The organism is Gillisella terrae, assembly GCF_004801395.1.
Classification (GTDB): Bacteria; Pseudomonadota; Alphaproteobacteria; order Rhizobiales; family Rhizobiaceae; genus Allorhizobium; species Allorhizobium terrae.
Map to the genome: position 1 here is coordinate 1 of NZ_SSOA01000007.1, position 113,416 is coordinate 113,416.

At 55.7% G+C, this 113,416-nt stretch carries 109 protein-coding genes and 2 tRNA genes (1 of these 111 cut by a window edge); 60 read left to right on the forward strand and 51 right to left on the reverse strand.

Going from position 1 to position 113,416, the window contains the following annotated elements; genetic code table 11:
* Window positions 1-206 (forward strand): transposase (locus E6C51_RS20085; RefSeq protein ID WP_407920778.1); only part of this gene is annotated, 206 nt, incomplete at its 5' end.
* Window positions 207-308: 102 nt separating this feature from the next.
* Here E6C51_RS20085 and E6C51_RS13415 read toward each other — a convergent pair.
* From E6C51_RS13415 to E6C51_RS13425, 3 genes are all read right to left on the reverse strand, one after another.
* Window positions 309-653 carry a hypothetical protein gene (locus E6C51_RS13415; RefSeq protein WP_190236349.1) on the reverse strand — a complete coding sequence of 115 codons (345 nt, stop codon included), beginning with the start codon at window positions 651-653 and terminating at the stop codon, window positions 309-311.
* 152 nt (window positions 654-805) lie between these two features.
* Window positions 806-1,372, reverse strand: coding sequence for a DUF992 domain-containing protein (locus E6C51_RS13420; RefSeq protein WP_146932636.1), 567 nt, complete (start codon window positions 1,370-1,372; stop codon window positions 806-808).
* A gap of 158 nt (window positions 1,373-1,530) precedes the next feature.
* Window positions 1,531-2,142: an MOSC domain-containing protein gene (locus E6C51_RS13425; RefSeq protein ID WP_190236350.1), complete on the reverse strand. Its 612-nt coding sequence runs from the start codon at window positions 2,140-2,142 to the stop codon at window positions 1,531-1,533.
* A gap of 57 nt (window positions 2,143-2,199) precedes the next feature.
* Between E6C51_RS13425 and recR the strand changes: the two genes are divergently transcribed.
* On the forward strand, window positions 2,200-2,805 hold the full coding sequence (recR, locus tag E6C51_RS13430) for a recombination mediator RecR (RefSeq protein WP_146932634.1): 606 nt from the start codon (window positions 2,200-2,202) through the stop codon (window positions 2,803-2,805).
* A 104-nt stretch (window positions 2,806-2,909) separates the two neighbouring features.
* Window positions 2,910-4,133: a lytic murein transglycosylase gene (locus E6C51_RS13435; RefSeq protein ID WP_190236448.1), complete on the forward strand. Its 1,224-nt coding sequence runs from the start codon at window positions 2,910-2,912 to the stop codon at window positions 4,131-4,133.
* Here E6C51_RS13435 and E6C51_RS13440 read toward each other — a convergent pair.
* Both E6C51_RS13440 and E6C51_RS13445 read right to left on the reverse strand, forming a co-directional pair.
* Entirely contained in the window at window positions 4,130-5,758 is a 1,629-nt protein-coding gene (locus tag E6C51_RS13440; RefSeq protein ID WP_190236351.1) for an MFS transporter, read from the reverse strand. The two genes, E6C51_RS13435 and E6C51_RS13440, sit on opposite strands and share 4 nt — an antisense overlap.
* A 204-nt stretch (window positions 5,759-5,962) precedes the next feature.
* Window positions 5,963-7,363, reverse strand: a complete 1,401-nt coding sequence (locus E6C51_RS13445) for a CoA transferase (protein WP_190236352.1) — start codon at window positions 7,361-7,363, stop codon at window positions 5,963-5,965.
* Between the two features lie 93 nt (window positions 7,364-7,456).
* Between E6C51_RS13445 and E6C51_RS13450 the strand changes: the two genes are divergently transcribed.
* The 11 genes from E6C51_RS13450 to E6C51_RS13500 all read left to right on the forward strand — a co-directional run bounded on the left by E6C51_RS13450 (window position 7,457) and on the right by E6C51_RS13500 (window position 21,046).
* Window positions 7,457-8,641, forward strand: a complete 1,185-nt coding sequence (locus E6C51_RS13450; protein ID WP_190236353.1) for a citrate synthase family protein — start codon at window positions 7,457-7,459, stop codon at window positions 8,639-8,641.
* Window positions 8,642-8,860: 219 nt separating this feature from the next.
* Window positions 8,861-9,466, forward strand: a complete 606-nt coding sequence (gene rimP / locus E6C51_RS13455; protein WP_190236354.1) for a ribosome maturation factor RimP — start codon at window positions 8,861-8,863, stop codon at window positions 9,464-9,466.
* Between the two features lie 58 nt (window positions 9,467-9,524).
* Entirely contained in the window at window positions 9,525-11,150 is a 1,626-nt protein-coding gene (gene nusA / locus E6C51_RS13460) for a transcription termination factor NusA (RefSeq protein ID WP_146932624.1), read from the forward strand.
* Entirely contained in the window at window positions 11,150-11,851 is a 702-nt protein-coding gene (locus E6C51_RS13465; protein WP_146932622.1) for an RNA-binding protein, read from the forward strand. The genes nusA and E6C51_RS13465 overlap by 1 nt, the downstream gene beginning before the upstream one ends.
* Window positions 11,852-11,952: 101 nt before the next feature.
* Entirely contained in the window at window positions 11,953-14,910 is a 2,958-nt protein-coding gene (infB, locus tag E6C51_RS13470; protein ID WP_190236355.1) for a translation initiation factor IF-2, read from the forward strand.
* 150 nt (window positions 14,911-15,060) lie between these two features.
* Entirely contained in the window at window positions 15,061-15,474 is a 414-nt protein-coding gene (gene rbfA / locus E6C51_RS13475; protein ID WP_146932618.1) for a 30S ribosome-binding factor RbfA, read from the forward strand.
* Window positions 15,475-15,480: 6 nt separating this feature from the next.
* Window positions 15,481-16,410, forward strand: coding sequence for a tRNA pseudouridine(55) synthase TruB (gene truB / locus E6C51_RS13480; RefSeq protein WP_190236356.1), 930 nt, complete (start codon window positions 15,481-15,483; stop codon window positions 16,408-16,410).
* An 88-nt stretch (window positions 16,411-16,498) separates the two neighbouring features.
* On the forward strand, window positions 16,499-16,987 hold the full coding sequence (locus tag E6C51_RS13485; RefSeq protein ID WP_190236449.1) for an AAA family ATPase: 489 nt from the start codon (window positions 16,499-16,501) through the stop codon (window positions 16,985-16,987).
* Between the two features lie 181 nt (window positions 16,988-17,168).
* Window positions 17,169-17,438, forward strand: a complete 270-nt coding sequence (gene rpsO, locus E6C51_RS13490) for a 30S ribosomal protein S15 (RefSeq protein WP_146932612.1) — start codon at window positions 17,169-17,171, stop codon at window positions 17,436-17,438.
* Between the two features lie 321 nt (window positions 17,439-17,759).
* Window positions 17,760-19,904, forward strand: a complete 2,145-nt coding sequence (pnp, locus tag E6C51_RS13495; RefSeq protein ID WP_146932610.1) for a polyribonucleotide nucleotidyltransferase — start codon at window positions 17,760-17,762, stop codon at window positions 19,902-19,904.
* A gap of 125 nt (window positions 19,905-20,029) precedes the next feature.
* Entirely contained in the window at window positions 20,030-21,046 is a 1,017-nt protein-coding gene (locus E6C51_RS13500; protein WP_190236357.1) for a class I SAM-dependent methyltransferase, read from the forward strand.
* 57 nt (window positions 21,047-21,103) lie between these two features.
* On the opposite strand, the gene fabI is transcribed toward E6C51_RS13500, so the two are convergent.
* The 3 genes from fabI to fabA are packed head-to-tail and all read right to left on the reverse strand — an operon-like array spanning window position 21,104 to window position 23,681.
* Window positions 21,104-21,910 carry an enoyl-ACP reductase FabI gene (gene fabI / locus E6C51_RS13505; protein WP_190236358.1) on the reverse strand — a complete coding sequence of 269 codons (807 nt, stop codon included), beginning with the start codon at window positions 21,908-21,910 and terminating at the stop codon, window positions 21,104-21,106.
* A 5-nt stretch (window positions 21,911-21,915) separates the two neighbouring features.
* Window positions 21,916-23,139, reverse strand: a complete 1,224-nt coding sequence (fabB, locus tag E6C51_RS13510) for a beta-ketoacyl-ACP synthase I (protein WP_190236359.1) — start codon at window positions 23,137-23,139, stop codon at window positions 21,916-21,918.
* Between the two features lie 32 nt (window positions 23,140-23,171).
* On the reverse strand, window positions 23,172-23,681 hold the full coding sequence (gene fabA / locus E6C51_RS13515) for a 3-hydroxyacyl-[acyl-carrier-protein] dehydratase FabA (protein ID WP_146932602.1): 510 nt from the start codon (window positions 23,679-23,681) through the stop codon (window positions 23,172-23,174).
* Window positions 23,682-23,988: 307 nt separating this feature from the next.
* On the opposite strand from fabA, the gene irrA reads away from it, so the two are divergent.
* Window positions 23,989-24,408, forward strand: coding sequence for an iron response transcriptional regulator IrrA (irrA, locus tag E6C51_RS13520; RefSeq protein WP_146932600.1), 420 nt, complete (start codon window positions 23,989-23,991; stop codon window positions 24,406-24,408).
* A 24-nt stretch (window positions 24,409-24,432) separates the two neighbouring features.
* Here irrA and E6C51_RS13525 read toward each other — a convergent pair whose 3' ends face one another.
* Window positions 24,433-25,068 (reverse strand): trimeric intracellular cation channel family protein, encoded by a 636-nt coding sequence (locus tag E6C51_RS13525; protein WP_146932598.1) that lies wholly within the window; start codon window positions 25,066-25,068, stop codon window positions 24,433-24,435.
* 122 nt (window positions 25,069-25,190) lie between these two features.
* On the opposite strand from E6C51_RS13525, the gene E6C51_RS13530 reads away from it, so the two are divergent.
* Complete coding sequence (locus E6C51_RS13530; RefSeq protein WP_146932596.1) at window positions 25,191-25,661, forward strand: hypothetical protein; 471 nt, start codon at window positions 25,191-25,193, stop codon at window positions 25,659-25,661.
* Window positions 25,662-25,701: 40 nt separating this feature from the next.
* Here E6C51_RS13530 and E6C51_RS13535 read toward each other — a convergent pair whose 3' ends face one another.
* From E6C51_RS13535 to E6C51_RS13555, 5 genes are all read right to left on the reverse strand, one after another.
* Window positions 25,702-26,493, reverse strand: coding sequence for a YdcF family protein (locus E6C51_RS13535; RefSeq protein ID WP_190236360.1), 792 nt, complete (start codon window positions 26,491-26,493; stop codon window positions 25,702-25,704).
* Between the two features lie 153 nt (window positions 26,494-26,646).
* Window positions 26,647-27,069, reverse strand: a complete 423-nt coding sequence (locus E6C51_RS13540; RefSeq protein WP_190236361.1) for a hypothetical protein — start codon at window positions 27,067-27,069, stop codon at window positions 26,647-26,649.
* A 176-nt stretch (window positions 27,070-27,245) separates the two neighbouring features.
* Window positions 27,246-27,680 (reverse strand): Panacea domain-containing protein, encoded by a 435-nt coding sequence (locus E6C51_RS13545; protein ID WP_190236362.1) that lies wholly within the window; start codon window positions 27,678-27,680, stop codon window positions 27,246-27,248.
* A gap of 200 nt (window positions 27,681-27,880) precedes the next feature.
* Window positions 27,881-27,956, reverse strand: a tRNA-Ala gene (locus E6C51_RS13550).
* 148 nt (window positions 27,957-28,104) lie between these two features.
* A complete protein-coding gene (locus E6C51_RS13555; RefSeq protein WP_146932592.1) occupies window positions 28,105-28,494 on the reverse strand; it encodes a TIGR02300 family protein in 390 nt (129 codons plus the stop codon).
* Between the two features lie 348 nt (window positions 28,495-28,842).
* Between E6C51_RS13555 and cmk the strand changes: the two genes are divergently transcribed.
* Both cmk and rpsA read left to right on the forward strand, forming a co-directional pair.
* Complete coding sequence (gene cmk, locus E6C51_RS13560; protein ID WP_230987302.1) at window positions 28,843-29,496, forward strand: (d)CMP kinase; 654 nt, start codon at window positions 28,843-28,845, stop codon at window positions 29,494-29,496.
* 154 nt (window positions 29,497-29,650) lie between these two features.
* Window positions 29,651-31,351 (forward strand): 30S ribosomal protein S1, encoded by a 1,701-nt coding sequence (gene rpsA, locus E6C51_RS13565; RefSeq protein WP_146932588.1) that lies wholly within the window; start codon window positions 29,651-29,653, stop codon window positions 31,349-31,351.
* A 132-nt stretch (window positions 31,352-31,483) separates the two neighbouring features.
* Here rpsA and E6C51_RS13570 read toward each other — a convergent pair whose 3' ends face one another.
* Window positions 31,484-32,584: a TRAP transporter substrate-binding protein gene (locus E6C51_RS13570; RefSeq protein WP_146932586.1), complete on the reverse strand. Its 1,101-nt coding sequence runs from the start codon at window positions 32,582-32,584 to the stop codon at window positions 31,484-31,486.
* Between the two features lie 145 nt (window positions 32,585-32,729).
* Entirely contained in the window at window positions 32,730-33,197 is a 468-nt protein-coding gene (locus tag E6C51_RS13575) for a group III truncated hemoglobin (RefSeq protein WP_190236364.1), read from the reverse strand.
* Between the two features lie 165 nt (window positions 33,198-33,362).
* Here E6C51_RS13575 and mbfA point away from each other — a divergent pair, with 165 nt between their 5' ends.
* Window positions 33,363-34,346: an iron exporter MbfA gene (mbfA, locus tag E6C51_RS13580; protein ID WP_146932582.1), complete on the forward strand. Its 984-nt coding sequence runs from the start codon at window positions 33,363-33,365 to the stop codon at window positions 34,344-34,346.
* A gap of 59 nt (window positions 34,347-34,405) precedes the next feature.
* On the opposite strand, the gene E6C51_RS13585 is transcribed toward mbfA, so the two are convergent.
* Together E6C51_RS13585 and E6C51_RS13590 are read right to left on the reverse strand one after the other, a co-directional pair.
* On the reverse strand, window positions 34,406-35,023 hold the full coding sequence (locus E6C51_RS13585) for a transglutaminase-like cysteine peptidase (protein WP_407920811.1): 618 nt from the start codon (window positions 35,021-35,023) through the stop codon (window positions 34,406-34,408).
* A gap of 126 nt (window positions 35,024-35,149) precedes the next feature.
* Window positions 35,150-35,956: an alpha/beta hydrolase gene (locus E6C51_RS13590; protein ID WP_190236365.1), complete on the reverse strand. Its 807-nt coding sequence runs from the start codon at window positions 35,954-35,956 to the stop codon at window positions 35,150-35,152.
* A gap of 180 nt (window positions 35,957-36,136) precedes the next feature.
* Between E6C51_RS13590 and infC the strand changes: the two genes are divergently transcribed.
* From infC to pheT, 9 genes are all read left to right on the forward strand, one after another.
* Window positions 36,137-36,673, forward strand: a complete 537-nt coding sequence (gene infC, locus E6C51_RS13595) for a translation initiation factor IF-3 (RefSeq protein WP_139317449.1) — start codon at window positions 36,137-36,139, stop codon at window positions 36,671-36,673.
* Between the two features lie 951 nt (window positions 36,674-37,624).
* On the forward strand, window positions 37,625-38,230 hold the full coding sequence (locus E6C51_RS13600) for a collagen-like domain-containing protein (protein WP_190236366.1): 606 nt from the start codon (window positions 37,625-37,627) through the stop codon (window positions 38,228-38,230).
* A 207-nt stretch (window positions 38,231-38,437) separates the two neighbouring features.
* Window positions 38,438-39,100, forward strand: a complete 663-nt coding sequence (locus tag E6C51_RS13605; protein ID WP_190236367.1) for a response regulator transcription factor — start codon at window positions 38,438-38,440, stop codon at window positions 39,098-39,100.
* Window positions 39,100-40,455, forward strand: coding sequence for an ATP-binding protein (locus E6C51_RS13610; protein WP_190236368.1), 1,356 nt, complete (start codon window positions 39,100-39,102; stop codon window positions 40,453-40,455). Before E6C51_RS13605 ends, E6C51_RS13610 begins: the two co-directional genes overlap by 1 nt.
* A 169-nt stretch (window positions 40,456-40,624) precedes the next feature.
* On the forward strand, window positions 40,625-40,828 hold the full coding sequence (gene rpmI, locus E6C51_RS13615; protein ID WP_146932570.1) for a 50S ribosomal protein L35: 204 nt from the start codon (window positions 40,625-40,627) through the stop codon (window positions 40,826-40,828).
* A gap of 39 nt (window positions 40,829-40,867) precedes the next feature.
* Entirely contained in the window at window positions 40,868-41,272 is a 405-nt protein-coding gene (rplT, locus tag E6C51_RS13620) for a 50S ribosomal protein L20 (protein WP_146932568.1), read from the forward strand.
* Window positions 41,273-41,399: 127 nt separating this feature from the next.
* Window positions 41,400-42,485, forward strand: coding sequence for a phenylalanine--tRNA ligase subunit alpha (pheS, locus tag E6C51_RS13625; RefSeq protein ID WP_190236369.1), 1,086 nt, complete (start codon window positions 41,400-41,402; stop codon window positions 42,483-42,485).
* On the forward strand, window positions 42,482-42,901 hold the full coding sequence (locus E6C51_RS13630; RefSeq protein WP_190236370.1) for an ASCH domain-containing protein: 420 nt from the start codon (window positions 42,482-42,484) through the stop codon (window positions 42,899-42,901). Before pheS ends, E6C51_RS13630 begins: the two co-directional genes overlap by 4 nt.
* A gap of 29 nt (window positions 42,902-42,930) precedes the next feature.
* Window positions 42,931-45,354, forward strand: coding sequence for a phenylalanine--tRNA ligase subunit beta (gene pheT / locus E6C51_RS13635; protein WP_190236371.1), 2,424 nt, complete (start codon window positions 42,931-42,933; stop codon window positions 45,352-45,354).
* Between the two features lie 143 nt (window positions 45,355-45,497).
* Here the strand turns inward: pheT and E6C51_RS13640 are convergent, their stop codons facing one another.
* Complete coding sequence (locus E6C51_RS13640; RefSeq protein WP_190236372.1) at window positions 45,498-46,412, reverse strand: DMT family transporter; 915 nt, start codon at window positions 46,410-46,412, stop codon at window positions 45,498-45,500.
* Between the two features lie 484 nt (window positions 46,413-46,896).
* On the opposite strand from E6C51_RS13640, the gene E6C51_RS13645 reads away from it, so the two are divergent.
* Window positions 46,897-47,646 (forward strand): helix-turn-helix domain-containing protein, encoded by a 750-nt coding sequence (locus tag E6C51_RS13645; RefSeq protein WP_190236450.1) that lies wholly within the window; start codon window positions 46,897-46,899, stop codon window positions 47,644-47,646.
* Between the two features lie 63 nt (window positions 47,647-47,709).
* On the opposite strand, the gene E6C51_RS13650 is transcribed toward E6C51_RS13645, so the two are convergent.
* The gene (locus E6C51_RS13650; protein WP_190236373.1) at window positions 47,710-48,468 is read right to left on the reverse strand and encodes a hypothetical protein; all 759 of its coding nucleotides are present in this window, start codon (window positions 48,466-48,468) and stop codon (window positions 47,710-47,712) included.
* Window positions 48,469-48,711: 243 nt separating this feature from the next.
* Window positions 48,712-49,713 (reverse strand): aldo/keto reductase, encoded by a 1,002-nt coding sequence (locus E6C51_RS13655; protein WP_190236374.1) that lies wholly within the window; start codon window positions 49,711-49,713, stop codon window positions 48,712-48,714.
* A gap of 97 nt (window positions 49,714-49,810) precedes the next feature.
* On the opposite strand from E6C51_RS13655, the gene E6C51_RS13660 reads away from it, so the two are divergent.
* Entirely contained in the window at window positions 49,811-50,701 is an 891-nt protein-coding gene (locus E6C51_RS13660; protein WP_190236375.1) for a LysR family transcriptional regulator, read from the forward strand.
* 21 nt (window positions 50,702-50,722) lie between these two features.
* Here the strand turns inward: E6C51_RS13660 and E6C51_RS13665 are convergent, their stop codons facing one another.
* Window positions 50,723-51,682, reverse strand: coding sequence for an aldo/keto reductase (locus tag E6C51_RS13665; protein ID WP_190236376.1), 960 nt, complete (start codon window positions 51,680-51,682; stop codon window positions 50,723-50,725).
* A 152-nt stretch (window positions 51,683-51,834) separates the two neighbouring features.
* Between E6C51_RS13665 and E6C51_RS13670 the strand changes: the two genes are divergently transcribed.
* Window positions 51,835-52,821, forward strand: coding sequence for a Gfo/Idh/MocA family protein (locus tag E6C51_RS13670; RefSeq protein ID WP_190236377.1), 987 nt, complete (start codon window positions 51,835-51,837; stop codon window positions 52,819-52,821).
* On the opposite strand, the gene E6C51_RS13675 is transcribed toward E6C51_RS13670, so the two are convergent.
* Window positions 52,818-53,198, reverse strand: a complete 381-nt coding sequence (locus E6C51_RS13675; RefSeq protein WP_146932546.1) for a GtrA family protein — start codon at window positions 53,196-53,198, stop codon at window positions 52,818-52,820. The genes E6C51_RS13670 and E6C51_RS13675 overlap by 4 nt on opposite strands.
* Complete coding sequence (locus tag E6C51_RS13680) at window positions 53,195-54,199, reverse strand: glycosyltransferase (RefSeq protein WP_190236378.1); 1,005 nt, start codon at window positions 54,197-54,199, stop codon at window positions 53,195-53,197. The genes E6C51_RS13675 and E6C51_RS13680 overlap by 4 nt, the downstream gene beginning before the upstream one ends.
* A 268-nt stretch (window positions 54,200-54,467) precedes the next feature.
* On the opposite strand from E6C51_RS13680, the gene E6C51_RS13685 reads away from it, so the two are divergent.
* Complete coding sequence (locus E6C51_RS13685; protein WP_230987303.1) at window positions 54,468-56,264, forward strand: hypothetical protein; 1,797 nt, start codon at window positions 54,468-54,470, stop codon at window positions 56,262-56,264.
* Between the two features lie 53 nt (window positions 56,265-56,317).
* Here the strand turns inward: E6C51_RS13685 and E6C51_RS13690 are convergent, their stop codons facing one another.
* Complete coding sequence (locus E6C51_RS13690; protein WP_146932542.1) at window positions 56,318-56,545, reverse strand: hypothetical protein; 228 nt, start codon at window positions 56,543-56,545, stop codon at window positions 56,318-56,320.
* A 193-nt stretch (window positions 56,546-56,738) separates the two neighbouring features.
* On the opposite strand from E6C51_RS13690, the gene xseA reads away from it, so the two are divergent.
* Window positions 56,739-58,346 carry an exodeoxyribonuclease VII large subunit gene (gene xseA / locus E6C51_RS13695; RefSeq protein WP_190236379.1) on the forward strand — a complete coding sequence of 536 codons (1,608 nt, stop codon included), beginning with the start codon at window positions 56,739-56,741 and terminating at the stop codon, window positions 58,344-58,346.
* Between the two features lie 71 nt (window positions 58,347-58,417).
* On the opposite strand, the gene E6C51_RS13700 is transcribed toward xseA, so the two are convergent.
* Window positions 58,418-58,921, reverse strand: coding sequence for a MarR family winged helix-turn-helix transcriptional regulator (locus E6C51_RS13700; protein ID WP_190236380.1), 504 nt, complete (start codon window positions 58,919-58,921; stop codon window positions 58,418-58,420).
* Between the two features lie 80 nt (window positions 58,922-59,001).
* Between E6C51_RS13700 and E6C51_RS13705 the strand changes: the two genes are divergently transcribed.
* Window positions 59,002-59,871, forward strand: coding sequence for an EamA family transporter (locus tag E6C51_RS13705; RefSeq protein WP_190236381.1), 870 nt, complete (start codon window positions 59,002-59,004; stop codon window positions 59,869-59,871).
* Between the two features lie 37 nt (window positions 59,872-59,908).
* Here the strand turns inward: E6C51_RS13705 and E6C51_RS13710 are convergent, their stop codons facing one another.
* Window positions 59,909-61,834 carry a hypothetical protein gene (locus E6C51_RS13710; protein WP_190236382.1) on the reverse strand — a complete coding sequence of 642 codons (1,926 nt, stop codon included), beginning with the start codon at window positions 61,832-61,834 and terminating at the stop codon, window positions 59,909-59,911.
* A 628-nt stretch (window positions 61,835-62,462) separates the two neighbouring features.
* Between E6C51_RS13710 and E6C51_RS13715 the strand changes: the two genes are divergently transcribed.
* Window positions 62,463-63,866 carry a nicotinate phosphoribosyltransferase gene (locus E6C51_RS13715; protein WP_190236383.1) on the forward strand — a complete coding sequence of 468 codons (1,404 nt, stop codon included), beginning with the start codon at window positions 62,463-62,465 and terminating at the stop codon, window positions 63,864-63,866.
* A 49-nt stretch (window positions 63,867-63,915) separates the two neighbouring features.
* Here the strand turns inward: E6C51_RS13715 and E6C51_RS13720 are convergent, their stop codons facing one another.
* Both E6C51_RS13720 and E6C51_RS13725 read right to left on the reverse strand, forming a co-directional pair.
* Complete coding sequence (locus tag E6C51_RS13720) at window positions 63,916-64,569, reverse strand: hypothetical protein (protein WP_190236384.1); 654 nt, start codon at window positions 64,567-64,569, stop codon at window positions 63,916-63,918.
* Window positions 64,570-64,627: 58 nt separating this feature from the next.
* Entirely contained in the window at window positions 64,628-65,575 is a 948-nt protein-coding gene (locus E6C51_RS13725; protein WP_190236385.1) for an AEC family transporter, read from the reverse strand.
* Between the two features lie 148 nt (window positions 65,576-65,723).
* Here E6C51_RS13725 and E6C51_RS13730 point away from each other — a divergent pair, with 148 nt between their 5' ends.
* From E6C51_RS13730 to E6C51_RS13740, 3 genes are all read left to right on the forward strand, one after another.
* Window positions 65,724-66,074 (forward strand): ArsC family reductase, encoded by a 351-nt coding sequence (locus tag E6C51_RS13730; RefSeq protein WP_190236386.1) that lies wholly within the window; start codon window positions 65,724-65,726, stop codon window positions 66,072-66,074.
* A 12-nt stretch (window positions 66,075-66,086) separates the two neighbouring features.
* A complete protein-coding gene (ybaK, locus tag E6C51_RS13735) occupies window positions 66,087-66,560 on the forward strand; it encodes a Cys-tRNA(Pro) deacylase (protein WP_146932520.1) in 474 nt (157 codons plus the stop codon).
* Between the two features lie 100 nt (window positions 66,561-66,660).
* Window positions 66,661-67,911 carry an aminopeptidase gene (locus E6C51_RS13740; protein ID WP_190236387.1) on the forward strand — a complete coding sequence of 417 codons (1,251 nt, stop codon included), beginning with the start codon at window positions 66,661-66,663 and terminating at the stop codon, window positions 67,909-67,911.
* A 251-nt stretch (window positions 67,912-68,162) separates the two neighbouring features.
* Here E6C51_RS13740 and E6C51_RS13745 read toward each other — a convergent pair whose 3' ends face one another.
* Window positions 68,163-68,789 (reverse strand): ribonuclease D, encoded by a 627-nt coding sequence (locus E6C51_RS13745; RefSeq protein WP_190236388.1) that lies wholly within the window; start codon window positions 68,787-68,789, stop codon window positions 68,163-68,165.
* Window positions 68,790-68,858: 69 nt separating this feature from the next.
* Window positions 68,859-70,400: an alkaline phosphatase family protein gene (locus tag E6C51_RS13750; protein ID WP_190236389.1), complete on the reverse strand. Its 1,542-nt coding sequence runs from the start codon at window positions 70,398-70,400 to the stop codon at window positions 68,859-68,861.
* 808 nt (window positions 70,401-71,208) lie between these two features.
* Here E6C51_RS13750 and E6C51_RS13755 point away from each other — a divergent pair.
* The 3 genes from E6C51_RS13755 to E6C51_RS13765 all read left to right on the forward strand — a co-directional run bounded on the left by E6C51_RS13755 (window position 71,209) and on the right by E6C51_RS13765 (window position 74,648).
* Complete coding sequence (locus E6C51_RS13755) at window positions 71,209-72,633, forward strand: phosphomannomutase (RefSeq protein WP_190236390.1); 1,425 nt, start codon at window positions 71,209-71,211, stop codon at window positions 72,631-72,633.
* 124 nt (window positions 72,634-72,757) lie between these two features.
* Window positions 72,758-73,252: an acyl-CoA thioesterase gene (locus E6C51_RS13760; RefSeq protein ID WP_146932510.1), complete on the forward strand. Its 495-nt coding sequence runs from the start codon at window positions 72,758-72,760 to the stop codon at window positions 73,250-73,252.
* 109 nt (window positions 73,253-73,361) lie between these two features.
* A complete protein-coding gene (locus tag E6C51_RS13765; RefSeq protein WP_190236391.1) occupies window positions 73,362-74,648 on the forward strand; it encodes a UDP-N-acetylglucosamine 1-carboxyvinyltransferase in 1,287 nt (428 codons plus the stop codon).
* A gap of 122 nt (window positions 74,649-74,770) precedes the next feature.
* Here E6C51_RS13765 and E6C51_RS13770 read toward each other — a convergent pair whose 3' ends face one another.
* Entirely contained in the window at window positions 74,771-75,886 is a 1,116-nt protein-coding gene (locus E6C51_RS13770; protein WP_230987305.1) for a GGDEF domain-containing protein, read from the reverse strand.
* A 658-nt stretch (window positions 75,887-76,544) separates the two neighbouring features.
* On the opposite strand from E6C51_RS13770, the gene E6C51_RS13775 reads away from it, so the two are divergent.
* Window positions 76,545-78,509: a methyl-accepting chemotaxis protein gene (locus E6C51_RS13775; RefSeq protein WP_190236393.1), complete on the forward strand. Its 1,965-nt coding sequence runs from the start codon at window positions 76,545-76,547 to the stop codon at window positions 78,507-78,509.
* Between the two features lie 80 nt (window positions 78,510-78,589).
* On the opposite strand, the gene lepA is transcribed toward E6C51_RS13775, so the two are convergent.
* Together lepA and ftsZ are read right to left on the reverse strand one after the other, a co-directional pair.
* Entirely contained in the window at window positions 78,590-80,413 is a 1,824-nt protein-coding gene (lepA, locus tag E6C51_RS13780) for a translation elongation factor 4 (protein WP_190236394.1), read from the reverse strand.
* 147 nt (window positions 80,414-80,560) lie between these two features.
* A complete protein-coding gene (ftsZ, locus tag E6C51_RS13785) occupies window positions 80,561-81,547 on the reverse strand; it encodes a cell division protein FtsZ (RefSeq protein ID WP_075639372.1) in 987 nt (328 codons plus the stop codon).
* Between the two features lie 188 nt (window positions 81,548-81,735).
* On the opposite strand from ftsZ, the gene E6C51_RS13790 reads away from it, so the two are divergent.
* Together E6C51_RS13790 and E6C51_RS13795 are read left to right on the forward strand one after the other, a co-directional pair.
* Window positions 81,736-82,317 carry a helix-turn-helix domain-containing protein gene (locus tag E6C51_RS13790; protein WP_190236452.1) on the forward strand — a complete coding sequence of 194 codons (582 nt, stop codon included), beginning with the start codon at window positions 81,736-81,738 and terminating at the stop codon, window positions 82,315-82,317.
* A gap of 9 nt (window positions 82,318-82,326) precedes the next feature.
* Entirely contained in the window at window positions 82,327-82,866 is a 540-nt protein-coding gene (locus tag E6C51_RS13795; protein WP_190236395.1) for a GNAT family N-acetyltransferase, read from the forward strand.
* Between the two features lie 8 nt (window positions 82,867-82,874).
* Here the strand turns inward: E6C51_RS13795 and E6C51_RS13800 are convergent, their stop codons facing one another.
* On the reverse strand, window positions 82,875-83,063 hold the full coding sequence (locus tag E6C51_RS13800) for a YegP family protein (protein ID WP_146932500.1): 189 nt from the start codon (window positions 83,061-83,063) through the stop codon (window positions 82,875-82,877).
* A gap of 108 nt (window positions 83,064-83,171) precedes the next feature.
* Between E6C51_RS13800 and E6C51_RS13805 the strand changes: the two genes are divergently transcribed.
* Window positions 83,172-83,480 (forward strand): SelT/SelW/SelH family protein, encoded by a 309-nt coding sequence (locus E6C51_RS13805; protein ID WP_146932498.1) that lies wholly within the window; start codon window positions 83,172-83,174, stop codon window positions 83,478-83,480.
* A gap of 25 nt (window positions 83,481-83,505) precedes the next feature.
* On the opposite strand, the gene E6C51_RS13810 is transcribed toward E6C51_RS13805, so the two are convergent.
* Entirely contained in the window at window positions 83,506-84,009 is a 504-nt protein-coding gene (locus E6C51_RS13810) for a BA14K family protein (RefSeq protein WP_146932496.1), read from the reverse strand.
* A 370-nt stretch (window positions 84,010-84,379) separates the two neighbouring features.
* Here E6C51_RS13810 and E6C51_RS13815 point away from each other — a divergent pair.
* The 5 genes from E6C51_RS13815 (at window position 84,380) to E6C51_RS13835 (ending at window position 90,277) form a co-directional block, all read left to right on the forward strand.
* Window positions 84,380-84,466: transfer RNA gene (locus E6C51_RS13815), tRNA-Leu, on the forward strand.
* Between the two features lie 33 nt (window positions 84,467-84,499).
* Complete coding sequence (locus E6C51_RS13820; protein WP_190236396.1) at window positions 84,500-84,790, forward strand: hypothetical protein; 291 nt, start codon at window positions 84,500-84,502, stop codon at window positions 84,788-84,790.
* Between the two features lie 153 nt (window positions 84,791-84,943).
* Complete coding sequence (locus tag E6C51_RS20230) at window positions 84,944-88,195, forward strand: autotransporter domain-containing protein (RefSeq protein ID WP_407920810.1); 3,252 nt, start codon at window positions 84,944-84,946, stop codon at window positions 88,193-88,195.
* A 326-nt stretch (window positions 88,196-88,521) separates the two neighbouring features.
* Window positions 88,522-89,709 (forward strand): DNA cytosine methyltransferase, encoded by a 1,188-nt coding sequence (locus E6C51_RS13830; protein WP_190236397.1) that lies wholly within the window; start codon window positions 88,522-88,524, stop codon window positions 89,707-89,709.
* Entirely contained in the window at window positions 89,699-90,277 is a 579-nt protein-coding gene (locus E6C51_RS13835; RefSeq protein ID WP_146932490.1) for a GIY-YIG nuclease family protein, read from the forward strand. Before E6C51_RS13830 ends, E6C51_RS13835 begins: the two co-directional genes overlap by 11 nt.
* Window positions 90,278-90,432: 155 nt before the next feature.
* On the opposite strand, the gene E6C51_RS13840 is transcribed toward E6C51_RS13835, so the two are convergent.
* The 10 genes from E6C51_RS13840 to E6C51_RS13885 form a co-directional block, all read right to left on the reverse strand.
* A complete protein-coding gene (locus E6C51_RS13840; protein ID WP_190236398.1) occupies window positions 90,433-90,843 on the reverse strand; it encodes a hypothetical protein in 411 nt (136 codons plus the stop codon).
* A 135-nt stretch (window positions 90,844-90,978) separates the two neighbouring features.
* Window positions 90,979-91,959, reverse strand: coding sequence for a type II secretion system F family protein (locus E6C51_RS13845; RefSeq protein ID WP_146932486.1), 981 nt, complete (start codon window positions 91,957-91,959; stop codon window positions 90,979-90,981).
* A 9-nt stretch (window positions 91,960-91,968) separates the two neighbouring features.
* Window positions 91,969-92,973 carry a type II secretion system F family protein gene (locus E6C51_RS13850; RefSeq protein WP_190236399.1) on the reverse strand — a complete coding sequence of 335 codons (1,005 nt, stop codon included), beginning with the start codon at window positions 92,971-92,973 and terminating at the stop codon, window positions 91,969-91,971.
* A gap of 11 nt (window positions 92,974-92,984) precedes the next feature.
* Window positions 92,985-94,463, reverse strand: a complete 1,479-nt coding sequence (locus tag E6C51_RS13855; protein ID WP_190236400.1) for a CpaF family protein — start codon at window positions 94,461-94,463, stop codon at window positions 92,985-92,987.
* Window positions 94,464-94,527: 64 nt separating this feature from the next.
* Window positions 94,528-95,820: a CtpF protein gene (locus tag E6C51_RS13860; protein WP_146932480.1), complete on the reverse strand. Its 1,293-nt coding sequence runs from the start codon at window positions 95,818-95,820 to the stop codon at window positions 94,528-94,530.
* Between the two features lie 20 nt (window positions 95,821-95,840).
* Window positions 95,841-96,518, reverse strand: coding sequence for a CpaD family pilus assembly protein (locus tag E6C51_RS13865; protein ID WP_190236401.1), 678 nt, complete (start codon window positions 96,516-96,518; stop codon window positions 95,841-95,843).
* A gap of 7 nt (window positions 96,519-96,525) precedes the next feature.
* A complete protein-coding gene (locus tag E6C51_RS13870) occupies window positions 96,526-98,028 on the reverse strand; it encodes a type II and III secretion system protein family protein (RefSeq protein WP_146932476.1) in 1,503 nt (500 codons plus the stop codon).
* Window positions 98,028-98,831, reverse strand: a complete 804-nt coding sequence (gene cpaB, locus E6C51_RS13875) for a Flp pilus assembly protein CpaB (protein ID WP_190236402.1) — start codon at window positions 98,829-98,831, stop codon at window positions 98,028-98,030. The genes E6C51_RS13870 and cpaB overlap by 1 nt, the downstream gene beginning before the upstream one ends.
* 98 nt (window positions 98,832-98,929) lie before the next feature.
* A complete protein-coding gene (locus tag E6C51_RS13880) occupies window positions 98,930-99,442 on the reverse strand; it encodes an A24 family peptidase (protein ID WP_190236403.1) in 513 nt (170 codons plus the stop codon).
* 135 nt (window positions 99,443-99,577) lie between these two features.
* The gene (locus E6C51_RS13885) at window positions 99,578-99,790 is read right to left on the reverse strand and encodes a Flp family type IVb pilin (protein ID WP_190236404.1); all 213 of its coding nucleotides are present in this window, start codon (window positions 99,788-99,790) and stop codon (window positions 99,578-99,580) included.
* A gap of 427 nt (window positions 99,791-100,217) precedes the next feature.
* Between E6C51_RS13885 and E6C51_RS13890 the strand changes: the two genes are divergently transcribed.
* From E6C51_RS13890 to E6C51_RS13920, 7 genes are all read left to right on the forward strand, one after another.
* On the forward strand, window positions 100,218-100,592 hold the full coding sequence (locus E6C51_RS13890) for a pilus assembly protein N-terminal domain-containing protein (RefSeq protein WP_190236454.1): 375 nt from the start codon (window positions 100,218-100,220) through the stop codon (window positions 100,590-100,592).
* Between the two features lie 169 nt (window positions 100,593-100,761).
* Window positions 100,762-101,385: a TadE/TadG family type IV pilus assembly protein gene (locus E6C51_RS13895; RefSeq protein WP_190236405.1), complete on the forward strand. Its 624-nt coding sequence runs from the start codon at window positions 100,762-100,764 to the stop codon at window positions 101,383-101,385.
* Window positions 101,385-101,966, forward strand: a complete 582-nt coding sequence (locus E6C51_RS13900; RefSeq protein ID WP_230987307.1) for a TadE/TadG family type IV pilus assembly protein — start codon at window positions 101,385-101,387, stop codon at window positions 101,964-101,966. Before E6C51_RS13895 ends, E6C51_RS13900 begins: the two co-directional genes overlap by 1 nt.
* Before the next feature lie 78 nt (window positions 101,967-102,044).
* Entirely contained in the window at window positions 102,045-103,265 is a 1,221-nt protein-coding gene (locus E6C51_RS13905) for a phosphopentomutase (protein WP_190236406.1), read from the forward strand.
* Window positions 103,262-104,272 (forward strand): adenosine deaminase, encoded by a 1,011-nt coding sequence (locus E6C51_RS13910; protein ID WP_190236407.1) that lies wholly within the window; start codon window positions 103,262-103,264, stop codon window positions 104,270-104,272. Before E6C51_RS13905 ends, E6C51_RS13910 begins: the two co-directional genes overlap by 4 nt.
* A gap of 83 nt (window positions 104,273-104,355) precedes the next feature.
* Window positions 104,356-104,985 carry a uracil phosphoribosyltransferase gene (gene upp, locus E6C51_RS13915; protein ID WP_146932459.1) on the forward strand — a complete coding sequence of 210 codons (630 nt, stop codon included), beginning with the start codon at window positions 104,356-104,358 and terminating at the stop codon, window positions 104,983-104,985.
* Between the two features lie 156 nt (window positions 104,986-105,141).
* Window positions 105,142-105,771, forward strand: coding sequence for a LysE family translocator (locus E6C51_RS13920; RefSeq protein ID WP_190236408.1), 630 nt, complete (start codon window positions 105,142-105,144; stop codon window positions 105,769-105,771).
* Between the two features lie 55 nt (window positions 105,772-105,826).
* On the opposite strand, the gene E6C51_RS13925 is transcribed toward E6C51_RS13920, so the two are convergent.
* From E6C51_RS13925 to mepA, 5 genes are all read right to left on the reverse strand, one after another.
* Window positions 105,827-106,462, reverse strand: a complete 636-nt coding sequence (locus E6C51_RS13925; protein ID WP_146932455.1) for a 2,3-bisphosphoglycerate-dependent phosphoglycerate mutase — start codon at window positions 106,460-106,462, stop codon at window positions 105,827-105,829.
* A 21-nt stretch (window positions 106,463-106,483) separates the two neighbouring features.
* Window positions 106,484-107,296 carry a 4-hydroxy-tetrahydrodipicolinate reductase gene (gene dapB, locus E6C51_RS13930; protein WP_190236456.1) on the reverse strand — a complete coding sequence of 271 codons (813 nt, stop codon included), beginning with the start codon at window positions 107,294-107,296 and terminating at the stop codon, window positions 106,484-106,486.
* Between the two features lie 56 nt (window positions 107,297-107,352).
* Entirely contained in the window at window positions 107,353-108,375 is a 1,023-nt protein-coding gene (locus E6C51_RS13935; RefSeq protein WP_146932452.1) for a glucokinase, read from the reverse strand.
* A 36-nt stretch (window positions 108,376-108,411) separates the two neighbouring features.
* Window positions 108,412-108,792, reverse strand: coding sequence for a methylglyoxal synthase (locus E6C51_RS13940; protein ID WP_146932450.1), 381 nt, complete (start codon window positions 108,790-108,792; stop codon window positions 108,412-108,414).
* A 75-nt stretch (window positions 108,793-108,867) separates the two neighbouring features.
* Window positions 108,868-109,854, reverse strand: a complete 987-nt coding sequence (gene mepA, locus E6C51_RS13945) for a penicillin-insensitive murein endopeptidase (RefSeq protein ID WP_407920812.1) — start codon at window positions 109,852-109,854, stop codon at window positions 108,868-108,870.
* A 253-nt stretch (window positions 109,855-110,107) separates the two neighbouring features.
* On the opposite strand from mepA, the gene E6C51_RS13950 reads away from it, so the two are divergent.
* The 3 genes from E6C51_RS13950 to E6C51_RS13960 all read left to right on the forward strand — a co-directional run.
* Window positions 110,108-111,961, forward strand: coding sequence for an extracellular solute-binding protein (locus E6C51_RS13950; RefSeq protein ID WP_407920813.1), 1,854 nt, complete (start codon window positions 110,108-110,110; stop codon window positions 111,959-111,961).
* A gap of 122 nt (window positions 111,962-112,083) precedes the next feature.
* Entirely contained in the window at window positions 112,084-113,172 is a 1,089-nt protein-coding gene (locus E6C51_RS13955; protein WP_146932446.1) for a microcin C ABC transporter permease YejB, read from the forward strand.
* Window positions 113,173-113,177: 5 nt separating this feature from the next.
* Window positions 113,178-113,416 carry the 5' end (the start) of an ABC transporter permease gene (locus tag E6C51_RS13960; protein WP_407920814.1) on the forward strand. Its footprint extends 892 nt past the window's final position, so the window shows 239 of its 1,131 coding nt (coding positions 1-239); the start codon lies at window positions 113,178-113,180; its stop codon lies beyond the right edge, outside the window.

Here is a 113,416-nt window from a genome sequence, read left to right on the forward strand (position 1 = left end):
ACCTGCACTGGGTTCTTGATACCGTCTTTGCCGAAGATGCGGGGCGCTCACGAAAGAACAATGCGCCCCAAAACCTTGCCATCATGCGACGGCTCGCACTCAACATTGCCACCATGCATCCAGAAAGGGTTCCCATGCGACGAAAACTCAAAAAGGCCGCATGGAACGAGAAATACCTACTCGAGCTCATTCACCATATGCGATAGGCCTGCCCTTGTGGGGAGGGCTGGGGAGGGGTTCTTGAAACTCAGGAATCTTTCCGCCTTGGACTGTGATGATCAGAAATAATTGCTACCGACCGCATGTGATCACTGCTTCTTGCCCACGGTCGTTGCCTTCGTGTCCCACAACACCCTTACCTCATCCCAATCCGGCACCGTATCGCTCTCAAAGCTCATGGTCTTGCCGGTGGCGATTGCTCCAAAGGCTTTCATCGCTTGCAAATGGGCACCCGCCACAAGATAGCGACGCATGGCGGCCTGATCTTTCCAGACACTTCGTGTGTGGTGAACCCCATTGATGGTGCGGGCATCAACGGCAATGATACCCTCAGCTTTCTTTGCCTGCGCCATGGAGCGGATGGCGTGCCACCAAAAACGCAAGGTGTGGCGTTTGGCTTTGAGCTGTAAGCCGGTGATGGAAATGTAGGGCATCGGGTTTCCTGACAATCAGTTTTAAACTGCGCTTCAACCTCTTATCGATCCAGCGTGATGATCAGATCATAACTATAGCCAGAAAAACTCTTCGAAAATGAAAAAAGCCGAGCTGTTGCCAGCCCGGCTTTTTTCTCACACGCGCTAAAATCTTAGCCCTTGTGGTGCTTTTTGTAATGATGGTGGGTTGGGTGATATTGCACGGCTGGGCCATTATCCAGCGCCTTTGGTGTTGCTGGTGGCACGTAGGCGAGTTTCATCGAGGCGATGGTTGCGCCGAGGTTGATACCCAGTGTGCTTTCCAGCGCAATGGGTTGAAGTGCAACAGAGCCTTCAAAGCCACCGCCGAGCACGTTCACGGCACCGCCAAAGCCAAGGGCTGCGTTTGCGCTGGTGCCGCCGTAACTGCCTTGCAAGGCACCTTCCATCAGGCGGCTTGGGGCGTAGACGGCCCATGCCAGATTGCCAGCCTGCACATAGCCAAGGTCGATACCGAATTTGTTGAGTGTGCCCTCATAATGTTCTGGCGGGGCGTTGCTCGTTGGCTTGAAAATGCAATCCAGATCACGGCTGGAGCCAACAACGGCGCTGATGCCGGGGCTCATTTTGCACTCCAACATGCCAACCTTGACCGGCCCTGCGTTCGCGGCGCTCACGCCAAGCGGAAGGGCGACAGCAGCGGCAACAGCCACAGCAGAGATTTTTGCGAACGATGACATGAAACACTCCTTCATGGATATAATTCTATCAGATGAGTCTATGCCGACGAATCGGGCAAGATCATGCTGCGGGAATAACGTAACTCTTAATATTTTGTTCCTTCCTTGATTTTTATTGGGTCTTTCACAAGAAGGTGATTGGTCTGTTGCAAGCTCGCTCAAGTGTTGACCTGCGCCCGAATGCGCTCTGCAATTGGTAATGCCAGATAACGCGCTTTTTGCTCTTGGCTGAGAGACTTGAAAGCCACACCCATCATGTCTTTGAGCATCAGCCGGTCTTGGGCAAAGGGTGCGTGAAACACGTCCATTTCTGTCTGGACCCAGCCGCCTTGCAGCACGCGGCAATAGGCACCGGGCCTTTCTGCCTGTGTGTAGCGTTTGGCAAAACGGGCATCCTGCATGCGAGCGGAAAAGGTGGCGCAGGGGATGCGCGGTGCACTGATCTCCAGCAGAATATCGCCGATCTGCAATCGGTCCCCCACTGCGAGATCACGATTATCAAGACCATCAATCACCAGATTTTCTCCAAACGTGCCGGGCTCCAGCGCGGTGCCCAGTTGCTCCTGCCACCAGTTAAGTGTGAGGGAGCCTTCGAGGTAAATTGCCTGATCCAGCCCGCCGTGGTGCTTGCGATTGAGAATCGAATCACCCACCAGTCCGTGCGCATCCACCATCACCGGGCCTGTGACCGGTGCTTTGAAAATACCGGTCTTATAGCTCTTACCCTCCAGCTTTTGCGGCTGACCAAGGCAGACTGCGGTGATTTTCATGGGATGATCCGATCTTCTGTGATTCCGTTTGGATGCGATATGGGATAGATAAGCGCCATGGCAAAGCGAGTCACTGGTCCCGAAATTGAAAAACTCATCCAGCTTTTGGCAAAAGTGCCGGGCCTTGGTCCGCGCTCGGCCCGGCGGGCTGCACTGCATCTGATCAAAAAGCGCGAACAATTGATGGGGCCTTTGGCGCAGGCCATGGGCGATGCCCATGCCAAGGTGAAAATCTGCTCGTGCTGCGGCAATGTGGATACCGTTGACCCCTGCACGGTCTGCACCGATGAGCGCCGCGACCAATCGGTGATCATTGTGGTCGAAGACGTGTCTGACCTTTGGGCGCTGGAGCGCTCCGGCGCGATGAATGTGGCCTATCATGTGCTGGGCGGTACGCTCTCGCCGCTGGATGGCGTGGGGCCGGATGACCTCAACATCAAGGGCCTGATTGATCGGGTGGCCAAGGGCGGCGTGCGCGAAATCATCATTGCCGTGAATGCCACGGTGGAAGGGCAAACCACAGCCCATTATATCACCGATCATCTGGCCGATCTGGATGTGAAAATCACCCGTCTGGCCCATGGCGTGCCGGTGGGTGGCGAGCTGGATTATCTGGATGAAGGCACATTGTCGGCAGCGCTGCGCGCCCGCACACTCATTTAACGCGCGCTGATTTGATTGGCGCTAATCTGATTCTCTGAATTTTACGCACCTGTTGGGAGGAAAACATGGCTCGAATTTTAGCTGCGGCCGTTGTCTCACTGTCCATGGTCGCCCTGTCCATGACCGTATCGGCTGTACCCGCCAAAGCCGCTCCCTCCAAAGCGCAGGTGGAAAGCCAGTTTCGCAGCTGGATCAGCCGCGATTTGTGGCCGCAAGCACAAAAGGCCGGTATCTCGAAAGCGGTGTTTGACAAGGCCATGGCGGGCGTCAAGCTCAACTGGTCCTTGCCCGATCTGATGCCGCCGGGCTTTCCCAAGCCAAAGCAGCGGGCGCAAAGTCAGGCCGAGTTTTCGTCGCCGGGGCCGTATTTTAACGAATCGCGGATGCAGGCCCTGGCCGCCAGCGGGCGGGCTCTAGCGGAACAATATTCCGGTGCCTTGAAAAAAATCGAAGCGCAATATGGTGTGCCGGGGCCTATTCTTCTGGCGCTTTGGGGACGCGAGACCGGCTATGGTCGCGCCAAACTGCCCTATGAGGCGGTGGATGTGCTGGCCACCAGCGCCTTTATGTCGACCCGCAAGGAGCTGTTCACCCGCGAATTGATTGATGCCCTGCACATCATCGAGAGCCGCGACGTCAATGAAAGCGCCATGATGGGCTCAAGTGCTGGCGCACTCGGTCAGCCACAATTCATGCCATCCAGCTTTTTGAAATATGCCGTCGATGCTGATGGCGATGGCCATCGTAACATCTGGACCTCGGTGCCCGATAGTCTTGCTTCCATGGCCAATTTCATGGCGCAAAAGGGCTGGCAGCGCGGGCGTGACTGGGGTTTTGAGGTGAAAATTCCAGAGGGCGTCAGCTGTGCGCAGGAAGGCCCCGATCTGGCAAAGCCCCTATCGGCCTGGGCAGCCACCGGCATTCAGCGCGTGTCGGGCAAAGCCTTTCCCGACCATGAAATGAAGGCATCGGGCATGATGCTGGTGCCGGCTGGCACCCATGGGCCGGAATTTCTGGTGACGCCAAACTTCTACGTGATCAAGGAATATAACAATTCCGATCTCTACGCCCTGTTTATCGGCAATCTGGCGGATCGGATTGCCTATGGTTCGGGTGCGTTCACTGCCCCATGGGGCAATGTTGGCCACATGCTGCGCTCAGATGTGCTGGCGATGCAAAAGACGCTGGTGGCCAAGGGCTATGATGTCGGCAAGGCCGATGGTCTGGCAGGCTATAAAACCCGCAGATCGCTGGGACAATGGCAGCAAAAGGCTGGCCTGACGCCAACCTGTTTCCCGGATGAAAGCCTGAAGGCAAAGCTGCGTTAATGATGGTCGATATGCGGTTTGTGAAACACGTCATCGGCGGGTGGAATGGCCTGACGCTCGATCATCCGGTGCACAAAGGGTGGTTTTGAACCTTTGTGCAGCTCTCGCAGCCGGTCGGTAATCAAGGCGTCAGCGTTGGTGCGGCGGTGGTTGTGGCGCACGTAATCCACCCACGTCGGTGTGTGATAGGTCTCGGTCCAGATGTCGGGGTTTTCCAGATCGCGCATCAAGGCCCAGTTTTGTGCCCCATCGCGAATGCGAATGCGTCGCCGCTCGACCATGACTTTCAGAAACTCGGTGACGTCCTTGTCGTCGATTTCAAAATCGATCTGAATGACAATCGGGCCACTGCGCGGGCGAATATCCAGCCTCAGCGGTGGCTCATTAAAGCGGTTGAGCGGGTTGAGATCCAGCGTGGCAAAGGCGGGCATGGGCAAAAGAAAGCCAATGCCAACCCCCGCCAGCATCACCACGGCCGAGATCAGCAGTGCATGGCCAGAGCCGAGATTTTCGGCAAACATGCCCCAGACCCATGAACCGCCCGCCATGCCGCCAAAGGTGGCGGTTTGATAGAGCGACAGCGCCCGTCCCACCACCCAGCGCGGGGTGGAGAGCTGCACGACGGTGTTGAACAAGGACAGCGACAGCACCCAGCAGGCCCCGGCAACAATCAGCGCCGGTGCCGTGAGCCAAAACGTGTGGCTGACGCCGGTAATGGCTGCGGCCACCGCAAAGCCTGCAAACGAACAGCGCACGATCTGTTCACTGCTCAGCGCCTCGCGGATGCGGGCATTGGACATAGCCCCGGCAATGGCTCCAAGGCCAAAGGCACCGAGCAGGCCGCCATAGGTCAAGGGTCCGCCGCCAATGCTGTCTTTGGTCACAAGCGGCAAGAGCGACAGAATGGCTGTTGCCGAAAAGCCAAACAGAAAGCCGCGAAACAGCACTTTCATCAGATTGGGCGACATCGACACATAGCGAAGGCCTGCGGCTATGGCATGGCCAAGGCTTTCGCGCGGCAATGTGGTTTTCGGATAAACCGGCTTCCAGCGCGCCAGCGCGTAAATCATCGAGAGATAGCTGACGGCATTGACGGCAAAGGCCGTTGCCGCCCCGGCCAGCGCCACAATCAAACCGCCAATCGCGGGGCCAACGCTGCGGGTCATGTTAAACCCCATGCTGTTGAGCGATACCGCCGATGGCAGATCCTCACGCCCGACAATATCCCCCACCGAGGCCTGCCAGGACGGGCTGTTGAGCGCCGTGCCGCAGCCGATCAAAAAGGTAAAGGCCAGTAGCGACCATGGCGTCAAAAGGCCAAACCATGTGAAAATCGACAAAAGCGCCGACACCGTGAGCAGAAAAATCTGCGCGGTCAGCATCACTTTGCGCCGGTCAAAGCCATCGGCAATGGCTCCTGCTATCAGCGAAAACAGCATGATTGGTGCTGTATTGGAGGCCTGCACCAAGGCCACCATGCTCTCGGATTTCGAGATGGATGTCATCATCCATGCCGCGCCAACATCCTGAATGAGGCCGCCAAAATTGGAGGTGATGCTGGCCAGCCAGATGGTCAGAAACACTTTGTTCTTGAACGGTGCGAGGGGAGATCGTCTGTCCGGCACGGGCTTTTCCGCTTTATAACGGGATTTCGGGAATGGAAAACGTTAAAGAGAGAATTTAACGATCGTCGTGTGAGCTGGTGTGAGTCGCTTGGTGCGATTGATGGTCTATATTGGCCATATTGATTTTTTCTTCAACTGATTCCGGCGCTTGTAGCGTATTACGTGCAGGTCAAACTGGCCCATATTGCGGCAGACTTGACTGTTTTAGCTCTTCTCTTGCCAGCGCGCCGCATGACGGCCGATGGGGCCCGCTGCAATATCCCAAAACATCGGTGTGCCATCGATGCGCAAAGCCGGTTTGAGCCGCTTGGCTTCGCCCCAGGCAGTTTGCTCAGTCTTTGCCTCGAAATCCTCTTCGGTTTTGGGGGCTAACGGGCTTTGCCCCTCCACAGCTTTTGGATGGTTCAGCAAAACACCTGCCATGCGCGCCAGCGATGTGCGAAAGCGTGCGCCGTGGCCGGTTCTTTGCCGTTCGGACAGGCCCCGTAAAGCGGCTGCCGCCAGCAGATAACCCACCGCGTAGTCGAGCGCCTGTACGGGCAAAGGTTTGGGTTGATCTGTGCCAAACGCCACAATGCCCTGGGCCGCAATGCCGCTGCTCATTTGCACAAGGCTGTCAAATCCGCGCCGATCAGCCCAGGGGCCGGTCCAGCCATAGGCATTGAGGCTGACATCAATCAGGCCGGGGCGAATGCGTTGACGCGCCTGTGCACCAAAGCCGAGGCGCTCCAGCGCATCAGACCGGTAGCCGGATACACATATATCGGCCCCCTCCAGCAAGGTGCAAAATTGCGCGCGCCCGCCATCGGTGGTGAGGTCCATGCGGGCGCAGTGTTTGCCCACCGTCATCTCGGCTTCCAGACTTGGCTCTTCCCAGAAGAGCGGATCCAGCCGCAGCACATCTGCCCCATAGCCTGCCAGAAAGCGGGTGGCGGTTGGACCGGCCAGAACCCGTGTCAGGTCCAGCACGCGAATGCCTTGCAGCGGACGGGCGGCGTTGATGGTGTGGGATCGGACATTGCCGCGCGCCGTCGGCTCAAACCACACGAGGGGTTCGCTCATAACCGCTTGCCCTTGCGGATGGAGGAGCCATTCGGCTTGGGTGCGCATGTGGGCGGCGCAGCCGCCAGCGTCGACCACAGCCGTTTCCAATGCGTCCGCCCGCCAGGTTTTCACCGCATCGGCTACTTTTTGCCGATCGGAAGATGTGCCCAGAACGGCAAGTGCCGCATCACGATGGTGCCGGGCGTTGGTATGAAGCCTGATCCAGCCGTCGGCTGTTGGGTAATCTCCTGCAATGGCATCCCAGGCTGGTGGCAATTGCCATCCGATGGGGGACACGCTGCCCGCAAACCATAGGCTTGCAAGACGACGATTCACCTCGATCTGGGCGGTGGAGACGTCATTGATGGCAAGCCATTCGCGAAGCGCCAATCCGGCAGTCCCAATCGAGGCTGAGGCCAGATCGCTGACCGAAAAGCAGGACGGCCACGCACCGTCACCGGTTTCTGTAAAACAGTCGAGATCATCGGCATTGCCCCTTAGCGCCGCCCAAAGGGTTGAAAGCATCATCTGTGTTTCTGGCTGTGTTTCAGGCTTTGTCATGGAAGGCCTCCTTCAGCTTTCGATCATGCCTTCACTTCAAGCCGGATTGGATTTATCGTCAATATTGATAATATCAATCAATATGAGGTTTTCATGCCCGGTTATCTGGCAGCCAAGGATGCGGCCCAGCGTCTCGGTATCTCAAAAGCAACCCTCTATGCCTATGTCAGCCGTGGTCTGTTGACGGCTTACCCCTCGGACGATGGCCGCAGCAGCCGCTATCTGAAAGATGCCGTGGAGGTGCTGGCTAAGGAGCGCAGGCGGGGTCGAAAGCCAAAGGAGGTTGCCCGCTCGACCATTGATTGGGGTGCGCCGGTGCTGGAATCGCAATTGACCCTGATTGAAGGCGGGCGACTGTTTTATCGGGGCCGGGATGCGGTGAAGCTGGCCGAGCACGCAACATTGGAAGATGTGGCGGCTTTGCTTTGGCATGTCGATAAAGATCAGGCTTTTCCGCAAGAGCAGCCTGCCTGCGGCCCGGGCTATGGGGCCGTGTTGCAAGCGGTTGCCGGCATGCCCACGCAGGAAACGCTGATGGCGCTGTTTGCAGCCATCAGCCAAAATGAGCCAACGGCCTTGTGGCAACAGGACACGCCGCGCTTTTGGCCCGCCTGCGGTGCCTTGATCCGCCAGCTCACGGCGGCCTCCCTGCAAGCTGAGGTCAGTGCTGAGGCCATTCATCTCCGTCTGGGGCAGGCCTGGGGTCTGGATGCCGCTGGCTGTGATCTGTTGCGCCGGGCATTGGTGCTCTGCGCCGATCATGAATTGAACGCCTCCGGCTTCACCGCGCGCTGCATCGCCTCCACCGATGCCTCGCTTCGGGCTGCCGTCATCGGTGGTTTGGCAGCCCTGAGTGGGCCGCGCCATGGGGCCACCACGGTTCGGGTTGAGCGCCTGTGGGACCGCTTGCACTTTGACGCCTTAACGGCAGATCTGCGTGATCAGCTGGAGGCAGGTTATAGCCTGCCGGGCTTTGGTCATATCCTCTATCCGCAAGGTGATGTCCGCGCCGATGCGCTTCTCAAGCTGATTGTACCAAAAAGTCATGAAACGCGGGCAATTGTGGAGGCGGTGGAAGCGCTGACCGGTGAAAAACCCTCGATTGATTTTGCGCTGGTGGCGCTGCGCCGGTTTCTCAATCTGCCGCCCGGTGCGGCGTTTTTGCTGTTTGCCATTGGCCGCAGCGCGGGCTGGATTGCCCATGCATTGGAGCAACGCGCCAATGGTCAGCTCATTCGCCCACGCGCCGTTTATGTTGGCCCCCGGGCAGAGCGGTGAGCGGCACAAAGCCTTTTCGCGTCCCGCTGGTGTCGCAGGGGTGGCGTCGTCGGGGTGGTATCATAGGAATGACTTGCATTTATGCGATTGAGGGCGTATAGAGCCTGTAAATTCTTGATCGTCAGATGAAGGGTGGGCCCGCAAGGACCCGCTCTTTTTTATTGGCGATGACATTCTAAGCGCCAATTTCCCCGGTGCCAATTTTCTAGGAGGACAGGTTTGTCCGAACAAGTGCCCGCATCCGATTTGCTGGAACCACGCCTGATTACCGAAACCGGTCTGGACCGGCGCATTGCCGAGATTGTCGAGCCGGTGGCTCTCGATCTGGGCTTCAAGCTTGTGCGCGTCCGCATGATGAATCAGAACGGCCTGACCTTGCAGATCATGGCCGAGCGCGCCGATGGCACCATGACCGTCACCGATTGTGAAGCGCTGTCGCAGGCGATTTCGCCGGTTTTAGATGTGGAAGATCCGGTCGATAAAGAGTATCATCTGGAAGTGTCGTCACCGGGCATTGATCGCCCCATGGTGCGTGTTTCCGATTTTACGCGCTGGCAGGGCAATCTGCTGAAATGCGAAACCTCGATTTTGGTCGATAATCGCAAGCGTTTCCGGGGCAAGATTACCAACGTTACCCCGGATGGCTTTGTTCTTGAGCGTGATCAGGCAGCCTATGGCGAAGAGCCACGGGTGACCATTCCGTTCACGGCGCTGGCCGAAGCAAAACTCATTCTGACGGATGACCTCATCCGCGATGCCCTTCGTGCTGATAAACTGGCAAAGGCTGAAGCCGCCAACCAGAATGAAGAAGCAGACGAAGAGTAATAACCGATAACACGCCTCGCGGGTCAATTCCGGGGCAGGAAGACGGAGACTTTAGACAATGGCAGTCAGTGCTAATCGGCTTGAGCTGTTGCAGATCGCAGATGCGGTTGCGCGCGAGAAGGTCATCGATCGTGAAATCGTGCTTGCTGCGATGGCTGACGCCATCCAGAAGGCAGCGCGCTCGCGTTACGGCTCCGAGACCAATATCCGTGCCGACATCAACTCCAAGACCGGCGAAATTCGTCTTCAGCGTCTTCTGGAAGTGGTTGAAACGGTCGAAGATTACGGCACCCAGATCGCGCTGCCTTTGGCGCGCGACCGCAATGTTGATGCCAAGCTCGGCGATTTCATTGCCGATCCGCTGCCGCCCATGGATTTTGGCCGTATCGCTGCCCAATCCGCCAAGCAGGTGATTGTGCAGAAGGTGCGTGAAGCCGAGCGTGATCGTCAGTATGACGAATTCAAGGATCGCGTTGGTGAAATCATCAACGGCACGGTCAAGCGTGTTGAATATGGCAATGTGATTGTCGATCTTGGTCGTGGTGAAGGCATCATCCGTCGTGACGAGATGATTCCACGCGAAGCCATGCGTTACGGTGATCGTGTTCGCGCTTTTGTCTATGACGTGCGCCGCGAACAGCGTGGTCCGCAGATTTTCCTCTCACGCACCCATCCGCAGTTCATGGTCAAGCTTTTCACCATGGAAGTGCCGGAAATCTATGATGGCATCATCCAGATCAAGTCGGTTGCCCGTGATCCGGGTTCGCGCGCCAAGATCGCGGTGATTTCCAACGACAGCTCGATCGATCCGGTCGGCGCTTGCGTCGGTATGCGCGGTTCGCGCGTTCAGGCCGTGGTTGGTGAATTGCAGGGCGAAAAGATCGACATCATTCCATGGTCGGCTGATCCTGCCTCGTTCATCGTCAATGCGTTGCAGCCTGCCGAAGTTGCCAAGGTTGTTCTGGATGAAGATGCAGAGCGTATCGAAGTGGTTGTGCCGGATGAGCAGCTGTCGCTGGCCATTGGTCGCCGTGGTCAGAACGTGCGTCTTGCCTCGCAGCTGACCGGCTGGGACATTGACATCATGACGGAAGCGGAAGAATCCGAGCGCCGTCAGAAGGAATTCAACGAGCGCACCAACCTGTTTATGGAAGCTCTCGACGTGGACGAAATGGTCGGTCAGGTTCTGGCCTCCGAAGGCTTTGCGCAAGTTGAAGAGCTGGCCTACGCCAATATCGATGAAATTTCCTCGATTGACGGCTTTGACGGCGATACCGCTGAAGAAATTCAGACCCGTGCCCGCGAGTATATCGAAAAGATCGAAGCCGAGTTCGATGCCAAGCGCAAGGAATTGGGTGTTGCCGACGAGCTGCGTCAGATTTCGGGCATGACCAGCCAGATGATGGTGGCTCTGGGCGAAGACGGCATCAAGACCATTGAAGATTTCGCGGGCTGCGCCTCGGATGATCTGGTGGGCTGGACCGAGCGCAAGGACGGCGAGACCAAGAAGTTTGAAGGCCTGTTCTCCAAGCTGGACGTATCGCGTCAAGAGGCTGAGCGCATGGTCATTCAGGCGCGTTTGCTGGCTGGCTGGATCACCGAAGATGAAGCCCAGGCCCAGGCCGAGGCTGTTGAAGCTGACGGTGAAGAAGAAGGTGCAGACGAGGCTGAGCGGAGCGCGTGATGGCCTCCGATCAACCATTGGAGAAGGAGCGTCCGCCCAAGCCACAAAAGGGTGTGTCAGGCAAGGATGGTCAAAATGACCGCACTTGTATTGTGACCCGCAAGGCTGGGACGCCAGACAGTTTGATCCGGTTCGTCGCCACCCCAGACGGGGTGGTTGTGCCGGATCTGAAACGGGAACTGCCCGGCCGTGGGTGCTGGGTGTCGGTTTCCCGCGAGGCCGTTGACAAGGCGGTGGCGAAAAAGCAATTCGCCCGCGCTTTGAAGGCGGATGTCACCGTTGCGCCCGATCTGGGCGCGCAGGTTGACAGGCTGCTTGTGCAACAGGTGGCGGGAATGATGAATCTGGCGCGCAAGGCGGGCCAGTTTGTAACAGGATCAGCGAAAGTTGATCTCGCCATTCGCAGTGGCTCGGCTTTGTGTGTGTTTCACGCCACCGATGCCGCAGCTGATGGTGTTCGGAAATTGGACCAGGCCCGCAAGGCCTGGCACCTTGGAATGGAAACGGACGAGGAGATTCCTGCGTTCCGGCTCTTTTCCGAGGCGGAAATGCAAGAACTGATAGGCCAGAATGCGTTTATCCATGCTTGCGCGCTTGCAGGGCAGGCCGGTGAGGGTGTAGTGAAACGCGCAACTCTGCTTGAGACCTATCGTGGCAACTGGCCACGGGGATTGAGCGAAACTGGCCGGAAGCCACAATGACCCGGTCACCGGCGCAAGCCGGCCTCCGTGGTTTAGGACAGTATGTGAACGGCGTGGTCTGATGGATGTCATCCGGCCTCGCTCGAAGGAACGGGAACGGAATGACCGACAACAAAGACGACAAGACACTCAGCGTAGCGGGCAAGAAGACACTCACGCTCAAGCCGACGGGAGTGAACCAGGGTACCGTGCGCCAGGATATGGGTCGCGGTCGCACCAAGGCCGTTGTGGTCGAGACGCGCAAGCGCCGCCCAACCCGTCCTGAAGACGACCGTGCACAACAGGCCCAAACCCCGACGCCAGCAGCGCCTGTGCAGGCCGCAACACCCGTTGCGCCAGCTCCCACGCCTGCACCTGCTGCACCAACGCCAGCCCCCGCACCTGTGCAGGCGGCGGCACCCGTGCAGGCCGCAACCCCGGCACCAGAGGCTGTTGCAACGCCTCCAGCCCCTGTTGCTGCGGCCCCTTCGGCTCCTCGCGCGCCAGCCCCAGCCCCTTCGGCTCCGCGCGCGCAGCCTTCCAATCAATACGGGCAGAACCGCGCACCCGGCCAGCAGAACCGGCCACAGGGTCAGAATCAGGGCCGTCCGCAGGGACAGGGTCAAGGTCGTCCCCAGGGTCAGCAGGGCCGTCCGCAAGGCAATGGTGCAAACCAGCAGAACCGTCAGCCCGACCGCTCGTCGCGTGGCCCTGATCGCCCGCGCGGTGCCGTTTTGCATGATCTGTCTGCCAGCGAGATGGACGCGCGTCGCCGCGCCCTGATCGAGGCACAGGCCCGCGAAGTGGAAGACGCCAAGCGCCGCGCTGAAGAAGAAAAGCGCCGCGAAGCCGAAGCAGCTGCCCGCAAGATCGAGATGGAAGCCGAAGCCAAGCGCAAGGCCGAGGAAGAACAGGCCCGTGCGCTTGAGGCTGCCAAAGCCCCGGCTCCAGAGCCTGCTGCCGAGCCTGCGGCCCCGGCTGCACGCGCGTCCGAACCGTCTAATCGCGCACCGTCGGTCACACGCACAGCACCACAGACACCGGCTCCCGGTTTTGTCCGTGGTCGCAAGCCTGCGGTTGATGATGACGAGCGTCCGGCACCTCGCGGTGGTGCACCGGCGCGCGGCAAGGTTGCTCGTCCTGAGCCCGCCAAGGTGCCAGCCCGTCCAAAGACCGAGGATGAGCGTCGTCGTGGCAAGCTGACCGTGACAACGGCGGCTGTGGATGATGATGGTTCGAGCCGCGGCCGCTCGCTTTCGGCCATGCGTCGCCGTCAGGAGAAATTCCGCCGCAGCCAGATGCAGGAAACCCGCGAAAAGATCAGCCGCGAAGTCATCCTGCCGGAAACCATCACCATTCAGGAACTGTCGCAGCGTATGTCTGAACGCGCTGTTGACGTAATCAAGTACCTGATGAAGGAAGGCCAGATGATGAAGGCTGGCGACGTCATTGACGCCGATCTGGCTGAACTGATCGCTGGCGAATTCGGCCATACCGTCAAGCGCGTCTCCGAGTCTGACGTTGAAGAAGGTATCTTCAACGTGGCTGACGACGCTGGTGAAATGGTAGCGCGTCCGCCGGTTGTCACCATCATGGGTCACGTTGACCATGGTAAGACCTCGCTGCTCGACGCCATCCGCCAGACCAGCGTTGTGACGGGCGAAGCCGGTGGCATCACCCAGCATATTGGTGCCTATCAGGTTGAGCATAACGGCCAGAAGATCACCTTCATCGACACCCCCGGCCACGCCGCCTTTACGGCCATGCGTGCTCGTGGTGCGCAGGTCACCGACATCGCCATTCTGGTGGTTGCGGCCGATGACGCCGTAATGCCGCAGACGATTGAATCGATCAGCCACGCCAAGGCTGCCAATGTGCCGATCATTGTTGCCATCAACAAGATCGACAAGCACGAAGCCAATCCGGACAAGGTGCGTCAGCAGCTTCTCCAGCATGAAGTCTTCGTGGAATCCATGGGCGGTGAAGTGCTCGACGTTGAGGTTTCGGCGAAAGCCAAGCTTCACCTCGACAAGCTTCTGGAAGCTGTGCTGTTGCAGGCCGAAATTCTCGACCTCAAGGCCGATCCAACCCGCACGGCAGAAGGCACCGTTGTGGAAGCGCAGCTTGACCGCGGCCGTGGTGCCGTTGCTACCGTTCTCGTTCAGAAGGGCACGTTGAAGCCTGGCCAGATTATCGTTGCTGGTGATCAGTGGGGCCGTGTGCGCGCTCTGGTCAACGACAAGGGCAATCACGTCAAGGAAGCTGGCCCTGCCATGCCGGTCGAAATTCTCGGCCTGTCGGGCACACCTGCAGCCGGTGATCGGTTCGCAGTGGTTGAAAACGAAGCCCGTGCGCGTGAAATCTCCGAGTACCGTCAGCGTCTGGCTCGTGATAAGGCAGCCGCCCGTCAGTCTGGCCAGCGCGGTTCGCTGGAGCAGATGATGAGCCAGCTACAGAACACTGGTTTCAAGGAATTCCCGCTGGTCATCAAGGCCGACGTGCAGGGTTCTGTCGAAGCCATTATCGGCGCTCTCGACAAGCTGGGCACCGACGAAGTGCGCGCTCGTATCGTTCACTCCGGCGCAGGTGGTATCACCGAGTCGGATCTGGCACTGGCAGAAGCATCGAATGCCGCCATCATTGGCTTTAACGTTCGTGCCAATGCTCAGGCCAAGCTGGCCGCTGAACGTGCTGGCACGGAAATCCGCTATTACAACATCATCTACGATCTGGTGGATGACGTAAAAGCGGCCATGTCCGGTCTTCTGTCGCCAGAGCGTCGCGAAACCTTCCTCGGCAATGCCGAGATCCTCGAAGTGTTCAACATCACCAAGACCGGTAAGGTTGCGGGTTGCCGTGTTATCGAGGGCAAGGTCGAGCGTGGCGCAGGTGTGCGTCTGGTGCGCGACAACGTGGTTATCCACGAAGGCAAGCTCAAGACACTCAAGCGCTTCAAGGACGAAGTGGCCGACGTGCCGATGGGTCAGGAATGCGGTATGGCCTTCGAGAACTACGAAGACATTCGCGCAGGCGACACCATCGAGTGCTTCCGCGTGGAACACATTACCCGTACGCTCTAATCGGCGTAATCGATACGGAGGCCGCTCTTGGGCGGCCTCCTTTTCAGGTGCAGTTGAACTGGTGAATATCCACTCTTCCGAGAGAAGATCAGGAGCATCAGTGACAGGGTTCGATCCCCCACGCCCGATGCGGGCAAATGAGAAAAGAACATGAGCAAAGCAACAAGTTCCGCGCCTTCGCAGCGTATGCTGCGCGTTGGCGAACAGGTCCGCGCCGCCATTACCCAGGTTTTGCAACGGGGTGAAGTGCGCGATGACCTAATTGAAAAAACCGTGATTTCCATTTCTGAAGTGCGTATGTCGCCGGATTTGAAAATCGCCACCGCCTATGTCTCGCCGCTGGGGGTGAGCGATCATGATGTGGTGATTGCCGCCCTGAACCGTCATGCGAAATACATTCGCGGTCGTCTTGGCGGGCAGCTTCGGCAGATGAAATACATGCCGGAAGTGCGCTTTCGCGATGACACCAGCTTCGACAATTACAAGAAAATCGATGAACTTCTGCGCTCGCCCGAAGTGGCGCGTGACCTTGGTTCCGATGACGACACGCAAGAAGACAATTGAGATTCTATGTCCAAACCCAGAAAACCCAAAGGCCGCCCGGTTTCCGGCTGGCTGATTCTTGATAAGCCGGTGGATTTTGGCTCGACTGAAGCAGTTGGCAAGATCAAGTGGCTGTTCAACGCCCAAAAAGCCGGTCACGCTGGCACGCTCGATCCCTTGGCGTCTGGCATGTTGCCGATTGCGCTGGGCGACGCCACCAAGACCGTGCCTTACGTGATGGATGGTCGCAAAATCTATGAATTCACCGTCACCTGGGGTGAAGAGCGCTCAACGGATGATCTGGAAGGCGAAGCCACACAGACGTCTGAATTGCGCCCAAACGAAGCGGACATCAAGGCACTTCTGCCGAATTATACGGGCGTGATCAATCAGATCCCGCCGCAGTTTTCGGCCATCAAAATTGCAGGCGAACGTGCCTATGATCTGGCCCGTGAAGGCGAGGTTGTCGAAATCCCTTCGCGAGAAGTGGAAATTCACCGGCTCACGCTCTTGAAGGCCGATCAGGATCGCGCCTGGTTTGAGGTTGAGTGCGGCAAGGGCACTTATGTGCGCTCTCTGGCCCGCGATTTTGGCCGCGATCTTGGCTGCTATGGCCATATTTCCGAGCTGCGTCGCTCGTTTGTGGCACCCTTTGCCGAAGACATGATGGTGCCTTTGGAAGAGCTGATCGAGCTTGAGAAGATCGAAGACCGCGAAGAGCGTCTGGCTGCGCTGGATGCCTTTTTGGTCGATACCGGCGAGGCCCTGATGGCGCTGCCGCAGATTCGCATCAGCGACGATCAGGCCCATCGTTTGCGGATGGGCAATCCGATCATCCTGCGCGGTCGCGACGCACCCGTGGCAGAGCCGGAAGTGGTGGCCTTTGCGGGTGGCAAACTGGTGGCGATTGGCGAAATCGGCGAAGGCGAATTCCGCCCCAAGCGCGTTTTCAACTGAAGCACCTGTCTGAGAAAGACGCTACCATTTAAACCACTGTCGCAATGGGCGCATAGATAAGCGCCCATTGCTGTCGCGGGGTCAAATGATGGGCGTTCGAAATTATCTGATTGAAGGTGTTTCTTGTTCAGGCAAGACCACAGTCTGCGATGAACTGCTGCGGCGTGGTCATCATGCCATTCATGGCGACCGGGTCTTGGCCTATCAGGGTGATCCAGAGACGGGTGAGCCGCTTGATGGCTCCTGTCATGAACATCACATCTGGGATGTCGGCAAAGTCAACGCCTTGATGGATGACCAAACTGTTGCGATGACCTTTTTTTGCGGTGGCTCGCGCAATTTTGACCACTTCATTGCCCGGTTCGATGCCATTTTTGTTCTCGATGTTGATCTCAACACCCTGAGCAGGCGATTGTCTGAGCGGCCAAAGGATGAATTTGGCGCAAAACCAAGTGAGCGGGCGCTGATTTTGCGTTTGCACGCGACCAAGGAAGATACCCCGGCAGGAATAAGAATTGATGCGACTGCCTCTGTTGGGCATGTCGTTGACCAAATCCTCTCAAGGTGTTCCGGTTAAACTGGGTTCTTCTTATGGCACGCAGGTCTAAAGAGCGCACGCAATATCAGCTCTTCCCTTGCAGGTGTGGATAATGTATAGCGACGCCAGCATTCAACCTGTTTGCATGCATTCACGGCCTTAGCTGGACGACATCTTGGCTAAAGGCGTCTTATTTCTCATTCTCCGAAAGGAATAAACGATGTCGATTACTGCAGAGCGTAAAGCCGCCCTTATCAAGGAATATGCAACCGCTGAAGGCGACACCGGTTCGCCAGAAGTACAGGTTGCCATCCTGACCGAGCGGATCACCAATCTGACCGAACACTTCAAGGGCCACAAGAAGGATAACCATTCCCGTCGTGGTCTTTTGACACTGGTTTCCACCCGCCGTTCGCTTCTTGACTATCTCAAGAAGAAGGACGAAGGCCGCTACAGCAAGCTGATTGCGAGCCTGGGCATTCGCCGCTAAGTGTTCTTCGGCGGGCTTCCCCAAAGGAAGACCCGCCGATTGTTTTTCTGGAGCGTGAGATTGCTCCACCCGACCAGCTTTTGCGGCAGGATTTGCCGAAAAGCGAAAAGGCAGCCCGGATGGGCCGGTGCTGCCGATTGTAACCGATGACCTGTCATGGGGCAGGATTGTTGGAGGCTTCGTCAAAGTGCTTTTTCCAAGCGTTTTGCGCCTTTGAAGCCTCCCACTGTCTTGCCCGTGATGTGTCAGCACAATGTGGTTTGTGCGTGCCTCTTTGTTTCAGACAAAGGTGAGCGTGCCGCCGCATACGAAGGACAAGATATGTTTGATACGCATAGCGTTGAGATTGAGTGGGCAGGCCGCCCGCTGAAGCTGGAAACCGGCAAGATCGCCCGTCAGGCTGACGGCGCTGTTATGGCCACCTATGGCGAAACCGTTGTTCTGGCCACCGTCGTGTCGGCCAAGGCACCAAAGCCAGGCCAGGACTTTTTCCCGCTCACCGTCAATTATCAGGAAAAGACCTATGCTGCCGGTAAGATCCCCGGCGGCTACTTCAAGCGCGAAGGCCGTCCAAGCGAAAACGAAACCCTCGTTTCGCGCCTGATCGACCGCCCGATCCGTCCGCTGTTCCCGGAAGGCTACAAGAACGACACGCAGGTTGTTGTGACCGTTATCCAGCACGATCTGGAAAACAACCCTGACATCCTGTCGATGGTTGCTGCTTCTGCGGCGCTCACCCTGTCTGGTGTTCCTTTCATGGGCCCGGTTGGCGGCGCACGTGTGGGCTACATCAACGGCGAATACGTTCTGAACCCGCATCTGGACGAGATGGACGAGTCCATCCTTGATCTGGTTGTTGCTGGCACGACTGATGCCGTGTTGATGGTGGAATCGGAAGCCAAGGAACTGAACGAAGACGTCATGCTCGGTGCTGTGATGTTTGGTCATCGCGGCTTCCAGCCGGTGATCGATGCAATCATCAAGCTGGCCGAAGTGGCTGCCAAGGAACCACGCGAGTTTGAACCGGAAGATCATTCCGAGCTGGAAGCAGAAATGCTGAAGCTGGCTGAAGCTGAATTGCGTGACGCCTACAAGATTACCCAGAAGGCTGACCGTTACAACGCGGTTGACGCTGTGAAGGCCAAGGTGAAGGCACACTTCTTCCCAGAAGGTGTTGAGCCAAAGTATACGGCTGAAGTTGTTGGCGCCGTGTTCAAGCACTTGCAGGCGAAAATTGTTCGTTGGAACATTCTCGACACCAAGAGCCGTATCGATGGCCGCGATCTGGAAACCGTTCGCCCAATCGTCTCGGAAGTTGGTCTTCTGCCACGCACCCACGGTTCTGCCCTGTTTACCCGCGGCGAAACCCAGGCCATCGTTGTTGCCACACTGGGCACCGGCGAAGACGAGCAGTATGTGGACAGCTTGACTGGCATGTACAAGGAACGCTTCCTGCTGCATTACAACTTCCCTCCCTATTCGGTTGGTGAAACAGGCCGCATGGGCTCTCCGGGCCGCCGCGAAATTGGTCACGGCAAGCTGGCTTGGCGCGCTATTCGCCCCATGCTGCCGTCTCCTGAGCAGTTCCCTTACACGCTGCGGGTTGTGTCTGAGATCACTGAATCCAACGGTTCGTCTTCCATGGCAACCGTATGCGGCACATCGCTGGCGCTGATGGATGCCGGTGTGCCTTTGGCCAAGCCAGTTGCTGGTATTGCCATGGGTCTGATTCTCGAAGGTGATCGTTTTGCTGTTCTGTCCGACATTCTCGGCGACGAAGACCACCTCGGCGACATGGACTTCAAGGTGGCTGGTACGGCTGACGGCATCACCTCGCTGCAGATGGACATCAAGATCGCCGGTATCACTGAAGAGATCATGAAGGTTGCTCTGGCGCAGGCTCAGGGCGGTCGCAAGCACATTCTCGGCGAAATGGCCAATGCCATCACCGAGGGTCGCTCGCAGCTCGGCGAATTTGCGCCACGCATCGAAGTGATGAACATTCCGGTCGACAAGATCCGTGAAGTTATCGGTTCCGGCGGTAAGGTTATCCGCGAAATCGTTGAAAAGACCGGCGCGAAGATCAACATCGAAGACGATGGCACGATCAAGATCGCGTCTTCTTCCGGCAAGGAAATCGAAGCAGCCCGCAAGTGGATTCACTCCATCGTGGCTGAGCCTGAAGTGGGCGTGATCTACGAAGGCACGGTTGTGAAGACCGCTGATTTCGGCGCATTCGTCAACTTCTTCGGTTCGCGTGATGGCCTCGTGCATATCTCGCAGCTGGCCTCTGAGCGCGTTGCCAAGACTGCTGATGTGGTCAAGGAAGGCGACAAGGTTTGGGTCAAGCTGATGGGCTTTGATGAGCGCGGCAAGGTGCGTCTGTCCATGAAGGTTGTCGATCAGGCCACCGGCAAGGAAATCGTTGCTGAAAAGAAGGCTGAAGGCGACGCTGCCGCTGAATAAGCGCTGCCAATCCTGATTTGAAGGCGCGGGAGACTTTCCGCGCCTTTTTTGTTACCCTGTTTGTTTCACGCAATTGCGCCAAGGAAAGCCCTGCGCAGTCCGCGCATTGCTTTAGAGAGCCACCCATGAGCCGCGAAACGTTGAAAACTCTGTTCTATCCCTTTGTCACCGAAGCCGTTGCCCTGCCGGGTGAGGGCGAGCGATACCTGTTTCTCGGTGCAGAAGCAGGCTTTGTGAAGCCCGAAGGCTTTGCAGCCGAGCTGACCATTGTACAAGGCTTCCGCCCCGAATTTCGCCGCCTTGAGGCTGCCCGTCAATCCCCCGTTCCGGTGATTGAGGGTGATGAATTTGATGGCGCGCTGGTGCTGGCAGGCAAGCACAAGGGCCTGAATGAAAACCGCGTCGCCGAGGCGCTGTCGCGTGTGCGCGCCGGTGGTGTGGTCATTCTGGCGGGCTCCAAGGAAGATGGCATCCAGCCGCTGCGCAAGCAGGTGGAACGCCTTGGCCTAGAGCCACAATCCATGCCGAAATATCACGGTATTGCCGTATGGTTCTATGTGCCTTCGGATGTGACCGCTGCCGTGGCTGCACTGGCCTCCAAGCCGGTGATGGTTGATGGAAAATTCGAGACCTATCCGGGCCTCTTCTCCCACATGCATGCCGATCCCGGCTCTGAGCTGCTGGCCAGCCGCTTCCCGGAGAATTTCGATGGCAATGCCGCTGATTTCGGTGCTGGCTGGGGCTATCTCTCGGTGATGCTGGCACAGAAATCGCCACGCACCAACCGCATTGACCTGTTTGAAGCCAATTACGACGCACTGGAGCAGGCCAAGAAGAATCTGGCCAGCAATTGCCCAAGCCTCACCACCCGCTTCTTCTGGCAGGATCTGGGGGCAGAGCCGACAAAAGAAAAATACGATCTGGTGATCATGAACCCGCCCTTCCACGAAGGCCATGCCACAGAGCCAGCGATTGGCGAAGCAATGATCAAGACGGCAGCGGATGCCGTGCGCAGTGGTGGCGAGCTGTTGATGGTGGCCAACCGTGGCCTGGCTTATGAGCCGCTGTTGGCATCAAGCTTCCGCCAGACCGGCGAAACCTGCCGCAATGCCCGCTACAAGGTGTTGTGGGCCAAGAAGTAAGAAAAAAAGGCGCTGAAATTGCTTTCAGCGCCTTTTTTTGACAGGAGTGAAAACCTCTCACTCAGCGTCCGATTTGCGCAATTCCTCCAGCACGGGCAGGGCGATGATGTTGTAACCACCATCGACGTAATGCACTTCGCCGGTGACGCTGGCGGACAGATCCGACAGCAGATAGAGCGCCGAGCCGCCGATGTCGTCAATGGTGGCCGTGCGGCGCAAAGGTGCGTTCTTGACATTCCAGTTCAGCATGGCGCGGGCATCGGAAATGCCAGCACCAGCCAATGTGCGCACCGGGCCTGCCGAGATGGCGTTGACGCGAATGCCGCGGGGGCCAAAATCGGCTGCCAGATAGCGCATGGACGCTTCGAGTGCGGCCTTGGCCACGCCCATCACGTTGTAATTTGGAATGACGCGCATGGAGCCGCCATAGGTCAGCGTCAGGATAGAGCCGCCCTCTGTCATCAGATCGGCGGCGCGGCGGGCAATTTCGGTGAAGGAAAAGCAGGAGATCACCATGGTACGGGTGAAATTCTCACGGCTTGTATCCGCGTAGAGGCCCTTCAGCTCGTTCTTGTCGGAAAAGCCGATGGCATGAACCACAAAATCCAGCTTGCCCCAACGCTCCTTGATGGCGGCAATGACAGCGTCCACGGATGCGAGGTCTTCAACATCGCAAGGCAGCAGAAAGTCCGAGCCCAGCTCGGCTGCCAGGGGCTTGACGCGCTTTGCCAGCGCGTCGCCCTGATAGGTGAAGGCAAGCTCTGCGCCCGCAGTGGACAATGCTTTTGCAATGCCCCAGGCGATAGAGTGATTGTTCGCGACACCCATGATGAGGCCGCGTTTGCCTTGCATCGAAGCAATCATCGATATTATCCGTTGTAGCGCTGGTAGACCAGCGTTGCATTCGTTCCGCCAAACCCGAAGGAGTTGGAAAGCACCGTATCAATCTTGGCGTTATCAATGCGCTTTCTGACAATCGGCACGCCGTCAAATTCAGGATCAAGCTCCGTGATATGGGCGCTTTCGCCAATGAAGCCTTCCTGCATCATCAAAAGACCATAGATCGACTCTTGCGCACCCGCAGCACCGAGCGAGTGGCCCGTCAGCGACTTGGTGGACTGGATATGTGGCATCTTGTCACCAAACACGGTGCGGATTGCGCCAATTTCCTTGCTGTCGCCCACCGGTGTCGATGTGCCATGGGTGTTGATGTAATCCACATCACCCTTCACGGTCGAGAGCGCCTGACGCATGCAGCGGATGGCACCTTCGCCAGATGGGGCAACCATGTCGTAGCCGTCGGACGTTGCGCCATAGCCGGTGATTTCAGCATAAATCTTGGCACCGCGCGCCTTGGCATGTTCCAGCTCTTCCAGAATGAGAACAGCGGCACCACCGGCAATAACAAAGCCGTCGCGGCTCACGTCATAGGCGCGTGAGGCGGAAGCGGGCGTGTCGTTATACTTTGACGACATGGCACCCATGGCGTCAAACAGGTTGGACATCGACCAGTCGAGGTCTTCATGGCCACCGGCAAACATGATGTCCTGCTTGCCCCACTGGATCATTTCCGCCGCATTGCCAATGCAATGGGCCGAGGTGGAGCAGGCCGACGAGATGGAATAGTTGACGCCGTGGATCTTGAACCAGGTGGCAAGCGTTGCTGATGCCGTGGATGACATGGCCTTTGGCACCGCAAACGGGCCAATGCGCTTGGGGCTCTTGTTCTGACGGGTGATATCGGCAGCGTCCACGATCTGGCGGGTTGAGGAGCCACCAGAGCCCATGATGATGCCGGCGCGCTCGTTTTCAGAATAGTCTTTTTCGTCCAGACCTGAATCGGCAATCGCCTGCTTCATGGCTACGTGGTTCCACGCGCCGCCTTGCGACAGGAAGCGCATGGCGCGCCGATCAACAAGCTCGGACGGGTCCAGCGTTGGCTTGCCCCAAACCTGACATTTGAAGCCATGCTCGGCAAAATCGGGGGAAAAGGAAATGCCGGATTTTGCATCGCGCAAAGAGGCTGTGACCTCGGCAGCGTTATCGCCGATAGAGGACACAATGCCCAAACCCGTAACTACAACCCGTCTCATGTAATCGACCTTTTTTTGGTGGTAGGGTGCGCTCAAGGAGCCTTCTGGAGGCCAACACGAAGGTCGGTTGCCTGATAGATGGTTTCACCATCTGCCTTCAACCAGCCATCGGCCGTGCCCAGAACCAGACGGCCACGCATGACGCGTTTGAAATCAATCCCGTATTCCAGAAGCTTTGTCTCTGGCCGGATCATACCCTTGAATTTCACTTCGCCGGTGGAAAGTGCCATGCCGCGTCCCGGCTCGCCGAGCCAGCCCAGAAAGAATCCGGTCAGCTGCCACATGCCGTCCAGCCCAAGGCAGCCTGGCATGATGGGATTGCCCTGAAAGTGGCAGGGAAAATACCAGTCGTCCGGGCGCACATCGTATTCGGCACGAATATAGCCCTTATCGAAGTTGCCGCCCGTTTCGGAAATGTCCGTAATGCGATGAACCATCAGCATTGGAGGCAAAGGCAATTGTGCATTGCCGGGGCCAAACAATTCGCCACGGCCACAGGCCAGGATTTCTTCGTAGGTAAAGCTGCTTTGTTTTTCGGTCATCGGTCTTTCATTTCCCCCGTCAGTCTCTCCCATATAGGAGACTTAGAGCAAGATGGCGACGAATTGAAGCCAATGCCATGTTAATTCAACGCATGGCAATGCGTAAAATGGCCCTGGTCCGGTCGCTTTCCGCCGTTCGCATACAGGAAGCCTTGAGCCTCCACCAGAGGTAAAATCGGTCAATCGCCCCATTGTTCGGGCTTTTATCGAATTTTACCCGCGCTGGAACTATTGAAAGCACTCCCGGCAAAGGGTATATCGTGTTACACACACATGAATTGCAAGGGACCTGATGGAGACCAATGGCATGATGGCGCAAGCCCCGGGTGAAGTTGAAGCAAAGCTGCGCCGCTCAGGGTTAAGACCCACGCGGCAGCGTGTTGCCTTGGCTGCGCTGCTGTTTGCCAAGGGTGACCGGCATCTGACCGTGGAAGAATTGCACGAAGAGGCGGTTGCCGCTGACGTGCCGGTGTCGCTGGCCACCGTCTACAACACCCTTCATCAGTTTACGGAAGCTGGAATGATTCGCGTTCTGGCTGTGGAAAGCAACAAAACCTATTTCGACACCAATGTGTCCGATCACCATCATTTTTTTGTGGAAGGTCGCAACGAGGTTTTGGATATTCCCGTCAGCAATATCGAAATCGGCAATTTGCCAGCCCCGCCAGAGGGCATGGAAATTTCCCACGTTGACGTGGTGATTCGTCTTCGTCCAAAGGGCGAGTGACAGACTTTCCTTTTTATCGTGTGCTCACAGCACCTCATCAGGATGTCGCCCGGCCTTGTGGTTGGGCGTTGGCAGTGTCCAGCCGAAATAGAGCGCACCACCGCGCACCAGAAAGGCGGCCACAACACCGCTTGCTGATGCCCAATAGAGCGGCGCGCTGAGCGAATAGACCCCGGTAAAAACGCAGGAGCCGATGACGGCTGCGGTGATGTAGATTTCCGGGCGCAATAGCACCGAGGGCTCAGACGCCAGAAGGTCACGCAGCACCCCGCCGAAGGTTGCTGTCAAAACGCCGGTCACAATGGCAATGGTGGCCGAGCCTGTGGCGGCCATGCCCTTGGCGGCCCCCATGACGCAATAGGCCGACAGGCCGATCGCATCCAGCCAGATCAACAGTTTATAGCGCGATTCCAGCAGGTGGGCCGTGAAGAACAGCACAAGGCCAATGGCGCAGCAGATCAGGATATAGCTGGGGTTTACCACCCAGAATACCGGCAATCGACCCAGAACGATATCACGCACTGTGCCGCCGCCTGTGCCGGTGACGATGGCGAAGAAAAGAAAGCCGATAATGTCGAGTTGCTTGCGCGATGCGGCCAGCGCACCCGTTGCCGCAAAAAGCGCAACACCTGCGTAATCAAGATAAAGCAGAAGCGACATGGCAGCTCCGGGAGGGGGCAAAAGGTTGTTCTAATCTTTTTGATAAACCACGGGGACAAGGGCGGCGCAAGCTGGCGGGTGTATTTGCGCCGTATTGCCCATAATCATTCAAGGGTTGCGTCGTGAGATTTTTTATTCGTTTGCTCGCCTGTCTGCTGTTTGTCCTGCCCGCTTCTGTCGCGTTGACGCAGCAGCAATTGGTGACGGACCCGGAGATTTACGAGAAAGATCACTTTCGCAAGGTTTGCGCCGAAGCCAAGTTTGATCCGGATTACGTCACCCGCCTTGATATCAACAACGATGGCCTGATTGATGCGATTGTCAACGAGGGTGGATTGACCTGTGATGGCAAGCACGCGCCGGACTGCAATGAAGAGGGCTGCCCTTATAATTTCTATGTTCAGGTCAAGGAAGGTGGCTATCTGCTAATCGCCACGGCCCGCATCTTTGGCTATGACTTTATCAAGCGCTACGGCAACATGGTGTTTGTGCTGAAAATGCCACCGCACTATTGCGACCGCACCGACGGCCCGCAGTGCGAAATGACCGTGCGGGTGCGCGGTGTGCAGTTTGTGACGATTTTCAAGAAATAACGGATTCCGCCGACAGGATGTTTCCTCGCGAGAGAGAGGCTTACGGCGCTGGAAACAGCGCCGATGTTTTGCCGGACAGATAATAGACGCTCAAGCCGATCCATTCGCGCAGTGCTGTGGCCGTCTGCTGGGCATTCAGTGTCGGCTGGGTAAAGTCCAGCCCAAGGCTCGTGATGCCGTCCGTGCGATAATCCGTGGGCCATGGCGTGGCCGCCAGCCCGTCCTTTCGCATCAGACCCATAGCGCGCGGCATGTGAAAGGCCGATGTGATCAGCAGGCAATTTTGCAGGCCTGCTTTTTCCAAAAGCGATTTTGTGTTGGTGACGTTTTCAGAGGTGTTACGCGAGGTGGTTTCGCGAATCAGCCGATCAGGATGGATGCCGAAGGCCTCAAAAAAGCGCTCTGCTGTCAGTGCATCACCCTCATAGGCACCGCTGAGCGAACCATCACCGCCAGAGACGAGAATTTTTGCCGTCGGATAATTGCGCGCCAGCCGCAGCGCTTCCACGAATCGGTCGGCTGCCTCACCCATTTCATAGCCGCCGCGCCGGGTGTTCACATTGTTGGAAAAGGCTCCGCCCAGCACAATCAAGCAGGAGACCTGCGCCGGGTCGTGTTCCGCCTTGGGAAACCGTGCCTCCAGCGCTTGTAGGGCAACGGTGCCTGCGGAGGTGTAAAGCGTGACAAACAGAATAAACAGGCCAAGGCCCGTGCTGAAAAAGCCAAGACGCGGAAAGCGCGAGAGGCTTGCGACCAGGCCGCCCAGGCCAAGCACAAAGGCCAGCGACAAAGGCTGCGCGATGATCCAGAACAGCTTGGACAGAATGAACATGGTTTTCGGTCCCCGAATCTCACGGCAGATTAAAACGGATGTTTAGCCATACCAATTTCTAAAACATCTAAGCGGGCGGCACGGCTGTCGAGCGGTGGCTATCCTCGTGGGTGCGTCGAAATCGAAACTGCTGGAGTATCTAGCTGCCGAAGATCAATCGACGGGATAAATTCGGTGCACTCTGTCCCACCACACAAAGTAGAAATGGCTTTGAACTATATATCCCCATACTCTTTTCGTGCCGCCAAGTCGAAAGCGAAACAGTACGTCGAATTCTTCTAAATTTATTTCTTTCCATCGCGCTTGCGCCTCCCCCACAAGGTCCTTGATCTCGTGGGTATGGTGCATCTTATGGCCTGATTCTGAGGAAAATGTATCAACCTCACCCCACGTTAACTTCTCAAATTCGGTGAAAAAGGGATGAATTTCGCCCGCCCACTCTGCACTTGACCACTGCCTCGCCTCTCCCCAATACCATGAGTCTGCCACGTCAGACTTGGTTATGCACCAAGTGACTTTATGCGGAAAACGGCTTCCTGTCGCCCTAGGGACTTTTTTCTCTTCAGACGCAGCCATTTCTCTTTCGAGATGGGGCGCAACGCGCGGCTGTTCCCGAGATCGTAATTTAGCAGAAATTATTGGCTCGTTGGTTTTTGTACGCTCTAAGAGGCGAGCCTTCTCTGCTTCGAACCTTATAAGTTTCTCTGCCCTCTTGGCAGCTCTAGCGTCGGCCTTTAACCCCATGGCTTGGATTACAGCGAAGAGTAATATTCATGCATCGCTGCTTTGGAAATGGCTGCATTTGAAGGAGCCCCAATTGCGGTGTCACCTCGTGCAGCAAGCCACGGGGTTTCATTGTGAGTCAAATCGCTTAACCACTGCGCAGTCTGTTTTCCGTAAAATTCCAGAACACGCAGCACATTCTCACGTTGCGTATTGCTGAACGCATCCGGATTGCCATCAGCAAAAAGGTTGGCATCAACCGAAAATCGGCCGCGATGGCGCTCATAGAGGGCCCTGATAACTGGCCCATTCGCCCATGCTTCAAAGTCCTCTTCAATGAGAGGCTGCTCTTCCCAAACCAAACTCCAAGCTTGTGAGTAATAAACGAGCTTTTGAAGTTTCATTGCGGAAATTTCACCCATCTGCTCAGTTATGAGGCGGGCAACATCAACTGCAGACGGCATAAATCATCTCCCGGCGGTTCGCTTCGTAACCAAATTATGATTCCGAATGATCATTTCTGCCTTTAGAATCGGTTTATTCGCAATACGCAAGCAATCTTGAATGAATATTATGAAAAACTCGTGGCTGCCTAGTGAATAACACATTAGCATAGCATTAATTTTTTTTAAGGAAAAATCAAAATCGCTATAGAAAAAAAATTTGGTGGAGCTAAGCGGGATCGAACCGCTGACCTCTTGCATGCCATGCAAGCGCTCTCCCAGCTGAGCTATAGCCCCATAAGGGTCCGGCATTTGCCGGTTCCGGGAACCTCGTGAAGCAGTGCTTCGTTCGGTGTGGGCGCTTCATACGTCGTTGATTTTCGTATGGCAAGCGAAAAAAGTAAGGCCCCGAATTTTTTTTTAAACCGGGGCCTCAAGCTGTGAATTAAACTTCGTCGTCGTCGCCAGAAACGCCGATAATGCCCGACATATCGTCGTCTTCATCATCTTCATCGGCTTCAAGGAAGGTGTCGTCGTCATCGTCGCCGATTTCAACGTCGTCATCGCCGATATCAGGAATGTCATCGCCGCCTGCTGCGTCGTCGGCATCTTCCAGCGACACCAGTTCTACGTCGGTGTTCTCTGCATCGACTTCTGCCACTTCTTCCTCTTCTGAAGCCTTCTCCATGATGGCTGCAACCGAGGACTCTACAAAGTAAGAGAGTGGCCAGGATTTCTGCGTATAGGGTGATACGACCGGATCTTTATTCAGATCGTAAAATTTCTTGCCGGTGTCGGGGCAAGTGCGTTTTGTTCCAAGTTCTGCCTTCGCCACTGTCAAAGCCTCATGAAGTCCGTGGAAAATAAGGGCATGCGCCAAGGGCCCGAACCCTTTTTTGAGTTTGTCTTTTCGGGAAAACCGGTGACCACTTTTCCCTGACAAACTCTAAGGCCGGTCCAACTGTAGTCGGTCCCCTTAATCAAAGCTTATGCGTCTGTCAAAGGCAATCTGATATTTGGCCTTTATTGATGCGGCCGGACACGGATTATGCCTTCGACATCCATGGCGCAAACGCAGTTCAAGGATTTTCCCGCCAGGCGGTTCCGGTCGCGCCAATTATGCAGTACATGCCAAAGCAGCGCAGCCCACCGAGCGCAGACCAGGTAGATGAAGGATAGTGTCGTGAGCGATGATGTGAGACCAAGCTTTACCATTGCTATTGATGGACCGGCTGCTGCCGGCAAAGGCACTTTGTCTCGCCGCATTGCCGAAGCTTACGGCTTTCATCATCTCGATACCGGCCTGACATATCGCGCAACCGCAAAAGCGCTGCTGGACGCGGGCCTGCCGCTGGATGATGAAGCGGTGGCCGAGCGGGTGGCGCTCGCGCTCGATTTGTCCGGACTTGATCGCAATGTGCTTTCAAAACACGAGATCGGTGAGGCGGCTTCAAAAATCGCGGTCATGCCCGCTGTGCGTCGCGCTTTGGTGGAGGCGCAAAGGCGTTTTGCCTTGAAATCGCCGGGCACGGTGCTGGACGGGCGCGACATTGGTACCGTTGTTTGCCCCGATGCGCCCGTAAAGCTTTATGTGACGGCCTCAAGCGAAGTGCGCGCCCGCCGCCGCTTTGATGAGATTGTCGCGCGTGGAGAAGAGGCCGATTACGAATCGATTTTTGAGGATGTGAAGCGCCGTGACGCGCGCGATATGGGCCGCGCCGACAGTCCTTTGAAGCCTGCTGAAGACGCGCACTTGCTAGATACGTCTGAAATGAGTATAGAGGCGGCGTTTCAAGCTGCGAAAACCTATATTGACGCGGGTTTGAAAGCCAATTGACTTGCATTGAATGGCCGGTTTTTCCGGTTTTATCGCCTGATCTCTCGTCCTTGCGCCGGATTGTCCTTTTTAGAGGACGGATGCTGGATCGGCTTTTATCAACACCAACCCACCGGCGCGACACATATCTTTCGAGATATGACTAGGAGATTTCATGTCTGTTTCTAACCCGACACGGGACGATTTTGCAGCCCTGCTGGAAGAGTCGTTTGCCAAGACCGATCTGGCTGAAGGCTATGTTGCCAAGGGCATCATCACAGCCATCGAGAAGGACGTCGCAATCGTTGACGTTGGTCTCAAGGTTGAAGGCCGCGTTCCGCTGAAGGAATTTGGCGCACGCGCCAAGGACGGCTCGCTGAAAGTTGGCGACGAAGTTGAAGTTTACGTTGAGCGCATCGAAAACGCGCTGGGCGAAGCTGTTCTGTCGCGCGAAAAGGCTCGCCGCGAAGAAAGCTGGATCAAGCTCGAAGCCAAGTTCGAAGCTGGTGAGCGCGTTGAAGGCGTTATCTTCAATCAGGTCAAGGGTGGCTTCACCGTTGATCTCGATGGTGCCGTTGCCTTCTTGCCACGTAGCCAGGTGGACATCCGTCCAATCCGCGACGTATCGCCTCTGATGCACAACCCACAGCCCTTTGAAATCCTCAAGATGGACAAGCGCCGTGGCAACATCGTTGTATCGCGTCGTACCGTTCTGGAAGAATCCCGCGCTGAACAGCGTTCGGAAATCGTTCAGAACCTTGAAGAAGGTCAGGTTGTTGAAGGCGTTGTCAAGAACATCACCGATTACGGTGCGTTCGTTGACCTCGGCGGCATCGACGGCCTGCTGCACGTTACCGACATGGCATGGCGCCGTGTGAACCATCCTTCGGAAATCCTGTCCATTGGCCAGTCGGTCAAGGTTCAGATCATCCGTATCAACCAGGAAACCCACCGCATCTCGCTCGGCATGAAGCAGCTCGAGTCGGATCCATGGGATGGCATTGCTGCCAAGTACCCAGTTGGTAAGAAGATCTCCGGTACCGTTACCAACATCACCGACTACGGTGCATTTGTTGAGCTGGAGCCAGGCATCGAAGGCCTCATCCACATCTCTGAAATGTCGTGGACCAAGAAGAACGTACACCCCGGCAAGATCCTGTCCACAACGCAGGAAGTTGACGTGGTTGTTCTCGAAGTTGATCCGTCCAAGCGTCGTATCTCGCTCGGCCTGAAGCAGACTCTCGAAAACCCATGGCAGGCATTCGCATTCAGCCACCCAGCCGGTGCTGAAGTTGAAGGCGAAGTGAAGAACAAGACTGAATTCGGTCTGTTCATCGGCCTCGAAGGCGATGTTGACGGCATGGTTCACCTGTCGGATCTCGACTGGAACCGTCCAGGCGAGCAGGTCATCGAAGAATACAACAAGGGCGACGTTGTTCGCGCTGTTGTTCTCGACGTTGACGTTGAGAAGGAGCGTATCTCGCTCGGCATCAAGCAGCTCGGCAAGGATTCGGTTGGCGAAGCAGCAGCTTCCGGCGATCTGCGCAAGAACGCTGTTGTTTCTTGCGAAATCATCGCAAGCAACGAAGGCGGCATCGAAGTGAAGCTCGTGAACCACGAAGACATCACCTCGTTCATCCGTCGCGCCGATCTGGCCCGTGACCGTGATGACCAGCGTCCAGAGCGTTTCGCTGTTGGTCAGGTTGTTGACGCCCGCGTCACCAACTTCTCCAAGAAGGACCGCAAGGTTATGCTGTCGATCAAGGCTCTGGAAATCGCAGAAGAGAAGGAAGCCGTTGCTCAGTTCGGTTCGTCCGACTCTGGCGCTTCGCTCGGCGACATCCTCGGTGCCGCTCTGAAGAACCGCAGCGAATAATCGCCTTCAGGTTTGAAGACTTTAAAACCCGCCGGACAGCAATGTCCGGCGGGTTTTTTGTTTTGTTGGGAAGGCAATAAAAAAGCCGCCCCGGAAAACCGGAGCGGCGCATTAATCAACAATGTGCGTAACTTAGAGAGTGCCTTGGCGCTGCTGGATCATCTGATAGGTGTCGAAGCTGTATTCGGCAATCTGCATCCAGAGATAGGCGTCATTCTTGAACGCCTGCTGGCTGTCGTAGATTTTCTTGAAGTTCGGGTTCTTGGCATTGATGTCCGCAAACACTTCTTTTGCGGCTGTGTGGCAAGCGTCCAGAATTTCCTTTGAGAATGGACGAAGCAGTGCGCCTTCTGCCACCAGCTTGCGCAACGCCGCGGCATTGGCCGCGTCATAGCGGGCCAGCATATTGGCGTTGGCATTGGCGCAGGCATCTGCCAAAATGCGCTGATAGCTTTTGGGCAGGCCTTTGAACTTTTCAAGATTGAAGAAGGCGTGAACTGCCGGGCCGCCTTCCCACCAGGCTGGATAGTAGTAGTATTTGGCAACCTTGTAGAAGCCGAGCTTCATGTCGTCGTAAGGGCCAACAAATTCTGTGGCGTCGATCGTGCCTTTTTCCAGCGCGGGATAGACGTCGGCCCCGGCGATCTGCTGTGGTGTGACGCCAACCTTCTGCATAACCGCACCGGCAAGACCAGCAATGCGCATCTTCAGGCCTTTGAGATCTTCGAGCGTGTTGATCTCTTTGCGGAACCAGCCGCCCATTTGCGCACCGGTGTTGCCAGCAGGCAGCGCATAGAGATTGTAGCCGGTCAGAAACTCGTTAAACAGCTCATTGCCGCCGCCCATAGAGAACCAGGCATTGGTCATGCGGGCGTTGAGGCCAAAGGGCACGGCTGTGCCAAGCGCAAAGGTCTGATCCTTGCCGATATAGTAATAGGCGCAGGTGTGGGCCATCTCGACGGTGCCGGAGGATACAGCATCAGCAGCCTGAAGAGCCGGTACAATTTCACCAGCGGCAAAAGTTTCGATCTTGAAATTGCCGTCGGTGGCTTCTTCAACGCTCTTGGCAATATCAGTGCTGGCGGCCCAGAGAACATCGAGGCTCTTGGGGAAGGATGACGTCAGGCGCCATGTAATTTTTGGGTTTTCCTGCGCAATCGCAGGTGTGGCCAGCGCGGCTGTTGCCCCTAAACCTGCGGCTCCTGCTTTGGTGAAAAATCTGCGGCGATCCATGGTTCTCCTGCCCCCGGTTGTTTTCGTATCTTTTGGCTCTAACCATGCAGGAAGAACTGCGCAACAAGAAAACGCGCAAAATTGCGCGCCCTCAGGAAGAAATAGGGCATTTCATTGCGAGTGCATTGCAGCAAACGAAATAATATTACGTTTTGCGCAAGGCCGGGTCATCCATGGCCGGATTGTAAAACAAAGCGAGGGTCAGGCTGCGGGCAATACGCTCGGCGCTGGCCATAAACCACGCATGGGCTTCTGGCGTGGGGGCAATGCTATCAAGGGTCTTTGAGAACAGTGCCAGCCATTGCACAAATAAATCCGGCGTCATGCCACTTACGCTCATATGGGCTTGAACCGGTTTTCCACCGTAAGCGCCGGTCTTAAACGCGATTGCCGCCCAAAAGTTCTTCATCTTAACGAGATGAGCATCCCACGCGCCAGCAAGCTTTTGCTCAAACACCGGGCCAAGGGCCGGGTGCTTCTGGATATTGCCGTAAAAGCGATCAACCAGTTGATCGATAAAGGCTGCGTCGACACCCATGGCTGCCATGTCCTGGATTGCACGCGCCTGTATATCGGCACGGTTTGCGGCGCGACCTTTGAGATTGTCTTGCATGGTTGGATCCCGTCTCATTCATCCGGTCATGATGGTGTCCTATAGGTCATTTGTCGCTTCTCGCAAAGAGATGGCTGCTATGCGGCAATGGTTGAGCGGTTGGGATTGATCTCTTTTTCCTTCTGCGCTAAATTTAGAATAATTCTAAAATTGAGGATCCTCGTCATGTTTCGCTCCCTGTTTTCCACGCCCAAGCGCCGTTTGGACAGTCTTTCTGAGCAGGAAGTGCTTGCACTGGCGATATCGTCTGAAGAGGACGACGCCCGGATTTACCTTGCCTATGCTGATCGCCTCAAAGCTCAATATCCCGCATCGGCCAAGGTGTTTGAGGATATGGCCGAGGTCGAGCACAGCCACCGCAATATGCTGATTGATATGCATAAGCGCCGCTTTGGAGATCGTATCCCTTTGATCCGCCGCGAGCATGTGAAGGGCTTTATGGAGCGCAAACCTGACTGGTTGCAGGCGCAGCTCAGCGTCGATCAGGTTCGTGAAGAGGCCGAAAGCATGGAGCGCTCGGCCTATAACTTCTATGTCGCCGCCCAAAAGCAGGTATCTGACACCGACACCCGCAAATTGCTGGGTGATCTGGCCATGGCAGAGCAGGGCCATGAAGATGTTGCCCAAATGCTGGGCGAAAAGCATCGCCCAGAGGATGTTCAGGCCCATGAGAAGGAAACGGCCCGGCGTCAATTTGTTCTCACCTATGTGCAGCCGGGCCTTGCAGGCTTGATGGATGGCTCGGTCTCAACCCTTGCGCCGATCTTTGCCGCCGCTTTTGCCACCGGCGATACCTGGCAGACATTTCTGGTCGGCCTGTCTGCATCGGTTGGTGCAGGTATTTCCATGGGCTTTACCGAGGCGTCGCACGATGATGGCAAGATTTCCGGCCGCGGCTCGCCCATCAAACGCGGTCTGGCCTGTGGCATCATGACCGCTTTGGGTGGTCTGGGCCATGCGCTTCCCTATCTCATTCCACATTTCTGGACGGCCACGATTACGGCGGGCGTGATTGTATTTTTCGAGCTGTGGGCTATTGCCTTCATCCAGAACAAATACATGGAAACCCCCTTCTTCCGGGCAGCCTTGCAGGTGGTTGTGGGCGGTGCGCTGGTGCTGGCCGCTGGCATCCTGATCGGAAATGGTTGATTGACGCACAAAAAAGCCCGGATGGTGTGTCCGGGCTTTTACTTTGCTATTGGACTTTATTACTTCAAGGCGGCTACCGGGATGTCCTTGCCGCTCTCAATCGTCACCCAGCGTCCCGTGTCAAAGCTCGCCTGACGTTTCAGGTAGGTGTAGGGTGTGGCATTCCAAGGCTTTACCTCGTCCACCAGATTGTCGAGAATGTAATCGCCAACCGATGTGCGCACGGTCAGCACAGCGTGGCCTTCGCCATCGGGCTTGCGCACAACCGTGATCAAAAGATCCGATTCAGAAAAACCGGCCTGCAAGAGCTTGCGACGCTTGAGCAAGACGAAGTCTTCGCAATCGCCAGCGTCAACCGGATATTCCCACCATTCTTCGCGACCATAGACTTCCATGTCGGTCATCGGGGTAATGGTCTTGTTAACCTCAAGATTCACCTCGCGAATAACATCCCAGCCATGATCGGTGACCTGACGGGCCGGGCCGGGCTTGCTGCGCACCTGACATTCAGCTTTGTAGCGAAGGCAGAACTCATAATGACCAATCGGCTGCGAGGTGATGCTGCCGGTAACCATGGATGTCGCAGAAAATGCCCCCGCATAAGCGGGCGCATTTGCCAACAACAACAGGGGCAATGCCATAATGGCAGCCAATCTGGTGATCCTGATAGTCATTATCCGATCCTTGAATTCTTAACAAAGAGTTAAGATTACTCACGGCTCGGAGTCAATCGTTGCAGGATGGCCGGGCGAATCAATCGAGTGTTATGGTTAAAATCTGTTAATGAGTGTGGAAATTATGTCTCATTCTCCGCCGTTGATCAGGTTCTGAAGAGCCTGGCGCATACGCAGAATATCCTCGGGCCGCGACAGGCGGTGGTCGCCATCGCGCACCAGCGTGAGAACAACATCATCGCTCGGCAGATGCTCCATCAGCTTCAGCGCGTGCTGGTAGGGTACATCCGGATCTGCCATGCCTTGCAAAATGTGAACCGGGCAGCCGGTTTGAACAATACCATTCATGACCCGGTTCAGACGCCCGTCTTCAAGCAAGGCGCGGGTGTAGATGTTGGGGTCTGGGCTATATTCCGATTTTTCTTCGAAATAGCCTTTTTCTGTCAACTGGCTGCGCTGATCGTCGGTCAAATGCGGCTCAATCAATTCACTGGTAAAATCGGGAGCAGGGGCAATGAGGACCATGCCAGCCACCTCAGGGCCGCTTTGGCTTTTGGCCACTTCCTGCGCCAGTCTAAGCGCAATCCAGCCGCCCATGGATGAGCCGACCAGAAGGACGCGCCGGGGCGCAAGATGGGCAAGGACGGCCTGCGCTTCTTCCAGCCAGCGCGAGATGGTGCCGTCGCGAAATTCGCCGCCGGAGGCACCATGACCGGAATAATCAAAGCGGATGGCACCTGCGCCAAGGGTGGCCGCCAGCGCGTCCATTTCTATCGCCTTGGTGCCTGTCATGTCGGAGCGGTAGCCACCGAGCCAGACAAGCGTCGGAAGCTGTTCTTGGGTTGCGCGCCTGTTTAAAATTGCAATAGACCGTGCCGCTTGCCCTTGGCCAACGGTGATGGTTTCAGCGTCAACTGCCTGTGTCTTATCTGTCATATTGCTCTCCAAATGGTCTTTCCAGGCTATAAAACAGATTCTTCCTCTCATGACAGCAGGTGATTTTTTTTAAAATATCTGTTATTGAGGCTCGAAAGGCGCTTAAAGCACAGCTCAGCCTTGCCAGCCGGGCTTTTCAGGCCTATCTGAACATCCGAAACCATTTGGGAGAATACGACCATTCGCAGACCGTTCAAAGCCGATGCCCCCGTTAAGGACGGGCCGCGCTCAAACCGTGAAATCCGGGTTCCACGGGTACAGTTGATTAATGAAGAAGGCCAGAACCTTGGTTCTATTCCGACCGATGAGGCGCTCCGCATGGCGGAAGAGGCCGGTCTGGATCTGGTGGAAATTTCGCCGAACGCTGAGCCACCGGTTTGCAAGATCCTTGATCTGGGCAAGCTGAAATACGCCAACCAGAAGAAGGCGGCGGAAGCGCGCAAGAAGCAGAAGATCGTTGAAGTTAAAGAAATCAAGATGCGTCCGAACATCGACACCCATGACTATGAGGTGAAGATGAAGGCCATGAGCCGCTTCTTTGAAGAAGGCGACAAGGTCAAGGTAACGCTGAAGTTCCGCGGGCGCGAAATGGCCCACCAGGAACTCGGTATGAAGCTTCTGATGCAGGTCAAGGAAGATACCGGCACCATTGCAAAGGTGGAAGCCGAGCCTAAGCTTGAAGGCCGCCAGATGATGATGGTTCTGGCTCCGCGCTAAGCATCACCGATGGAAAGCTGATACATAGGGCGCAGTCATTGCGCCCTTTTTGCCGTTTGTCTGCCGCATCAGTCTTTGAAGCATCGGCGCTACGGCATAATTCCTTAAATCGGAATCGATTTAAGGTGAAAATTATGCAGCAGATTTACAGCGTCATTCGTGCGCCATATATGGCCACAGTACACGACGCATAGGTTTTACCGTATAGCTCACCCCCCTCTGCCCTGCCGGGCATCTCCCCCACAAGGAGGGAGATCGACAAAAAGCAACCCTATTGCTCAACAGCATACGTCCTATGTGTCGGAAATCACAGGTTCATTGTTAAAAACCAGCGCGAGCGCCTATCCGATCTCCCTCCTTGTGGGGGAGATGGCTGGCAAGCCAGAGGGGGGTAAACGGCACATAAAGGCCTTTGTGTCGGGTACTATGGCGTTTTATAAAACGCACGGCGCTGTATTGCTGACAAAATGCTGACACGGGCGTCAGTGCGATATCAGTACGGTTGTTGTAATTTCATCTTCGACAGGACGGAGCACCCCTACGTCCCCACAACGTACCGTCCTGTTCTCTACTCTTACTGCCATAACAATCGGGCTGCCATAACGTTTGGGCTCATGATTAGGCCTGATACCTTGCAAGATAGCTTGATAGCCCAATGAAACATCGAAACATCGTGTGTCTGATAGGATGCGCGATGTTTCATGTTTTCAACTCTGCGGCTTCTGGCGTGAAGTCTTTGGTGATTTCTGTCGAAACAGGGGAGTCGATTTTGTTTCCAGCTCTTGCGAATGGGGTGCTACATTCGCCTCTCGTTACAGCGCCTCTCACCATAGATAGTGCACGAAGGACGCTGTAACAGTTTTAACGTACTGCATCGTTTTCTCCTTAAATCCACTCCGATTTAAGGAGAAAACGATGCAGTAACCAATCAAATGCCGACTGGTATCCTGCATGATGCAATTTCATCGCAAAGAACAGCCATTGAAAAGCGTAAGGTCGCCATCGGCCTATACGCCTCTGATGGCTGTGCGTTCTGCCGGGTTGATCTTGGCCCAAGCGATGATGTTTTCCGTTCTTTTGTTCTGCCCTGCCCACGCCGAAAGACCGGATGGACATGGCGGCGGGCGGCATGGCGAAGCGGGTGGCCCCAGAGGTGCAGATGGACCCAGAGGTTTCGATGGACCTCGAGGTTCAGATGGGCCGAAGGGTTCTGAGGGCAGGAACTTTTCGCACGGGCCGGATGAGCGCGGCGCACATGATCAGCATCAGGGTCGTGGCAAAAGAGGCTTCCGCAGCCACTGGAATGAAGAGGGCTTTTTCGACAATGACAGGTCCGACCTTGATCACCAGCGCGCTCTTGCAGGCGTCAAAAGTGGGCGCTATCGATCCTTGAAGCAGATTATCCGCATGGTCGGTATTGCGCCATCATCGCGCATTGTCGGCATGGATTTGCGCAGTCGCGACGGCATCGATGTCTACTCCATTGTGGTGCGCGATGCGGCGGGACATGTGGAGCGAATGACCGTTAAAGCCGAAACCGGCGAAAGAATTGACTAGAGTCTGTCAGGTTCAAATTGAACCAGACAGACTCTCGATTCCCTTGTTTTCGTTTGTCTATTCGGGAAAACCGGATTCCACTTTTCCCTAAGAAACTCTAAAACCTTCGAGTGCATTGATTGAAAAAAGAAATGGCTTTTGCTCTGATCTTGTAAAAACACTGTGCCGACCTGACAAAACTTGATTCTCTTTCGACTGAGGTGACCGTTGCGAATTCTGCTGGCTGAGGATGACCGGAGCATTGGGGCGCATGTGGCAGAGGTTCTGCGCTCTGAGGGCTATGATCTGTCGATCTTGACGGACGGCCCGGATGTGCTGGAGGCTGGCGAGTATGGTGATTTTTCTGCGATTATTCTGGATCTGGGGCTGCCCGGTCTGGATGGTCTGTCGATTTTACGCCGTTGGCGCAAGAAAAACATCAATACGCCTGTGCTGGTGCTGACGGCCCGCAGTTCATGGATGGAGCGGGTGGATGGATTTGACGCAGGCGCGGATGATTATCTGCCCAAGCCGTTTCGCACAGAAGAGCTTTTGGCGCGCCTGCGCGCCCTGTTGCGGCGCGCAGGTGTGCAAACACAGGCTGTTCGCTCTGGTGGGCGCTTTCAGGTGGATGATGCGGCACGCTCTGTCACCTTTGACGGTGCCGCGCTGGATGTCAGCCCGCTTGAGTTCCGCTTGATCCATCTTCTCGTGCAAAACAAGGGGCGGGTGTTTTCGGCTTACGAGATTGCCTCGCAAATTCAGGGGCGGGATGATGACGCATCCAAGAACGCCGTTGAAGCCATGGTGGCACGGATTCGCAAAAAAACGGATACGAGCGCCATCGAGACCCGCCGTGGCTTTGGCTATTTTGTGCCGGATGAGGGTTGATGTTTAAATCCCTGCGGCTGCGGCTGGCCATTGCGTCTGTGGTGGCAATTGGCGTTTCTCTGTTCCTTCTTTGGTTTGCGGTTGGTTTTCTCTTCATCGATTATGTCGGCCAGCAATATCATTCCGAGATGAGCGCCATCACCGATACGGTCACGGCGCGGTTGAGTGTTAAAAACGGTCGGTTGGAAATGCGCTCGCCGCCTTCTGATCCGCGTTTTGCATCGCCCAGCGGTGGGCGCTATTGGCAGGTGCAGACGCCGGATGGTCGGGTGATGCGATCGCGCTCGCTGTGGGATGTTGAACTTCCCAAGGGTGATATGGCGCTCAAGCCCCCCTTTGGTTTTGGCCGTGTCGAAGGTCCGGGCGGTGTGATCCTTTTGGTGCAGCGGAGCGCGCTGGAGATCACCGATCAGGGTGTGAATTATCCCTTTGTCGTCGCTGTTGCCTTTCCGGCAGAGGAATTGATTGGCCCGCTTGATGAGCACCGCGCCCGCTCGCAGCTGGTGATGTTGATGGGGGCTGGCCTGCTGCTGCTGGCAGCGTTCTTGCAGGCTCTGGTGGTTTTACGGCCATTCAAGCGCTTGCGTTTGCAGGTGGCCGATGTGCGCACCGGCAAGCTGCGCCAGCTTGATACTGCCGTGCCGGGCGAGGTCATGCCGCTGGTGGAAGAGATCAATCTGCTGTTGGGCGAGCGTGAAACCGCCATCGAGAAAGCCCGCGCCCGCGCCAGCGATCTGGCACATGGGCTCAAAACACCGCTCACGGTGCTCTCGCAACTGGTCAACTATCTGCCTGTGGAGCACCGCGACGAGGCCTTTGCCCAGATTGATCTTGTGCGCCAGCGAGCAGACCGGCAATTGCAGGCGGCGCGCCTCGGCGTCGAGCAGATGCTGGCAACCGATCTTGAGAGTCTGATTGGCAAGCTGGTTAAGGTGCTTGATCCTGTGGCGCGCACTAAAAATATCGGCTGGCAGGTTGAGGTTGAGCCGGGATTGTCTGTGGAGGCCGATGCTGCGGATTTGGCAGAAGCTTTGGGCAATATTCTCGACAACGCGGTCAAATGGGCCTCTGCTGTCATCCATATCAAGGCAGGCCGTCACGATGACCGTGTGGTGATAGTGGTGAGCGATGACGGGCCGGGTGTGCCTGTTGCTGATCGCGAGAAGGTTCTGCGTCGGGGTGAATTTCTTGACACCGAACAGGGTGGTTCGGGTCTGGGGCTGGCAATCTGCTCTGATATCATGGCAGCCTATGACGGCAGCGTTGCGCTGGAGACCAGCGATCTGGGCGGGTTGTGCGTGCGGCTTGAGCTTCCGCAAACAGGCGGACGCCGCGTGCCGCCACACCCGGTTTGAGCGCAGACGACTCTTTTGTGCCGTTTCAAACGAATCCCGTTGCACTTTTATGGATGTCCGGTTATAAGCCGCCGTCCGAACGGTCCGGCAGGGCATGCCGTGGCCGTTCTTTATGCTTGAAAACAGGCCTCGTCTGCCTGTTTCGATACAAGAAAAATGGAGTAGCAAAATGCCCAAGATGAAGACGAAGTCTGCCGCGAAAAAGCGGTTCAAGGTTACGGGCTCTGGCAAGGTATTGGCAGCAGCAGCTGGCAAGCGCCACGGCATGATCAAGCGGTCCAACAAGTTCATCCGCAATGCACGCGGAACGATGGTACTTGCCGAAGCAGACGGCAAGAAGGTCATCAAGAACTACCTGCCAAACGGTCTCTGAGACCCTTTCGCTTTTTGGATCATTTAAGGAGATCATGACATGGCACGCGTAAAACGCGGCGTTACCGCCCACGCAAAGCATAAAAAAGTTCTGAAGGCCGCCAAGGGTTTCTACGGCCGTCGCAAGAACACCATCCGCGCTGCTAAGGCTGCGGTGGATCGTTCCAAGCAGTACGCTTACCGCGACCGTAAGGTCAACAAGCGCAACTTCCGCGCTCTGTGGATTCAGCGTATCAACGCTGCTGTTCGCGAATCTGGCCTGACATACGGCCGCTTCATCGACGGCCTCAACAAGGCTGGCATCGAAGTTGACCGTAAGGTTCTGTCCGACATGGCAATCCATGAGCCAGCAGCGTTCGGCGCTCTGGTTGAAGCCTCCAAGAAGGCTCTGGCTTACCTCAAGGACGCCGGCACAAAGAACGAGTTTGAAAGCGCGGTTAAGTAACCAGCGCGTCCCAAACTGAATTTGGTTATTGGGAAACCCGCGCTGGGTACACTGGCGCGGGTTTTTCATTTTTATTTCAAGTATTGGCGCTAGAGCCGATGGCGGAACATGGGCAGGAAAGACGACAATGTCCGATCTCGAGAGTTTGAAAACATCCCTTCTGGCTGATATCGCGGCGGCCTCCGACGAAGCGGGCATTGAAGCCGTGCGCCTTGCTGCCATGGGCAAGAAAGGCTCGGTCTCCGAGCTTTTGAAAACGCTGGGTTCGATGACGCCGGAAGAGCGCCAGAGCCGCGGCGCTGCCATCAATGCGCTGAAAAACGAGATCACCGAACAGCTCAACACCAAGAAGGCCGAGCTGAAGGACGCCGCCATCAATGCGCGCCTGAAAGCGGAAACGCTGGATGTGTCGCTGCCGGTGCGCTCCTCGCCGGCTGAGCGCGGCCGCATCCACCCGATCAGCCAGATCATTGATGAAATCACCGCCATTTTCGCCGACATGGGCTTTTCCATTGCCGAAGGCCCGGATATTGAAACTGACCACTACAACTTCACGGCGCTGAACTTCCCCGAAGGCCATCCAGCCCGCGAAATGCACGACACGTTCTTCCTGCAACCCGATGCCAATGGCGAGCGCAAAGTGCTGCGCACCCATACATCGCCGGTGCAGGTGCGCACCATGGAAGCGCAAAAGCCACCGATCCGTATTGTTATTCCGGGCAAGACCTACCGGCAGGATTCGGATGCCACCCATTCGCCGATGTTCCACCAGGTCGAAGGTCTGGTGATCGACAAGACCGCCAACGTTGGCCACCTGCGCTGGGTTCTGGAAGAATTCTGCAAGACCTTCTTCGAAGTCGATAGCGTCACCATGCGCTTTCGCCCATCCTTCTTCCCGTTCACGGAACCATCGTTCGAGGTGGACATTCAGTGCGACCGCTCCTCGGGCCCAATCGTCAAATTCGGCGAAGGCAAGGACTGGATGGAAATCCTCGGTTGCGGCATGGTCCACCCCAATGTGCTGCGCGCCGGTGGCCTCGACCCCGATGAATACCAGGGCTTTGCCTGGGGTATGGGCCTCGACCGCATCGCCATGCTGAAATACGGCATGCCCGACCTGCGTGACTTCTTCAATGCCGACGTCCGCTGGATGAGCCACTACGGTTTTCGTCCGCTGGATGTACCGACATTGTTTGGTGGTCTTTCGGTATGATGGGATTACCAGAGCCATACCAGAACGCTGTCACCTTTGCATTTGGCGATTCGCCTGCATTGGCAGACGGTCTTTTGGCTTTGGTGCTTGCCGGAAAGAAGACAGCAACCTGCGCAGCCGTAACGGCTTTTAGCCCGGATGGTGAGCCTTTCCCGGTGGTTGGTCGCCGGGATGTTGTTTTGGATGGCAAGGGCCGCCCGGCAGCCGTGATTGAGACTGTCGAAGTCACAATCCGGCGTTTTGATGAGGTGGATGCTGCATTCGCCCACGATGAAGGCGAGGATGATCAATCATTAGAATCCTGGCGGGTTCAACATGAGATCTATTTCCGTCGCAATGGCGGGTTTACGCCAGAAATGGAACTGGTTTGCGAGCGGTTTCGCCTCGTGGACGTGTTAGAGCGAGATCAGGGCTGAGGCCCAGTGCGGAAGAAGAGATTGCTAAGATGAAATTCACACTCTCCTGGTTGAAAGACCATCTGGACACCGATGCCACGCTGGATCAGGTCTGCGAGCGCTTGACCGCAATTGGCCTTGAAGTTGAGGATGTTGATGACAAGGCGGCCTATAAGCCGTTTGTGATTGCCAAGATTCTGAGCGCCGAAAAGCATCCGTCTGCCGATCGTCTGAAAGTTCTCTCGGTTGATGCTGGCGACGGTAAGCCGGTTCAGGTCGTTTGCGGCGCGCCGAATGCGCGGGCGGGCCTGATTGGCGCGTTTGGCCGTCCGGGCATGTATGTGCCGGGTCTGGATGTGACGCTGGCGGTGGGCAATATTCGTGGCATCGAGAGCCATGGCATGATGTGTTCTGAAAAAGAACTCAACATGTCTGACAATCACGATGGCATTATCGATCTGCCCGAAGATGCGCCGATTGGCACCTCTTTCGCGGCTTACGCCGGCATTGATGATCCGGTGATCGAGATCAATCTCACCCCCAACCGTCCCGATTGCACCAGCATCTTCGGCATTGCCCGTGATCTGGCCGCTTCTGGCCTTGGCACGTTGAAGCAGCCAAAAGCGCCAAGCTTTGCGGTGGAAGGCGAGACGACGCTTGAGGTCAAGCTGGAGCTGGATGATGCCAAGCTGTGCCCCGGCTTTGCCTATCGCCTTGTGCGTGGTGTTAAAAATGGCCCAAGCCCGGTCTGGATGCAAAAGCGCCTGATTGCCATTGGCCTTCGTCCGATCTCGGCATTGGTGGATGTGACCAATTACATGACCTTCGATCAGGGCCGCCCGATGCATGTCTTCGATGCGGACAAGGTGAAGGGTGCGCTCACCGTGCGCCGTGCCAAGGATGGCGAGGAAATTCTTGCCCTTGATACCCGCACCTATAAGCTGACACCCAACACCGTGGTGATTGCCGATGACAATGGCGTTGAATCCATCGGCGGGATCATGGGCGGCGAGCATTCCGGCTGCGATGAAAACACCACCAATGTGCTGATCGAATCGGCTCTTTGGGATCCGATCAACATTGCCAAATCGGGCCGTTCGCTCGGTATCATCACTGACGCCCGCTATCGGTTTGAGCGCGGCATTGACCCGGAATATATGGTTCCCGGCCTTGAGCGCACCACGGAACTGGTGCTGGAGATGTGCGGTGGGAAAGCTGCCGCCTCCAAGGTGGTTGGCTATCAGGGCCACACCAAGAAGGTGGTTGATTTCCCGCTCGCAGAAGTCAAGCGCCTCACTGGCCTCAATGTCTCCACTGACGAATCCCGCTCCATCCTCACCGGCCTTGGCTTTGATGTGTCGGGCGAGGGTGACGTGGTCAAGGTGGCTGTGCCATCATGGCGGCCAGATGTGGACGGCAAGGCCGATCTGGTGGAAGAGGTCATGCGTATGCATGGCGTGGATAAGATCACGCCAGAGCCGCTGCCATCCATGGGTTCGGTGAACGGCAAAATCCTCACCACCTTGCAGATCCGCACCCGCACAGCCAGACGCGCGCTGGCCAGCCGTGGTATGCTGGAAGCGGTGACATGGTCGTTCATCTCGGCAGAACAGGCCGCCCTGTTTGGCGGTGGCAAGTCCGCGCTGAAGCTGGTCAACCCAATTGCCGCTGATATGTCCGATATGCGCCCATCGCTGCTGCCGGGCCTGCTCACCGCTGCCCAGCGCAATGCCGACCGTGGCTTTGGTGATGTGGCGATTTTCGAAGTCTCCGGCACTTATGAAGGTGACACGCCGGAAGGCCAGCGCCGCGTGGCTGGCGGCGTGCGCCGTGGTACGGCATCGCTTGCCGGTGCTGGTCGCATGTGGTCCAACGCCACCAAGGGCGGCGGCAAGCCGGTGGATGTCTATGACGCCAAGGCCGATGCGCTGGCCGTGCTGGAAGCCTGCGGCCTGCCGATGGGCAATGTGCAGATCGAACAGGGTGGGCCGGAATGGTACCATCCGGGTCGCTCCGGCACCATCAAGATGGGGCCAAAGGTTGTGCTTGGCTATTTTGGTGAGTTCCACCCCAAGACGCTGGCAGCATTAGATGTTTCCGGGGCGCTCTGCGGCTTTGAAATCTATCTCGATGCCATGCAGGAGCCGAAGAAGAAGGCCACTCGCACCAAGCCTGCTTTGGATCTCTCGCCCTTGCAGATGGTGAAGCGTGATTTTGCCTTTGTGGTTGAAAAGCAGGTCGAGGCGGGCGCGATCATCAAGGCCGCCACCAGCGCCGACCGCAAGCTGATCACCGGCGTTAACGTGTTTGACGTGTTTGAAGGTGCCAGCGTTGGCGAAGGCAAGAAATCGGTTGCCATTGAAGTGCTGATCCAGCCATCGGACAAGACCCTGACCGATGAGGATTTTGACGCATTGACCAAGAAGATCGTCGGCAATGTGGAAAAAACCACCGGCGGTGCCTTGCGGGCGTAAATGATCAACGTTTCGTCACCCTCGGGCTTGTCCCGAGGGTCTGCTGCCGGTTATTGTCTGATTTTGTTGAATTTTTATCCGACGTGGGTAGATGCTCGGCACAGGGCCGAGCATGACGACGCAGGTAACTGTGGCCGACTATTTCAGGCCTGTTTGGTTTGGGCTGGCAACACCGCCGGTGTGCCCCGCCGCAACGAGGGCGCAAACATCACAAGATTGCCCAGCAGTGTCAGCGTCAGCCCAATCATGGCCATTGGTGTCCACTGATAGCCCTCATACAGGGTGGACAGTGTCAGCGCCACCACGGGAAACAGCACGGTCATATAAGCGGCTTTGGCCGAGCCGATGCGCGACACCGCCATCAGATAGGTGGTAAAACCCACCACCGAGCCAAACACAGCCAAATACAGCATGGCAGAAATATAGCGCGCATCCGGCGGTGTCACGATGGGTGTGCCCGTAATACCAATCAGCACCAGCAGAAACAGTGCGCCATAGCCCATGCCCCAGGCATTGGCGGTAACAGGCGAAATACCAGCCGCACTGTTGCGCCGCGACACCATATTGCCGAGTGAGAAAAACAGCGTGCCAAGGGCAGCCAATCCCAAACCTTTCCAGCTATGGGCATCGAATTTGCCCAGAATATCCGGCCCAAACAGCAGCAAAAGCCCGGTTACGCCAATGGCCCCGGCCACAAAGGTGCGTGGCTTGACGCGCTCACCAAAGAAAATCCGCGCATTGATGGCATTATAAATGGTCGCCAGCGAAAAAATCACCGAGATCAGACCGGAATGCACATAGCTGGAGGCCGTGTAAAAGCAGATGAAATTGCAGCTGAACAAACACAGCGCCTGCGCCACAATGAAAGGCTGATGTTTCAGGGCCGGGCGCTTGAGCTTGCCCATCAGTGAGAGCGCCACCAGCATGATAATCCCCGCCGTGGCAAAGCGATAAAACACCGACACCAGCACCGGCACAGGGCCAACCTGCATGGTGATGGCAATCCAGGTGGTGCCCCAGATCAAAACGGTAGACGCAAAAAGCAGAATATTGATCATAGAATCCTCGCATGTCTGCCCGCGAGTTAGGCCTGAATGACGCAAGGCTTCTTGCAGATTCTTGCGGTGAAATGCATTGCCGAATTGGCACCGCAAAGGAGGTCATCCAACAACAAAGGCCCCTCCCCAACCCTCCCCACAAGGGGGAGGGGGTCTGTCACGTTCGCTGTAAGTAATTGTTTTAAAATTATAAATAGTTAATCCTCGCAAGGCTGACGCTGTTCTCGACCTGCTCCCTCCCCCTTGTGGGGAGGGTTGGGGAGGGGTTTTCACACGCGATAAATCCTCTCAAGTTTTGGTAAGCGCCGATACAATTTTCTAAAATGGCGCTAAGATGAACGCCTGTTTTCAGGATACACCCATGTCGATTGCGCAGTTTTCCGTCTTCAGCTCTCTTAAAGAATCGCCCTGCGCGCAAAATCTGGCGTCGCTAAACCTCGGCTTTGGCCAATCCGCCGCCATCTGGAGCAATGCCAATGATAGGGTGCGCTATGCGCGACCCGACGGCCACACCATCAGCCTCTATCTTGAGGGCGGCACGGGCACGCGCCGCGTGGATGGCGCGGCCAAAAACGGCTGGCCGGGCGCACTGTGCGTGATGCCACAGGGAGCCTCATCGGAATGGGAAATCACCGAATCCTTCCGGTTTGTGCATCTTTATGTGCAAGATCAGGAATTGCGCCGGGCCTATACCGAAACCTTTGATCAGGATTGCCGCCTGATGGTCATGCCCGAAGTGACCTTTGACAATGCCCCGGCCTTGGAACGCTCCTTGCGAGGGCTGGCATGTGCCGTGCAAAACGGCGATAGCCTGGCCGCCGAACAGGCCACCGCCACCGCTCTCACCCACCTGTTTGTCCACCCCCGCTATGGCGGTGCTTCAAACATCACCATCAAGGGCGGGCTTTCCCCTTTGCTGCGCAACAGGCTGATTGATTATATCGAAAATCACCTACACCTGCCCATCACCCTGCAAACTCTGGCCGATATCGCAGGCCTCAGCCCCTTTCACCTGCAACGCATGTTCCTCCTTAGCTGCGGCCTCTCCCCCGCCGACTGGCTCCTGCGCCGCCGCCTCGCAAAAGCCAAAACGCTGCTGGCCAGCCAAGACCCCATCGCCCAAATCGCCTCAGCCTGCGGCTTTAGCAGCCAAAGCCATATGACGCGGGTGTTTAAGGAAGCAACGGGGTGTACGCCCTCGGTTTATCGGGGGCAGGTGAGGAGTGACACTTAATAGTATGAAGTGATATAAGAAAAATTGGAATACTACTTCATTTAAATCAATAGGTTAATCGCATTATAATGCGTCATAATTAAATTTTGAAAATCGGTCATTTTCTAATTTGAGTTGCTGCCAGTCAAAGTCATAAAGGTCATCATCGGCCCAATCATCTGGAAATTTTATTCTAAAGAAAGAACCTATTGCAGGTTCCATATCGTAGTAGTCATAGCCTGAAACAGCCACCATATCACTGCCCGCAGAAAAATCCTCGGTTCTGAATTGCGAAGAAATGAGCACTAGAAGGCCGCTCACTGACATGATCAGCGTCTCTAAGTTTGCTCTTTTAAAATTTTCATGACGATCATGTTTGCTTGCATTGTAATTTTGATACCAATCTAAGGGGTCATTTGCTTTCCAAGCTTCAAATGGTTTCCAAATTCTTGTTTCACCGTTCCATATTGGAAGCATTACACCATAAGATGAAAGATGGTGTGTCGTATCAATTTTTTTGTAAATATCAATATTAAGTTTTTTTGGATTGGTATTGAAATTATTTTCGTATAATATTGCTTTAAAATTCGCTTCTATTTCGATGCATGTTCGCATCAATAGTTCATGTATTCTGTATGAGTAAGCGTGGATGCTCTCGTTGCTCGGCTCTATATATTCAAATATTTTTTGCAAATCTTTTTGTATAAGAAGGAATGCGCGGACATAATGCGACGATGCTCGGGCATATTCTTTATCTCGTATATAGGCCCAGCTACTATATGAAGCGTTGTTGCCGGGTTTAAAGCCTCTTATCATCCGATGGTATGGCTTGGTAATACTCATGCTCCTGATACCCCATAACGGAAAATTGGCAGATAAAAAATCGACATCTTATTCACCACAGCATAGCGCTTATCTGATTGTATCTTCAATCATTTTCAATGCCGTTACGCATAAAAGAGGTCTTTAAATCCGGCAGGATTTTATCATCCGAGTACTCTTGTTTGATGGGCTTTCTAATTCTTACCGCTTGGCAGAGTGTATGGCGAGAGCTTCCGTCCTCGCCATACGGACTTATGCCCAATTTCACCGCCCCGCCATCTTCGCCATAGCCTCAGGATAACGCCCACCCGCCACCTTGGCCGGTGACAGCAAATCCCCAAGCGCGGTCGCCTCCTCTGGCGTCAGCACAATCTCGGCGGCTGCAACATTCTTTTCCAGATTGGCAATTTTGGTGGTGCCGGGAATGGGGACGATGAAATCGCCTTGGGCCAGCACCCAGGCCAGTGCCAGTTGGGCGGCGGTGGTGTTTTTGGTTTTGGCCATCTCTTCCAGTGCGGTGATCAGGGCCAGATTGGCCTCGAAATTCTCGGCTTGAAAGCGCGGCAGGGCGCGGCGGAAGTCGGTGTCGGACAGGCCATCGAGGTTTTTCAAGGCTCCGGTCAAAGCGCCGCGTCCCAAGGGGCTGAAGGGCACAAAGCCGATACCCAGTTGGCGGCAGGTGGCCAGCACGCCGTTTTCTTCCACGTCGCGGGTCCAGAGCGAATATTCGCTTTGGATTGCGGCAATGGGATGCACCGCATGGGCGCGGCGTAAAGTCTCGGCGCTGGCTTCCGAGAGGCCAAGGGCGCGCACTTTGCCTTGCTTGACCAGATCGGCCATGGCCCCAACCGTGTCTTCAATCGGCACGTTCGGGTCCACCCGGTGCTGGTAAAACAGATCAATCACCTCCACACCCAGCCGCTTCAGCGAGGCTTCGGCCACTTCTTTCACATGTTCCGGGCGGCTGTCGGTGCCGTTCATGGCATTGCGGTCGGTTTTGCTCGTGTCAATCTTGAAGCCGAATTTGGTGGCAATCACCACCTTGTCGCGGTGGGGTTTGAGCGCTTTGCCCACCAGAACCTCGTTGGTAAACGGGCCATAGACTTCGGCAGTGTCAAACAGGGTCACGCCCAGTTCTACCGCGCGATGGATGGTGGCAATCGAGCTTTGCTCGTCGCTTGATGGGCTATAGGCGTGGCTCATGCCCATGCAGCCAAGGCCAAGGGCGGATACGGTGAGGTCGGAGCCGAGTGTGCGGGTTTTCATGGCGGTCCCTTTCTGTGATATTGCGGTCAGACTAATCCGCCGCATTGATCTTGAAAATCGCTGTTATTTTCACAAGCTTGTTCTATAATTTCGATCAATGAACAGAGCGCAGCTTTCACAATTATCGGTTCTGGCCACTGTGGCCGAAACATGCAGCTTTCGTAAGGCAGCGGCAGAATTGGGCATTGCCCCGTCTGCGGTCAGCCATGCGATTTCGGCGCTGGAGGAAAGCCTCGGTGTGCGCCTTCTGGCCCGCACCACCCGCAGCGTTGCTCCCACCGAGGAGGGCCGCCAATTGCTGGCAACGCTTGCACCTGCGCTGGCCGAGATTGATGCGGCGTTAGAGACATTGGCCGAGAGCCGGACGCGTCCGGCGGGGCCGCTTCGCATCACGCTGCCGAGATTAGCGGCCGAACATCTGATCGCGCCGCGTTTAGGGGCTTTTACCCGGCAATTCCCCGAGATCGAGCTGGATCTGATCGCCAACGATAGTTTTGAGGATATTGTCGCGCACGGTTTTGATGCAGGTCTTCGCCTGGGTGAAAATCTGGAAGCCGATATGGTGGCGGTGAAGGCCAGCGGCCCATGGCGGGGCGCGGTGGTGGCCACGCCCGAATACTTCGAGCATTTTTCGGTGCCGCATCATCCGGCTGATCTGATGGCGCATCGCTGCATTCGCAGGCGGTTTGCCAGTGGCAGGATTTATCGCTGGGAGTTTGAAAAGGATGGCAAGCCGCTGGTCGTGGATGTGCGCGGCCCGCTGATCTTGCCCGATGACCGCGCCATTCTGGCTGCCTGTCTGGATGGCGCGGGGCTGGCTTTCGCCTTTGAAAACCGCATTCAGCCGGAATTGTCGGATGGCCGCCTGCTGCGTGTGCTGGAAGATTGGTGCGAGCCGTTCGACGGGTTTTATATTTACTATCCAACCCGTCGTCAGATGCGCCCGGCACTTCGGGCTTTTGTCGACTTCTTTCGTTATCGATCCTGATACTTAGCCGGGCCGTAAGCCTTACGTATTGTCGGCCCCGGCTTCGTTCAAAAGCGTCATTTGCTCTTTCGTCAATGTAAGGTTTCCAGCCTTGATCATGGCCTCCAACTGAGTCAAGCTGGTAGCCGAGGCAATGGGTGCGGTGATGCCCGGCCGGGCCGCAACCCAGGCAATGGCAACGGTTGCCGGTGTGGTTTTTGTCTCTGCTGCGACTGTGTCGAGCGCTTTGAGAATGCGATGGCCTTTGTCATTGAGATAATCACCCACCCGATAGCTGCGGGCCTTGCCTTGCGTGTCTTCGGCCTTGCGGTATTTGCCGCTCAGAAAGCCTGCCGCCAGCGCATAATAGCTGATTACACCAATATCGTTCTTGATGCAAAGATCGGCCAAAGGCCCTTCAAACCGGTCGCGCGTATAGAGATTATACTCCGGCTGAATCACGTCATAGGCTGGCAAACCCGCCTTTGCCGCGGCATCGAACGAGGCCTGAAGCTGGCTTGCGTCAAAATTGGAGCAGCCAATGGCGCGGATTTTGCCCTGTTCTTTCAGCTTGGCATAGGCACCTAATGTTTCCTCATGCGACGTGTCAGGGTCAAAGGTGTGTGACAGATAGAGGTCGATATAATCGGTCTGAAGCCGTTTGAGCGAGTTTTCGACCTCTTCGATAATCCATTTGGCCGAGAGATCAGGCTTGCCTTGCCCCATATCCATGCCGACTTTGGTGACAATAACCACTCTATCGCGTGCTATATTTCTGGCTTTCAACCATTTACCAATCACGGTTTCAGACTCGCCGCCCGAATGGCCATCAATCCAGCGCGAGTAGACATCGGCGGTATCGATTGCGTTGTAACCAGCATCCAAAAAGGCATCGAGCAGTGTGAAGGATGTCTGCTCATCGGCGGTCCAGCCAAAAACATTGCCGCCGAAAACAACGGGGGCGATGGAAAGGCCTGAGCGGCCAAGCTTTCGTTTTTGCATGAGAATTTCTCCCAAAATGCGTGTGAACTGATTGACAAACTAGCGTTCGTATACGGATTGGCAACGGGCCAGCGCTCACATTCGCGCTATACATACAATTGCAGAGGAGCCAGCCTTGCCCTATGTTTGCAACAGCATTTCAGGAGGAAAACATGCTGCGTTTTGGGATTTTATCGACGGCAAAAATTGGCCGTGAATTGGTGATTCCGGCTATTCAGGATGCGGAAAATGCCGTGGTCACCGCCATTGCCAGCCGCGATGCGGATAAAGCCCGCGCCTTGGCTGATCGCTTTTCTGTGCCGCATGCTTTTGGCTCTTATGATGAGATGCTGGCGTCAGACACAATTGATGCGGTTTATATTCCGCTGCCCACCTCGCAGCATGTGGAGTGGACCATCAAGGCGGCCGATGCTGGCAAGCATGTTTTGTGCGAAAAGCCGATTTCCCTGAAGGCCGATGAAATCGACAGCCTGATTGCGGCGCGCGATCGCAACAAGGTGGTGATCTCGGAAGCCTTTATGGTCACCTATGCGCCGGTGTGGCAAAAGGTGCGCGCCTTGCTGCATGAAGGTGCCATTGGCCGCTTGCGCCATGTGCAGGGTGCATTCACCTATTTTAACCGCGATCCCGGCAATATGCGCAACATCGCCAGCCTCGGCGGTGGTGCTTTGCCCGATATTGGCGTCTATCCCACCATCACCACGCGCTTTACCACCGGTGAGGAGCCGTTGCGGGTGCAGGCCGTGACCGAGCGTGACCCGGATTTTGGCACCGACATTTATTCCAGCGTCAAAGCCGATTTCGGCAGCTTTGAAATGAGCTTTTACATCGCCACCCAGATGGCCAATCGCCAAAACATGGTGTTTCACGGCACGGAAGGCTTTATCGAGGTGAAATCGCCGTTCAATGCCGATCTCTGGGGGGCAGAAGAGCTGGAACTGACCAACCAGTCTCACAACCAGTCGCAGATTTTCCGCTTTCCCGGAAGCCGCCAGTATCGCCGCGAAATAGAGACTTTTGCCAAATGCGTGGCAGGCGAGGCGGTTGAGGTGGTGACGCTGGAAAACTCAAAGGCCAATCAGCGCTTTATTGATGCCATTTATCGCGCCAGCGAAAAGGATGGCTGGGAGAAGGTTTAGCCCTTGTTCCCAAACACAAAGCGCGAATAGCCCAGAAAACTGAACACCATTGCGGCCAGTGAGGCCGCAATGAGTGCGATAAACGGGCTTAAGGCCGGAATAGTAAGCAGCAGGCCGGCATAGATGGCATAATTGACCAAAGCCGAGACAATGCCGACCGAGCCATAGCGAAAGCCCTCGGCGATGATCGTGCGGGTTGACGCTCCAAAGGTGAAGGCGCGGTTGAGCATCCATGTGGTGAACATGGCGGTGGCAATGGCAAAAATACGCGCCGTGAAGGCCCCAAGCGGCGTCAGATGCATCAAAAGCCAGAGAACACCGGCATCGACAGCAAAGCCAGCGGTGCCCACCAAAGCAAAGCGGATCAGTTTTTTCATGCGGCGTCGGCTATCCGGTCTGGTTTTGTCTCAACAGGTCCGTCTTTCTGCTCTGGCAGATCGGCGGGGTAGGTTGCCACGGGTTGGCTGATATAATGCAATCTCAGATGCTCAATACGGGCACGGGCGAGAGAGTCAAGGATCAGGCCCGCCGTAAACACCAGCAGGCTTGTCATCAGCAATGTCATGGCCAGAACCCAGGTAGGCAGGCGCGCGACAAGGCCCGTTTCAAAATAACTGAGCAAAACCGGGGTCATGAAACAGGTGCTGGCCAGCAAAAACACAGCGGCAATGCCGCTGAAAAAGGCAAAGGGTCTGGTTTCCTTGGCCAGCATGGCAAACATCCAGAGGATTTTTGCGCCATCTTTCAAGGTGGAGAGTTTGGAGTGCGAGCCTTCTGGCCTGCGGCCATAGTCCAACTCGCGCTCAACCACGGTGAGTTTCAGCCGGGATGCATGCACTGACATTTCCGTTTCAATTTCAAAACCGGCAGACACGGCTGGAAAACTTTTGACAAAACGGCGCGAGAAGGCCCGATAGCCAGAGAAAATATCGGTGAAACCGGGGCCAAACACAAATCGGTAGAGCACGTTGAACACGCGATTGCCCAAGGCATGACCCTGACGGCCAGCGTCTTGCTGCACTCCTCGCCGGGTGCCCACCACCATATCGGCCCGCTCAAGCTGCAACGTATGGATCAGCTCAATCGCATCGTGAGGAGAATAGGTGCCATCGCCATCGGCCATGATGTAGATCTCGGCGTCAATATCAGCAAACATGCGACGCACCACATGGCCCTTGCCTTGTCTGCGCTCGTGCCACACCTCGGCCCCGGCCAGTCTGGCCGCAAGGGCCGTGCCATCGGTGGAGTTGTTGTCAAACACATAGATACGCGCCTGCGGCAGCGCCTGGCGAAAACCGCGCACAACGCTGGCAATGGTGCTTGCCTCATTATAGCAGGGAAGCAGCACGGCCACGTCCCGATAATCTTTGATGCCCATCAACGTTACTCAATACAAACTTGTTCTCGGAACTGGCAGGCGGTCAGTGATAAAGCAACCTATAGGGGTTGAAGCCTTATTTTATGCGCACGATAACACAATGTGCTGTCATGACTTTGGTTTACTCTTTCTTGATAAGGTTAAGGTTAGGTTTCGATTGCGTATAATTCTTCATACTGTGTCTGGCGTGAAGAAAAATTATGCAAATAATATAATATCTTAATGCAGAGCTGTTTCTTGCTCGCCAAAATAGGTCCTGGAGCTGGCTATGGCTGTCGCACCCCCCATACCGGCAATGTCCAAAGCCCGGCCTGCTGCATGGATCATTGCCGCCTATTGCGCCTTGGTGATCGCCATCATTCTGGTGGTGAGATTAAGCTTTGCCCAGGACTATGTCGGTGCCGATAATGATGATGCCATGCGGCTGGTTGAGGTGCGGGATTTTCTGGCCGGGCAAGGCTGGTTTGACATGATGCAATATCGGCTGGGGCTTTTGCCCGGCACGCTGATGCATTGGTCGCGTCTGATCGATTTTCCCATTGCCGTCCTTATTCGCCTTTCCAGTCTGATGTTTCCCACCCAAAAAGCCGAGGCCATCGCGCTGGCCATCTGGCCCTTGTTGTGGGTTGCGCCCGTCATGGCATCGCTGGGGTGTGCAGCACTTAAGCTGGGCGGGCGGGTGGCCCTGCATGTGGCGCTGGGGCTGACCGGGCTTTATCTTTTGACATCCAATCGGTTTTTGCCGGGCTCAATTGACCATCACAATGTGCAGATCGCGCTTATGGCGTTTTTGGCCATGGTCTTGAGTGTTTCCACAGCCTGGCAGGCCTATGCGGCAGCGGGCGTGGCCTGCGCGCTGGCTTTGGCGATTGGCGCAGAAACCACGCCGATTGTTGCCGTTGCCTGTCTGATTGTTGCGGTGAAATGGGGCGTGGTGGGCAAGGCAATGCAGGTGCAGGCCGCCTCTTTTTCACTGGCGCTGGCGCTGTTTGTCAGTCTGTTTTTTGTCGGCACGGTGCCTCCGGCGCACTATGGTGTGGTCACATGCGATAATCTTTCCTTTGGCTATTATGCTTTGACGGCCATGGGCGGAGGTTTGCTGTGTCTGGCATCCGTTGTGGCAAGTCGCTTGAGCTTGTCCTATCGGCTGGCCAGTCTCGCGCTGATTGGTGCGGTTGTTGGCGTGTCCGCTCTCAAGATTGCGCCGCAATGCCTTGGCAATCCGCTGGCCAATCTCGATCCCCTGTTGGTCACGCTCTGGCTGAACAATGTGGGAGAGGCCATGTCCTTTTCCGCCATTGCGCAGCGGGAGCCATCCGAACTTGGGGCTTTTTATGCCGTTGGCTTTTTGGCACTGCTGGTTTGCTGTTGGCGCATCTGGCGAAAAGACAGGGCTGCTGCCCATGCGGTTCTGGCTTTGCTTTTGGCTACAAGCTGGGCCGTTTCGCTCATTCAGGTGCGGGGCAATATGTTTGCCAATATGCTGGCTATTGTGCCGCTTGCCCTGCTGATTGCCGACCTGCGCGAGACGACGCAGCAAAAGCCTTGGAAAATAACTGCGCAACTGGTTTATATAGCCAGCATTCTTTGTTCGGTTCCAGTGCTCTGGGCTGTTGTGGGAGTGTTTGTATCACAGGGGCCGCAGGCCCTTCGGGTAGGAGCAAATACTGCGCTCACCACAACGAAGCAGTGTAAATCGGCACAAGCCTTGGCCCAATTGGCCAGCATGCCCGCCACCACGGTTGCGGCTTCTTCAGAAATTGGTACGGCCATATTGCGGTTTACCCACCACCGGGTTCTCACTGCCCCCTATCATCGCGATCAGGGTGGGATGTTGACCGAATTGCATATCGGCCTTTCAACGCCCAAGGATGCGCAGTCGTTTTTGCATGGTGCAGGGGTGGGAATTGTGGCGTTTTGCCCGTCGGATGCGCAAACAAAGCAATTGATAGAGCTGAAATCCGATGGGCTTTATGCAGCCCTCGCCAAGGGCGCGGTGCCAGACTACCTCGCCCCCTTGCCACCAGATACGCAGTCGGGTTTGCAGTTGTTTTCTGTTCGGTAATCGAAAAAACGTGGTCAATGAGAAGTGGCATCAAGCAGTAGGACCGCTGATGATCAGGCCGGGCGTCGGCTCGTCACCACCATCGCCAGAATAAGGCAATTGATCAGCCCGACTTGATAGCCGATCAAGGCCATCAGCAGATCCATTACGCCAAACGACGTGCCGAGCGCGATCATGACAACGCCGCCCAAAAGCAGCATGGCCGATACCATCACAATGGAAAAGATGCTGCGTATTGCGCCTGTGGCAATGCCAATTGTCATGGCAATCAGGAAAGTCATGTGTTTGATCCCGTAACAGAAACGTATCGTGATTTCCGAAAGTATAACCCTCGAGAGTTAACGATTGTTCCATCGCCCCTTACTTTGTTGCTATGACGTCTGCGTGATCCGGCTTTAAGCCGCCAGCGGAAAAGCCTGCGTGTTGATTTGAGAAGGGGGTGCGTTTTAAACCGTACTCGGATAAATAATCGCCATGGCCAGTTTTTTCAGCGATGATTCGCCCACCAATCTCAGCGAGTTTACCGTTTCGGAGCTTTCCGGATCGATCAAGCGCACCATTGAGACCGCCTTTGATCAGGTGCGGGTGCGCGGGGAAATTTCGGGTTTTCGTGGACAGCATTCCTCCGGCCACGCCTATTTTTCGCTGAAAGATGACAAGTCGCGCATTGATGCGGTGATCTGGAAAGGCTCGTTTTCCAAGCTGAAATATCGGCCGGAAGAGGGCATGGAAGTGATTGCCACCGGGCGCATCACCACCTTTCCCGGCTCCAGCAAATATCAGATCGTCATTGAGCAAATGGAACCGGCCGGTGCCGGTGCCCTGATGGCGCTGATTGAAGAGCGCAAACGCCGCTTTACCGCCGAAGGCCTGTTTGATCCGGCCCGTAAACAGCTTTTGCCCTTCATGCCCAAGGTGATCGGGGTGGTGACCTCACCAACCGGGGCGGTTATCCGCGATATTTTGCACCGGATTTCTGATCGCTTTCCCGTGCATGTGCTGGTCTGGCCGGTCAAGGTGCAAGGCGAAGGCTCTGGTGATGAGGTGGCCAATGCCATCCATGGCTTTAACGCGATGGAGCCGGGTGGCGCTCTTCCAAGGCCCGATGTGCTGATTGTGGCCCGCGGTGGCGGCAGCCTCGAAGACCTGTGGAGTTTCAATGATGAAGCCGTGGTGCGGGCGGCAGCCGCCAGCACCATTCCGCTGATTTCTGCGGTTGGCCATGAAACCGACTGGACCCTGATTGATTATGCTGCCGACGTGCGCGCCCCCACGCCTACGGGTGCAGCCGAAATGGCGGTGCCGGTCAAGGCCGATCTTCAGGCTCAGATTGCCGGATTGTCGGCGCGCCTGTCGAGCGCCATGACCCGCCAGATGGACCATCACCGCCAAAGTGTGCGTGCCCTTGCAAGGGCTCTGCCATCACTGGATCAACTGCTGGCGCTGCCGCGCCGCCGGTTTGATGAGGCGGCAAGCGGCCTGGGGCGGGGGCTGGAGCTGAACACCATGAGCAAGCGGCGGCTGTTTGAGCGCGCCAGCGCCAAGCTGTCACCCGATATGCTGGCCCGTCGATTGATTGAGCGCCGCCAAAAAGTGAGCGAGCGTGCGGCCCTTGCTGATCGAATTGTCGAGCGGCTGATTGAGCGGCACAAAGCCCGCCTTGGTCGGTTTGATGCCACCTTGACCACACTTCCGGCGCGCCTGAAAGCGCAGACAGAGCGCGGGAAGGATCGGCTGGAAAGCCTGAGCCGCCGGGCTGATAGTGCCATTGTTCACGATTTGAAACGGGCGCGTTCAATGGTTTCGGCCCATGATCGCATGTTGCAATCCTTGTCCTACAAGAATGTGCTGATGCGCGGCTATGCCGTGATTCGTGATGAGGACAATCGCCCCCTTTCGCGCGCCAATGCTTTGTCCAATGGTCAGGCCATTGCCATTGAGTTTGCCGATGGACGGGTTTCTGCCGCCGTTGGCACGACAGCCAGTCCGCCACCTCCGCTGGTGCCTGCGCAAAAGCCAGCACCGGCTGCAAAAGCGTCGAAAAAGTCAGAGCCACCAGCAGGGCAGGGCAGTTTGTTCTAGAGTTTGTCCGGGAAAAGCGGACCACGGTTTTTCTGATCAGACAAACGAAATCAAAAGCCTGCCTTGCCGTTTCAGGGTTCAAACCCAGCTAAAAACTGCCGCAGCAGATCGTCCAGTGCAGCCTGCTGCTCCGGCGGTAGTATCGCGACCAATCTTTGCTGGTTTGCCACATGCTCGGTGACGGCTTTGTCAACCAGCGCAAAGCCCTTGTCCGTCAGTGCAATCAACAGACTGCGCCGGTCTTGTGGATTGGGCAAGCGCTGCACCAACCCCTGTTTTTCCAGTTGATCAATGCGGTTGGTCATGGTGCCTGAGGTGACCATCATTGTCGCCAGCAAATCCGAGGGCGGAAGCTGGTAAGGGCTGCCCGCCCGTCGCAACGTGGCCAGCACATCAAAACTCGAGCTGTTGAGACCATGGGATTGCAGAACGGCCTCGACATTGCGTGCTAAATGCTCGCGCAATCGGCCAAGCCTGCCCAAAAGGCCCATAGGGGTCACATCAAGGTCTGGCCGCTCATTCTGCCACTGGGCCAAAATTTGATCCACGGCATCCGGTGTCTGTTTTTTTTCCATAGGCCAGCGATAGCAGAAACTATCTTGATTTCAAGATAAATAGTGGTAGGGATAATTATCTTGAAATCGAGATAATGAACATGAAGATAAATATCACCTCTGTTTGGCCCATCGCCGTCACCGCCCTGGCTCCCGCCATTTGGGGCAGTACCTATATTGTCACCACCAACCTGTTGCCGCAGGGATATCCGCTGCATGCGGCCATGCTGCGCGCCCTGCCGGCGGGCATTCTTCTTTTGCTGCTGGTGCGTCAGTTTCCCAAGGGCCTATGGGCTTTGCGGGTTTTCGTGCTCGGTGGGCTGAATTTCACACTGTTTTGGGCCATGCTGTTTGTGTCGGCCTATCGGCTGCCGGGTGGGGTGGCTGCAACGGTCGGCGCGGTTCAGCCGCTCATTGTCATTGCTCTTGCCAGGCTGGTGCTCGGCACGCCGATCCGTCTGGCCGTGATCCTTGCGGCCTGCATCGGGCTTGCGGGTGTGGCACTGCTGGTGCTGACGCCAAAGGCAGCCCTTGACCCGGTGGGAATTGCGGCCGGGTTGGCGGGGGCTGTGTCCATGGCCGCAGGCACGGTTTTAACGCGCCATTGGCGTCCGCCAGTGTCCAACCTGACCTTTACGGCCTGGCAATTAACCGCAGGTGGCTTGCTTCTGGTGCCATTGGCCTTGATGCTCGAGCCTGCTTTGCCAACATTGACGCCGCTGAATTATCTCGGCTTTGCCTATCTCGGCGTGATCGGTGCGGCCTTTACCTATCTTCTTTGGTTCTGGGGCATTGCGCGGATTGAGCCAGCGGCTGTTGCCGCCCTGGGCTTTCTCAGTCCTTTGGTTGCCACCCTGCTGGGCTGGGCCTTGTTGGGGCAAAGCCTGTCTCTGTTGCAAGGCATTGGCTTCATTGCGGTGTTGGTCAGCGTCTTTATCGCCCAGCGGCGGGCAAGTGCTGCTGTAAAATAAATCGGCAATGGGATGCCGCTCGCTGCGTTGAGGCATCCTATTCCAGATCAGCAATCTTCCAGTAGAGCGAATCGGCGAGAACCGGCTCGTCCTGCGGGGCGGGCAGCATGGGCAGGTCGGGTCGCATCGTCGGATGGTGCTCTTCATCGGTTTGCGTGCGGGGCAGAGCCTTCTCGTCTATTGCCTCCGGGGCCTCATCGGCGCTGGCCTCATCCTCTTCGGATTGATCCTGATAGGGCTGTTGGTGGGCATCCTGTTGGGTTTCTTCGTCGCCAAGAGCATCAATCGCGTTAATGCTGATGTCACGCTCATCGGCAGGCGTTTGCTGGTTGGCAAGGTAATTGACCACCGGCACCGGCACCGCCAGCGGAAACATAATCTGTGCGGGTGCGGGAACAGGCACGGCTTGTGCGCCCGCCAGGGTCAACACAGCTTGCGCACGCATGGATGCATGCTCTCCCACCTGCTTTTCCGTCTCCGTGTCGCGGCTATCCGCCGTTTTGGGCTTCGCACTCTCAGCGTTTTGCGTAGCTTCTGGCCGGTTGACAAGCGCGCGCAATGCCGCAGCCTCAGCACTTTCATTGAGGTCAGTCGCTTGAAAAAACATCTGGCGAAACAGCGCAGCACCGCTCGACGCGCTATCTTTTTGCACGCTCTGGGGTGCCGGGAGTGGTGCTTCACTCCAGCCTTTCATTGAAAGGGCGGTGGCAATGGCCGCTTCCTTCTGGACCACGCGCTCATCCATCGCCGCGGCTGTTGTCTGGAGGCTGGCGTGTGGTGCGGATTTTTCCGTGTCTTTAGCAGTCTGCGCCAGATGGCCCGTCTCCGTTGCCGGATTTGCCGTCGATCGCGGCGCGGCTTCTGTGTTCGGCTGCGGCAATGCAGATCTGGACATGTCAGAGGGCAGTGGCACATCAGCACGTTTGGCCGTCAACAGAGATGGCTCTGGTGCGGCGGCGGGCGAGGATGAAAACGCCTGCGCCATCAATTGTCTGGCTTGTGGCGCATCCATGGGCTGGGTTGCTGCTGCTTTGAGAGGTGTTGCAGGTACTGAGGTCTCAGTCTGCTTATCATGCTGTGGGCCAGCGCTGGCTGGGGGACTGCCAAGATCCGGCATTTTTGCACCCAGCCCTTCTGCACCAGGCGCTTTTGCGCCCAATGCTTTTGGGCTTGTCCCGCTATTGGTATCTGGGGTGGCGCGAAGCGCCTCTGTCTCAGTGCTGTCGTTTGGCAAAGCTGACACTGAGATAAGCTGCCCGGTTTCTGTTTGGTAATCGGTCAGTGCGCCTGAAGACGCCTGTCTTAATGCTGCCGCCAGATTGGCAATTGCGGCCTCCTTGACCACCACACCTGCGACAGAGCCTTGTAAGGCCACGGTTATGGAGGTTTGAGGTGCGGTTGAGCGCGGCGCGCCTGCATTTGTCGCTTGCGTCTCCGCTGGCTTTGCGGGTTCACTTTGAGAATTTTGAGTGTAGGACGACACAACCGTCTGGGCTTTGAGGTTCTCGCGATTGCTGCGCTGAATTTCCATATAAGCGGATAACAACGCCGCCTCTGGCCCATCCTGATTTTTCAGCACTTGCAACAAAACCTGCACTTGCAGGCCCTTGAGCACCTGATTGAGCGTTCGTTGCAGTGCGGCCCGCTGGCCTTCATCCAGCTTGGTCAAGGCAGCCACAAAACGTGCCGCAAAGGCGGCATCGGCTTCATTGGGCTTGCGCTCAATGCCAATGGAAGCGCCAACCATATCGGCAATGGTCGCCATATCGGCCCGCACGGTGTCGCGGCTGCTGAGCAACAGATTGTTGATACGTCCGGCGATCGAAGAGCTGTTGTTTTGATCTGCGCGCACACCGGCATCCTGACCAGTGTTGCCCTGCGTATTGGGCAGGTGCGGAACATCTGCGGCGCTGTCAGCAACGGCGACAGCACTTCGCGATGTGGGTTGGACGGGAGGCAGCACGGCATACCCCTTTTCAGTTGCAGTTACGGCGCATCGTCTTTTACATCATATGGCGCGAGGAAGAAAACGATCAACAACCGGATAATCGAACAAACACTCTGTGTCGTGCGCCCGCCATTTTATCAATGCGCAAAGAGCACTTCTATCGTTTACAGCGCCTCTCACCAAATATGGCGCACAAAGGACGCTGTAGCACTTTCAAGCTGCTGCATAACTTTCTCCTTAAATCCACTCCGATTTAAGGAATTATGCAGTAGAGGGGGCCGGGCGTTGTAGCGATATTTGCCAACGCAATACCAAGGCCATTTTCAATAATTCCTACTGCAACTTGCACAATGTAGGGCGCACAGAGGACACTGTAACGCTTTTAATCTCCTGCATATGTCTTAAAGCGATTCCGATTTAAGGGGGTATGCTGGAGCGTCGCCTGTGAAAATGGGCCGCCACTGTGTCGAATCATCTGCGTTCACAGGATGATTAATCTTGGTTAATATTTCGTTAATTTGAGTTTGCAGCCCCGCTGCCGCCCCGTGCCCGCCGTAAGCTTCGGGTTGGCTTGGCCGTCTATGACGTGCATTTTGCATGCCATAATCAGACCTTTTGTCTGACTCAAACGCCCGGTGACACCATGAGCCGCACAAATCCGATTTTGAATACCGACAGCTATAAGCTTGGGCATTTTTTGCAATATCCCCCCGGCACGCAGGCATTAAGCGGCTACATTGCCACGCGCGGCACGTCCATGCGGCCTGAAATCGTGTTTTTCGGTCTCCAGGCATTTTTGAAGGAATATTTGTCGCAGCCGGTAACCGCCATCGACATTGCCGAGGCGCAGGATATTGCCGCTTTGCATGGCCAACCCTTTGATCGCACTGGTTGGCAGCATATTCTCAATGCCCATGGCGGCTTCTTGCCCTTGCGCATCGAGGCGATACCGGAAGGGTCTTTCATCCACCGCGGCGTGCCCATGGTGCAGGTGGTCAATACGGATCCTGCCTGCTTCTGGTTGACATCCTATATCGAAACCGCGTTGTTGCGGGCTGTCTGGTATCCATCGGCGGTGGCCAGTTCGCTGCGACATGTGAAGCAGACGCTGATCCCTTATTTAAAAAATACCTGCGATGACCCCGACAGCATGATTGCAACCCGCCTTGCCGATTATGGCGCGCGCGGAGCAACCAGCCTTGAGCAGGCCGGTCTTGGTGGGCTGGCAACGCTTTTGCATTTCGATAGCACCGATACGCTCGAAGCGATCGTCTATGCCCGGCGCTACTATGGGGCGAAAATGGCGGGCTTTTCTGTGCCAGCCTCCGAGCACACCACCATGATTGCCTGGCCGCAAAGCCAAGAAGAAGCGTCTTTTGCGCATATGGTCGATCAGTTTGGTGATTATCCCACCTATTCGGTGGTGTCTGATAGCTATGATGTTCGAAATGCTGTGGCGGAACTGTGGGGCAAGGCGCTGCAACAAAAAGTGCGCTCAAAGCCGGGCACTTTGATCGTGCGGCCTGACAGTGGCGATCCCATTGATGTGCCGGTGCAAACAGTGGCGCAGCTGGCCTATCATTTTGGCACCCGGTTGAATGCCAAGGGCTTTAAAGTGCTGGATGACAAGGTGCGGGTGTTGCAGGCCGACGGTGTGTCACTGCGCGATATCACCATGATTCTCGGGCGTCTGGAGGGATTGGGCTTTTCTGCCGAAAACATCACCTTTGGCATCGGTGCCTCTCAGTTGCAGAAAATCAACCGTTCCATCTATTCCTTCACCATGAAATGCACGGCATTGATGGATGAAACGGGTCGCTGGCGCGATATCTCCCGCCGGCCGGTGACCATGCATGAGCGGCTGCCCGAAGTTGGGCGGAGAGCGGTGGTGTTTGAAGCCAACGAATTTACATCCGTGCGGCTTGAAGAGCTTGGCAGGCGCGAAAATCACCTGCAACCCGTCTGGGAAAATGGAAATCTGCTCCGCGAATGCAGCTTTGATGAGGTGCGTCAGCGCGTTCGCACCAAGCATCGGCAGGATCTTTAAACCCAGAAAAGCGTCGCCCATACGGGCAGACGCATCCTATCAAACGGGATTAAACCGTTTCCGGCAGAAACATCCGGTAAAGGCCGTTCTCATCGGGGTTGAAAGTTGATGGCCGGTCGGCGGCAAAACCATTGTGGTCCTGGTTCGAGAGGGCGTCCAGCCAGCTTGAACGTGCCTTTGCCTGCGGCGTGGCCTCGGAAGAGGGCGCAGCATTGGCTGGCGCGGTGTCATAGAAGTCTTGAAACAAGGGCGGTGCCTTTACCGTGTCGCGCTGGGTCTGTGGTTTGGAAAACAACAGACCGATGTCTTTTGCATCATCATGCGCTGCACCTAAACGCACGGTTCGTTCATTTGAAATGCTCGTCAGAGACGAAGCAGCGTCGCTTGCACTTGCCGCAGAATCCATCATGGCCACATCGGTTGAGAAACACGGAATGATTCCGCATTTACAAAAACTTACATAGGTTGAAACAGGCGGTATGAACGACAAGACCAATGTCTTTTCGCTACAGCGTATCTCATCGGTTTCCTTTTGCGCAGCCAAGTATTTCAACACTCTGCTTCGCCTTTTGAACGCTACCGTCAAACCTTTAAGAAAATACTGCGTAAGTTCTTCAAAATGCGGTTTCTTGCTTATCCTGTTTGAAAGAAAATCGGCCTCGTGCTGCTCAGGAAGATCCGGGTACCGACTGGGGCAATCCATTCTGTTTTATGGTGAATTTGCCTTGAATGCTCAGTGGTTGTTCAGGAAAGCCAACCGTCTAGGCCCCCAAAATCCATGCCCAGAAAGTCACAGAAAAAACACCCAAAATTGTGGTGATGGTAATGGTGGAAGCGGCCAGCGCATGGCCAACACCAAACCGATTGGCAATCAGCCAGGCATTGACGCCGGTGGGAACCGACGAGGTCAGCACCATGGCTTTGGTCCATTCCGGTGACAGATGCAGAAGATGGCACGTCGTCCAAACCGTGAGGGGCAGCAAAAACAGCTTGAGCACCGATGTCGCGGCCGCAAGCCCCAGATTGCCGGTGACGTGATATTGCGTCAGCGCCATGCCCAGAGACATAAGGGCCGCAGGCCCGGCCATGGCGGTGATTTGCCTCAGAACGATGTCCAAAGGTCCGGGAACGGTGAGACCAACAGCGTGCACACAAAGGCCCGCCGCCACCCCGATGACCAGCGGATTGGTGATGAGGTTGCGCCCTATCTGTTTGAGAATGGCAAGAATGCCGCGCGTTTGGGTGCCTTTTTCCTTGGCATCAGCATTTTCCATCAACACGGTGCCAATCACCATCATAAGAGGCAGATGCACGGCAAGCAGGATAGAGAGCGCAACCAGCCCGTCATTGCCGACCATGTGGCTGACCAATGGCAAGCCAATGAACACATTGTTGGCAAAGGCTGAGGACACGCCAGCCAAAACGCCAATACGCGAGTCGCGACCAAAAACCGTGGTGGCAATCAGATGGCCGGTGGTCCAGGTAACGCCAACGCCGGCAAAATAGGCCGCCCAAAGGCGAAAGGGGGATGCGCCCTGAAAATCCGCATGGGCAATGGTGTAAAACATCAAAACCGGCACAGCCACCTTGAAGACAAATTCGCCGAGATCGGTTCCCATATTGGCATTGAGAAAACCGGAGCGAACCAAAGCCCAGCCAATAAAGATCAGCAGGAAAATTGGAATAACATTCAAGGCTATGTCATGCATGAAAAAGGCAGGCTTTCAATCGACTGGCAACGGGCGGGAAAATGCACCTGCTGTTAAACCATTGTTGTACGGTTCTCGCAATTGCAGCCCTTGCAAGGCCTGCCTTTTTTGATAGGCATGCAGCAGACAATCAGTCAGTGGAGCGCTTATGACCATCACCCTTTACGGCATTAAAAACTGTGACACGATGAAAAAAGCGCGCACATGGCTGGACGATCATGGTGTGGATTACACCTTCCACGATTACAAGGCCAAAGGCATTGACCGCGACAGCCTGCAAAGCTGGTGCACAAAGATGGGCTGGGAGATTGTTTTGAACCGGGCAGGCACCACGTTCAAGAAATTGCCAGAGGATCAGCGCGCAGATTTGAGCGAAGACAAGGCAATTACCCTGATGCTGGCGCAACCTTCCATGATCAAACGCCCCGTGCTGGACAAGGACGGCGCATTGCTGGTGGGCTTCAAACCGGAGCAATACAGCACTTTTTTTGCCGAATAAGGATGGATGATCATGTCCAAGTCGACCCGCGCAACATTGGCACTGGAGAAGGCCAAGGTCGCTTTCAGCGTTCACACCTATGACTATGATCCCAATGCCGAGCGCATCGGCCTTCAGGCCGCAGAAGCGATTGGCGAAGACCCTTGCCGGGTGCTGAAAACCCTGATGGCAGAGCTGGATGGCAAGCCGGTCTGCGTGGTTGTGCCCTCGGATCAGGAAGTCAGCATGAAAAAGCTGGCGGCAGCCTTCAGTGGCAAGCATGCGGCGATGATGAAGCCAGCCGCTGCCGAAAAGCTGACCGGCTTTGTGGTCGGCGGTATCAGCCCGTTTGGGCAAAAGAAGGCGGTGCCGACCGTGATTGAAATCTCCGCCATGAATGAACCGCATGTTTATATGAACGGTGGTCAGCGCGGATTGCAGGTGCGGCTGGAGCCTAAAGAGGCTTTGCGCGCACTGGGTGCCATTGCGGCTCCCGTTATTGCCTAATTTATACTCGCCGCCTTCAAATGTGCTTGCCCGCCTTCAAATATGCTTGAATGCGGCCTATCTGTTGAAAGACACCCATTATAACGTCAGGAATTGTCCAATGACCCTCCCCGATTTTGCGCATTCTATTGATCCGGTGAAGCTGGAAAAGCTGGCCGAAGTGGCTGTCAAGGTCGGTCTTGGGCTGCAACAGGGGCAGGATCTGGTGATAACGGCACCCATCAATGCATTGCCGCTGACACGCCAGATTACCAAACATGCCTATATGGCCGGGGCCGGTCTGGTCACCACATTTTATGCGGATGAAGAGGCAACGCTTGCCCGTTACGCTCACGCGCCGGATGCCAGCTTTGATCGGGCCAGTGATTGGCTGTATGAAGGCATGGCCAAAGCCTATGCCAATGGTGCGGCCCGGCTTGCTGTGTCTGGCGACAATCCCATGATGCTGGCCGGACAGGATTCCGCCAAGGTTGCCCGTGCCAACAAGGCCAATTCCATTGCCTATAAGCCTGCGCTGGAGCCGATTTCCAACTTCAACATCAATTGGAATATCTGCGCCTATCCCAACCCGTCCTGGGCCAAGCTGGTGTTTCCAGAGCTGCCGCTCGATGAGGCCGTGAAGAAACTGGCCGATGCGATTTTTGCAGCCTCGCGCGTTGATCAGGACGATCCCATTGCGGCCTGGGCTGCCCACAATGGTGAGCTTGCCAAGCGCTCGCGCTGGCTCAACGATGAGCGTTTTGAAGCTTTGCATTTTACCGGTCCCGGCACGGATTTGACGGTTGGTCTTGCCGATGGTCACGAATGGTTCGGTGGAGCATCGACCGCCAAGAATGGTGTGACCTGCAATCCCAACATCCCGACCGAAGAAGTGTTCACCACGCCGCATGCGCTGAAAGTGGAAGGAACGGTATCGTCCACCAAACCGCTGTCGCATCAGGGCACGTTGATCGACAATATTCAGGTGCGGTTTGAAGCGGGCCGGATTGTCGAGGCCAAGGCCTCAAAGGGTGAAGACGTGCTCTTGAAAGTGCTGGATACTGACGAAGGTGCACGGCGTCTGGGTGAGGTGGCTTTGGTGCCGCATTCGTCGCCAATCTCTGCCTCCGGCATTCTGTTTTACAACACCCTGTTTGATGAAAATGCCTCGTGCCACATTGCGCTTGGCCAATGCTATTCCAAATGCTTCCTCAATGGGGCCAAGCTGACACCAGAGCAGATCAAGGCGCAGGGCGGCAATTCCAGCCTTATTCATATTGACTGGATGATTGGCTCGAACAAGGTCGATATTGATGGTGTGCGGGCAGATGGCACAAAGGTGCCGGTGATGCGCAAGGGCGAATGGGCCTGAAAATAGCAAAGGGCCACAGCAGATGTGGCCCTCAGCTTATTGACAAACCTCTCGCTCGACGTTTCGTCACCCTCGGGCCTGTCCCGAGGGTCTGCCGTGGCTGGATAAGAAATTGACTTTGCTTATGAAATTAGCGTGGTTAGATGCTCGGCACAGGGCCGAGCATGACGTCGAGGATAAATTTAGGGTTTGTCAGCAGTCTGAGGGCCACAGCAGATGTGGCCCTTGATTTGCTAAACGATGGGATTTGCTCAGCTATGGGCAAAAATATCGGTGTCATCCCAGCCCAGAAGGTCAAGCTTGGCGCGAGTGGGCAGAAACTCGAAACAGGCCTTGGCGTGGTCCATGCGGCCATCGCGCAACAGGCGCTCGGTTAGCTTGTCGCGCAAGGCATGCAGATGCAGCACATCGGATGCCGCATATTCCAACTGGGCCTGACTCAGCTTTTCCGCCGCCCAATCTGATGATTGCTGGGCTTTGGAAATATCCACCTCCAGCATTTCTCTCAGATTGTCTTTCAAACCATGGCGATCGGTGTAGGTGCGGCTCAGGCGTGAGGCGATCTTGGTGCAAAACACTGGCGCACAGGTGACCCCAAAGGTGTAAAACAGCACGGCAATGTCAAAGCGGCCGTAATGGAAGATTTTCTCAACAGACGGATTGGCCAAAAGCCCAACCAGATTGGGCGCTTCCTTTTGCCCAGCTGCAATGCGGATCACATCAGCCGTGCCATCACCGGGTGAAAGCTGCACCACGCAGAGGCGGTCGCGGCGCGGAACAAGGCCAAGGGTTTCGGTGTCGATGGCAATTGCGCCGGTGTAGCGCGCGCAATCTTCTGCGCGAATATCCCCTTCATGATAGCGAATTTTGGCCGCCATATCTGTCTCCAAACATCAATATCGTGAGGCCCGCTATACTGGAAATGGTCGCAAAGAGATACCTGCTTTCTAAACCGACAGTCGTGGCTTGCTGACGGGGCCATCCTCGCGAAGCTCCGTATAGGCCAGCGTCTGGTCGAGATGCTCTGCCCTGAGCGCCAGAAGCTTTTCGGCATAGTGCAGCCGGGTGGCAAGATAGGCGGGGTCATCGGCCAGATTGATCATTTCGCCGGGATCGGCCTTCAGATCAAACAACAGCGGCGGCAAACCGGCAAAATGCACATATTTGAACTGATGATCGCGCACCACCGCCAGATTGCACTGGTTGGATTTCAGGCCCAAGGCCTCTTCCGGTTCGTTGGCGACCACATCGCGAAAATCAAACTCCCAAAAGGTGTGATCGCGCCAGTCTTTTGGCTGTTCGCCCGCCACAAATGGCAGCAGCGATGCGCCGTCCTGATGGTTCTTCGGCGTAATCTTCATCCGCTCCAAAAGCGTTGGCATGAGATCGGCAGAGGAGGTGAAATTTTCCACCACACGCCCTCTTGTGTTTGTGTGGGCGGGATCTCTGATCACCAAGGGAATATGATAGCTGCCATCATAAGCGCCACCTTTGCCCATCATCCAGTGATCGCCCATCATCTCGGCGTGGTCGGAGGTAAACACAATCACGGTGTTGTCCCAGTCACCACTTTGTTTCAGCGCATCGGTGATACGGCCAAACTGGGCATCCACTTCGGCGATCATGCCGTAATAAACGGCACGTATGGCATTAAAGTCTTCCAAACGCCAATCGCAGACGCGGCCTTGCGCGCCATAGACGAAGGATGATTGCGAAAGCTGGCGCAAAAACAGCGCCGCCAGCGGATGCACGGCTATTTCCTCTTCCACCGTCGCCTGGCGCATCAGTTTTGCGATATTCCCCGGATCAAACATCCGGTTATAGGGCTCTGGCACGCAAAAGGGCGGGTGCGGTCGCAAAAAGGAGATGTGCGCAAACCATGGACGGCTTTGCTCTTCAAGCCAGTTTAGAAAGGCTTCGGTCAAAAAGGCGGTCTGGGTTTCTTCTGCGCTGTAGCCCGGCGGTTCACGGCTGGGTGTTGTTATCGATGGGTCTGCTGCGGGCCGGTGAATGTCGCGGGTGGGTCTGTCGCTGCCCCGGCGGGCTTTCAGCCAACTCAGCCATTGCCGGTCATCTTCCAGCAGCAATTGCCCCACGCTAAAGCCCGGCAACACACCTTCATAGCTGCTCAGATGCGGATCGGCAGGATCCAATGATCGCGGATCCGGCGACACGTCGGTGTAGCCAAACAAGGTTGGATCATAGCCTGCGCGGCGCGCAGCCAGGGCAATCGTGTCAAACCGCGCATCCAAGGGCGAGCCATTGCGGCAAACACGATGGTTCATCTGGTAAAGCCCGGTATAGATCGAGGCCCGCGCTGGCGAACAGGGAGCTGCATTGGCAAAATGCTTGCGAAACAAGGTGCCGTCTTTGGCCAAAGCATCGATATGAGGGGTGCGAACCACCTCATGTCCTACAGCAGAGAGGCAATCTCCGCGCCACTGATCTGCGGTGATCAGCAATATATTGGGCGCGCGGTTATTCTTCATCAGTCCTCACTCCCATTACAGCGCCTCTCACCATATATGGCGCACAAAGGACGCTGTAACACATTTAATCTGCCGCATAATTTTCTCCTTAAATCCACTCCGATTTAAGGAATTATGCAGTCGGCATTGCTGTTTTCTATGGCAAACCTACAGAAAGTCGAGCCGATCTGCCATTTACTGTTTTTGGGTGTTTTATTGTCGATATGCATGAAAACAGAGCGAGTTTGCTGAAATTCTCGCCAATTTCGCGTGGAATTTTGCAATTTCAGCCGTTGATCCTCGGCTTTTAGGGGGTAAACCCGATGCTCATTCGTGGTGAGGAATTTGAGCTATGCATTTCATGCATTGCTGCATTGCGGCATCAGGAATATTCAAACGAAAAAAATGCGCTATATTCAAATCATCGAAGCGACGCACTCCTCCTCCCAGTGTCGCTTTGAGGGGATCGGCAATACTCCTCCTCCTCCCAATTGCCGATCAAGTTCAAGAGCTCGACGCATCCTCCTCCCGCGTCGAGCTCTTTTCTATTTTAGCTCCTTCCTTAAAAATCCAATGCTCGGGTGCAATGATACCCCGGATTTAAGCTTGATCGCCTGCGCGATACAGCGCCTCTCACCCTATATGGCGCACAAGAGACGCTGTAACACTTTAAATCTGCGGCATAATTTTCACCTTAAATCGATTCCGATGTAAGGAATTACGCAGTAGATCTTTTGACGCTGGCTTTCCTGAGCGATATACCGCCCGCATTGCGTATCAGTGGGAGCCGATTTTCGGCATGGTGCTCTATAGCGGGGAGATCGCCTTTATGGCTGCAAAATTCGGAACGAGTGGCCTGCGTGGTTTGTCAACTGAGCTTGTTGGCAGTGTATCGGCGATGCATGCCACAGCTTTTGCGCAGATGCTGTTGACCAAAGGGTATCTACGCCCTGGTGCGCGGGTGCTGATCGGGCAGGATTTTCGCCCCTCCAGCCCTGAGATTGCCGCCAATTGTATGGCAGCTCTTGGGCGTGCTGGCCTTACCCCGGTGGATTGCGGTGCCTTGCCCACACCGGCCCTTGCGCTCTATGGCATGAGCATCGGTGCGGCCTCTTTGATGATCACCGGCTCGCATATTCCAGCCGATCGCAATGGCATTAAATTCTATCGCCCCGATGGTGAAATCGACAAGGCGGACGAGATTGCCATTACCGAGCTTGCTGCCGCTCTGAGCAATGATGCCTCCGCCAACCGCGTTGAGCATGGCACGGCAGAAGACGACAGCGCGCGCGCCGCAAGCCTGTTTATCGAGCGCTACACCCGCTTGCTGCCAGATCATGCCTTGGCGGGTTTGAAAATCGGAGTCTATCAGCACAGCAGCGTGGGTCGCGATATGCTGGTGACCATGCTGGAAGGCTATGGTGCTGAGGTTTTGGCGCTGGGACGCTCCGAGATCTTCGTTCCCGTGGACACCGAGGCGGTTTCCCCTGAGACCTGTGAAAAAATGAGCGCCTGGGCCAGGGAGTTCGGCCTTGACGCGATCGTCTCGACCGATGGTGATGCCGACCGGCCCTTGGTGGCCGATGAGCATGGTGCACCCCTGCGCGGTGATCTGCTGGGGTTGATCACGGCCCAGTTTTTGAAGGCAGAGGTCATTGCAACGCCGGTGACATCCAATTCCGGGATAGAGGCGATCAGCGGTGCCGATGTGACCCGCACACGGGTGGGCTCACCCTATGTGATTGCGGCCATGGATGACGCTTTGCAGGCGGGCAAAAGCAATGTCATGGGCTTTGAAGCCAACGGCGGGGTCATGCTGGCCTCGGATTTTTCAATCAATGGCACAGTGCTTGCAGCCCTGCCGACACGCGATTGCATGCTGCCCATTCTGGCCGCACTTTTTGCGGCTGCCAGCACCAAAACACCTTTGTCTGCGGTGGTCACACGCTACGCGCTGCCGGTGGCCCTGTCAGACCGTATCGAAAATTTTGCCCAAGATCGCAGCAGCGCGCTGATGGCGCATCTTCGCGCCTCAGACAATAACCTCAGCGCGTTTCTTGGCTCCATTGGCACGCTCAAAGCCAAAAGCGATATTGATGGCCTTCGGGTCACCTTGGGCGATAACCGGGTCATTCACTTTCGCCCCTCGGGCAATGCACCCGAAATGCGTTGCTATGTCGAGGCAGCGGATCAGACAGCTGCGGAAAGCTTGATGCACCAAGGGCTGTCAGTCTTATCAAACTGGCAAGCGTGAGAGCCCGATCTTTCTGCTCTTTCATATCTGCTGCATAAGTCCTGAAATCGATTTCGATTGCCGGGTTTATGCAGTATGCCTTTTTGCCGGATACAATGATCTCGCAGTTTTGAGAGGATAACCCATGGACCGCGCCCACGACCCCAGTGAGCTTGAAATGGTTGTGCTGATGACGCCAGACATGGCGAATTTTTCTGGCAAGGTGCATGGCGGCGCGCTGTTGAACCTTCTGGATCGCGTGGCCTATTCCTGCGCCTCGCGGTTTTCCCAGCAATATGCCGTGACGCTCTCGGTGGATCAGGTGGTGTTTCGCCAGCCCATCCATGTGGGCGAATTGGTCACCTTTCGCGCATCCATCAATTACGCAGGCCGTACCTCGATGGAAGTGGGCATTCGGGTGGAGGCGGAAGAAATTCGCACCGGCGAGCGCCGCCACACCAATTCCTGTTATTTCACCATGGTGGCGGTCGATGCCAATGGCAAACCAACCGCTGTACCGGCGCTCAGCCTCCACACTGATGCAAAGAAGCGCAGAGAAAAAGCGGCGATTCATCGACGCGAATTGCGCCACGAATTCCAGGCGCGCTTCGAAGAGGTGAAGTCCGCGAGTCAGGAATAGCAAGCAATCGGTGCGAAAACACAAAGATATAAAATCGCGCCACTGTTTTGTCTCTTTGATGGGCTGAACAGTGACGGCAAAGGCGTGACGCAAGCAGTGGAGAGTGGGCATGGCAAATCTTGTGGTTGAAGGCGGTTATCCCGTCAGTGGTACGGTGCGGCCTTCCGGCAACAAGAATGCCGTGCTGCCGATGCTGTGCGCGACATTGCTGAGCGAAGATGAGGTGACGTTGCAGAACGTGCCCGACATCAGCGATATCGATAAGCTGCTGGCCTATTTCGAGAGCAAGGGGTCGCGTTTTTCTCGGGATCGTGATGCGCAAACGCTGACCATTCAGCACGATTTTCAAGCCTTTGCCACCAATGAGGCCGAGCTGCCGTTTGGCATTCGCGCCGCCGTGCTGTTGCTGGCACCGGCCATGGTGCGCAGTGGCAATCTGCATTTTGACACCGAAGCCAAGGGCTGTGCTTTGGGTGTGCGCGAAATCGATCCGCATCTGGACATCTTGCAGCGTTTCGGCTGCCGCATGACGGCGCGCCATCCGTGCCATATGGAAGCGGTGGGGCCAGTGACGGCTGCAAAAATCTGGGCGGATTACGCCTCTGTGACCGCGACAGAAACCTTCATCATGATGGCCAGCGTGGCAAAGGGCGTGTCTGTGCTCAACAATGCGGCGTCCGAGCCGCATGTGCAGGCGCTGTGCGAGATGCTGGTGGCCATGGGCGCAAAGATTGATGGGATCGGCACATCGCGCCTGACGGTAACGGGGGTTGAGCGCCTGTGCGGCACAACGGCCCGCGTGCCTGATGATCACCATGAGGTTGCGACCTTTTTGGCCATTGGTGGTGTCACGGGCGGACGCTTACGGGTGGAATCAGGCATTGGCGAGCATATGGAGCTGATCTTGCGCCAGTTCAGCAAGCTTGGTCTGGAGTTTGAGGTGGAGGAGGAGGCCATCACGGTGACCGGCTGGACGCGCAAGATTACCGAGCCTTTCACCACCGAGTTGCTTCCCAAGATCGAGGCAGCCCCTTGGCCCTATTTTCCAGCCGATCTTTTGCCGCAAGCCATCGGTGTGGCGGTCGGCTGTGAAGGCGACATTATGTTCTGGAACAAGGTCTATGAAGGTGCCTTGGGCTGGACGGGTGAATTGTTGAAATTTGGCGCGCGCGTTCATTTGTCCGATCCGCACCGGCTTGTGGTGTTTGGCAACAACCAGCTGCGTCCGGCGGTGGTCGAAGCACCCTATATCATTCGCGTGGTTGTGGCGTTGTTAGTGGCGGCGGTGCAGGTCAAGGGTGTGACCCGTATTCAGAACGCCGATCCGCTGCGCCGCGCCTATCCGCATTTTGTGGAAAAGCTCACGGCCCTTGGTGCCAAAGTCCACTGGGAGTAAAGCGCACGCCTGCAAAATGCGTCAGATGAGTGAGGCAGGGGCGCGGTTTTCGACCCGCTCCCTGGCGCTATAATAGCCTAAATTAACTGCATAATTCCTTAAATCGAAAGCGATTTAAGGAATTATGCAGTAACGAGGTCGTCGGCTTTGAAAGCGCGATTGCGGCCACTTCTCTTGGCGTTATAAAGCGCTGTATCTGCTTTTTTCAGCAGATCTTCGAATGTGTTGCCGGGCAAAGTGACGGTGGCGACACCAAGACTTGCCGTAACCACCTTGCCCTGACCAAGGCCGCTGTGGGGAATGCACAGCGCCTCAATGGCGGCGCGGATGATTTCTGCAATTTCCAGCCCTGCCGCCTCATCGGCATCATCGATCAGCACCAGAATTTCTTCCCCGCCAAAGCGAAACACATGACCATCATTGCCGATCATCTTGGCAATCGACTGGCTGACCTTGCGCAGGCATTCATCGCCGTGGATATGACCATGAATATCATTGAATGCCTTGAAGTGGTCGATATCCAGCAGGATGGCACAGATGGTGGATGGCGTGTCACTGGACCATAGGTCGTCACTGATGCGCGACAGGCTATGGCGATTGAGCAGGCCGGTCAGGCCATCCTGCTCGGATTTGAGGATCAGTTGCTGGTGCAGAAGTGAACTTTTCAGCCGGTGGAGAAAGTTCATCCGGTCGGTATGCTCGAGATAATAGGCGCCAGCCCCAAGGAAAACGGCTGTGCTGAGGACGAGAGAGGCAATGCTGAGATAAACGCCAGAATCAAACGCGCCGGTCAGTTTCATCGTGATGAGGTGAATGGCTGACAGAAGTATCAGCCCGATAACGCCAATGAAAAAGCGTGGGCGCAGCACGATGATAAAAAACAGAAAGGCTGCGGTATTGGCATTCTGGTAAGCATAGAGATCATGGCTGCGGCTGAAAATCACCGTGGTCATGGGCAAAAGTGTCGAAAAAACCGCCACACCAATGGCCAGCAGATCGTAACTCAACGCCGTCGGGTGGCGGTGAAGAAAATAAAGTCCGACAACGACCAACGGCGTAAAAACGCAGACGCGGACGAAGAGCAATTGTTTAAAAACATCGCCCGCCAAGGCTGCATCGCCAAACAGCATGAGGTTGTAAACGATTGTGCCGACAACAGCCCAGCCCAGCACCAGCTTCATGCGGTTTGCAGCATAATCGACCAGATACGCGCTCTCAATCTTTGGAGAAAATCGCATCAGCAGAAATCCTCGGCGGACTTGCCGATCAACATCCTCGACTGTGATATTCTGCATTATAAAGCGCCCATTTTACTATGGAATATATCATAATCCGATAAAGCTTGATCAATTTATAAAACATACATGCTCTTTCGAGCATATTCTATTTAAAATCAGCGCTGGTCTACAAAAATTCGATTCTAATTGTGTCGCTTTAAAAAGAATCACAGAATCTCGGATGGTTTGTTTTTTGTGAAAACCGCAATGGTAAGTTGTTTTTTTATTAAATTTCCTGAAATGCTGGATATTGCCGCTCCAAAATCAAATTCCACTGATGTCATCATCATTGTTTTGGTGGTTTTTCATTGTTTCATGATTATTTGCATGAAGGATCGCTCAGGAAGACCAAATTTCCTGTAATATTGAATGAAGTTGCGGTTTTATTAAATACTTTTAAATAAAAGAACATTATGAATATCTAATCTAGCGTTGAAAGGCGGCATCATGCCACCTCACGTTGGGGGCGGCCAACGCATCACCTCATTCTTGATTTGCGATTCCCGCAAAAGTGGAAAAGTGATGGGTTGCACATGTCGCTCACATCTATCAGGTTGCCCGACAATGATCTGCGCGGGACAGGCCTCGAAGAAACGTCATCTTTGCGCAGGAGCGTTACGTGAAGCACATATCTATCATTGGAAAATTTCTCATCATTATGGCCTGCTTCGGGATTTTTTCCCTTGGAATGTCGCTCTATTCCGCCAAGCAGATCGCCAATATTGATAGCGGCTACAGTGCACTGCTGGATCAAGAATCAACAGCGGCCTTGTATCTGGCGCGTTCAAACCGCAGTCTTCAGGGTGCCCGTGCGGCTATTGGTGATTTGATGATGTCACGTTCACAAGAGTTGAACGACCGCGCGGAAAAAGAATTGAAGAGTATGATCGACAATTTCGCCCTCTACATGGACAAAGTGATGGCAGCCCTTCCAGGGCGCAAGGATTTGGCCGATATAAAAGCGGAGGGTCTTAAAATCCTGTCGAATACGTGTAGCCCCGCTATAGCGGCTGGCCGCGCATCCACAAACGAGCAAGAGATCAGCGCATCGCAACAGCTGTTTTTGCAGCAGTGTCAGCCAGCTTTCGCGGTCCTTTCACCAAAGTTTACCGCTGTGACGACTGACATTGTCGATTCGGCCTCGAAAGAGAGCGATACGTTGACAGCAATCTCAAACAACACTGTATGGACCACGTTGAGTGCCGTTGTCATCGGTCTGTTTGCGGTTTTGTTGTTCGGTTTTGTTGCCATCCGTGCCTGGCTTGTGAAACCCATTCAGTCCATGGCCGAGACCATGAAAGTGCTGGCCAATGGCAATCTCTCTGTTGCTGTTGAGGGTGCTGATCGCCGCGATGAAGTGGGCAATATGGCTCAGGCCGTGCAAGTTTTCAAAGACAACGGATTGCGCGCCCGCCAATTGGAGCAGGAAGCTGAGAAAACACGCAGTTTGAGCGAAGCCGAGCGCGAGCGTGTCGCACAGGCTGACCGCCAACGGGCAGAAGAAATGGCGCAGGCAACATCGGGTCTCGCCGAAGGGCTGAAGCATCTCTCGAAAGGTGATCTCACCTTCCGGCTGAGCCAGCCGTTTGCGTCTGATTTTGAGGCCCTGCGGGCTGATTTCAACGCCACTGTGAGCCAGCTTGCCGAGAGCCTGCGCGCCGTTGCCGATGCCACGGGCTCAATTGATGGCGGTGCTCGCGAGATCAGCCGGAGCGCCGAGGATCTGTCAAAGCGCACCGAACAGCAGGCTGCGTCTTTGGAAGAAACAGCGGCGGCCCTGGACCAAATCACCACCAATGTGTCCAATTCGTCGAAGCGTACGGAAGAGGCGCGCCACATTGCCATAGAGGCCAACAAATCGGCACGGCGCTCGGGCGAGGTCGTTTCCAATGCCGTGACGGCGATGCAGCGCATCGAGCAGTCATCCAACCAGATTTCCAACATCATTGGCGTGATTGACGAGATTGCCTTCCAGACCAACCTGCTGGCCTTGAATGCAGGCGTTGAAGCGGCCCGCGCCGGCGAGGCAGGCAAGGGCTTTGCCGTTGTCGCGCAAGAGGTGCGTGAGCTCGCCCAGCGGTCGGCGCAAGCCGCAAAAGAGATCAAGGATCTCATCCGCAATTCTGGCGAAGAGGTCAGCGCCGGGGTGAAGCTCGTGCAGGAAACCGGTGATGCTCTGAAGCATATTGAGGAACAGGTGGTTGTCATCAACAACCAGCTTGATGCAATTGCCACATCGGCCAAAGAGCAGTCGGTTGGTTTGGCGGAAGTGAACACAGCCGTGAACCAGATGGATCAGGTCACCCAGCAAAATGCGGCGATGGTGGAAGAATCAACCGCGGCCAGCGCCAGCCTGGCCTCTGAAGTGAACCGTTTGCGCGACATTATCTCCGAGTTCCGCCTTGGTACGGCGGCTGCCGTTTCATCGGGACACCGGCCTGTGACGGGCAAACCGGAAGCTGCACGCTCAGATCACAAACCCGTGCCATCAGCGGCCCGGCGGATGATTGCCAAGGTGGCAGGTGCCGTCGGTCTTGGTGGCGGAGCCACGGCTGCATCCGCCGACAATTGGCAGGAGTTCTGACCAAATCGGTTATTGACCAAAAAAGGGGCGGTGATGAACCGCCCCTTTTGCATGTGTCTTCTTTTCTTTCGACTTTGCGCTTATTCGTCGCTCATCTTCAGGGCGGCAATAAAGGCTTCCTGCGGAATCTCGACCTTGCCGAACTGGCGCATGCGCTTCTTACCCGCCTTCTGCTTGTCCAGCAGCTTGCGTTTACGGCTGGCGTCGCCGCCGTAGCACTTGGCGGTTACGTCCTTGCGCAGCGCCGAGATGGTTTCGCGGGCAATGACATTGCTGCCAATCGCGGCCTGAATCGGGATTTTGAACATGTGCTTGGGGATCAGATCCTTGAGCTTTTCGCACATGTCGCGGCCACGCTTTTCGGCGGCCATGCGGTGCACCATCATCGAGAGCGCATCCACCGGCTCGCCGTTGACGAGGATCGACATCTTCACCAGATTGCCCTCGCGATGGCCATCCAGATGATAGTCAAACGAGGCATAGCCCTTGGAGATCGATTTCAAACGGTCGTAGAAATCGAACACCACTTCGTTGAGCGGCAGCTCATAGGTCAGCATGGCGCGCTTGCCAACGTAAGTCAGCTCGGTCTGAATGCCGCGGCGGTCCTGACACAGTTTCAAAATGCCACCCAGATAATCATCCGGCGTCAGAATCGTTGCCTTGATCCATGGCTCGTGTATTTCGGAAATGCGCACCGGATCGGGCATGTCGGCCGGATTGTGCAGCTCGCGTTCAGAGCCATCGGTCATGAACATCTTGTAGACAACAGACGGGGCGGTGGCGATCAGATCAAGGTCAAACTCGCGCTCCAGCCGCTCCTGAATGATTTCCAGATGCAGAAGGCCGAGGAAGCCGCAGCGGAAACCAAAGCCCAGCGCTGCCGAGCTTTCCATTTCAAACGAGAACGATGCATCATTGAGGCGCAGCTTGCCCATGGCCGAGCGCAGATCTTCAAAATCCGCCGCATCAACCGGGAAGAGACCGCAGAACACCACCGGCTGGGCGGGCTTGAAGCCGGGCAGCATGGTGGCAGTGGGGCGCTTGTCTTCGGTAATGGTATCACCAACGCGGGTGTCGGCCACTTCCTTGATCGAGCCGGTGAAAAAGCCAATTTCGCCCGGTCCAAGGCTGTCCACGGTCAGCATTTTTGGCGTGAGAACGCCAACGCGCTCGACCTGATATTTGGCATCCGTGCCCATCATGCGAATGGTCTGGCCCTTGCTCAAGACGCCGTCAATGACGCGCACCAGAACCATAACGCCAAGGTAGGTGTCGTACCAGCTATCCACCAAGAGGGCTTTCAGCGGGCCTTTGTCACCCAGTTCGCTTTTGGGGGCTGGCAATTGCTTGACAATGGCTTCCAGCACATCGGGAATGCCAAGACCGGTCTTGGCCGAAATCAGCACCGCTTCGGATGCATCAATGCCAATAACCTCTTCGATCTGTTCCTTGATGCGATCAGGTTCGGCCGCAGGCAGGTCGATCTTGTTGAGAACCGTAACGATCTCATGGTTGTTGTCGATGGCCTGATAGACGTTGGCCAGCGTTTGCGCTTCCACGCCCTGGGATGCATCCACCACCAGCAGCGAGCCTTCGCAGGCCGAGAGCGAGCGCGAGACTTCGTAGGCAAAGTCAACGTGGCCGGGGGTGTCGATCAGGTTGAGCACATAGGTTTCGCCATCATTGGCCTTATAGTGCAAGCGCACGGTCTGGGCCTTGATGGTAATGCCGCGTTCGCGCTCGATGTCCATGCTGTCGAGCACCTGCTCCGACATATCGCGCTCCGCCAATCCTCCTGTGGATTGAATCAGGCGGTCTGCCAGCGTCGATTTGCCGTGGTCAATATGGGCCACGATCGAAAAGTTGCGGATATGGTCGAGAGGGGTGCGGTTATCTGTGCTCATAAGGTTCGCATATAGAGCATTTCAAGGAAAACTGTGAAGCGGTTTTCCGCCTGAAAATGCGAAAAGAGAAAAGTATTTGCGCCCCGCACGTCTCAAACTGGAAATGCGAGGCTTTTGGCTGATATTTTTGACCGCACAGGCGGGGTTTTAGCCCTGTGGCTGCGGATATCCGTCGTCGCCAAGGCCGGTTGCCACAACCGATACCCGGAACGTGCCATCCAGCTCCTTGTCAAAGATCGCGCCGACCACAATATCGGCTTCATCATAGACTTCGTCGCGGATGCGGGTTGCGGCTTCGTCGACTTCAAACAGCGTCATGTCCATGCCGCCGGAGATGGAAATCAGTACGCCCTTGGCACCGCGCATGGAAACTTCATCCAGCAACGGATTGGCAATGGCGGCTTCGGCGGCCTTGATGGCGCGGCCATCGCCGGTTGCTTCGCCCGTGCCCATCATCGCGCGGCCCATGCCCTTCATGACCGATTTCACGTCGGCGAAGTCGAGGTTGATCAGACCTTCCTTGACGATCAGGTCGGTGATGCAGGACACGCCCGAGAACAGAACCCGGTCGGCAATCACAAAGGCATCGGCAAAGGTGGTCTTGGCATCGGCAATGCGAAACAGGTTCTGGTTCGGAATGACGATCACGGTGTCGGTGGCTTCACGCAGGCGCTCAATGCCTTCTTCAGCGGCCATCATGCGGCGGCGGCCTTCAAAGCTGAACGGCTTGGTGACCACGCCAACGGTGAGAATGCCTGCATCGCGGGCAGCACGCGCAATCACAGGGGCGGCCCCGGTGCCGGTGCCACCGCCCATGCCAGCGGTGACAAAGCACATATGGGTGCCTGCGAGATGATCCATCACCTCATGCAGGGTTTCTTCAGCAGCCATACGGCCGGTTTCGGGAATAGAGCCCGCACCCAGGCCTTGGGTCATTTCAGCGCCAAGCTGAATGAGGCGAGGGGCTTTGGACATGGCGAGCGCTTGGGCATCAGTGTTGGCGGCAATAAAGTCCACCCCCTGCAAGCCCTCGGTGATCATGTTGTTGACGGCATTGCCACCGCCGCCGCCAACACCGATCACGGTAATCTTCGGCCGCATTTCTTCTATTTGCGGTTTTCTGATTTCGATCACGTTTGTCTCCTTGGGTCTGGGCGTCGGCAAATTGCCACCGCGCACGAATCACACACTCTCTTGCCACGGGAAAAAGGCCGGGAGTTGGGCGACATGCAAGAGGCTTGTTGATGAAACATCATTTTCCTTGAGCGAGGATGACCAGAAATGCGCTTGACTCTATTAAATGATCATAGTTTTCTATGATAATGGAAAATGACAGCGATAATTTTGACAATAGCATAGCAGACCGTCTCAAGGCATTGCGCATGGCGCGGGGCCTCACGCTGGATCAATTGGCCGAGCAATCGGGCGTCAGCCGTGCCATGATTTCACGCATTGAGCGCGCGCAAGCCAGCCCAACGGCGGCCCTGCTGGCACGGCTTTGCTCAGCATTGGGCCAATCCCTGTCGGTGTTTTTTGCGCCCGCCGAAGAGAACGCACCGCTTGCCCGCTTCGCACAGCAACCCGTCTGGAAAGACCCGGAAACCGGCTACCTGCGCCGCTCGGTGTCTCCTCCTGGCACAGGCTCTTCGATTGATGTGGTTGAGGTGGAATTTCCGCCCGGTGCATCCGTGCATTTCGCATCCCAACCCGCCAGCCGCAATCAGTGGCAGCATGTCTGGCTGTTTGAAGGCCGCATGGAGCTGACTGTTGGCGATGTGGTGCATGTGCTGGATGCGGGCGATTGCCTGCACATGAACATTGGCGATGTCCACGCCTTTCGCAATCCAACGTCAAATATAGCCCGCTATGGGGTTATCATTCATCTTGGCCATTCAGCTTTTTAAGAGGTTTTCATGACGATCATGCGCGCGCTGAATGCCCATCAGGCAAGAGAAGCAATACCGGCCCTTTGCGATATTCTTTGTGATTGCGTCGAGGGTGGAGCATCGGTTGGCTTCATGCAGCCAATCGAGACGGACACGGCGCGCGCCTTCTGGCACGGCGTTGCAGATGCCGTCGAGGCCGGTGATGTCGTGCTGTTGGCCGCAGAACAGGAGGGCAAAATTGTCGGGACGGTGCAACTGTCGCTAAACCAGCCGCCCAACCAACCCCATCGCGCCGATGTGAAAAAACTGCTGGTCCATCGCAGCGCGCGCGGCCTTGGCCTCTCGCGCCTGTTGATGACCGAGCTTGAAAAGCAGGCAGTGTTGGCTCGCAAAAGCCTGTTGGTACTGGATACCGCCACGGGCGAAGCGGCAGAGGTCATTTATCAAAAGCTTGGCTGGAGCAAGGCCGGTGTTGTGCCGGACTATGCCCTGTTTCCCGATGGTCGCTTTTGCGACACCTCGATTTTCTACAAGCGGATTGAAAATACCTCTACCGCCAACCCGTAGAGCGGGCTTTATGAGCTCGCGGAGGTCAGGTCCTCAACCTTTGCATCCGGCGCGTTCTTTTGAATAGAAGCTATGGCGCTCAAGGCCGAGGCTTTGGCTTTATAGCCTTCGGAGCCGAACATTGTTTCGCCATTCGAGGCCTTGAAGCGAAATCGGAATTCGCCAGCCTTGTCCTTGTAGACTTCGAACTTATACATGATTTCCTCCCCACTCTTGTGCGTGTAAAGACGAGGTTACACGCCGATAGTTGGGAATTCAATTGTTCTTTATTATGGGTTTTGAATATCCCGAAATGGAGTTGCGCCATGACCGAAAAACCAAAAATCACCATTCTCTACTGCACCCAATGCAATTGGCTTTTGCGGGCAGGCTGGATGGCGCAGGAATTGCTGCAAACCTTTGGTGATGATCTTGGCGAGGTCGGGCTTATTCCCGGCACGGGTGGCAATTTTGAAGTGCGGGTCAATGGCGCGCTGATTTGGGAGCGTAAGCGCGATGGTGGTTTTCCCGGACCAAAGGAATTGAAACAGCGGGTGCGGGACATGATCGATCCCGAGCGTGATCTCGGCCATGTTGATCGTGTTTCTGTCGATACACATAAGGGCGAAGCATAGGCCTCGCCCTTATGTCGATTAGAGTTCACCGAAAAGGTGAGCGGCAAATCCGATAGCGTCCATCACGATCCAGATAGCGGTTGCTGTCCGGGTCGTAGGCTCGGTGGTTGTTCAGGCACCAACGCACATGCGCATCCCAGCCATTGCGTGGCGGTGGTGGCCTGCCATAGCCGGGCGGTGGGCCGGGGCGGTAATAGCCTGGCGGCGGTGGTGGTGGTCTGCCATAACCCGGTGGAGGTCCGGGCGGCGGGCCGGGGCGATAATAACCCGGCGGTGGCGGCGGAGGCCTGCCATAGCTCGGTGGTGGGCCGGGAGGATAATAATTTGGCGGCGGTGGCGGTGGTGGGCGGCCAAAATCGGGCCGATCATAGCAGCCATAGTTGTCGCAGACGTAACGAATGTCGTGAACAAGAGATGTGCTATTGTCGAAAGGTGCCACCGCAAAAGGCATGGCGGATGACGCTGTCTGCGGCAAGCCGCCAGCAACCATCATCGCAATACCGGCCAAGGCCTTGCGGAAAAAAGACATTCAGTGCCTCCTCGAAGAATCCGTGAGATTCGGATCATGGTTATGACGTCGCCGTCTGGCATGACGTTTTGCAATAGCATTGCGCGTGATTCTGCCTCAGCGCCACCTGCTACAGCCTTTTGTCTTCCGGTGATTGGGTGCCATGGTCGATGCAGATGATATATTAGTACTCGTGTTTCGGCTTGTCAGTATTTTTCTTTGTATCAATGAAATCAATTATTTCTCGATCAAATTCAAAGGCCTGTCCAAATGTTGAATCGTGATCTGCAAGGTTCATTTTTGCCGCCACAAAAAAAATACACAGCCTGACATGAAAAGTTCAAAAACCGTGTTGACTTACGCCGTCCAGCCGACTAAATCCCTCGTCAACGCCCAGATGGCGGAATTGGTAGACGCGCCAGCTTCAGGTGCTGGTACTCGCAAGGGTGTGGAGGTTCGAGTCCTCTTCTGGGCACCAATTCCTTAATCAAGTCAATGGCTTGATTTAAGAATGCCAAAAATGACTACCAAAAATAAGCCCGGTTCGCCGGGCTTTTTTTTGTTCATTTTTCCGCTTTTGAGCAAACGCTGTCCTGTCCTTTGTGCGTCCTATCTGGCGCAGGATGCCATCCCTCTCCGCCAGAGGTATCAGCCCTATTTTTCGCGCTTGCAATCCTTCGGTGTGAGTTTTGGTGCGGCGCTGAAAATATTACAGCGCCGTGCGCCATATCTGGCGCACGAAGGACGCTGTAACACTTTTAATCTGCTGCATAATTTTCACCTTAAATCGATTCCGATTTAAGGAATTATGCAGTAGGAATGCCTCAATAAAGTCGTGCCTTGAAAAAATGTGTCACAATTAAGGCATGTCACACAGTTGTTAATCAGCGCCTCTATTCAGCCCCGGCATCTTCCCATCCGTTTGCTTAAAACGAAATATTAAGAGGTCGTGACATTGTCCGGAATTGAAAAGCTGCGCTTCTCCACAGCGCTTGGCGTGGTTCTTGCTGTTTGCCCCGCTGCTGCGATGGCGCAGGAAGCCTATTTGAACAAGGATGTCCCCGCATTTGTGGACACCGGCGCAACCAACCAGCGCGGCGATGCGCGCTACGCCACAAAGGACACCAACGCCGCTGTGCGTTTGCTGAGCGGCTTTTTGCAGATCTGGCAGCCTCGGACACCATTTGTCGATGCGGGTGTTTCCGCACCGGCGCGGGATGGTTTTCCTGCTGTGTCGCAGACCGATTGGGATGGCATTCCCGGCAGCGCCACCGATGGCACGATCCTTAATCGGGCAGTGCATGATTATAATATTCAGTATGTGGTCAATGCCACACGCAATCGCACCGCTCAGCAGGCCGTTGATGCCTATCTCGATGACCGTCGCGGCAAGGCAATCAGCGTGTTGGACGGCCTTGGCCCGCTGCAAAATGCCTGGGTCAAGGGCACGAAGCAATTCACCACCATTCTGGGCGTGGCACCTGATGCCACAAGCGTGAAATACGATGATCAGGGCAACAACACCGGCATTGATAGCAGCAGCAATGCCGATTTGGGGCTGGCCGTCGATCTGCTCAATCGTGTCGGTTATGATGCCTCCACAGAGCCTTCAAAGCGCTATTTCAAATATGGCCGTCCGTTCCGCTGGTCCAGCGATGTCGCCCTTTTGCCAACGTTGGTTCCTGCCAAGAGCAGCAGCCCGGTCACGGATGGCGGTTTTCCAAGCGGGCATACGGCTGAAGCATGGCGCGATGCTTTGACCATGGCCTATCTGGTGCCTCAGCGTTTTCAGGAAATGGTAACACGCGCTGTTATGCTGGGCGACAACCGCATTCTTGCCGGCATGCATTCACCGCTGGATGTGATTGGCGGGCGTATGTTGGGTACGGCATCTGTGGTCTATAATCTCAATCGCCAGAATGGCGATTCAGGTTTCAACTGGCAGGATCTGAAAAATCAGGCCTTTCAGCAGACACAGGCCTGGCTGAAGAAAGAAACCAATTCGACAACGGCGACCGATCTGTATGTGGCAGCCCATGCGGCTGATCTTTCCACAGATCGCTTCGCCAGCCGCGAGGCCAATGCGGCCTACGTGTCGCAGCGCCTCACCTATGGCTTCGCGCCGATTGGTGCCACAGACAAGCCAGCCTTTGTGCCCAAAGGGGCTGAAGTTTTGCTGGAAACACGCATGCCTTATCTGAGCGCCGATCAGCGCCGCGCGGTTTTGGCAACCACTGCTCTGCCCTCGGGCTATCCGGTGATGGATGATGCCGAAGGCTATGGCCGTCTCAACCTGTTTGCCGCTGCCGATGGCTACGGTGCGTTCTGGCAGGATGTGACCGTCAATATGGACAAAAGCCTTGATGGCTTTAATGCTTTCGATGCCTGGCGCAATGACATTGGCGGTAGCGGCAAGCTGACCAAGCAGGGCACCGGCACATTGATGCTGACGGGTCTCAACACCTATTCTGGCGGCACCCGCATCAGCGGCGGCATGCTGGTGGGCACCAATGGCAATGCCTTTGGTACTGGCCCTGTTCAGGTTGATGCCAATGGACAGATGGTGGTCAACACGCTGGTCACCAGCACGCTGGCCAACACCATTTCCGGTACTGGCGTGTTTGAAAAACGCGGCACGGGCACACTTCTTTACACCGGCAATGGTTCGCAGTTCACGGGCACAACGCTGATCAGTGGCGGTCGTTTTTCTGTCAACGGTTCGTGGGGCAGTGCGCTTGAGCTGGAAAGTGGTGCCAATCTTGGCGGTAACGGCACGGTTGGCAGCGTTACGCTGAAAAGCGGCAGCCGCCTTTCACCTGGCAACTCCATTGGCACTCTGAACGTCAATGGCAATCTGACCCTTGCGCCGGGCTCCACCTATGATCTGGAAATTGCCAATGATGGCCGGTCTGACCGCACAATCGTCAGCGGCACGGCTGCCGTCAACGGTGCCAACCTGAATGTCATTACCATGGATCCAACGGTCAGCTATGCGGCAGGCCAGTCCTATTCCTTCCTGACGGCAGGCAGTGTCACCGGGCAGTTCAGCAATTTGCAGATCGATTCAGCCTTCATCAATTCGAAGCTCTTCTATTCCCCAACCGATGTCACGTTGCGGCTTTCCAGCTGGGGTGGCCGGGCCTTTACCACGGCGGCACAAACGCCAAATCAGCTGGCAGCGGCCTCCGCGCTGGACAAGCTTGATCAGTCCGCAGGCTCCAGCAGCCTGCCGCTGTACAACACTGTTCTGTTCATGAACGCCGACAATGCGCGCAAAGCCTTTGATCAGGTTTCCGGCGAAGACCATGCCAGTGTTCAATCGGCCCTTCTCAGCAATTCCCGCTTTGTCAGTTCCATGGCGCTTGACCGGCTCTATGATGGAGACACCGGTTTCTGGACCTCCGGCTACGGGGCGCGTACCCACTTTGGCAGCGATGGCAATGCCGCGTCCTATGATCTGTCCGGTGGCGGCGTCTTCTTTGGTGGTGATGGCTTTGTCGCTGATCACGTTCGTCTTGGTGCTCTGACAGGCTGGGGCCATTCCGAGCTCAACAATGATCGCACCAGCGGATCAAGCAATATCGACAGCTATCACATTGGCGTCTATGGCGGTGTGGATATTGGCCAACTGGCTCTGAATGCCGGCGCAGCCTACAGCTTGAACCAGACCGATGTGAAGCGCTCCGTATCGTTTGGCAATTTCTCCGACAGGCTGACAAGCGATTACAACAGCGGTCTTGCCCAGTTCTTTGGTGAGGCAAGCTATGCTGTGAAGTTGAATGATCAGCTCACGCTGTCGCCGTTTGCCAATCTGTCCCACGCCATTCTGTCCACAAACGGCTTTTCCGAAAAGGGCGGTGCGGCAGCGCTTTCCTCATCGGATAATGATGCGCGGGCAACCTTCAGCACTGTTGGTCTTCGCACATCGGGAGATTTCGATCTCGATGATACGCCAATGACCTGGAATGCAACAGCCGGATGGGTGCACACCTATGGAGACACAACGCCGGAAAGCCGGTTGTCTCTGGCAAAGGGTGGAAGTTTTCTGGTATCGGGTGCGCCCATTGCCCGTGATGCTGCAAAGGTCTCGGCTGGCGTTGGCATGAAGCTCAGCGAAAACGTCAATTTTGGGCTGTCTTACCATGGCGAGTTTGCCAAGGATAATTCCGAAAATGCCGTGCGCGCTGATCTCAAAATTCGGTTCTAAAGTGTGTCAGGCAAACGTGGACGCCGCTTGAACTGAGTGTTGAAAACCGAGGCCAAGTTTGGCCGGGGTCTGCGAATTTGGACGAACAAGGCTGCGCCGCGCATTTCACACGATGCGCGGCGCACTTTTATATGACTGATAAGCGAGAGCCTGCCGGACCAAATAATCGTGACGGCATACGCTGGTCATGCACAATAATTCCCACAATCGCATCGCGCCATTCACTGCGCCGGTTGCTGGCGTCTCGAAAACCATGCTAGAATGAGAACAAATCAGAAACTAATTCATGTCATGAATGAGCGCAACGTTCAGCTCAAAGGAATGCAATGCGACAGCCGTTTTCGTTCTATGAGTTTTTTGCAGGCGGCGGCATGGCGCGGGCGGGGCTTGGACCGGACTGGCAATGTACGTTTGCGAATGATTTTGACGGCAAAAAGGGACTGACCTATCAGGACAACTGGGGCACAGGTGGTGAGCTGAGTGTTGCTGACATTCGTGCTCTCACGGTGGATCATTTGCCCGGCTCGGTTGATCTGGCCTGGGGCTCGTTTCCCTGTCAGGATTTGTCTTTGGCGGGCGTGGGTGCAGGCTTGCGCGGGGCGCGATCTGGCACATTTTATCCGTTCTGGGATTTGATGAAAGGTCTTGCCGCTGATGGGCGTGGTCCGAAAATCATTGCTCTGGAAAATGTGTGCGGTGCGCTGACCTCGCACAAGGGCGAGGATTTCAAGGCAATTTGCGAGACGTTTTCCCATGCAGGCTATCGTTATGGCGCGCTGGTGGTGGATGCCGCATTGTTCTTGCCACAGTCGCGGCCGCGGCTATTTTTGATTGGCGTGCGCAAGGATGTGGTGATTGACCCGTCCCTCCTGTCGCCGGAGCCGACTTTGCCCTTTCATACTCGCAGTCTGCGCAATGCGCATCAGCGGCTTGGCAAGCGCGTGGCGAAAGATTGGCTCTGGTGGAATGTGCCGTCGCCTGCGCTGCGCACCACGGCTTTTTCCGATATTATCGAGGAAAATCCGGCTGATGTCGCGTGGCATACGCCGGAGCAAACGGCCAAATTGCTGGCCAGCATGTCGCCGGTCAATCTGGCCAAGGTTGAGGCAGCCAAGCGCGCCGGGCGGCGGATGGTGGGTGGTGTTTACAAGCGTACCCGTCCTGAAGCCAGCGGCCGCATTGTGCGCGCCGAGGTGCGTTTTGATGAGATTTCGGGCTGTTTGCGTACGCCAAACGGCGGCTCGTCTCGCCAGACCATTCTGGTGGTCGAGAATGAGCGGGTGCGCTCGCGGCTGATTTCGGCGCGCGAAACCGCCCGCCTGATGGGGCTGGATGAGAGTTATCGGCTGCCACGCCGCTATAATGAGGCTTATCACCTCACTGGCGATGGCGTGGCCGTGCCAGTGGTGCGCTTTCTGGCGCAATATCTGTTTGAACCACTTTTGGACCATCGCGCCGCAAACGATGCCAAAGCGCCGATGAACCGCCAAGAGGGTGTGCGGTTTGGCCGTTGATTTCAATTTTCGAAAACGGGCGGTCGCTTCGCTGATCAATGATATCGGCGTTTACATTCTGGCCGATCTCGACAATGTGCCGCTCTATGTCGGTCAATCCAAGGATGGTATTCGCGCCCGCGTGGCCCGGCACCTGACCTCGGCGCGGTCTGACATTATCGCCAACCGGCAGATTGATGTATGGGAAATCGCCTATGTCTGGGCCTATCCTGTCGCCGACAGGGCGGAGATCAATGTGCTTGAGGCCAGCCTTTTTCATCATTTTGATCCCAGTTCGCAACTGGTCAATGGAGCCTTGCCGCCACGCACCGCCCTGTTGGAAAACCTTCCCGATCCCGCTCAGGTGGTGCAGGTGCTGAGTGATGAAGAGATTTCAGAACGCAAACAGCCAGAGCAGCGTTTGCCACGCCAAGCCAATCATTACGCCCAGATTGTCAGCCATTTTCTGTCGGTGAAAAACTCAACCCAGATTGCGCGGGCCATGAATGCGCATTTTGAGCGGCTTAACCGTTATCACTCGCTATTGTTGGGCAAAGCCGAAGTCATGCCCGGCGAAAAAGATAATTAGAGTTTGTCAGGGAAAAGTGGAATCCGGTTTTCCCGAATAGACAAACGAAACTCGGGAATCTAGAGTCTGTCTGGTTCAATTTGAACCTGACAGACTCTAGAGCCTTCGTTTGTCCGGAAAAACCGGACTGCACTTTTTCCCGACAAACGTGAGATTTATTCACCTACATCACGCGGGTTGATGCCCGGTATCCATGCACCGGTATTCGGGGGTTGTGAGCCCGTATAAGAAACACCGGTGCCGTCATCGCTATTGCCGGTGGTGCAATGGTAAACGGTGCGCGGCATGCCGGAGCCGAGAAAATGAAAATCGCGGGTGCCACGGCCCTGCATCAATACAGTTTCCGTTGTGCACTTATAGCTCGGCTGGAGATTTTGCCGATCAATTTCAGCCTGAGATTTGACACCAGGCAAGTCTTTGTATTCCTCGGCAGGCAAGGTCCAGCTTTGCATGGTCGGCATTTTGTTGGTGCTGGGTTTCTTGATGGGCTCTGCCTGCGCACTTGTTGCCAGCATGGACGCGGCCAGCAACAGGCTTGCTATCATGGGGGCTGGTGCGCTGCTCATAACGGTCTCCTTCCCGATCGGTTCGGGCCCGATTGGTTCGGGTTCTTACCCCTATATAAGATCAGATTGCGACCGACAAAAGGGTGGCGCGTTCACAGTTTTTCCGAAAGCCGCAACAATCAGCGTGGGATCGAATTAGAAGCGATCCGACACCCGCATGCCAGCCGGCCCCAAAATCACAGCAATCAGCACCGGCAGGAAAAACAAAATCATCGGCACGGTCAGCTTTGGCGGCAGGGCAGCGGCCTTTTTTTCTGCGGCATTCATCCGTTCATCCCGGCTTTCCTGGGCCAGCACGCGCAAAGCCTGTCCAATCGGCGTGCCATAGCGTTCGGCCTGCACCAGAGCCTGACAGACCGACTTGACCGTTTCCAGCTGGGTGCGGTTGCCGAGATTTTCATAGGCCAGGCGCCGGTCTTGCAAAAATGACAACTCGGCTGTGGTCAGCACCATTTCTTCGGCCAGATCGGGCGATTGGGTGGCCATCTCATCGGCCACGCGGCGCATGGCGGCTTCAATCGACATGCCGGATTCGACGCAGATCAACATCAGATCGAGAGCATCGGGCCAGGCGCGGCGAATGGAGAGCTGGCGTTTGGAAATGCGATTTGAAACATAAATGTTGGGCAGATAAAAGCCGATATAGCCCGCGACAATTGCCGCCAGAAGGCGTACGGCAAAAGGCCGTTCATGCAGATTATGCAACGCGAAAATCCAGATGCTGGCCAGCGTAAGAAACACAAAGGGCAGCACGAAGCGGGCGGCAAGAAATGTATTGAGCGCATTGGTGGAACGCAGCCCTGCGGTTTTCAACCGTCCCACGGTGTTCTCATCCACCAGAGCCTTGCGCAGGTTAAAACGCTCAACAATCTTGCTGGCAGAGCCGCTATCGGTGTTGCGCAAACTTCCACGACCGGTTTCAGAATTCATGCGGGCGCGCTCACGTGCTCGGATCTGGTCACGCTCGGTTGAGACGGCTTTCATCCGCTTGTTCAGGTCACTGCGTTCAAACAGTGGCACGACAATGGTGTAAATGGTGGCAAAAACCGCAACCGCCACCAAAAGCGCGATCAGCAGGGACGGATTGGTCAGACGCGCGGCAAGATCATCGGTCATGGCTTTTCCTCAAATATCGAAATTGATCATTTGGCGCATGATGAAAATGCCAATCAACATCCATATGCCCGAAAGACCCAAAATCAGATGGCCACGCGGATCGGTAAACAAGATCCCGATGTAGTCAGGCGAGGTGAGGTAGACCAAAAGCGTGACAACAAAGGGCAGGGAGCCGATAATCACCGCTGACGCCTTGGCCTCCATGGAAAGTGCGCTGACCTTTGCGCGCATCTTGCGCCGCTCACGCAGAACTTTGGACAGATTGGCCAGCGCCTCGGAAAGATTGCCGCCTGCCTGAGACTGGATGGTGATGACGATCGAGAAAAAATTCACCTCCTGAAGCGGCATGGCGGAAAACATGCGGCCACAAGCTTCCGGCACGGAAATGCCGAGCTGCTGCGAATCCACCACTTTGCGAAACTCCGCCTTCACCGGCTCCTGAGCATCGGTGGCAATCATGCGCAATGCGTCGTTCAGCGGCAGGCCGGATTTGATAGCGCGCACCATGACATCCAGCGCATTGGGAAACTCGATCAGGAATTTTCCCTGTCGCCGCTTGATCATGAAATTGAGAATCCAGCGTGGCAGGCCGACACCTGCCACGAAGCCAACGCAGGCTGCCAGCAACAGGGTCATGCCAAGCACGAGACCGATGCAAAAGAACACCAAGCCCAGTGTGGTGCTGGCAATGATGAAATGGGTGAGGGTCAAGCCAAAGCCGGTTTGCGGCAAGCGTTGTTTCAGGGGTTGATTGGCAATCTTTTTGGTGTTTTCCGCCTGCTTACGCTCAAGTTCTTTCAATGTGTCCTGTACGGATTTTCGCCGTTTTGACAGCTCCTGCACCCGGTCACGCGCACTGCGCGCCTTGGTGGTGTCAGACTCGGCGTTTTTTACCCGCGCCAGCCGCGATGCCGCCTTTTTATCGGCCTCGACCCGTGAAAACATCAGCACATAGGCCAGCGAGCCCGCCGCAATGGCCGCCAGAACAACAATCGCAAGCACATTGAGGGTCATCTGTCTGGTCCTTATAGCGCGCCGGATTTCTGTTCCATGGCGTCCAGGGCCGCCGCCAGCCGTCGGTCTTCATTAAAATAGCGAGCACGCTCCCAAAAATGCGGTTTGCCAATGCCGGTTGAGACATGGCGGCCAATGATCTTTCCGGCGAGATCTTCGCCTTCAATCTCATAGCGCATCAAATCCTGGGTGATGATCACATCGCCTTCCATGCCAATCACCTCGGTAATCTGAGTGATGCGGCGAGAACCATCGCGCAGGCGGGCGGCCTGAATGATCACGTCGATGGAGCCGGAGATGATTTCCCGCACGGTTTTTGCCGGCAGCGAATAGCCACCCATGGCAATCATAGATTCCATACGGCTGAGGCATTCGCGCGGGGTATTGGAGTGAATGGTGCCCATCGATCCATCATGGCCGGTGTTCATGGCCTGCAACAGGTCAAACACTTCCGGGCCACGCACTTCGCCGACAATAATCCTCTCTGGCCGCATACGCAGGCAGTTTTTCACCAGATCGCGCATGGTGATCTCGCCTTCGCCTTCAATATTGGGCGGGCGGGTTTCCAGCCGCACCACATGCGGCTGCTGAAGCTGCAATTCGGCGGTGTCTTCGCAGGTGATGATGCGCTCATCCGCATCAATATAGCGGGTCAGGCAGTTCAAAAGCGTGGTTTTGCCCGAGCCTGTTCCGCCGGAAATCACCACATTGCACCGGACCCGGCCAATGATCTGCAAAATCTGCGCCCCTTCGGGCGTAATCGCACCAAACTTGACCAATTGATCGAGATTGAGCTTGTCTTTCTTGAACTTACGAATGGTCAGTGCCGGGCCATCGATGGAGAGCGGCGGTGCAATAACGTTGACGCGCGAACCATCAGGCAGGCGGGCATCGCAGATCGGACTGGATTCATCGACGCGCCGCCCCACCTGACTGACAATGCGCTGGCAGATCGACATCAGCTGGGCATTGTCACGAAACCGGATTTCGGAATCAATGGTCCTGCCACCGACTTCGATAAAGGTCTGGCCCGCGCCATTGACCATGATGTCGGAAATATCATCGCGCGCCAGCAGGGGTTCCAGCGGGCCATAGCCCAGCACATCATTGCAAATGTCCTCCAGCAGCTCTTCCTGCTCGGAGATCGACATGGCAAAGTTTTTGATGCTGATGATGTCGTTGACAATGTCGCGAATTTCTTCGCGCGCACTCTCAGCATCCAGCTTGGCCAGTTGCGACAAATCGATGGTATCAATCAGGGCGGCAAAGACCTGGCTCTTGGTGTCGTAATAGTCGTCGGTGCGGATTTGCCGTTTGCGCACGGGTGCAGCCGATGGCGGCGATGGTGCGGGGGCTGTGGTCGCAGAAGATGGCTCGATCAGGTTTGACTGGCTGGATGATGGTGGTATCGGGGCAAGCGGCATGGGGGCAAGCGGCACCTGCGCTGCGTTGCCCTTTCCAACCCCATCATTTCCACGTTTACCGAACATGTCATGTCTTCCAGTTGCGCCGAACCCTTATCGAAGGTTCGTGTTTGTGGCGTATCGCCAGTGGTTATTTTCCGGCAAGGCGCTCCAGCACCCGGCTAAGGCCTGCTTTTTTGGCTTTCTTGGCGCTGGTGCGCCCGGTGATGAGATGGGCAATCTGCGAAAAGGTTTCTGCCGTTGGACATTTGGCATCAACCTCGGCAATCATACGCCCGCTGTTGGCGGCATTGCCAAACAGTTGCACATCAAACGGAATAATGGCGGCGGGCTTGATGTCCAGCGGCTCAAAGAAGTCGGCGGGCGAAATTTCCGGGCGCTTGGGCATGCCAACCTGATTGAAAATCAGGTGCGGCGGCCTGTCATTGGGCCTAATCTTTTTCAGGGCATCCAGCAGGTTCTTGGTGTTGCGCAAATTGGCAAGGTCGGGCGCACAGGTCAAAACAATCTCGTCCACCTCGGCCAGAAGGGCGCGCGTCCAGTCATTCCACGTGTGCGGCACATCCAGAATGGCAATGGGTGCGCTGCGCTGCAAGGTTTCCAGCACCGGCAGGAAGGCACCCCGCTCAAAATCGTAAGGACGATCAAGCAAAGACGGAGCCGCCAGCAAGGACAGATTTTTGGCGCAATCGGTCAACAACCGGTCCAGAAACGTCTCATCCAGCCGTTCCGGTGCAAACACCGCTTCGGCGATACCTTGCGCAGGGTCTTGGTCAAAATCGATATTGGCTGTGCCATAGGCCAGATCCAGATCGGCCAGAATGGTCTCTGATGAAAACAGCGAGGCGACCATAAAAGCCACGTTGTGGGCAATGGTGGATGAGCCAACACCGCCCTTGGCCCCGATAAAGGCAATGCTGCGGCCCAGCGGTTCGGCATCGGGATCAATGAAGATGGTTGAAAGCGCACCAATCACGTCCGACATGGTGACGGGCGCAACAATATAGTCTGAAACGCCGTTGCGCATCAGTTCGCGATAAAGAGCAATGTCATTGAAATGGCCAATGACAATCACGCGGGTGGAGGGATCACACACCTCGGCAAGCGGGGCCAGCTCCGCCAGCAGGGTTCCGGCCTGCGCTTGTGTTTCCAGAATGATCAGATTGGGTGTTGGCGCGCCCGAAAACATGTTGATGGCTGCTGAAATGCCACCGCTGGTCACCCGCATGCTCACCTTGGCCATGCGTCGGTCGCGTCCACATTCCTCCATCACCGCCAGCACACTCTCCGAGAGGCAGAAGGCATGCACCGAAATGCGTGGCAAAGGCCGCAGCTTGTCCAGATCACCTGATCTTGACGGCTCAGCCCGATGCCCATCGCCGTTTTGCGTCACGGATTGAATATCATAGTGAATGGAGTTCATGGCGTTGACCGATCCCGCTGTTAGTTGATTCGACCGTTGCGATAATCGGTGATGACCTTTGTTCTGTTGTCGGCATCAATCGGGGTCATGCCGCGCGGCGCGATCAGGTCCGTTGGGCTGGCAAGCTGGGCCGCCAGATTGGCCTGGGTGGCGCAGCCAAAATTTTCCCAATGTTTGTTTTGTGATGTGTCATTGGCCAGATCTTCCGGCCATTGGCCGCAAGGGCCAGCCACGGCGGTGGTGGCCGTATAGCTCAGACGAATGGGCGCGGCATCGCCACTGGCTTGTGCCTGATAGGGGCGCTCGATAATCTTGGAAGACGGAATACCCTTGGCAATCAACCGGCTGCGCACCTGCCGGGCAAGCGTGGATGCGGCAACGCTGTTGGGCGAGCCATAGGGCACCATCATCTGCACGTAGCCGCTCGATGCCTTGCGGTAATCCTGCGCAAAACCTGTTACGGTGTCACCCATGCCGGTTGTCATACGGCTTGAGCCTTGCGCCACCGGCAAATCAAGGGAATGCTCGACATCGGTCACCACAATCGGGTGCCGGGTGCGATAATCATCGGGGATCGAGCCGGTCGACATCGTATCCTTGCCCATGCCGCCGCAGCTGGAGAGGGATAACATTGTCACCAATCCCAACGCCAGTTTCGGGGCCAGTTTTGCGGGGAATTTTGCATTTTGCAGGATCATCGCCGCCTCACTTGTAAATAAAGCCGACCGTGCCGTGATAGGCACCGGTGGTGTTGGTGTCTTTTCGGCCATAGACCTTGTTGACACGGTTGAGAAAATACATGGCTCCATCGCCCGCCGGATTGAAATTGTCGTCTGGGCGCTGCAACTGATTGCGCGCAACCGGGCGAGTCAGATAGGGCGTGGCAATAATCACCAGCTCGGTTTCCTTGCGCTCAAACTGCTTGTTGCGAAACAATGCACCAAGGATCGGCACGCTGCGCGCACCGGGAACGCCAGTGCTTTGCTGGGTGACATCGTCATTGATCAGACCCGCCAGCGTAATTGATCCGCCCGAGGGCAATTCCACCGAGGTCGTGGCCTGACGCTTGCGAAACTCGGTTGTGCTGCCCGTGGTCATGGGTTCGGACACTTCGGTTTCGATCTTCAGGCTGATGCGGCCAGCCGACAGAACCACAGGGGTGAAATTCAGCTTGATACCGTAATCATAGGTCTGGGTGGTGGTTGATCCATTGGCCTGATTGATGGTTCGGATCAACTCTCCGCCCGAGCTGAACGTGGCGCTCTGGCCAGAGGTGGCCGTCAGGGTTGGCTCGGCCAGCGTCTTGATCACTTTGGCTTCTTCCATGGCATTGATCACGGATGCCAAGGAATATTTGCCCAATGCTGTCGAAATGGCCGCAGAAATTGCGGTTGAATCGGCCGGATTGGCGGCTGTCACCGGGGTATTGCCCGAAATGGTGTTTTGCAGCGTGGTGTTGAAGCCCAATTGCTTGAGGATTTCGCGGCGCACCTCGGCAACCGTGATTTTCAACGTGACCTGATCATCGCCTTCAATCGTCAGCATATTGACGATCTGCGATTGTTGACGGCCTTCGGCATAGATCGCCACTGCACCATCGCCACTGCTGTTGCTTGAGACAGTCTGGTTTCTCGTGGTGGCCTCACCGCCTTTGACAAAGGCCTGGGCGAGGGCAACAGCACGTGCTGAATCCTGCGGAGTGCGCACCGTGCCGGTCAGCACCACATTGTCCGAGATGATCTCGACCTTGATGTTGGAATCAGGAATGAAGCGGCGAAGATTGGCTTCCAGCCCGTCAATATCGCGCTCGATTTGCAGATCCAGGCTGACGATCTCGCGCCCGTTGGCACCAAAGATGAAGATATTGGTCTGCCCAACGGTTTTGCCAAACAGATAGATGCGCCGCGAGGTGCGGGTCACCGCATCGGCCAGCGTGGGGTCGGCCACCAGAATGTCCTGCGCATCTTCGGGCAGATCCACCACAATCGCCTTATTGAGGCCAAGCTTCAATGTGCGGTGCGCGCCGGGGCCGGATTGGGTGATCCGCACCAGTGATTGCTGCTCGGCATAGGCTTTTGCACCCTCACGCCACAGGCTGGAGCGTTCACCCGGAATGCCGGAAACGGTGAGAACAAGCGCAAGGCCTGTCATTGTAATCGCGCGAAACAGGCGGGGCCGGGTGGCATTCATCAGAAACATCCTGTTCATTATTGCGTGCCCCCCGCATTGTTCACGACGGTTCCTGACTTGATCACCTGCACTTCGCCGCTGGTGCTTGATGTGGTGAACGTATCGGGCTCTTGGGCATCGGCAACAGAACGCAGCGTCAGCGAGAGCCGCTCGGCGGCCTGCTGGCCTGTTGCGAGCGCAATGGCTTGCTCGGGCGTGAGTTCAAGGGTTGCTGTCGTGCCGATGACCGAGCGGCGACCGCCTTGTTTTTCTTCAATCTGCTGGTCAATCGCCAGCACGCGCACATTGCTGAGCAATACGGAGCTGACATGCATGTCGTCCTTATTGCCATCTTGCGACAGTTTGCGCACCATAATCACGTCGACGCGATCATTGGGCAGGATGAAGCCGCCCGCGCCAGTTGCCACCGAGATTTCTACGGCGACGGCGCGTTTGCCCGCCGGAAGCAGGGCCGACAGCGTGCTGCCCGATGCATCGGCCACTTTTTCAATGCGGATAGGCTCACCTTCAAAAATCGGCAGACGCACGATGCTGCCATCAAGATCTTTCATGGCATCGGGGCGGCTGTCCTGGGTGATGAATCCCGTGACCAGATCATTCTTTGGCCAGGCCATCCAGCGCATGACCTTATCGGACAGGCGCGCACCCACCGGCATGCTGGTTGAGGCCACCAGAATATTGACGCTTGGATCCTTGATGACCGTTTTTTCAGCCTGCTGAACAACAACCTGCTTCGGCCCGCTCATGCTCATGGCCAGCAAGCCAGCGAGCCCTGCCGCAACAAGGGCGACAATCAGAATGAAGATGCGGGCGGGTTTCATGGTCTTTCCTCAGGTGCAAGCGCAACGTCTTGACCCTTAGAAGATCAGGAATTGGTGTAATTAGGGTTAACAAATGCCTTATGGCTTTGGTTAATGATTTATTTCTTCGTGTTGAGAGCCAGTAAAACCAAAGGCGATTGAAGAACACTGCAAAAGCCGCCAATGGCGATGGCAATGCCATAAGGTATCTTCTTTTCCATCAGCAGCGATCGTGGCACGGGCAGGCGAAGGGCCAGAATATGCGAAGACTGGCTGCGAATCAGCAAGATAAGAAGCGTGAGCACACCGCCAAACACAGCCACTTGCAGCAAAAACACCAGTAGAGTGATGTTAAACCCAAACCATACAGCGCAAGCGGTGAGCAGTTTTGCGTCTCCTCCACCCATCACGTTGAAAGCAAAAAACGTAAAACAGGCCAAAAGCACAATGAAACCGGCGAGAAGATGAAGGCTAACCTCGCGCAGCGGCAATCCCACCACCGCGGCCAAGGCAAAAAAGCCCGCCAACATCACCAGTGGAATGATATTGGGAATTTTCATCTCAAACAGATCAGTAAAAGCGGCTGCCGCCAGACAAAGCGGAAAGATAAGTACGATTATTGCAGCCATCATGGCGGAAAACCCCGGTTGGTACGGGGTGGATGATAGGGATGAGAGGTAAACAAGAGGTTTGGTAAACAAAAAGAAAACCGCCCCGATGCGAGGCGGTTACTCATTGTGATCGATTGAAAGAGTGTTATTTATCAATCAGCCACCAGTGCCAGTGCCAGTGCCAGTGGCACCTTTGTTGGTCGCACTATCAAGCTTGCCCGCAAGGCCACTGAACGTAGTGCTGATGCTGTTACCAAGCGTTGTTGCACCGGCAATCAGCGCCACGGAAATCAGGGCTGCAATCAGGCCGTATTCGATTGCGGTGGCACCTGATTCGTCTTTTAAGAAACGTGCAAAAATCTTCGACATGGTGTGTTCCTGTTCCAAGAGGGTGATCAGCTCCGTCAACTGTTTCCGCTGATCGGATGTATAAAACGTACAGGGAAGGCCATTGCGATTGACTTAAGAATTCAAGTTAACAAAGTTTTAATCCATGCTCTTGGCGCGTGTGGTAAATGAATTTAAAATATAATTGATATCAATGTTAGATTTGAGAAAAATTCTCTATTTGTTCCGATATTGGGGCGCAATATTCGGTATTTTTCTCGGAATTTTACTCTGCTCTTCAAGCGTAAATGGATGTGACTTTGCTGCATGTTTCAGGGTGAGGCGTACATGTAATGATCCATTTACCATTTTGCTGCACAGTATGACGCAATTCAGAAAAAGAGATTGTTCTTATATGAGACCGGTTCCGCCGTTTCGCTTTGGAATTGCACTTGCACTTGGTGCAATCATGATCGCAGCCGGAAGTGCGAGAGCCGATAACAATCTGCTGCGGGTCTATATGAATCAGGCACGCATCCTGAAGCTTGATCGGCCGATCAGCAAAGTGATTATCGGCAATGACAAAGTGGCGGATGCAACGGTTGCCGATGCGAAGACCATTGTGTTGACGGGCCGCAGTTTTGGCACCACCAATATCGTTTTGCTGGACCGTGACGGCAATGCTGTGCTGGATGAGCGTATTCTGGTCTCGATTGATGAGGGCAATACGGTGCGGGTTTTCAAGCAGACGGAGCGCACTGTTCTGTCGTGCGATCCCAATTGTGAAGAGCATTCAAAGTTTAACAATGTCGGCAAATCCTCGGCTGCTGGTGCCACCAATTGATCGTTTCGATGTGCTTGATCGGGTTGTTGAAGTGGTAGGCAAAAGTTGTTTTTTAGATCACCCAAAACAAGGTTTGTGATTTTTCTGCGCAAATCGAGACAATTTGGAAACGAAACTTAAAGACTTGACCTCATATTTTGCGGTCAGGTTTAACAATCGGCGCTGAGACATGACGTTCATCAAGCGGGCCTGTGACAACGGTTTCAGACCACGCCGTCGCACATGGCTGAAATTGCTCAAGCGTTTCCGGCGTTCAGCGGACGGCTCGGCCGCGATTGAGTTCGCCATTCTGGCCATCCCCTATTTTCTGATCGTCTTTGCCATTCTGGAAACCTTCATCGCCTTTGTTGCCGAGCAAGTGGTGACGTCTGCCGTTGACACATTGGGCCGCAATATCCGCACCGGCAATATCACCTATAAACTCGGCAAATCGACAGATAAGACGAGTGCCGAATTTCGCCAGCTGTTTTGCAATGAGATTTCCTTTATGTTGAAATGCGATGCCGCAGAAGTGGCAACGCCCGATCGGCTCTATCTGGATGTGCGCAGCTTTGCCACCTTTGCCGAAATCCCCAAAGTCATCACCACGGCGAACGGCAGTCTGGATACGACCGACTTTGCCTATGCGCCCGGCGGCTCTGGCTCCATCAACATGCTCCGCGCCTATTACTATTGGCCGGTGACGACAGATCTGGTCCGCTCCTACGTTGCCACCATTCAAAAGCCCGGTGAAACCAGCAATTCGGATTATCTGATTGTGGAAACCACAGCCTTCCAGAGCGAGAAATATTGATGATGCTCTGGCGTAAAAACATCCAGCTTCTGATCTACCGCCTCCAGCATTTTTCCAAGGATAGCTCAGGCGTTGGTGCGGTGGAATTTGCGCTGATCGTGCCGGTGCTGTTGCTGCTCTATCTCGGGGCATTCGAATTGACGCTCGGGCTCAACGTGGCTTCACGCGCAACCTCCAGCGCCGGAGCCATTGCGGATATTGTCGCCAGCAAAGATGCCAGCTTTAACAAGGCATTTCTGGCGACAATGCCGGATGTGGCCGCTGCCATTTTCGCGCCAAAGCCAACCACGGGATTTTCGATGAAAATCACCGGCATTCAGGTGGATTCGAGCCTCAATGCCAAGGTTGCCTGGTCATGGGCGCAGGATGGCAGCAAACCTTATGGTGTGGGCACGGCCGTCACCATGCCGTCTGGCATGGCCGCGGCCTCGACATCCTTTGTGCATGTCGAGTTTTCAATTCCCTACAAAATGGTGACCTATGCGCCGGGGCTGGATGCCGTGCTCAAGACTATCACCATCAGCCGCGATTATTATTATCGCCAGCGTACCACTGAACCCGTGAGCTGTTCCGATTGTTAAACGGCTGATGCGTAGAGATTTGCAACACTGCGCGCAAATCGCTATGGATCAGGAACAGTAAACGGCATGTGGTGAAGTATGGCACGGGCATTTCTTTTTGTTCTCGACTCCTTTGGCGTCGGCGGGGCACCCGATGCAGCGCGCTATCATGATCAGGGAGCAGATACGCTTGGCCATATTGCCGAGTTTTGTGCCGCCGGTGCCGCAGATCGCCAAGGCCTGCGCGAAGGGCCATTGCAGCTTCCCAACATGTCGGCACTGGGTCTGGTGCATATTGCCCAAATGGCCAGTGGCTCTCTTCCTGCTGGCATGCCAATGCCTGAGCGCACCTTCGGCATTTATGGTGCGGCTTCGGAAGTGTCAAAGGGCAAGGATACGCCTTCCGGCCATTGGGAGATTGCCGGTACGCCGGTGATGTTTGATTGGGGCTATTTTCCCACTGAAGGCGATGCATTCCCGCAAGAGCTGGTGGATCAGATTTGCCAAAAAGCCAATCTTCCCGGCATTTTAGGCAATTGCCACGCCTCCGGCACAGAGATTATCGCAAGGCTTGGGCAGGAACATTGCCGAAGCGCCAAGCCGATTTGCTACACATCCTCCGATTCCGTCTTTCAAATCGCGGCGCATGAACGCTATTTCGGCCTCGATCGGCTGCTGCAACTGTGCGAGATCGTGCGTGAATTGCTGATGCCCTATAATATCGGCAGGGTGATCGCCCGACCATTTATCGGCGAAACTCCAGCGACGTTTGAGCGAACCGGCAATCGCAAGGATTATTCGGTGCTGCCGCCGGAGCCGACACTGCTGGACCGGCTGACAAAGGCCAATCGCACCGTGCACGCCATTGGCAAAATTGGTGATATTTTTGCCCATCAAGGCACAAGCCGCGAAATCAAGGCCAGCGGCAATGAAGCGCTGATGGCTGCCACGTTGAACGTGATGGATGAGGCGAAGGACGGCGACCTCGTTTTCACCAATTTCGTCGATTTCGATATGCTCTATGGGCACCGCCGCGACGTGCCGGGCTATGCTGCGGCGCTGGAGGCCTTTGATGTCTGGTTGCCGGCCATCTATCGCAAGCTTGTTCCCGGCGATCTGGTGATCCTCACCGCAGACCATGGCTGTGACCCGACCTGGCGCGGCACCGACCACACCCGTGAGCGGGTGCCGATCATGGCGTTTGGCCCCGGCATTCGCAGCCGCTCGATTGGTCTGCGCCCAAGTTTTGTAGACATTGGCGAGAGTGTCGCCGCTCATCTCGGCATTGCGCCGGGTCCGCATGGCAGGAGTTTTCTATGACACGGGATTTGCTGAAAGCTGAGTTGCATTGCCATGTCGAGGGGGCGGCCCCACCGGCGCTCACATTGGCGCAGGCCGAAAAATACGGCATTGATTCCACCACGTTCGTGCGCAATGGTGCCTATGTCTGGCAGGATTTTACCAGTTTTATAGCCTGCTATGATTTTGTCGCCTCCGTATTTCGCACCGAAGAGGATTATGCCGCTTTGGCTGAGGCTTATCTGTGCGAACTGGCGGGCGTCAATACAATCTATAGCGAGCTATTTGTTTCCCCGGATCACGGCGAGGCCGTGGGGCTTTCGGCGGAAGCCTATATTGAAGGGCTGGCTGAAGGCATTCAACGCGCCAAAGCCAAGACCGGCATTGAATGTCGCATGGTCATCATCGGCGAGCGGCATCTGGGGCCAGACAATGTTTTGCGCCGGGCCAAATGGCTGGCAAACTATAGCCATCCGCTGGTCACAGGCTTTAACATGGCAGGCGAGGAGCGCATGAACCGGGTGGTGGATTATGCGCCTGCCTTCCAAATCGCCAAAGAGGCAGGCTATGGCATTACCATCCATGCCGGTGAATTGTGCGGGGCTTTCAGCGTGACGGATGCGCTCGACCATGTTGCGCCAAGCCGCATCGGCCATGGGGTGCGCTCCATTGAAGATACCGATCTGGTCAAGCGGCTGGCTGATCTGGGCACAGTTCTGGAGGTCTGTCCGGCCTCCAACATTGCCCTCAAGGTCTTTCCCGATCACCAAAGCCATCCCCTGCGGCAATTGGCGGATGCTGGTGTGCGGGTCTGCATCAATTCCGATGATCCGCCGTTTTTCCATACCTCGCTTGCGCAAGATTATGAGATTGTCGCCAATATGGGCTTTGATAGCGCGGAGATCAACGCCATGACCCGCACGGCGATTGAGGCGGCGTTTGTGGATGAAGAGACCCGCTCAAAGCTGCTATCGCGCCTTGATGCGCCAACACGTCAGGATGCATCTGGGGATGGTCTGGTAAAATAGCCTGCACACTCTTGCCCTTTGGGTCTATTCTTGGAACAGAATGACTTCAAGATCAGAGCAATAAACATAAGAAGGTTCTCTCCATGGACGGCGTTACAGTCATCAATCACCCCCTCGTGCAGCACAAGCTGTCTTTCATGCGGCGCAAGGAAACCTCGACTGCGGGATTTCGGCGGTTGCTTCGGGAAATTTCCACGCTGTTGTGCTATGAAGTGACCCGTGATCTGGAATTGACCATGGAAACCATCGAAACGCCGATGGTCGAGATGGAAACTCCGATTTTGGAAGGCAAGAAGCTGGTGTTCGCCTCCATCCTGCGGGCTGGCAATGGTCTTCTGGAAGGCATGCTGGATCTGGTTCCTTCTGCCCGCGTTTCGCATGTCGGCGTTTACCGCGATCACGAAACCCTGCAAGCGGTGGAATATTACTTCAAGGCCCCGGAAAACCTCTCGGAGCGGCTCGTGATTGTGGTCGATCCGATGCTGGCCACCGGCAATTCATCGATTGCGGCGGTGGACAAGCTGAAAGAGCGCGGCGCGAAAAACCTGCGTTTTGTTTGCCTGCTGGCAGCCCCCGAAGGCATCAAGAATTTCCGCGAAGCGCACCCCGACGTGCATGTTTACACGGCATCGATTGACAGCCATTTGAATGAGCACGGCTATATCGTGCCGGGTCTGGGTGACGCGGGCGACCGCATGTATGGCACCAAGTAAGGCCTTATTCACGATCAAACACTGCAACCCCGGTGCCTGTCGCCGGGGTTTGTATTTTGAGGATTTACGCAGCAGCTTCTCTCTTGTGTGGCATTGAAATGCCCATATAAATTGAGGTCTTGTTTTCCGAGATCACAACGAGAGGCAGCAATTCATATGAATCCAGATGCTTTGACGGTTCTGACGGCGCTTGGCCTGTATGCTGCTGTTGTCATCAGTCCCGGTCCTAACTTTGCTTTAATCTCGAAACTGGCAATATCCGGGGCACGCTCAACCGCTGTGGGCGCGACATTTGGATTGGCCATTGCCGCAACTTTTTATGTGGTTTTGACGATGGCGGGTTTGGCGTTGTTTTTGGCAAAGGTCGGATGGTTGGCAAGCCTTATTCAGATCGCTGGCGGCTGCTATCTTGTCTATCTCGGGGTCATGGCGTGGTTGTCTGGCAAGGCTGATACAGCGAAGCAAGGTGTATCAGCTATCGAAAAAGGCAGTGTTTTGCGCGGTATGCGCATGGGTATGATTGTTAATCTCTCCAACCCGAAAGGAATTGCCTTCTTTATTGGCCTTTATGCCGTTGCCGTGCCGCCGGAGACGGGACTTTTGGCAAAACTGGCAATTCTCGTTGGTGGATTTTTAATCGAGATTGTCTGGTATGGACTTGTGACCGCTCTGTTGTCTCGTCGGCACGCCAAAGCCGTCTATGATCGCTTCGGTCAGTGGATAGAACGCGCGATTGGAACCGCTCTCGCTGGGTTTGGCATACGCCTGATTGCTGAGAAAATCTGATTTTCTCAAATGTGCCGCCCATTCAATTGCATGAGCGGCACAGTTTTAAACTGCTTTAATGCGCGCCGGACATATCGCCGAGCACTTCCTTCGAAGCCACGGTGGAATCGGCATTGAGCTTGTAAACCATCGGCACGCCGGTGGCCAAATTCACACCGAGGATCTGCTCCTTGGTCAGCTTGTCCAGCACCATCACCAGGGCGCGCAATGAATTGCCGTGGGCGGCCACCAGAACGGTTTCGCCCCGCAGCACGCGCGGCAGAATTTCCGTCATGTAATAGGGCCAGACGCGAGCGCCGGTGTCGCGCAGGCTTTCGCCGCCCGGTGGTGGAACGTCGTAAGACCGGCGCCAGATATGCACCTGTTCTTCGCCCCATTTGGCGCGAGCGTCATCCTTGTTGAGACCGGAAAGATCGCCATAGTCGCGCTCATTCAAGGCTTCATCGCGGATGGTTTCGAGGCCAACTTGTCCGACATTGTCCAAAATGATGCCGCAGGTTTTCTGGGCGCGGCTGAGGTTGGAGGTGTAAGCCACATCGAATTTGATGCCGTAATCGGCCAGCGCCTTGCCGCCTGCATTGGCTTCCTGCACGCCCAGTTCGGTCAGGTCTGGATCGCGCCAGCCGGTGAACAGGTTTTTCAAATTCCATTCGCTCTGGCCGTGGCGCACGAGCACGAGGGTACCAGTCATCGACAAATCCTCTCACATAGATCAGTTGGTATCAGCCAGCCCGAGCACATCGAGCATGGAATAGAGACCGGGGTTTTTATCCCGCGCCCAAAGAGCGGCCTTCACCGCGCCTCGGGCAAAAATAGAACGATCACCGGCACTGTGGGACAGCGTGACAATCTCGCCTTCGCCTGCCAGCAGCACCGAATGCTCGCCAATCACCGAGCCACCGCGTAAAGTCGCAAAGCCAATAGAGCCAGCCTCACGCGGGCCAGTAAAGCCGTCACGCACTTTTACCGCCTTGTCCTTGAGATCAACCCCACGGCCAGCGGCGGCGGCTTCCCCCAGCAAAAGTGCTGTGCCAGATGGCGCATCGACCTTATGCTTGTGGTGCATTTCCAGCACTTCAATATCCCAGCCCGCCGCATCCAGCGCTTTTGCCGCCTGCTGCACCAAAACCGAGAGCAGATTGACGCCCAGGCTCATATTGCCGGATTTCACCAGCCGCGCATGGCGCGATGCTGCTTCAAATTTGGCCTGATCGTCTTCCGAGCAGCCGGTGGTGCCAATCACATGCACAATGCGGGCCTGAGCGGCAAGGGCCGCAAATTCCACGGAGGCTTCTGGTCTGGTAAAATCAATCACGCCGTCAGCATGGACAAAGGCGGAGAGCGCATCATCGGTGATCGTGACATCCAGAGCGCCTAGCCCTGCCAATTCGCCAGCGTCCTTGCCCAGTGCACTTGATCCGGCGCGTTCAACCGCCGCATGCAGCACCGCCCCTTCGGTTTCTGCAATAATGCGGATCAATGCCTGTCCCATGCGGCCGCTTGCACCAACCACCACCAGTTTCATAGGCCCTGTGCCACCCGTTGTTGCCATGTTTTCGTCTCCCGTCCAGATATCTCGTCTCAGCGCGTCCAGCGGCGGCCTTCGTGCCGCACGCCGAATTTATCGGGCGATCGCGCATAGGCGGCAAGCCCACACAGAGCGGCTTGCGGGTGGGTGACCACAAAGGTCGGAATTTTTTTCATCATCGCGGTGTGTGGTGCCTTGTCCTCAAAGGCGGCGCGGAACACCGGGCTTTGCAGCAGAGGCGCAATTTTTTGCGAAATGCCGCCCGAGAGGAACACGCCGCCCCGCGCCATAAACACCAGCGCCATATCGCCCGCCAAACGCGCCAGATAGGTCACAAACAGTGTCATGGTTTCGACTGCAACCGGATCGCTGCCACTCAAGGCGTGGGCGGTGACATCGGCGGGGTCAGTCCATTGCGGATTGATACCATCGGCTTTGCAGATCGCATTGTAGAGATGAATGATGCCGCGACCACACAGAATTTGCTCGCCCGAGATGCGGCCTTCAATCTTTTCAATATGCGGGAAAATCTCGAAATCACGCGCGCTGCGCGGGCCAAGATCGACATGGCCACCTTCGCCGGGAACCGGAAACCATTTGTGCTGGGTATAGAGCAGACCACCCACGCCCAGACCGGTGCCGGGACCGAGAATGACCCGCGAACCGATGACGGCTTCTTTGCGCTCACCAATCGGAGCGCTATCCTCAAGCGGCAGGGCGGCTGCGGCCAGCGCCTGCGCCTCGAAATCATTGACCACCAAAACATCGGTGAAACCAAGGGTCTCGATCATCACCCTGGGGCGGATCACCCATGGGCAATTGGTCAGCGGAATTTCATCATCCTTGATCGGGCCAGCCACGGCCAGAATGGCCGAGCGCGGTGCAATGTCGCTCTGATCCAGAATCCGTTCTTTCAATGCCTGATCAATGGTTGGAAAATCTGCCGTGTGAATATTGGCAAATTCTTTCGGCTTTGCATCGGCATCGCTCAAAATCCAGAAACGGGCATTGGTGCCGCCAATATCGCCGACCAGAACCGGAAAGGGGAGGTGGTCATTTTCAACAGGATGAGACATCGAAAAATCCATCTTTCGCCGCGCTGGCGTCTATCGTTAACGGGCAATCGCTGGCAACAGCACTTCTGCTGTCGCCCGGTTCAGTGCCATCGGCGTATCATAAAGGATGGCCAGCCGCATCAATGCCTTCACATCAACGTCATGCGGCATGGGGGTGAGCGGATCAACAAAAAACACCAAAAGCGCCACTTCTTCTTGCGCAATCATCGCGCCGATCTGCTGATCGCCGCCCAGCGGGCCGCTTTTCATGCGGGTGACATTGAGCTTGGGGCAGGCGTCCTGCACCTGTCCGCCGGTGGTGCCAGTCGCAACAATCTGCCAGCCTTCCAGAGCATCCTGATGATGGCGGGCAAAATCCGCCATCTGCTCTTTCATCTTGTCATGGGCAATCAGTGCAATTTTCCGTCGCTCAGCCATGGCTCCCCTCCCAGAATTTCAATCGATTTGATCCCTCTTATATCAAGGTTCAGGCCGATGAAAACCCTCATACTTTCAAGGCTTGGGCAGGCCGACATCTTCCGATGGCAGGTTCGGATCATCCGGTGCGTTTGCAGCCGCTTTCACAGACACAGCACCCGGATTGGTATAAGCTGTCGGGCCACCATAGGTCGCCTGCTTTTCCGAGGAAACGGCAGGAGCATTGAGAATGGCGCTACACGCCTTTGGCAAATCAGACACCATCACCGGGCGCGGCTTTGGAGCCGGTTTTGCATTGGGATCTTTCTTTTTCGGCTCCCATGGCTCTTTGGTAAACCACCACGCCAGCGATTTATCGCAGCCATCTCCTTGACCAATCGAGGCCTGCGGCTTGCAATCGGTGGCACCCGGCGGGCAGAATAGCCGCACATGGAAATGGGCATCATGGCCATACATGGGCCGTAGCTTGCCCATGTTGGTGCGGTCGCCCGTCCATGTATCGCACATCTTCTTCTTGATAGCCGGATTGACGAAAATCCGCTGCACCTGCGGATAGCTGGCGGCCAGCATCAACAGCTTGGCCCGAGCAGGGCTCCATGTCTGCGGGTTGATGGTCAGGAACTGGTCTTTCATGATCATCGAGGTAAACGGCAGGTCTTCACGCTGCTGCACGGTCAGCCGCTTGGCAGGCATAGGGGTAAGCCAAACATCAAAATCCATGCCGATCTGGTGCGAGGCATGGCCGCTGGCCATTGGCCCGCCGCGCGGCTGGGCAATGTCGCCCACCAGCAGGCCGGGCCAGCCGATTTTGGTGGCATCTTTCGACAATTGCTCAATAAAAGCAATGGTGCGTGGATTGCCCCAGCGTCGATTACGCGACAGGCGCATGGCCTGCCATGTTGGTCCATCGGTGGGCAGGGCCACAGCGCCACTCATGCAGCCCCTTGCGTAAGAGCCAATTGGCGAGGCTGGGCCCGCATTGGGCAACGTTGCAGCACCAAAAGCCTGTTTGGCGGGCTGATCGGCAAGGGCTTCACCAAGGCTTGCTGTCGCCATGACCATGGCAAGGCCAATCATGGACGCGCGGATGGATGCGGAATGTTTGGCCAAAGGTCACCTCGGGTCAGTCATGTTGTGTGATTCTCTTCCACGCAAACCTAGACGGAATGGTGGCGTCGGTGAATTGACATTTTGCAGCGCGCGGCCTTTTTGCATGGCCGCAAAGACTATCGCCTGTCTTTCGCCCTCATTTATCGTAGAATGTGCACCAAATCAGATGTTTGAATTTGCAATGCGGGGGTAATTTATGGTGGTCATGCGCGTTGGTGCGAGGTTTCTCGCGCTGATTTTGAGCCTTTTTGCCGGGCATGTCATGGCGCAGGAGCTGCAATGGCGGCACGCCATTGGCATTATTGAGCCGCCCAAATATGCTCCGGGCTTTGCGCATTTCAACTATGTCAATGTCGATGCACCGAAGGCGGGGGAGCTAAAGCTTTCGGCAGACGGCACGTTTGATAGTTTCAACCCGGTGGTTGGCAAAGGGCAGTTGGCACAGGGTGTGCAGGTATTGCTATCCTCGCCGCCTGGCGCATCGCTGGTGACCGAGACACTTTTGAAATCATCGCTGGATGAAGATGGTGTCAGCTACGGATTGTTGGCCGAGGCGCTGGCCTATCCTGACGATTTTTCCTTTGTGAAATTCCGGCTGCGGCCAGAAGCCAAATGGGCGGATGGCCAGCCGGTTACGCCGGAAGACGTGGTTTTCAGCTTTGATAAGTTCAAGGAGCTTAACCCCGCATCCTACAATTACTACAGCCATGTGGTGAAAGCCGAAAAAACCGGCGAGCGCGAGGTCACATTCACCTTTGACCAAAAGGGCAATAAGGAGCTGCCGTCCATTGTTGGTCAGCTGGATATTGTGCCCAAGCATTGGTGGGAAGCCAAGGGCCCGGACGGCAAGCCGCGGGACATTTCCAAAACCACGCTGGAACCCATTATGGGGTCGGGCCCTTACCGGATTGCCTCGTTTTCGCCGGGGGCTTCGGTTCGCTATGAATTGCGCGATGACTATTGGGGCAAAAACCTCAATGTAAACATCGGTTACAACAATTTCAGAACGATTACCTACACCTATTATACCGATCTCAACGTCGCATTTGAGAGCTTTCGCTCAGGCGCTACCGATTTCTGGCCTGAAAATTCTGCCATGCGCTGGACCCGCTCTTATGATTTTCCAGCGGTGACGGATGGCAAGGTCAAGCGCGAGCAGCTTCCCAATGACTATCGAAAAGTCGGTCTGATGATGGGCTTTTTTCTCAACACCCGCCGGGAGCAGTTCAAGGATGTCAATGTTCGAAAGGCTTTGAATTATGCTTTTGATTTTGAGGAGCTGAATCGAACCGTGTTCTTTGGCCTTTATAAGCGCATTGATAGCTATTTTTATGGGTCTGAGTTTGCATCCAAGGGTTTGCCCGAAGGCAAGGAGCTTGAGGTGCTGAATAGTATCAAGCAGGATGTGCCGCCGGAGGTGTTTACCACCGAATACCATAATCCCGTGAACGGGGATCCTGAGAAGCAGCGCAACAATCTGCGCATGGCCATCTCGCTGTTCAACAAGGCCGGCTATGAGCTACGCGGCAATCAGATGGTGTCAAAGGCGACGGGCAAGCCTTTCACCTTTGAGATTTTGCTGGATGGCCCAACCATTGAGCGTGTGGCGCTGCCTTACGCCAATAATCTTCGAAAAATCGGCGTTCAAGTCAATGTTCGCACGGTGGATTCTGCCCAATTCACCAGCCGTCTGCGCGATTACAATTATGACGCGATCTATTATTATGCGGCCCAATCGTCCAATCCCGGCAATGAGCAACGGGATTATTGGGGATCATCGGTGGCGGACAAGCCCGGATCGCGCAATTTTGCTGGCATTAAAGACAAGGGGATCGATGCTCTCATCCAGCAAATTATTTTCGCCAAGGATCGGGCAACGCTTATTCCCACCGTGCGTGCGCTGGACCGCGTGCTGTTGGCAGGTGCCTATGTCGTACCCTCCTACTCGCGCGGTGAGGTCTGGTTGGCCTATTGGAACCGGCTGACCCATCCCAAGGACCTGCCCACCTATTCCACCGGCTTTCCCGACATCTGGTGGTCAAAAGCCGCCACGCATTAGCCCAAGCCTTTGCAAGGCCGCAATTGAGCGAGTACCAATAGCAAAACCGAATCAGACCCACCAAAAAGGATCAATGGATTGGCAAAGCAGCATGGCATGGCAACATCGGGAGGGATTGACTGATGGGTGCTTATATCCTGCGGCGTTTGCTGCTGATGATTCCGACCATGGTGGGCATCATGGGCATTTCCTTTCTGGTCATCCAGTTTGCTCCCGGTGGTCCGGTGGAGCAGGTGGTGGCGCAGCTCTCCGGCCAGGGCGATAGCGCCGATCAGCGTCTGTCTGGCGGTGGGGATATTCTTGGCCAAAATGGCGGCGGTGACGGCTCCACCTATCGCGGTGCGCAGGGGCTGGACCCAGATCTGATCAAGAAGCTGGAAAAGCAGTTTGGTTTCGATAAACCACCGCTCACCCGCTTTGCCGATATGATGTGGAATTACATCCGCTTTGATTTTGGCGAGAGCTTTTTCCGCAACGCATCCGTGCTGTCGATCATCGCCGATAAAATGCCAGTGTCGATTTCGCTCGGCGTGTGGGTGCTTTTGCTGTCCTATGCCATTTCCATTCCGCTTGGCATTCGCAAGGCGGTGAAAGATGGCTCGGCTTTTGATGTCTGGACCTCCGGCGTGATTGTGGTGGGCTATGCTGTGCCGGGCTTTTTGTTTGGCATTTTGCTGATCGTGCTGTTTGCCGGTGGGTCGTTTTACAACTGGTTTCCGCTGCGCGGCCTGACCTCTGATAATTTTGCTGACTTGAGCTGGTGGCAGAAGATTATTGATTATTTCTGGCATCTTACCCTGCCGCTGACAGCCCTGTTGCTCTCGGCCTTTGCCACCACAACGCTGTTGACCAAGAATTCCTTCATTGATGAAATCAAGAAGCAATATGTGGTTACGGCTCGCGCCAAGGGGCTATCTGAACATCGGGTGCTCTATGGCCATGTGTTTCGCAATGCCATGCTGATTGTGATTGCTGGCATTCCGGGAGCCTTCGTCTCGGCCTTTTTCACGGGGTCGCTGTTGATTGAAAACATCTTTTCGCTCGATGGACTGGGGCGGCTCGGCTATCTGTCGGTGGTCAATCGCGATTATCCGATTGTGTTTGCTACGCTTTATATCTTTTCGCTGCTGGGTCTGGTGGTCGGGCTGGTGTCTGATTTGATCTACACATGGATCGATCCGCGCATTGATTTTGAGCGGAGGGATGTCTGATGACAATGACCTCTGAAACCCAAGTGGCACAGCCTAAAAAGCCGTTTCTGTCGCCGGTCAATCGCCGCCGCCTTGATAATTTCAAAGCCAATAAGCGCGGCTATTGGTCATTCTGGATTTTCATGGTGCTGTTTATCCTCAGCCTGTGTGCCGAGCTGATTGCCAATGATCGCCCGATTATCGCCTCCTACAAGGGCGAAATCCTGTTTCCGATTGCGGTGAACTACCCGGAAGAGAAATTCGG

Excerpts from the sequence above, each read along its gene's own strand:
- E6C51_RS13415 (WP_190236349.1), bottom strand. The coding sequence starts at position 653 with ATGCCCTACATTTCCATCACCGGCTTACAGCTCAAAGCCAAACGCCAC.
- E6C51_RS13420 (WP_146932636.1), bottom strand. The coding sequence starts at position 1,372 with ATGTCATCGTTCGCAAAAATCTCTGCTGTGGCTGTTGCCGCTGCTGTC.
- E6C51_RS13425 (WP_190236350.1), bottom strand. The coding sequence starts at position 2,142 with ATGAAAATCACCGCAGTCTGCCTTGGTCAGCCGCAAAAGCTGGAGGGT.
- recR (WP_146932634.1), top strand. The coding sequence starts at position 2,200 with ATGGCAAAGCGAGTCACTGGTCCCGAAATTGAAAAACTCATCCAGCTT.
- E6C51_RS13435 (WP_190236448.1), top strand. The coding sequence starts at position 2,910 with ATGGTCGCCCTGTCCATGACCGTATCGGCTGTACCCGCCAAAGCCGCT.
- E6C51_RS13445 (WP_190236352.1), bottom strand. The coding sequence starts at position 7,363 with ATGACAAAGCCTGAAACACAGCCAGAAACACAGATGATGCTTTCAACC.
- E6C51_RS13450 (WP_190236353.1), top strand. The coding sequence starts at position 7,457 with ATGCCCGGTTATCTGGCAGCCAAGGATGCGGCCCAGCGTCTCGGTATC.
- nusA (WP_146932624.1), top strand. The coding sequence starts at position 9,525 with ATGGCAGTCAGTGCTAATCGGCTTGAGCTGTTGCAGATCGCAGATGCG.
- E6C51_RS13465 (WP_146932622.1), top strand. The coding sequence starts at position 11,150 with ATGGCCTCCGATCAACCATTGGAGAAGGAGCGTCCGCCCAAGCCACAA.
- infB (WP_190236355.1), top strand. The coding sequence starts at position 11,953 with ATGACCGACAACAAAGACGACAAGACACTCAGCGTAGCGGGCAAGAAG.
- rbfA (WP_146932618.1), top strand. The coding sequence starts at position 15,061 with ATGAGCAAAGCAACAAGTTCCGCGCCTTCGCAGCGTATGCTGCGCGTT.
- truB (WP_190236356.1), top strand. The coding sequence starts at position 15,481 with ATGTCCAAACCCAGAAAACCCAAAGGCCGCCCGGTTTCCGGCTGGCTG.
- E6C51_RS13485 (WP_190236449.1), top strand. The coding sequence starts at position 16,499 with ATGGGCGTTCGAAATTATCTGATTGAAGGTGTTTCTTGTTCAGGCAAG.
- rpsO (WP_146932612.1), top strand. The coding sequence starts at position 17,169 with ATGTCGATTACTGCAGAGCGTAAAGCCGCCCTTATCAAGGAATATGCA.
- pnp (WP_146932610.1), top strand. The coding sequence starts at position 17,760 with ATGTTTGATACGCATAGCGTTGAGATTGAGTGGGCAGGCCGCCCGCTG.
- E6C51_RS13500 (WP_190236357.1), top strand. The coding sequence starts at position 20,030 with ATGAGCCGCGAAACGTTGAAAACTCTGTTCTATCCCTTTGTCACCGAA.
- fabI (WP_190236358.1), bottom strand. The coding sequence starts at position 21,910 with ATGATTGCTTCGATGCAAGGCAAACGCGGCCTCATCATGGGTGTCGCG.
- fabB (WP_190236359.1), bottom strand. The coding sequence starts at position 23,139 with ATGAGACGGGTTGTAGTTACGGGTTTGGGCATTGTGTCCTCTATCGGC.
- fabA (WP_146932602.1), bottom strand. The coding sequence starts at position 23,681 with ATGACCGAAAAACAAAGCAGCTTTACCTACGAAGAAATCCTGGCCTGT.
- irrA (WP_146932600.1), top strand. The coding sequence starts at position 23,989 with ATGATGGCGCAAGCCCCGGGTGAAGTTGAAGCAAAGCTGCGCCGCTCA.
- E6C51_RS13525 (WP_146932598.1), bottom strand. The coding sequence starts at position 25,068 with ATGTCGCTTCTGCTTTATCTTGATTACGCAGGTGTTGCGCTTTTTGCG.
- E6C51_RS13535 (WP_190236360.1), bottom strand. The coding sequence starts at position 26,493 with ATGTTCATTCTGTCCAAGCTGTTCTGGATCATCGCGCAGCCTTTGTCG.
- E6C51_RS13540 (WP_190236361.1), bottom strand. The coding sequence starts at position 27,069 with ATGGCTGCGTCTGAAGAGAAAAAAGTCCCTAGGGCGACAGGAAGCCGT.
- E6C51_RS13545 (WP_190236362.1), bottom strand. The coding sequence starts at position 27,680 with ATGCCGTCTGCAGTTGATGTTGCCCGCCTCATAACTGAGCAGATGGGT.
- rpsA (WP_146932588.1), top strand. The coding sequence starts at position 29,651 with ATGTCTGTTTCTAACCCGACACGGGACGATTTTGCAGCCCTGCTGGAA.
- E6C51_RS13570 (WP_146932586.1), bottom strand. The coding sequence starts at position 32,584 with ATGGATCGCCGCAGATTTTTCACCAAAGCAGGAGCCGCAGGTTTAGGG.
- E6C51_RS13575 (WP_190236364.1), bottom strand. The coding sequence starts at position 33,197 with ATGCAAGACAATCTCAAAGGTCGCGCCGCAAACCGTGCCGATATACAG.
- mbfA (WP_146932582.1), top strand. The coding sequence starts at position 33,363 with ATGTTTCGCTCCCTGTTTTCCACGCCCAAGCGCCGTTTGGACAGTCTT.
- E6C51_RS13590 (WP_190236365.1), bottom strand. The coding sequence starts at position 35,956 with ATGACAGATAAGACACAGGCAGTTGACGCTGAAACCATCACCGTTGGC.
- E6C51_RS13600 (WP_190236366.1), top strand. The coding sequence starts at position 37,625 with ATGATGCAATTTCATCGCAAAGAACAGCCATTGAAAAGCGTAAGGTCG.
- E6C51_RS13610 (WP_190236368.1), top strand. The coding sequence starts at position 39,100 with ATGTTTAAATCCCTGCGGCTGCGGCTGGCCATTGCGTCTGTGGTGGCA.
- rpmI (WP_146932570.1), top strand. The coding sequence starts at position 40,625 with ATGCCCAAGATGAAGACGAAGTCTGCCGCGAAAAAGCGGTTCAAGGTT.
- rplT (WP_146932568.1), top strand. The coding sequence starts at position 40,868 with ATGGCACGCGTAAAACGCGGCGTTACCGCCCACGCAAAGCATAAAAAA.
- pheS (WP_190236369.1), top strand. The coding sequence starts at position 41,400 with ATGTCCGATCTCGAGAGTTTGAAAACATCCCTTCTGGCTGATATCGCG.
- E6C51_RS13630 (WP_190236370.1), top strand. The coding sequence starts at position 42,482 with ATGATGGGATTACCAGAGCCATACCAGAACGCTGTCACCTTTGCATTT.
- pheT (WP_190236371.1), top strand. The coding sequence starts at position 42,931 with ATGAAATTCACACTCTCCTGGTTGAAAGACCATCTGGACACCGATGCC.
- E6C51_RS13640 (WP_190236372.1), bottom strand. The coding sequence starts at position 46,412 with ATGATCAATATTCTGCTTTTTGCGTCTACCGTTTTGATCTGGGGCACC.
- E6C51_RS13650 (WP_190236373.1), bottom strand. The coding sequence starts at position 48,468 with ATGAGTATTACCAAGCCATACCATCGGATGATAAGAGGCTTTAAACCC.
- E6C51_RS13655 (WP_190236374.1), bottom strand. The coding sequence starts at position 49,713 with ATGAAAACCCGCACACTCGGCTCCGACCTCACCGTATCCGCCCTTGGC.
- E6C51_RS13660 (WP_190236375.1), top strand. The coding sequence starts at position 49,811 with ATGAACAGAGCGCAGCTTTCACAATTATCGGTTCTGGCCACTGTGGCC.
- E6C51_RS13665 (WP_190236376.1), bottom strand. The coding sequence starts at position 51,682 with ATGCAAAAACGAAAGCTTGGCCGCTCAGGCCTTTCCATCGCCCCCGTT.
- E6C51_RS13670 (WP_190236377.1), top strand. The coding sequence starts at position 51,835 with ATGCTGCGTTTTGGGATTTTATCGACGGCAAAAATTGGCCGTGAATTG.
- E6C51_RS13675 (WP_146932546.1), bottom strand. The coding sequence starts at position 53,198 with ATGAAAAAACTGATCCGCTTTGCTTTGGTGGGCACCGCTGGCTTTGCT.
- E6C51_RS13680 (WP_190236378.1), bottom strand. The coding sequence starts at position 54,199 with ATGGGCATCAAAGATTATCGGGACGTGGCCGTGCTGCTTCCCTGCTAT.
- E6C51_RS13685 (WP_230987303.1), top strand. The coding sequence starts at position 54,468 with ATGGCTGTCGCACCCCCCATACCGGCAATGTCCAAAGCCCGGCCTGCT.
- E6C51_RS13690 (WP_146932542.1), bottom strand. The coding sequence starts at position 56,545 with ATGACTTTCCTGATTGCCATGACAATTGGCATTGCCACAGGCGCAATA.
- xseA (WP_190236379.1), top strand. The coding sequence starts at position 56,739 with ATGGCCAGTTTTTTCAGCGATGATTCGCCCACCAATCTCAGCGAGTTT.
- E6C51_RS13700 (WP_190236380.1), bottom strand. The coding sequence starts at position 58,921 with ATGGAAAAAAAACAGACACCGGATGCCGTGGATCAAATTTTGGCCCAG.
- E6C51_RS13705 (WP_190236381.1), top strand. The coding sequence starts at position 59,002 with ATGAAGATAAATATCACCTCTGTTTGGCCCATCGCCGTCACCGCCCTG.
- E6C51_RS13715 (WP_190236383.1), top strand. The coding sequence starts at position 62,463 with ATGAGCCGCACAAATCCGATTTTGAATACCGACAGCTATAAGCTTGGG.
- E6C51_RS13720 (WP_190236384.1), bottom strand. The coding sequence starts at position 64,569 with ATGGATTGCCCCAGTCGGTACCCGGATCTTCCTGAGCAGCACGAGGCC.
- E6C51_RS13725 (WP_190236385.1), bottom strand. The coding sequence starts at position 65,575 with ATGCATGACATAGCCTTGAATGTTATTCCAATTTTCCTGCTGATCTTT.
- E6C51_RS13730 (WP_190236386.1), top strand. The coding sequence starts at position 65,724 with ATGACCATCACCCTTTACGGCATTAAAAACTGTGACACGATGAAAAAA.
- ybaK (WP_146932520.1), top strand. The coding sequence starts at position 66,087 with ATGTCCAAGTCGACCCGCGCAACATTGGCACTGGAGAAGGCCAAGGTC.
- E6C51_RS13740 (WP_190236387.1), top strand. The coding sequence starts at position 66,661 with ATGACCCTCCCCGATTTTGCGCATTCTATTGATCCGGTGAAGCTGGAA.
- E6C51_RS13745 (WP_190236388.1), bottom strand. The coding sequence starts at position 68,789 with ATGGCGGCCAAAATTCGCTATCATGAAGGGGATATTCGCGCAGAAGAT.
- E6C51_RS13750 (WP_190236389.1), bottom strand. The coding sequence starts at position 70,400 with ATGAAGAATAACCGCGCGCCCAATATATTGCTGATCACCGCAGATCAG.
- E6C51_RS13755 (WP_190236390.1), top strand. The coding sequence starts at position 71,209 with ATGGCTGCAAAATTCGGAACGAGTGGCCTGCGTGGTTTGTCAACTGAG.
- E6C51_RS13760 (WP_146932510.1), top strand. The coding sequence starts at position 72,758 with ATGGACCGCGCCCACGACCCCAGTGAGCTTGAAATGGTTGTGCTGATG.
- E6C51_RS13765 (WP_190236391.1), top strand. The coding sequence starts at position 73,362 with ATGGCAAATCTTGTGGTTGAAGGCGGTTATCCCGTCAGTGGTACGGTG.
- E6C51_RS13770 (WP_230987305.1), bottom strand. The coding sequence starts at position 75,886 with ATGCGATTTTCTCCAAAGATTGAGAGCGCGTATCTGGTCGATTATGCT.
- lepA (WP_190236394.1), bottom strand. The coding sequence starts at position 80,413 with ATGAGCACAGATAACCGCACCCCTCTCGACCATATCCGCAACTTTTCG.
- E6C51_RS13790 (WP_190236452.1), top strand. The coding sequence starts at position 81,736 with ATGGAAAATGACAGCGATAATTTTGACAATAGCATAGCAGACCGTCTC.
- E6C51_RS13795 (WP_190236395.1), top strand. The coding sequence starts at position 82,327 with ATGACGATCATGCGCGCGCTGAATGCCCATCAGGCAAGAGAAGCAATA.
- E6C51_RS13800 (WP_146932500.1), bottom strand. The coding sequence starts at position 83,063 with ATGTATAAGTTCGAAGTCTACAAGGACAAGGCTGGCGAATTCCGATTT.
- E6C51_RS13805 (WP_146932498.1), top strand. The coding sequence starts at position 83,172 with ATGACCGAAAAACCAAAAATCACCATTCTCTACTGCACCCAATGCAAT.
- E6C51_RS13810 (WP_146932496.1), bottom strand. The coding sequence starts at position 84,009 with ATGTCTTTTTTCCGCAAGGCCTTGGCCGGTATTGCGATGATGGTTGCT.
- E6C51_RS13820 (WP_190236396.1), top strand. The coding sequence starts at position 84,500 with ATGCCAAAAATGACTACCAAAAATAAGCCCGGTTCGCCGGGCTTTTTT.
- E6C51_RS13830 (WP_190236397.1), top strand. The coding sequence starts at position 88,522 with ATGCGACAGCCGTTTTCGTTCTATGAGTTTTTTGCAGGCGGCGGCATG.
- E6C51_RS13840 (WP_190236398.1), bottom strand. The coding sequence starts at position 90,843 with ATGAGCAGCGCACCAGCCCCCATGATAGCAAGCCTGTTGCTGGCCGCG.
- E6C51_RS13845 (WP_146932486.1), bottom strand. The coding sequence starts at position 91,959 with ATGACCGATGATCTTGCCGCGCGTCTGACCAATCCGTCCCTGCTGATC.
- E6C51_RS13850 (WP_190236399.1), bottom strand. The coding sequence starts at position 92,973 with ATGACCCTCAATGTGCTTGCGATTGTTGTTCTGGCGGCCATTGCGGCG.
- E6C51_RS13855 (WP_190236400.1), bottom strand. The coding sequence starts at position 94,463 with ATGTTCGGTAAACGTGGAAATGATGGGGTTGGAAAGGGCAACGCAGCG.
- E6C51_RS13860 (WP_146932480.1), bottom strand. The coding sequence starts at position 95,820 with ATGAACTCCATTCACTATGATATTCAATCCGTGACGCAAAACGGCGAT.
- E6C51_RS13865 (WP_190236401.1), bottom strand. The coding sequence starts at position 96,518 with ATGATCCTGCAAAATGCAAAATTCCCCGCAAAACTGGCCCCGAAACTG.
- E6C51_RS13870 (WP_146932476.1), bottom strand. The coding sequence starts at position 98,028 with ATGAACAGGATGTTTCTGATGAATGCCACCCGGCCCCGCCTGTTTCGC.
- cpaB (WP_190236402.1), bottom strand. The coding sequence starts at position 98,831 with ATGAAACCCGCCCGCATCTTCATTCTGATTGTCGCCCTTGTTGCGGCA.
- E6C51_RS13880 (WP_190236403.1), bottom strand. The coding sequence starts at position 99,442 with ATGATGGCTGCAATAATCGTACTTATCTTTCCGCTTTGTCTGGCGGCA.
- E6C51_RS13885 (WP_190236404.1), bottom strand. The coding sequence starts at position 99,790 with ATGTCGAAGATTTTTGCACGTTTCTTAAAAGACGAATCAGGTGCCACC.
- E6C51_RS13890 (WP_190236454.1), top strand. The coding sequence starts at position 100,218 with ATGATCGCAGCCGGAAGTGCGAGAGCCGATAACAATCTGCTGCGGGTC.
- E6C51_RS13895 (WP_190236405.1), top strand. The coding sequence starts at position 100,762 with ATGACGTTCATCAAGCGGGCCTGTGACAACGGTTTCAGACCACGCCGT.
- E6C51_RS13900 (WP_230987307.1), top strand. The coding sequence starts at position 101,385 with ATGATGCTCTGGCGTAAAAACATCCAGCTTCTGATCTACCGCCTCCAG.
- E6C51_RS13905 (WP_190236406.1), top strand. The coding sequence starts at position 102,045 with ATGGCACGGGCATTTCTTTTTGTTCTCGACTCCTTTGGCGTCGGCGGG.
- E6C51_RS13910 (WP_190236407.1), top strand. The coding sequence starts at position 103,262 with ATGACACGGGATTTGCTGAAAGCTGAGTTGCATTGCCATGTCGAGGGG.
- upp (WP_146932459.1), top strand. The coding sequence starts at position 104,356 with ATGGACGGCGTTACAGTCATCAATCACCCCCTCGTGCAGCACAAGCTG.
- E6C51_RS13920 (WP_190236408.1), top strand. The coding sequence starts at position 105,142 with ATGAATCCAGATGCTTTGACGGTTCTGACGGCGCTTGGCCTGTATGCT.
- E6C51_RS13925 (WP_146932455.1), bottom strand. The coding sequence starts at position 106,462 with ATGACTGGTACCCTCGTGCTCGTGCGCCACGGCCAGAGCGAATGGAAT.
- dapB (WP_190236456.1), bottom strand. The coding sequence starts at position 107,296 with ATGAAACTGGTGGTGGTTGGTGCAAGCGGCCGCATGGGACAGGCATTG.
- E6C51_RS13935 (WP_146932452.1), bottom strand. The coding sequence starts at position 108,375 with ATGTCTCATCCTGTTGAAAATGACCACCTCCCCTTTCCGGTTCTGGTC.
- E6C51_RS13940 (WP_146932450.1), bottom strand. The coding sequence starts at position 108,792 with ATGGCTGAGCGACGGAAAATTGCACTGATTGCCCATGACAAGATGAAA.
- mepA (WP_407920812.1), bottom strand. The coding sequence starts at position 109,854 with ATGGTCATGGCGACAGCAAGCCTTGGTGAAGCCCTTGCCGATCAGCCC.
- E6C51_RS13950 (WP_407920813.1), top strand. The coding sequence starts at position 110,108 with ATGCGCGTTGGTGCGAGGTTTCTCGCGCTGATTTTGAGCCTTTTTGCC.
- E6C51_RS13955 (WP_146932446.1), top strand. The coding sequence starts at position 112,084 with ATGGGTGCTTATATCCTGCGGCGTTTGCTGCTGATGATTCCGACCATG.